This window comes from Clostridium paraputrificum AGR2156 (assembly GCF_000424025.1).
In the GTDB taxonomy this organism is placed as follows: domain Bacteria; phylum Bacillota; class Clostridia; order Clostridiales; family Clostridiaceae; genus Clostridium; species Clostridium paraputrificum.
This window is the reverse complement of record NZ_KE384122.1, coordinates 368,031-483,373: the sequence shown is the minus strand read 5'-3', so window position 1 is coordinate 483,373 and position 115,343 is coordinate 368,031. Positions and strand designations below refer to the sequence as shown.

The 115,343-nt window shown below is 30.6% G+C and carries 104 protein-coding genes, 1 other RNA gene, 2 riboswitches and 1 other annotated feature (2 of these 108 cut by a window edge); of the genes, 18 read left to right on the top strand and 87 right to left on the bottom strand.

Annotated features, from left to right (window positions below):
- The 13 genes from G594_RS0117100 to G594_RS0117040 all read right to left on the bottom strand — a co-directional run.
- Positions 1 to 570: the 5' portion of an ABC transporter substrate-binding protein gene (locus tag G594_RS0117100; RefSeq protein WP_027099665.1), read on the bottom strand. It extends 456 nt beyond the left edge of the window; only the first 570 of its 1,026 coding nucleotides appear in the window; it begins with the start codon at positions 568 to 570; its stop codon lies beyond the left edge, outside the window.
- An 8-nt stretch (positions 571 to 578) separates the two neighbouring features.
- Positions 579 to 1,118: a nucleoside-triphosphatase gene (locus G594_RS0117095; RefSeq protein WP_034867035.1), complete on the bottom strand. Its 540-nt coding sequence runs from the start codon at positions 1,116 to 1,118 to the stop codon at positions 579 to 581.
- Between the two features lie 45 nt (positions 1,119 to 1,163).
- A complete protein-coding gene (locus tag G594_RS0117090; protein ID WP_027099663.1) occupies positions 1,164 to 1,547 on the bottom strand; it encodes a RidA family protein in 384 nt (127 codons plus the stop codon).
- A 25-nt stretch (positions 1,548 to 1,572) separates the two neighbouring features.
- Complete coding sequence (xdh, locus tag G594_RS0117085) at positions 1,573 to 4,131, bottom strand: selenium-dependent xanthine dehydrogenase (protein ID WP_027099662.1); 2,559 nt, start codon at positions 4,129 to 4,131, stop codon at positions 1,573 to 1,575.
- A complete protein-coding gene (gene hydA / locus G594_RS0117080; protein ID WP_027099661.1) occupies positions 4,118 to 5,530 on the bottom strand; it encodes a dihydropyrimidinase in 1,413 nt (470 codons plus the stop codon). The genes xdh and hydA overlap by 14 nt, the downstream gene beginning before the upstream one ends.
- Before the next feature lie 13 nt (positions 5,531 to 5,543).
- Positions 5,544 to 6,632 (bottom strand): 4Fe-4S binding protein, encoded by a 1,089-nt coding sequence (locus G594_RS0117075; RefSeq protein WP_027099660.1) that lies wholly within the window; start codon positions 6,630 to 6,632, stop codon positions 5,544 to 5,546.
- Positions 6,633 to 6,649: 17 nt separating this feature from the next.
- Positions 6,650 to 8,017, bottom strand: a complete 1,368-nt coding sequence (locus G594_RS0117070) for a nucleobase:cation symporter-2 family protein (RefSeq protein WP_027099659.1) — start codon at positions 8,015 to 8,017, stop codon at positions 6,650 to 6,652.
- A 21-nt stretch (positions 8,018 to 8,038) separates the two neighbouring features.
- Positions 8,039 to 9,364: a putative aminohydrolase SsnA gene (ssnA, locus tag G594_RS0117065; RefSeq protein ID WP_027099658.1), complete on the bottom strand. Its 1,326-nt coding sequence runs from the start codon at positions 9,362 to 9,364 to the stop codon at positions 8,039 to 8,041.
- 16 nt (positions 9,365 to 9,380) lie between these two features.
- The gene (locus G594_RS0117060; RefSeq protein WP_027099657.1) at positions 9,381 to 10,961 is read right to left on the bottom strand and encodes an N-acyl-D-amino-acid deacylase family protein; all 1,581 of its coding nucleotides are present in this window, start codon (positions 10,959 to 10,961) and stop codon (positions 9,381 to 9,383) included.
- A gap of 19 nt (positions 10,962 to 10,980) precedes the next feature.
- Entirely contained in the window at positions 10,981 to 12,168 is a 1,188-nt protein-coding gene (locus tag G594_RS0117055; RefSeq protein ID WP_027099656.1) for a YgeY family selenium metabolism-linked hydrolase, read from the bottom strand.
- Between the two features lie 19 nt (positions 12,169 to 12,187).
- Positions 12,188 to 13,393, bottom strand: coding sequence for a diaminopropionate ammonia-lyase (gene dpaL, locus G594_RS0117050; protein WP_027099655.1), 1,206 nt, complete (start codon positions 13,391 to 13,393; stop codon positions 12,188 to 12,190).
- Positions 13,394 to 13,634: 241 nt separating this feature from the next.
- Positions 13,635 to 15,401 carry a sigma-54-dependent Fis family transcriptional regulator gene (locus G594_RS0117045; RefSeq protein ID WP_027099654.1) on the bottom strand — a complete coding sequence of 589 codons (1,767 nt, stop codon included), beginning with the start codon at positions 15,399 to 15,401 and terminating at the stop codon, positions 13,635 to 13,637.
- Between the two features lie 254 nt (positions 15,402 to 15,655).
- The gene (locus G594_RS0117040; RefSeq protein WP_081663753.1) at positions 15,656 to 16,345 is read right to left on the bottom strand and encodes a SanA/YdcF family protein; all 690 of its coding nucleotides are present in this window, start codon (positions 16,343 to 16,345) and stop codon (positions 15,656 to 15,658) included.
- Positions 16,346 to 16,471: 126 nt separating this feature from the next.
- Here G594_RS0117040 and G594_RS0117035 point away from each other — a divergent pair, with 126 nt between their 5' ends.
- Positions 16,472 to 17,125, top strand: a complete 654-nt coding sequence (locus tag G594_RS0117035; RefSeq protein ID WP_027099652.1) for an NAD(P)H-dependent oxidoreductase — start codon at positions 16,472 to 16,474, stop codon at positions 17,123 to 17,125.
- Positions 17,126 to 17,299: 174 nt separating this feature from the next.
- Here G594_RS0117035 and G594_RS0117030 read toward each other — a convergent pair whose 3' ends face one another.
- Together G594_RS0117030 and G594_RS0117025 are read right to left on the bottom strand one after the other, a co-directional pair.
- The gene (locus G594_RS0117030) at positions 17,300 to 18,598 is read right to left on the bottom strand and encodes a PTS sugar transporter subunit IIC (RefSeq protein ID WP_027099651.1); all 1,299 of its coding nucleotides are present in this window, start codon (positions 18,596 to 18,598) and stop codon (positions 17,300 to 17,302) included.
- A gap of 26 nt (positions 18,599 to 18,624) precedes the next feature.
- Complete coding sequence (locus G594_RS0117025) at positions 18,625 to 19,239, bottom strand: AAA family ATPase (protein WP_027099650.1); 615 nt, start codon at positions 19,237 to 19,239, stop codon at positions 18,625 to 18,627.
- A gap of 74 nt (positions 19,240 to 19,313) precedes the next feature.
- Here G594_RS0117025 and G594_RS0117020 point away from each other — a divergent pair, with 74 nt between their 5' ends.
- Complete coding sequence (locus G594_RS0117020; RefSeq protein WP_027099649.1) at positions 19,314 to 20,006, top strand: MurR/RpiR family transcriptional regulator; 693 nt, start codon at positions 19,314 to 19,316, stop codon at positions 20,004 to 20,006.
- 200 nt (positions 20,007 to 20,206) lie between these two features.
- Here G594_RS0117020 and aspS read toward each other — a convergent pair whose 3' ends face one another.
- The 17 genes from aspS to G594_RS0116935 all read right to left on the bottom strand — a co-directional run bounded on the left by aspS (position 20,207) and on the right by G594_RS0116935 (position 37,447).
- Entirely contained in the window at positions 20,207 to 21,997 is a 1,791-nt protein-coding gene (gene aspS / locus G594_RS0117015; protein ID WP_027099648.1) for an aspartate--tRNA ligase, read from the bottom strand.
- Between the two features lie 18 nt (positions 21,998 to 22,015).
- Complete coding sequence (hisS, locus tag G594_RS0117010; RefSeq protein WP_027099647.1) at positions 22,016 to 23,266, bottom strand: histidine--tRNA ligase; 1,251 nt, start codon at positions 23,264 to 23,266, stop codon at positions 22,016 to 22,018.
- A gap of 11 nt (positions 23,267 to 23,277) precedes the next feature.
- Entirely contained in the window at positions 23,278 to 24,708 is a 1,431-nt protein-coding gene (locus G594_RS0117005) for a coproporphyrinogen III oxidase (RefSeq protein ID WP_027099646.1), read from the bottom strand.
- Between the two features lie 8 nt (positions 24,709 to 24,716).
- Complete coding sequence (locus G594_RS0117000; RefSeq protein ID WP_027099645.1) at positions 24,717 to 25,334, bottom strand: MBL fold metallo-hydrolase; 618 nt, start codon at positions 25,332 to 25,334, stop codon at positions 24,717 to 24,719.
- A 14-nt stretch (positions 25,335 to 25,348) separates the two neighbouring features.
- Entirely contained in the window at positions 25,349 to 25,798 is a 450-nt protein-coding gene (gene dtd, locus G594_RS0116995) for a D-aminoacyl-tRNA deacylase (protein ID WP_027099644.1), read from the bottom strand.
- A 12-nt stretch (positions 25,799 to 25,810) separates the two neighbouring features.
- Positions 25,811 to 27,997, bottom strand: coding sequence for a RelA/SpoT family protein (locus G594_RS0116990; RefSeq protein ID WP_027099643.1), 2,187 nt, complete (start codon positions 27,995 to 27,997; stop codon positions 25,811 to 25,813).
- 111 nt (positions 27,998 to 28,108) lie between these two features.
- Positions 28,109 to 28,627, bottom strand: coding sequence for an adenine phosphoribosyltransferase (locus G594_RS0116985; RefSeq protein WP_027099642.1), 519 nt, complete (start codon positions 28,625 to 28,627; stop codon positions 28,109 to 28,111).
- 70 nt (positions 28,628 to 28,697) lie between these two features.
- Entirely contained in the window at positions 28,698 to 29,555 is an 858-nt protein-coding gene (locus G594_RS0116980) for a DHH family phosphoesterase (protein WP_027099641.1), read from the bottom strand.
- 318 nt (positions 29,556 to 29,873) lie between these two features.
- Positions 29,874 to 30,731 carry a protein translocase subunit SecF gene (gene secF / locus G594_RS0116975; protein ID WP_027099640.1) on the bottom strand — a complete coding sequence of 286 codons (858 nt, stop codon included), beginning with the start codon at positions 30,729 to 30,731 and terminating at the stop codon, positions 29,874 to 29,876.
- Between the two features lie 6 nt (positions 30,732 to 30,737).
- Entirely contained in the window at positions 30,738 to 31,979 is a 1,242-nt protein-coding gene (secD, locus tag G594_RS0116970; RefSeq protein WP_027099639.1) for a protein translocase subunit SecD, read from the bottom strand.
- A gap of 82 nt (positions 31,980 to 32,061) precedes the next feature.
- The gene (locus G594_RS0116965; RefSeq protein ID WP_034867032.1) at positions 32,062 to 32,433 is read right to left on the bottom strand and encodes a TIGR04086 family membrane protein; all 372 of its coding nucleotides are present in this window, start codon (positions 32,431 to 32,433) and stop codon (positions 32,062 to 32,064) included.
- A gap of 50 nt (positions 32,434 to 32,483) precedes the next feature.
- Complete coding sequence (yajC, locus tag G594_RS0116960) at positions 32,484 to 32,753, bottom strand: preprotein translocase subunit YajC (RefSeq protein ID WP_027099637.1); 270 nt, start codon at positions 32,751 to 32,753, stop codon at positions 32,484 to 32,486.
- A 99-nt stretch (positions 32,754 to 32,852) separates the two neighbouring features.
- On the bottom strand, positions 32,853 to 33,992 hold the full coding sequence (tgt, locus tag G594_RS0116955; RefSeq protein ID WP_027099636.1) for a tRNA guanosine(34) transglycosylase Tgt: 1,140 nt from the start codon (positions 33,990 to 33,992) through the stop codon (positions 32,853 to 32,855).
- Between the two features lie 12 nt (positions 33,993 to 34,004).
- Complete coding sequence (gene queA / locus G594_RS0116950; protein ID WP_027099635.1) at positions 34,005 to 35,030, bottom strand: tRNA preQ1(34) S-adenosylmethionine ribosyltransferase-isomerase QueA; 1,026 nt, start codon at positions 35,028 to 35,030, stop codon at positions 34,005 to 34,007.
- Between the two features lie 14 nt (positions 35,031 to 35,044).
- Complete coding sequence (ruvB, locus tag G594_RS0116945) at positions 35,045 to 36,079, bottom strand: Holliday junction branch migration DNA helicase RuvB (protein WP_027099634.1); 1,035 nt, start codon at positions 36,077 to 36,079, stop codon at positions 35,045 to 35,047.
- Positions 36,080 to 36,090: 11 nt separating this feature from the next.
- Entirely contained in the window at positions 36,091 to 36,702 is a 612-nt protein-coding gene (gene ruvA, locus G594_RS0116940; protein ID WP_027099633.1) for a Holliday junction branch migration protein RuvA, read from the bottom strand.
- Between the two features lie 163 nt (positions 36,703 to 36,865).
- Positions 36,866 to 37,447 carry a hypothetical protein gene (locus G594_RS0116935; RefSeq protein WP_027099632.1) on the bottom strand — a complete coding sequence of 194 codons (582 nt, stop codon included), beginning with the start codon at positions 37,445 to 37,447 and terminating at the stop codon, positions 36,866 to 36,868.
- 163 nt (positions 37,448 to 37,610) lie between these two features.
- Between G594_RS0116935 and G594_RS0116930 the strand changes: the two genes are divergently transcribed.
- Complete coding sequence (locus G594_RS0116930; protein WP_242829742.1) at positions 37,611 to 38,501, top strand: SDR family oxidoreductase; 891 nt, start codon at positions 37,611 to 37,613, stop codon at positions 38,499 to 38,501.
- A gap of 123 nt (positions 38,502 to 38,624) precedes the next feature.
- On the opposite strand, the gene G594_RS0116925 is transcribed toward G594_RS0116930, so the two are convergent.
- The 4 genes from G594_RS0116925 to G594_RS0116910 all read right to left on the bottom strand — a co-directional run bounded on the left by G594_RS0116925 (position 38,625) and on the right by G594_RS0116910 (position 45,255).
- Entirely contained in the window at positions 38,625 to 39,002 is a 378-nt protein-coding gene (locus G594_RS0116925) for a hypothetical protein (protein WP_027099630.1), read from the bottom strand.
- Between the two features lie 64 nt (positions 39,003 to 39,066).
- Entirely contained in the window at positions 39,067 to 39,333 is a 267-nt protein-coding gene (locus G594_RS0116920; protein WP_027099629.1) for a hypothetical protein, read from the bottom strand.
- A gap of 278 nt (positions 39,334 to 39,611) precedes the next feature.
- On the bottom strand, positions 39,612 to 44,192 hold the full coding sequence (locus G594_RS19315) for an alpha-1,3-galactosidase-related protein (protein WP_051196071.1): 4,581 nt from the start codon (positions 44,190 to 44,192) through the stop codon (positions 39,612 to 39,614).
- A 187-nt stretch (positions 44,193 to 44,379) separates the two neighbouring features.
- Complete coding sequence (locus tag G594_RS0116910; RefSeq protein ID WP_027099628.1) at positions 44,380 to 45,255, bottom strand: radical SAM/SPASM domain-containing protein; 876 nt, start codon at positions 45,253 to 45,255, stop codon at positions 44,380 to 44,382.
- A gap of 255 nt (positions 45,256 to 45,510) precedes the next feature.
- Between G594_RS0116910 and G594_RS0116905 the strand changes: the two genes are divergently transcribed.
- A complete protein-coding gene (locus G594_RS0116905) occupies positions 45,511 to 45,840 on the top strand; it encodes a DUF1622 domain-containing protein (protein WP_027099627.1) in 330 nt (109 codons plus the stop codon).
- A gap of 40 nt (positions 45,841 to 45,880) precedes the next feature.
- On the opposite strand, the gene G594_RS20225 is transcribed toward G594_RS0116905, so the two are convergent.
- The gene (locus G594_RS20225) at positions 45,881 to 46,021 is read right to left on the bottom strand and encodes a hypothetical protein (protein WP_155849328.1); all 141 of its coding nucleotides are present in this window, start codon (positions 46,019 to 46,021) and stop codon (positions 45,881 to 45,883) included.
- A 141-nt stretch (positions 46,022 to 46,162) separates the two neighbouring features.
- On the opposite strand from G594_RS20225, the gene G594_RS0116895 reads away from it, so the two are divergent.
- Positions 46,163 to 46,885, top strand: a complete 723-nt coding sequence (locus G594_RS0116895; RefSeq protein WP_027099626.1) for a GerMN domain-containing protein — start codon at positions 46,163 to 46,165, stop codon at positions 46,883 to 46,885.
- Between the two features lie 244 nt (positions 46,886 to 47,129).
- Here G594_RS0116895 and G594_RS0116890 read toward each other — a convergent pair whose 3' ends face one another.
- The 7 genes from G594_RS0116890 to hflX all read right to left on the bottom strand — a co-directional run bounded on the left by G594_RS0116890 (position 47,130) and on the right by hflX (position 56,895).
- Positions 47,130 to 48,002, bottom strand: a complete 873-nt coding sequence (locus tag G594_RS0116890; RefSeq protein WP_034867179.1) for an Abi family protein — start codon at positions 48,000 to 48,002, stop codon at positions 47,130 to 47,132.
- 437 nt (positions 48,003 to 48,439) lie between these two features.
- Positions 48,440 to 50,743: an ATP-binding protein gene (locus G594_RS19310; RefSeq protein ID WP_207636994.1), complete on the bottom strand. Its 2,304-nt coding sequence runs from the start codon at positions 50,741 to 50,743 to the stop codon at positions 48,440 to 48,442.
- 386 nt (positions 50,744 to 51,129) lie between these two features.
- Positions 51,130 to 51,867: a YebC/PmpR family DNA-binding transcriptional regulator gene (locus G594_RS0116880; RefSeq protein ID WP_027099624.1), complete on the bottom strand. Its 738-nt coding sequence runs from the start codon at positions 51,865 to 51,867 to the stop codon at positions 51,130 to 51,132.
- A gap of 76 nt (positions 51,868 to 51,943) precedes the next feature.
- Positions 51,944 to 52,594 (bottom strand): YigZ family protein, encoded by a 651-nt coding sequence (locus G594_RS0116875; protein WP_027099623.1) that lies wholly within the window; start codon positions 52,592 to 52,594, stop codon positions 51,944 to 51,946.
- Entirely contained in the window at positions 52,582 to 53,997 is a 1,416-nt protein-coding gene (locus G594_RS0116870) for an aminotransferase-like domain-containing protein (RefSeq protein WP_034867027.1), read from the bottom strand. Before G594_RS0116870 ends, G594_RS0116875 begins: the two co-directional genes overlap by 13 nt.
- 16 nt (positions 53,998 to 54,013) lie before the next feature.
- Positions 54,014 to 54,916 (bottom strand): nucleotidyltransferase domain-containing protein, encoded by a 903-nt coding sequence (locus tag G594_RS0116865; protein ID WP_027099621.1) that lies wholly within the window; start codon positions 54,914 to 54,916, stop codon positions 54,014 to 54,016.
- Between the two features lie 182 nt (positions 54,917 to 55,098).
- Entirely contained in the window at positions 55,099 to 56,895 is a 1,797-nt protein-coding gene (hflX, locus tag G594_RS0116860; protein ID WP_027099620.1) for a GTPase HflX, read from the bottom strand.
- 428 nt (positions 56,896 to 57,323) lie between these two features.
- Here hflX and hpt point away from each other — a divergent pair, with 428 nt between their 5' ends.
- Positions 57,324 to 57,848, top strand: a complete 525-nt coding sequence (gene hpt / locus G594_RS0116855; RefSeq protein ID WP_027099619.1) for a hypoxanthine phosphoribosyltransferase — start codon at positions 57,324 to 57,326, stop codon at positions 57,846 to 57,848.
- A 384-nt stretch (positions 57,849 to 58,232) separates the two neighbouring features.
- Here the strand turns inward: hpt and yunB are convergent, their stop codons facing one another.
- Positions 58,233 to 58,883, bottom strand: a complete 651-nt coding sequence (gene yunB, locus G594_RS0116850; RefSeq protein WP_027099618.1) for a sporulation protein YunB — start codon at positions 58,881 to 58,883, stop codon at positions 58,233 to 58,235.
- A 96-nt stretch (positions 58,884 to 58,979) separates the two neighbouring features.
- Between yunB and G594_RS19305 the strand changes: the two genes are divergently transcribed.
- Both G594_RS19305 and G594_RS0116840 read left to right on the top strand, forming a co-directional pair.
- On the top strand, positions 58,980 to 61,526 hold the full coding sequence (locus tag G594_RS19305; RefSeq protein ID WP_051196070.1) for a transglycosylase domain-containing protein: 2,547 nt from the start codon (positions 58,980 to 58,982) through the stop codon (positions 61,524 to 61,526).
- A 277-nt stretch (positions 61,527 to 61,803) separates the two neighbouring features.
- Complete coding sequence (locus G594_RS0116840) at positions 61,804 to 63,204, top strand: alanine/glycine:cation symporter family protein (protein ID WP_027099617.1); 1,401 nt, start codon at positions 61,804 to 61,806, stop codon at positions 63,202 to 63,204.
- Between the two features lie 117 nt (positions 63,205 to 63,321).
- Here G594_RS0116840 and G594_RS0116835 read toward each other — a convergent pair whose 3' ends face one another.
- Positions 63,322 to 64,164 carry a YcdB/YcdC domain-containing protein gene (locus tag G594_RS0116835; RefSeq protein WP_027099616.1) on the bottom strand — a complete coding sequence of 281 codons (843 nt, stop codon included), beginning with the start codon at positions 64,162 to 64,164 and terminating at the stop codon, positions 63,322 to 63,324.
- Positions 64,165 to 64,229: 65 nt separating this feature from the next.
- Positions 64,230 to 65,243, bottom strand: coding sequence for a GNAT family N-acetyltransferase (locus G594_RS0116830; protein ID WP_027099615.1), 1,014 nt, complete (start codon positions 65,241 to 65,243; stop codon positions 64,230 to 64,232).
- A 359-nt stretch (positions 65,244 to 65,602) separates the two neighbouring features.
- On the opposite strand from G594_RS0116830, the gene G594_RS0116820 reads away from it, so the two are divergent.
- The 5 genes from G594_RS0116820 to G594_RS19300 are packed head-to-tail and all read left to right on the top strand — an operon-like array spanning position 65,603 to position 69,990.
- Positions 65,603 to 66,142 carry a helix-turn-helix domain-containing protein gene (locus tag G594_RS0116820; protein ID WP_027099614.1) on the top strand — a complete coding sequence of 180 codons (540 nt, stop codon included), beginning with the start codon at positions 65,603 to 65,605 and terminating at the stop codon, positions 66,140 to 66,142.
- Between the two features lie 28 nt (positions 66,143 to 66,170).
- Complete coding sequence (gene potA, locus G594_RS0116815; RefSeq protein ID WP_027099613.1) at positions 66,171 to 67,211, top strand: spermidine/putrescine ABC transporter ATP-binding protein; 1,041 nt, start codon at positions 66,171 to 66,173, stop codon at positions 67,209 to 67,211.
- A gap of 1 nt (position 67,212) precedes the next feature.
- Positions 67,213 to 68,055, top strand: coding sequence for an ABC transporter permease (locus G594_RS0116810; protein ID WP_027099612.1), 843 nt, complete (start codon positions 67,213 to 67,215; stop codon positions 68,053 to 68,055).
- Positions 68,049 to 68,846 carry an ABC transporter permease gene (locus G594_RS0116805; RefSeq protein WP_027099611.1) on the top strand — a complete coding sequence of 266 codons (798 nt, stop codon included), beginning with the start codon at positions 68,049 to 68,051 and terminating at the stop codon, positions 68,844 to 68,846. The genes G594_RS0116810 and G594_RS0116805 overlap by 7 nt, the downstream gene beginning before the upstream one ends.
- Positions 68,839 to 69,990, top strand: coding sequence for an ABC transporter substrate-binding protein (locus G594_RS19300; RefSeq protein WP_081663767.1), 1,152 nt, complete (start codon positions 68,839 to 68,841; stop codon positions 69,988 to 69,990). The genes G594_RS0116805 and G594_RS19300 overlap by 8 nt, the downstream gene beginning before the upstream one ends.
- A gap of 119 nt (positions 69,991 to 70,109) precedes the next feature.
- Here G594_RS19300 and ndk read toward each other — a convergent pair whose 3' ends face one another.
- Positions 70,110 to 70,538 carry a nucleoside-diphosphate kinase gene (ndk, locus tag G594_RS0116795; protein WP_027099610.1) on the bottom strand — a complete coding sequence of 143 codons (429 nt, stop codon included), beginning with the start codon at positions 70,536 to 70,538 and terminating at the stop codon, positions 70,110 to 70,112.
- 145 nt (positions 70,539 to 70,683) lie between these two features.
- Here ndk and G594_RS0116790 point away from each other — a divergent pair, with 145 nt between their 5' ends.
- Both G594_RS0116790 and G594_RS0116785 read left to right on the top strand, forming a co-directional pair.
- Entirely contained in the window at positions 70,684 to 70,956 is a 273-nt protein-coding gene (locus G594_RS0116790; RefSeq protein WP_027099609.1) for an acylphosphatase, read from the top strand.
- 76 nt (positions 70,957 to 71,032) lie between these two features.
- On the top strand, positions 71,033 to 71,659 hold the full coding sequence (locus G594_RS0116785; RefSeq protein ID WP_027099608.1) for a tetratricopeptide repeat protein: 627 nt from the start codon (positions 71,033 to 71,035) through the stop codon (positions 71,657 to 71,659).
- A gap of 87 nt (positions 71,660 to 71,746) precedes the next feature.
- Here G594_RS0116785 and G594_RS0116780 read toward each other — a convergent pair whose 3' ends face one another.
- The 3 genes from G594_RS0116780 to leuA form a co-directional block, all read right to left on the bottom strand.
- The gene (locus tag G594_RS0116780; protein WP_051196069.1) at positions 71,747 to 72,685 is read right to left on the bottom strand and encodes a glycoside hydrolase family 73 protein; all 939 of its coding nucleotides are present in this window, start codon (positions 72,683 to 72,685) and stop codon (positions 71,747 to 71,749) included.
- A gap of 272 nt (positions 72,686 to 72,957) precedes the next feature.
- Positions 72,958 to 74,331, bottom strand: coding sequence for an alanine/glycine:cation symporter family protein (locus G594_RS0116775; RefSeq protein WP_027099606.1), 1,374 nt, complete (start codon positions 74,329 to 74,331; stop codon positions 72,958 to 72,960).
- 82 nt (positions 74,332 to 74,413) lie between these two features.
- A riboswitch (glycine riboswitch) is annotated at positions 74,414 to 74,489 on the bottom strand.
- A 2-nt stretch (positions 74,490 to 74,491) separates the two neighbouring features.
- Positions 74,492 to 74,573: riboswitch (glycine riboswitch) on the bottom strand.
- 137 nt (positions 74,574 to 74,710) lie between these two features.
- The gene (leuA, locus tag G594_RS0116770; protein ID WP_027099605.1) at positions 74,711 to 76,363 is read right to left on the bottom strand and encodes a 2-isopropylmalate synthase; all 1,653 of its coding nucleotides are present in this window, start codon (positions 76,361 to 76,363) and stop codon (positions 74,711 to 74,713) included.
- 172 nt (positions 76,364 to 76,535) lie between these two features.
- Positions 76,536 to 76,727 (bottom strand) — a binding site (T-box leader).
- A 156-nt stretch (positions 76,728 to 76,883) separates the two neighbouring features.
- On the opposite strand from leuA, the gene G594_RS0116765 reads away from it, so the two are divergent.
- Complete coding sequence (locus G594_RS0116765; RefSeq protein ID WP_027099604.1) at positions 76,884 to 77,672, top strand: HAD family hydrolase; 789 nt, start codon at positions 76,884 to 76,886, stop codon at positions 77,670 to 77,672.
- A gap of 24 nt (positions 77,673 to 77,696) precedes the next feature.
- Here the strand turns inward: G594_RS0116765 and G594_RS0116760 are convergent, their stop codons facing one another.
- Positions 77,697 to 78,653 carry a D-2-hydroxyacid dehydrogenase gene (locus tag G594_RS0116760; RefSeq protein WP_027099603.1) on the bottom strand — a complete coding sequence of 319 codons (957 nt, stop codon included), beginning with the start codon at positions 78,651 to 78,653 and terminating at the stop codon, positions 77,697 to 77,699.
- Positions 78,654 to 78,762: 109 nt separating this feature from the next.
- Between G594_RS0116760 and G594_RS0116755 the strand changes: the two genes are divergently transcribed.
- A complete protein-coding gene (locus G594_RS0116755) occupies positions 78,763 to 79,620 on the top strand; it encodes a 50S ribosomal protein L11 methyltransferase (protein WP_027099602.1) in 858 nt (285 codons plus the stop codon).
- A 100-nt stretch (positions 79,621 to 79,720) separates the two neighbouring features.
- Here the strand turns inward: G594_RS0116755 and G594_RS0116750 are convergent, their stop codons facing one another.
- The 8 genes from G594_RS0116750 to G594_RS0116715 form a co-directional block, all read right to left on the bottom strand.
- Positions 79,721 to 80,077: a hypothetical protein gene (locus G594_RS0116750; RefSeq protein WP_027099601.1), complete on the bottom strand. Its 357-nt coding sequence runs from the start codon at positions 80,075 to 80,077 to the stop codon at positions 79,721 to 79,723.
- Positions 80,078 to 80,255: 178 nt separating this feature from the next.
- Positions 80,256 to 80,468, bottom strand: coding sequence for a hypothetical protein (locus G594_RS0116745; RefSeq protein WP_027099600.1), 213 nt, complete (start codon positions 80,466 to 80,468; stop codon positions 80,256 to 80,258).
- Positions 80,469 to 80,852: 384 nt separating this feature from the next.
- An RNA gene (gene rnpB / locus G594_RS19805) (RNase P RNA component class A) lies at positions 80,853 to 81,197 on the bottom strand.
- A gap of 357 nt (positions 81,198 to 81,554) precedes the next feature.
- Positions 81,555 to 82,349 carry a Nif3-like dinuclear metal center hexameric protein gene (locus tag G594_RS0116735; RefSeq protein ID WP_027099598.1) on the bottom strand — a complete coding sequence of 265 codons (795 nt, stop codon included), beginning with the start codon at positions 82,347 to 82,349 and terminating at the stop codon, positions 81,555 to 81,557.
- Entirely contained in the window at positions 82,350 to 83,045 is a 696-nt protein-coding gene (locus G594_RS0116730; RefSeq protein ID WP_027099597.1) for a tRNA (adenine(22)-N(1))-methyltransferase, read from the bottom strand.
- A gap of 88 nt (positions 83,046 to 83,133) precedes the next feature.
- Positions 83,134 to 84,267: an RNA polymerase sigma factor RpoD gene (gene rpoD / locus G594_RS0116725; protein WP_027099596.1), complete on the bottom strand. Its 1,134-nt coding sequence runs from the start codon at positions 84,265 to 84,267 to the stop codon at positions 83,134 to 83,136.
- Positions 84,251 to 86,047: a DNA primase gene (gene dnaG / locus G594_RS0116720; RefSeq protein ID WP_027099595.1), complete on the bottom strand. Its 1,797-nt coding sequence runs from the start codon at positions 86,045 to 86,047 to the stop codon at positions 84,251 to 84,253. The genes rpoD and dnaG overlap by 17 nt, the downstream gene beginning before the upstream one ends.
- A 146-nt stretch (positions 86,048 to 86,193) precedes the next feature.
- Complete coding sequence (locus tag G594_RS0116715) at positions 86,194 to 87,228, bottom strand: deoxyguanosinetriphosphate triphosphohydrolase (protein ID WP_027099594.1); 1,035 nt, start codon at positions 87,226 to 87,228, stop codon at positions 86,194 to 86,196.
- A 187-nt stretch (positions 87,229 to 87,415) separates the two neighbouring features.
- Between G594_RS0116715 and G594_RS0116710 the strand changes: the two genes are divergently transcribed.
- Positions 87,416 to 88,489, top strand: coding sequence for a CotS family spore coat protein (locus tag G594_RS0116710; RefSeq protein WP_027099593.1), 1,074 nt, complete (start codon positions 87,416 to 87,418; stop codon positions 88,487 to 88,489).
- A gap of 55 nt (positions 88,490 to 88,544) precedes the next feature.
- Here the strand turns inward: G594_RS0116710 and ppdK are convergent, their stop codons facing one another.
- The 27 genes from ppdK to G594_RS0116575 all read right to left on the bottom strand — a co-directional run.
- Positions 88,545 to 91,172, bottom strand: a complete 2,628-nt coding sequence (gene ppdK, locus G594_RS0116705) for a pyruvate, phosphate dikinase (RefSeq protein ID WP_027099592.1) — start codon at positions 91,170 to 91,172, stop codon at positions 88,545 to 88,547.
- Positions 91,173 to 91,248: 76 nt separating this feature from the next.
- Positions 91,249 to 91,884: a transcriptional regulator CcpN gene (ccpN, locus tag G594_RS0116700; protein ID WP_027099591.1), complete on the bottom strand. Its 636-nt coding sequence runs from the start codon at positions 91,882 to 91,884 to the stop codon at positions 91,249 to 91,251.
- A 191-nt stretch (positions 91,885 to 92,075) separates the two neighbouring features.
- The gene (locus G594_RS0116695) at positions 92,076 to 92,693 is read right to left on the bottom strand and encodes a DUF4342 domain-containing protein (RefSeq protein WP_027099590.1); all 618 of its coding nucleotides are present in this window, start codon (positions 92,691 to 92,693) and stop codon (positions 92,076 to 92,078) included.
- Between the two features lie 7 nt (positions 92,694 to 92,700).
- A complete protein-coding gene (recO, locus tag G594_RS0116690; RefSeq protein WP_027099589.1) occupies positions 92,701 to 93,450 on the bottom strand; it encodes a DNA repair protein RecO in 750 nt (249 codons plus the stop codon).
- Between the two features lie 11 nt (positions 93,451 to 93,461).
- On the bottom strand, positions 93,462 to 94,352 hold the full coding sequence (era, locus tag G594_RS0116685) for a GTPase Era (protein WP_027099588.1): 891 nt from the start codon (positions 94,350 to 94,352) through the stop codon (positions 93,462 to 93,464).
- Positions 94,353 to 94,360: 8 nt separating this feature from the next.
- Positions 94,361 to 94,759 carry a cytidine deaminase gene (locus G594_RS0116680; RefSeq protein ID WP_027099587.1) on the bottom strand — a complete coding sequence of 133 codons (399 nt, stop codon included), beginning with the start codon at positions 94,757 to 94,759 and terminating at the stop codon, positions 94,361 to 94,363.
- A gap of 77 nt (positions 94,760 to 94,836) precedes the next feature.
- Positions 94,837 to 95,538, bottom strand: a complete 702-nt coding sequence (locus G594_RS0116675; protein WP_027099586.1) for a diacylglycerol kinase — start codon at positions 95,536 to 95,538, stop codon at positions 94,837 to 94,839.
- Positions 95,539 to 95,562: 24 nt separating this feature from the next.
- A complete protein-coding gene (gene ybeY, locus G594_RS0116670) occupies positions 95,563 to 96,063 on the bottom strand; it encodes an rRNA maturation RNase YbeY (RefSeq protein WP_027099585.1) in 501 nt (166 codons plus the stop codon).
- 59 nt (positions 96,064 to 96,122) lie between these two features.
- On the bottom strand, positions 96,123 to 98,189 hold the full coding sequence (locus tag G594_RS0116665) for an HD family phosphohydrolase (protein WP_027099584.1): 2,067 nt from the start codon (positions 98,187 to 98,189) through the stop codon (positions 96,123 to 96,125).
- A gap of 27 nt (positions 98,190 to 98,216) precedes the next feature.
- A complete protein-coding gene (yqfD, locus tag G594_RS0116660) occupies positions 98,217 to 99,344 on the bottom strand; it encodes a sporulation protein YqfD (protein WP_027099583.1) in 1,128 nt (375 codons plus the stop codon).
- Positions 99,341 to 99,628: a sporulation protein YqfC gene (yqfC, locus tag G594_RS0116655; protein WP_027099582.1), complete on the bottom strand. Its 288-nt coding sequence runs from the start codon at positions 99,626 to 99,628 to the stop codon at positions 99,341 to 99,343. Before yqfC ends, yqfD begins: the two co-directional genes overlap by 4 nt.
- Positions 99,629 to 99,914: 286 nt before the next feature.
- Positions 99,915 to 100,367, bottom strand: coding sequence for a GatB/YqeY domain-containing protein (locus G594_RS0116650; protein WP_027099581.1), 453 nt, complete (start codon positions 100,365 to 100,367; stop codon positions 99,915 to 99,917).
- A gap of 30 nt (positions 100,368 to 100,397) precedes the next feature.
- Positions 100,398 to 100,574, bottom strand: a complete 177-nt coding sequence (gene rpsU, locus G594_RS0116645; RefSeq protein ID WP_027099580.1) for a 30S ribosomal protein S21 — start codon at positions 100,572 to 100,574, stop codon at positions 100,398 to 100,400.
- Positions 100,575 to 100,695: 121 nt separating this feature from the next.
- Positions 100,696 to 101,040, bottom strand: coding sequence for a histidine triad nucleotide-binding protein (locus G594_RS0116640; protein WP_027099579.1), 345 nt, complete (start codon positions 101,038 to 101,040; stop codon positions 100,696 to 100,698).
- Between the two features lie 29 nt (positions 101,041 to 101,069).
- The gene (gene mtaB / locus G594_RS0116635) at positions 101,070 to 102,377 is read right to left on the bottom strand and encodes a tRNA (N(6)-L-threonylcarbamoyladenosine(37)-C(2))-methylthiotransferase MtaB (protein WP_027099578.1); all 1,308 of its coding nucleotides are present in this window, start codon (positions 102,375 to 102,377) and stop codon (positions 101,070 to 101,072) included.
- Positions 102,377 to 103,138 carry an RsmE family RNA methyltransferase gene (locus tag G594_RS0116630; RefSeq protein ID WP_027099577.1) on the bottom strand — a complete coding sequence of 254 codons (762 nt, stop codon included), beginning with the start codon at positions 103,136 to 103,138 and terminating at the stop codon, positions 102,377 to 102,379. The genes mtaB and G594_RS0116630 overlap by 1 nt, the downstream gene beginning before the upstream one ends.
- A 16-nt stretch (positions 103,139 to 103,154) precedes the next feature.
- Positions 103,155 to 104,096, bottom strand: a complete 942-nt coding sequence (gene prmA, locus G594_RS0116625; RefSeq protein ID WP_027099576.1) for a 50S ribosomal protein L11 methyltransferase — start codon at positions 104,094 to 104,096, stop codon at positions 103,155 to 103,157.
- Positions 104,097 to 104,219: 123 nt separating this feature from the next.
- Entirely contained in the window at positions 104,220 to 105,764 is a 1,545-nt protein-coding gene (locus G594_RS0116620) for a nitrite/sulfite reductase (protein WP_027099575.1), read from the bottom strand.
- Between the two features lie 161 nt (positions 105,765 to 105,925).
- Entirely contained in the window at positions 105,926 to 107,053 is a 1,128-nt protein-coding gene (dnaJ, locus tag G594_RS0116615) for a molecular chaperone DnaJ (RefSeq protein WP_027099574.1), read from the bottom strand.
- A gap of 98 nt (positions 107,054 to 107,151) precedes the next feature.
- Entirely contained in the window at positions 107,152 to 109,011 is a 1,860-nt protein-coding gene (dnaK, locus tag G594_RS0116610) for a molecular chaperone DnaK (protein ID WP_027099573.1), read from the bottom strand.
- A gap of 64 nt (positions 109,012 to 109,075) precedes the next feature.
- Positions 109,076 to 109,690, bottom strand: coding sequence for a nucleotide exchange factor GrpE (grpE, locus tag G594_RS0116605; protein ID WP_027099572.1), 615 nt, complete (start codon positions 109,688 to 109,690; stop codon positions 109,076 to 109,078).
- 29 nt (positions 109,691 to 109,719) lie between these two features.
- Positions 109,720 to 110,751: a heat-inducible transcriptional repressor HrcA gene (gene hrcA, locus G594_RS0116600; protein WP_027099571.1), complete on the bottom strand. Its 1,032-nt coding sequence runs from the start codon at positions 110,749 to 110,751 to the stop codon at positions 109,720 to 109,722.
- 173 nt (positions 110,752 to 110,924) lie between these two features.
- A complete protein-coding gene (hemW, locus tag G594_RS0116595) occupies positions 110,925 to 112,049 on the bottom strand; it encodes a radical SAM family heme chaperone HemW (RefSeq protein WP_027099570.1) in 1,125 nt (374 codons plus the stop codon).
- 55 nt (positions 112,050 to 112,104) lie between these two features.
- Positions 112,105 to 112,542 carry a hypothetical protein gene (locus G594_RS0116590; protein ID WP_027099569.1) on the bottom strand — a complete coding sequence of 146 codons (438 nt, stop codon included), beginning with the start codon at positions 112,540 to 112,542 and terminating at the stop codon, positions 112,105 to 112,107.
- Positions 112,543 to 112,626: 84 nt separating this feature from the next.
- Positions 112,627 to 112,896 (bottom strand): hypothetical protein, encoded by a 270-nt coding sequence (locus tag G594_RS0116585; protein ID WP_027099568.1) that lies wholly within the window; start codon positions 112,894 to 112,896, stop codon positions 112,627 to 112,629.
- Between the two features lie 213 nt (positions 112,897 to 113,109).
- A complete protein-coding gene (lepA, locus tag G594_RS0116580) occupies positions 113,110 to 114,915 on the bottom strand; it encodes a translation elongation factor 4 (protein WP_027099567.1) in 1,806 nt (601 codons plus the stop codon).
- 127 nt (positions 114,916 to 115,042) lie between these two features.
- On the bottom strand, positions 115,043 to 115,343 hold the 3' portion of the coding sequence (locus G594_RS0116575; RefSeq protein WP_027099566.1) for a hypothetical protein. It continues 26 nt past the right edge of the window; the window shows 301 of its 327 coding nt (coding positions 27-327); its start codon lies beyond the right edge, outside the window — the gene reads right to left on this strand; its stop codon occupies positions 115,043 to 115,045.

Genomic DNA, 115,343 nt, shown 5'->3' with positions numbered 1-115,343 from the left:
TGTAAGGTTCTTATTTAATTCTTTAACCTTAGATATTGTATCATCATAATAGTTTACAAGCTTATTAGCCTTTTCTTCCTTTCCTACTGCCTTACCAATTAATTTAACTGTTTCTTTAAACTGATCCAATGTCTCAGGTTCTATAGCTATTACTGGAATCTTTAATTCTTCAAACTTAGGTATGAACTCCTTTAATCTAGTAGGAATAATAACTAAATCTGGATTTAAATTAGCACACTCTTCTATATTAATTTCTTTTGAAGTACCTACTGCTGGCAAATCTATTAATTCTTTCGCTACCTTCTTATACATTTCCCTGGTTTTTGCTTTAGCTTCTATTCCAACTAACTTATCCTGTACTCCCAAATTAATTAAAAGAGATGTTGAAATATAATAACTAGAGATTATTTTTTCAGGTGTACCATCTAATTCAACTTCCCTACCTAATTGGTCTACAACTGTTACTTTATTATCTTTAGATTCCACATTATTTGAACCACAGCCAACAACAAATGTGCTCATCAATATTCCTAGAATAAATAGGCTAATAATTTTCTTAAATTTCTTCATAATTTACCTCACCCTTTTAACAATAATTTTATAATGTCTAATATCTTTTTATTGACTTCATTTATTTCATAATTTGTTAAGTTATCTATGTCAAAAACTACAGTATCTTCACGTTTAATTATATCTATTAGAAATTCATTTTCAGCTTTTTGTAATACTCCTAAAACAACCTTTTCACTATCTAATGCCTCCACTATTCTCTTCTTAAATGTATATGCATTAGATTCTAACCTTCCTATTTCATCTAAAAGAATAAGTTTTGTATTACTAAACTCAATACTTTTTTCTAATATAGACACACCTACAACCTCAAAACTTTCAATGATTGGAATGCATTTTTCTTCTCCAATCTTAATGGAAATCGGGCTATTATTACCAACACAATCTACATATCCATTTAAGTAAAACCCTCTAGCTTCATTATTTATGTAATACGGTAAAGTCCTATATCCAGAATAATTTATATCTAACTCATTAAGAATATTATTTATCATGGTACTTTTACCACTTCTCTTTTTACCAGTTAAAAATATATTTTTAGTTTCCATATCTTTTATAAGTCAGCGAAGTAATCTTCGCTGACTATTCCTTTTCTACTTATTGATAACTGCAACAACTTCAATTTCTATTGGTGCATCCATTGGTAGCTTTGCAACTTGGAAACAGCTTCTAGCTGGTGGATTCTCTTCAAAAAATTCTCCATATACTTCATTTACTGAAGCAAAGTCATTTAAATCCTTTAAAAATACAGTAGTCTTAGTAACATTTTCTAGAGCTGATCCACTCTCTTCTAGTATAGCTCTAACATTTTCTATACTTTGCTTTGTTGCTTCTTTAATATCTTTAGGTATTTCCTTAGTTTCAGGATTAATTGGTAATTGACCTGATGTAAATATTAAATCTCCAACCTTAACTCCTTGTGAATATGGTCCAATAGCTGCTGGCGCATTTACTGTATTAATTATTTCTTTATTCATTTTCATTTCCTCCAAATCAATAATTCTATTTTTTTGACTTTTTATAAAAAGTATTTTCTAATGGTAATTTAGTTCTAAATACTCCATCAAATTTATAATAAGCACCTTGAACTGCTGGTGCAGTAGGGATACATGTTATCTCTCCTACCCCTTTAGCACCATAAGATAAATCATTAGTATTTTTTTCTATAACCATAGCCTTTATCTCTGGTACTGCTGTTGCTCTTAATAACCCTAATGTTCCAAATTTTGCAGTAGGCACACTATTTTTTAAAGGATAATCTTCAGTAAGAGCATATCCTAATCCCATAACTACTCCACCCTCAATTTGTCCTTCAACATTCTTTGGGTTTATAGCTTTACCAACATCATGAGCTGCTACAACCTTTTTTAATTTTCCATTTTCATCTAAAACAACAACTTGAGTTGCAAATCCATAAGCAACATGGCTTACTGGATTCTTTTTATCACTTCCCATTTTATCTGTTACTCCTGAGAACTCACCATAGAACTCTTGTCCATTAAGCGCATCTAAAGTTCTTCCATTTAAAGCTTCCTTAACTTTTAAAGCAGTTACTCTAACAGCTTCTCCTGTGAAAGTTGTTTGTCTTGATGCCGTTGTGGTACCTGAATCTGGTGTTCTTCTAGTATCAGGCGCTTCATATACTACCTTATCTGGAGTAATATCTAATGTCTGACATAGTATTTGAGTTAATATTGTTCCTAAACCTTGTCCAATGCAAGCTGCTGAACTTCTTATATGAACCTTTCCATCTTTTATTTCTAAGATACATCTTCCTATATCAGGAAGTCCTACTCCGATACCAGAGTTTTTAAAGGCACAGGCAATACCAACATATTCATTGTTGTCATATACATCTTTTACAGCTAATAAAGTTTCTTTTAAAGCTGTACCAGGATCTGCAATTTGACCATTTGGTAGTTCTTGTCCTGCTTCAATTGCATTCCTCCATCTAAATTCCCAAGGTGATATTCCAACTAACTCTGCTAATTGATTTATATTACATTCAGTAGCAAAAGCTGATTGCGTAACACCAAAACCTCTAAATGCACCACCTGGAGGATTATTAGTATATACTGCAATTCCTTCCACCTCTGAATTCTGATAATTATATGGACCTGCTGCATGAGTACATGCTCTTTGTAATACCGGACCACCAAGAGATGCATAAGCTCCAGTATCAGCAATTATCTTTGCTCTCATTGCTGTAAGCTTGCCCTTTTCATCACAGGCTGTTGTAAACTCCATCTCCATGGCATGCCTCTTTGGATGAACCTTAATACTTTCAGCCCTTGTTAAAGTCATTTTTACAGGTTTTCCAGTTAAGTATGCTAGTAATGCAGCATGATGTTGACAGCTCATATCTTCTTTGCCACCAAATCCTCCACCTACATACTTAGATATTATCCTAACCTTATCCTCACCTAATCCTAATAAGTGAGTTATTTCATGTAAATCATCATAAACACTTTGACTACCTGTATAAACTATTAATTCTTTTTCTGTTGGAACTGCCACTGCAGATTCAGGCTCTAAAAATGCATGTTCTGTAAACGGAACTGAGTAGTGGTTAGTAACAACATACTTAGAATTTTTAAGAGCTTCATCTACATTTCCTCTTTTTAAGACTTCCCTTACTAGAATGTTGCCATCCTTATGAATTTTAGGAGCTCCTTCCTTCATTGCTTCTTCAGGTAATGATAGTGGTTCTAACTCCTCATAATCCACTTTTATTAGGTCTGCTGCCTTCCTTGCAATATCCATTGAAGTTGCAGCAACCAAAGCTATAGCATCACCTACATATCTAGTTTCTTCTCCTACTTCTATAAGCGCTGGCCAATCTTTCTTTAAGTGGCCTCCATATCTCTCTCCAGGTATATCTTTAGAAGTTACTACCTTAACTACTCCTTCTAACTTCTCTGCATCAGAATAATCAATATTTTTAACTAAGGCTCTTGGATATTTACTTCTTAATGCAAATCCATATATCATACCATTAATTTTCATATCATCTACATATTCGCCTTCAGCTAATATCTTATCCTCTGCATCAATTCTTCCCATCTCTTCCCCAACAATACCCTTACAGAATACTGTTGGAACATCTCTATTTTCCCTAAGGATTTCTGCTGCCATAAGTACTGCTTTTTCAATTTTCACATAGCCTGTACATCTACAGATATTTCCCATTAATGCCTTTTTCACTTCATCTAATGTAGGATTTAAAGTTTTAAGAAGTAAAGCTTTTGCACTAATTACCATTCCAGGAATACAAAATCCGCATTGTACTGCACCTGCTTTACTAAAGGCATAAGCAAATACCTTTTTGTCCCTATCACTTAATCCTTCAACAGTTTGTATTTCCTTTCCTTCTATCTTATCTGACTTTAAGATACATGCTTTTGTAGCCTTTTCATCAACTAAAACCATACATGCGCCACAAGCACCTTCCCCACAACCATTTTTTACTGAAGTAAGGTCACATTCCTCTCTTAAATAATTAATAAGAGTTCTTCCCTCTTCAATCTCTACATCTCTACCATTCAGTTTAAATTTCACCATACTTTTGCACCTCATCTCTCAACCTTTTTCTACTTACAAACTGTCCAAAGGCCTTATCAGAAAGTAGCTTTCCATCTTTAACTACTTCTTTTCCTCTTAAAAATACCCTTTCTATTTTTCCTTTTACCTTATATCCCTCATATGGAGTATAATCAACATTTTGAGTTTGATTTTGCCATGTTATTACCTCTTCTTCACTTGGATTTAGAACTAATATATCTCCATCACTACCTTCTGCTATTACTCCCTTATTAGGATATAATCCAAAAATCTTAGATGGATTTTCAGAGGTTATTTCTACTAGTTTATTAATAGAAATTCTCTCTTCTCTTACTCCAAATGAATAAAGTAATATCATACGATGTTCTACTCCTGGTGCTCCGTTTGGTATTTTAGAAAAATCTTTTAATCCTATTTCTTTTTGATTTTTATAATTAAAAGAGCAATGATCTGTGGCAAGAATTTGTATATCCCTATTAGCAATACCTTTCCATAAAGCATTATTATCTTCTTTTGATCTTAATGGAGGAGACATAACATATTTTGCTCCATTAAAATCATCATCAACTTTTCCTTTATAAGCTTCTTTATTTAGTAAAAGATATTGAGGACATGTTTCTATAATTACCTTTGTTCCTGATTTACGTCTTCTAATTATTTCATCTAAAGCTTTTTTAGTACTTAGATGTACTATATATACTGGATAATCAACCTTTTCAGATATATCTAAAATCCTTTTAACAGCAGCTAGCTCAACCTCATCTCCTCTAGAAATCTCATGAAATTTTGGCTCTGTCTTACCTTCTAAAAGAAGATTAGAAACATTTTTAACTATTTCATCTCCATCTTCACAATGAAATGAAAGTATAATACCTAATTCTTTAGCTTTTCTTAATGCTTCTTCTATTTCATAATCCTCTACTTGAAGAGTATCCTTATATGCCATATACATCTTAAAAGAAGGTATTCCTCTTAAAACCATCTCTCCCATTTCCTTAGAAAAATCTTGATTCCATTCTGTTATGCTTAGATGATAACTATAGTCACAATAACATCTTCCATCTGTTAAAGTACTATAATACCTTAAATCATCTAAAAATCTTTGTCCTTTTATATGATTTGCATAATCAATAATTGTTGTAGTACCACCAACTAATGCAGCTTTAGTTCCTGTTTCAAAATTATCTGCAGTTCTTGTTACTCCAACATCTAAATCAAAATGTGTATGAGCATCAATTCCTCCAGGGAGAATATATCTCCCTGAAACATTAATTACTTCATCTCCATCAACTTCTAGATTCTCTCCCATAGCTTTAATTATCCCATTTTCTATTCTTATATCAGCTATATATGAATCTTTCGAAGAAACTATTGTACCACCCTTTAAAACAATACCCATATATTGCACCTTCTTATTTATATTGAATAGTTAATGCTCCTTTTGGACATCTTGTAACACATAATCCACAACCAAAACACTTATCTTCATCAATCTTAAGAACCTCTTCAATAGTAATTGCATCATATACACAACTAACTCTACATTGACCACATTTTATGCACTTATCATTATCTACTACAGGCGGAATAGCTTCTGTCCTGAATGTTCTTTCATTAGCCTTTTTATGTGATAGTCCAATAATTTCTTTTACATCTTTATATCCATGCTCATCTAAGAAAGCATTTAACTCTTTCGCTATTTTTCCATATATTCCAGGTCCCTTTAAAATTGCTTCTGTACAAACTTCAACTGCTGATGCTCCTGCCATTAACATTTCTGCTGCATCTCTTCCGCAGGTCACTCCTCCAACTCCTATTATTGGAATATTAACAACTCTTGATGCATCATATATATTTCTTACTGCTAAAGGTCTAATTGGTGCTCCTGATAACCAGCCATATCCCTTTTGACTTCCCATTATTGGATATCCTGTTTCTAAATCTATTGACATACATGGGCCAAAAGAATTAATCATTACTAACCCATCTGCACCTGCATCCTCTAAAGCCTTTGCAATAGTTTGAATATCAGTATGTGGACTCATTTTCATAAATACAGGACAATCTAATGCCTTTTTAGCAGCCTTCATTGCATCGACTATTGGCTTTACATCAGTTCCAACATAGTGAGTTGATAACTCTACTGCATCTGCATAAGGCTTAACTAATGGTGCTATCTTTTCTATATCTTCTGCTTTATAGCCCATACTTACTATCATTGGAACTCCAGCACTTTTAGCTCTCTTATATTCTTTTTCTATCCATTGTTCCTTTGGAAGCTCTGACCATAATTCAGTATTTAAAAAACCTGAATTAGTTTTTGCCATACAAGGTCTTGGTACTGGTGCTGGATCAACAGATATTGTTTTAGTCACAAGGCCACCTGCTCCTCCTTCTACAGCTTTTACACATAAATCTCCATCTTTAGCACCTGGTCCAGCTGCTGTAAAGATAGGGTTATTAAATTCCATTCCTAATATATTAACATTTAATTTTGCCATTTTTTTCACTCCTCTATTTAAACTTCTTTAGAATAACCTGTTTGTACTAAATATTCTTTCTTCTCTCCTAAGATATTGAATAGTAAATTAAGTAATATTGCACATAGGCTTCCTGTAGTAATTCCACTATGGAAAAGTGTATTTACCCATTCTGGAAAGTTTTGATAAAAAGTTGGGACAACTGTTGGAATCATTGAAAGGCCAATACTTACTGCAACTATCAATGAATTCTTATTTCCATCAAATTCTACAGATTTTAAAGTTTTAATTCCACCTGAAATAACCATTCCAAACATTACAAATCCTGCTCCCCCCAGTACTGGATATGGTATACAAGTAAATAATGCTGCCATTTTAGGGAATAACCCTAATAGAATTAATATTCCTCCAGATATTGCTACTACAAACCTACTTTTCACACCTGTTAAAGCAACTAAACCTATATTCTGTGCAAAGGCTGTATGTGGAAAAGTATTAAATATAGACGCCAACATTGTTGCTAATCCATCAGTCCTTAAACCTCTTGCTAAGTTTTTGTCATCTAAATCTTTACCCACCATCTCATGAATTGCAATTATATTTCCTGTAGCTTCTGTCATTATTACTAATACAACTAAAATAAGAGATATAATTGCTGATGCTTCAAACTTTGGAGTACCAAAGTGAAATGGTAAGTTTAGACTAAACCATCCAGCTTCTTTAAACATTGTAAAATCAGTCATTCCAATTACGGAAGCGATTACAGTACCTAATACAAGACCTAATAGAATTGATAGGTTTCCTAACATTCCTTTTAAAAACTTATTCATTAAAATTATTAGTATTAATGTAACAAGTGCCATAATAATATTTTCTGCACTTGCAAAACTTGGGGATGTGGTATCATTTCCTGCTGCCCATCTTACAGCAACGGGTATAAGGGATAATCCTATAATTGATACCACTGTTCCTGTTACCACTTTTGGAAAGAATCTTAATAACTTTCCAAAAACAGGTGCCATAAAAAATGTAAATATACCTGCTATTAATACTGCTCCAAATATTGTTGTCATAGCAGATAAAGAGTCTCCTTTATAGGAATCTGCTATTGCAACCATAGCACTAACAGTTGCAAAGCTTGTACCTTCTACCATTGGTATCTTAGCTCCAATTTTAGAACCAAGCCCTAAGGTTTGAATTAAGGTAGCAACTCCTGCAATTAGTAAATCTGCATTTATTAAAAAAACAATATCACTTTGTGAAAGCCCTGCTGCATTACCAACTATTATTGGTACTGCTACAGCACCCGCACACATGGCTAATACGTGTTGAAGTGCTAATGCTAAGCTTTTACCTACAGGTAACTTTTCATCAACAGGAGCCACATTCATACTCTCATTATTCATACCCAATTCCTCTTTTCGAATTTAGATTCTATCCCATAGTTTCTTTGATAATTCTCTTGATTTAGAGAATATTTTCTCCTCATCAATGCCCACTAATTCTCTATCCTTCATTAAAACCTTTCCATTTACAATTGTTGTTAATACACATTTCCCGCACATACCAAATACTATATGGCTGTTATAATTATCTTTAGTCATTGGTGTTAATGGATTATATTCAACAATAATTACATCACCATAAGCGCCTTCTTTAATTACTCCCAATGTATTGTTAAAGAATTTATTAGCAATCTTAACATTGTTCTCAAAAATCATTTTTGGTGTTTCCACCCAAGCCACATTAGAATTACACAAGTTATGTTTTTGAATTATATTTTCAACCTTCATTGATTCAAACATATCTGAAGTATATCCGTCTGTACCAAGCCCTACATTAATTCCTCTTTCAATCATATTTAATACAGGTGCACATCCTACAGCATTCCCCATATTAGATTCAGGATTATTAACAATATTTGTGTTAGTAGCTTTTATTAAATCCAACTCTCTAGGATTTAAATGTATACTATGAACTGCTAGAGTCTTGTTTCCTAATATGTCGAAATCCATTAATCTTTCAGCTACTCTTTTTCCGCTTCTTCTTAATGAATCATATACATCATCTATTCCCTCTGCGGTATGTATATGATATCCAGAGTCTATGCCTTCCATTGCTTCAGCACATTTATATAAGCTTTCATCACTTAATGTAAAGGATGCGTGCATTCCAAACATTCCTTTAATCATATCGTCATCTTGGTTGTTTGCATGTTTTATAAAATCTATATTTTCTTTTATACCTTTATTTAAAATTTCTTCACCATCTCTATCAGAAGTTTCATAACACAAACAAGCTCTTATACCTAACTCTTTTGCCACATCTCCTAATTCAAATACGCTTCCCTCTAAGTGCATTGGACTTGCATGATGATCAAAAACTGTAGTAACTCCATACTTAATACTATCTATTAAAGTTGTATATCCACTATATCTTGTATCTTCAATTGTTAACTCTTTATCCAATCTCCACCATAAATTTTCTAATATATCTATAAATCCCTTTGCAGGGGGATTGTTTAGATTCATCCCCCTAGCAAAAGCACTATATATATGATGATGGGTATTGATAATGCCTGGCATTATTACATTTCCTCTTGCATCGATAAACTCTTCTTTGGAATATTTATCTTTTAAATCCTTTGTCTTTCCTACTTCTTTAATAATGTTTCCATCAATGTAGATACATCCATCTTCTAAATAGGAATTATTCTTATCATGGGTTATCAATCTACCATTACCTATTAACATCTCTCTCTACCTACCTTTATTTTGTTACCACCATACCAGCTTTAATTTTGTTGTATACACCTTCTTCTATTACAACTTCACCATTTATGATTACATAATCTATTCCTTCTGGATATTGAGTTGGGTCAACATAAGTTCCCTTATCACATACTTTATCTAAATCAAAGATTACTATATCTGCAAAGTTTCCCTTAGCCAATTCTCCTCTTTCTTTAATTCCAAATGAATCAGCTGCTTTCTTTGACATTTTATAGACAGCCTCTTCTACAGATAAAATATTTTTCTCTCTTACATATCTTCCTAATATTCTTGGGAATGATCCATACGCTCTAGGATGTGGTTTCCCTGCTAACAAACCATCTGTACATACATTTTGTTCTTTTCTACATAGGAATTTTATTACATGTTCTTCTAATCCATAGAAGTCTACCATTCCTACAGCATTTTCTTCCTCGTATAATAAATCAAAAGTTGCATTTAAAGGATCTTTACCTTTGATTTTTCCAATTTCCTCTAAACTCTTACCTATAAGATCTTTATTCTTCTCAGTTTTTACACTTGTTACAAAAATTTGATCTACACCTGCAAAATCTACAAAGTTATCCCAACCTGGTATGCCATGTTCCATATCATAAATCATTTTATCCCTTAGTTCTTTTGATTGTAGTCTGTTCATAAGCTCATCAGTTCCTCCGTCATGAGCCCAAGGTGGTAAAATTACTCCAAGCATTGTACTACCAGCTGCATATGGATATTGATCAAATGATACTCTAATACCTTCTTGTTCAGCCTCTTCTAGTAATTTCTCCATTTCATCAATATACTTCCAGTTGTTCTTTCCACATACCTTGAAGTGTGAAAAATGCACCTTTACTCCAGACTTCTTACCAATTTCTATAACTTCCTTCATAGAATCTACAATTGTATCTGCCTCACTTCTTTGATGTACAACAAAGACACCATCATATTCAGCAACTACCTTACACATTTCTATAAGTTCATTAGTTCTTCCATAGGCGCAAGGGATATATATTAAACCTGTAGACAGTCCAAAGGCTCCTGCTTCCATCTCTCTTCTTGTTATTTCACACATCTTAGAGATTTCTTCATCTGTAGCAGGTCTATTGCCTAACCCCATAGCTTCCATTCTTACATTTCCATGAGGAACTAAATAACACTCATTAAGTCCAACTCCATTATCTTTCATCATCTTTAGATAATTTTCTGTTGTTTCATATTCCCAATCAATTTCGTCTGTATCTCCATCAAGACCAGCTATATTTTTTCTCCAAGGACTTATAAATTCAGTAGGTAATGGAGCCATTGATATACCATCTTGTCCTAAAACCTCAGTTGTAATCCCTTGTCTTATTTTTATTTCATTATAAGGATTTACTAAAATCATTAAATCTGAATGACTATGAGTATCTATAAAACCTGGAGATACTACTCTACCTTTTGCATCTATTATCTTGTCAGCATTTTCACTAACTTTCCCTATTTCTTTTATTCTACTGTCTTCAATTAACAAATCACCTTTAAATGTTTTCTTTCCTGTTCCATCAACGATAATTCCATTCTTAATTAGAACTTTCAACACCCATCACCCTCTTAAATTACTTTTTATAAACAGACTTTAAGATTTCATAATATCCTTCAGCTCCTGTATATAATTGTTCTAATTCTATATATTCATCAATAGTATGAGCTAAATTTTCTTTAGATGGTCCAAATCCTATTGTCTTTATACCTTTTTCTCCTGCATAGTGAGAACCATTAGTACAAAAAGAGTATTGAGTTATCTCAGGATTAATTCCAGCATTCTTTAATCCCTTATATGCTGCTTGTACGAATTCATCTTCCTCATCATATAACCATGCTGGGAAGAATCTTTCTCCTTCTATTACCTCACCTGTATAACAAGTTTCATTTCCTTTTGCATATGAAACCTTAACATTTAACTCTGCATCTTCTTTTCTTAACTCTTCTAAAATCTTTTCTATTGGAGCTAATACAGATTCCTTAGTTTCACCCACTAATAATCTTCTGTCAAAAGTTGCTTTACAGTAATCAGGTACAACAGAAGCTCCTGGATATGGGGATGACTTAATATCTGTTAATACTAAAATTCCTTTTCCAAGTACAGGATGTACAGGGGTTTCTACTCCTTGAATTTTTTCAATAACCTTTGACATCTTGTAAACTGCATTTATACCTTTTTCTGGATTAGCTGAGTGAGCTGGTTTTCCAAAAGTTTCTATAACAATTTCTGCTCTTCCTCTTTGTCCTATTTTTAAGTTCATTTCTGATGATTCACCAATTATTACATAATCAGGTTTTACAAATGAGCTAATGCTTCTTGATGCTACACCTTCAAATAATTCTTCATGAACAACCCCCGCTACATAAATATCTCCTTCAAAGTCTTTCTTAACATCTTCTGCAAAATAAGCTGCAGCAGAAATCATAGCTGAAGTTTGCCCCTTCATATCAGAAGTTCCTCTACCATAAATCTTTCCATCAACTACTTCTGCTCCAAAAGGTGAATATGTCCATTTAGAATCATCAGGAACTGGAACTGTATCAATATGCCCATCAAATAAAAGTTTCTTACCTGGCTTACTTCCTTTAATATGGCCAATTACATTACCATATGCATCAACATAAACATCATCATATCCTAAGTTTTTTAAAGCTTTCTTAATAACTCCTACTACTTGTCCTTCTTCACCTGATATCGATTGATTTTGAACCATTTCTCTACATAAATTTACTAACTCTTCTTTTCTTTTTTCACTTAACATACCCTTATCTCCTTATATATTAATAATTTCCTTCCCAAACAATTTCTCTATATTTCTCAGGATCTGTATCTCCTTCTGTACTGAAAAGTAATACCTTTGAATCCTCATTTAATTCTAATTTTTCTCTTAATTCTTTATAAGCATCATTTTTCATAATTTCATATATTAAGCCTGTTGTAACAGCACCTGATTCTCCTGATACTACTCTCTTATCTTCTTTTAAAGGATTACCTAGTATTCTCATCCCCTTAGCTGCTACCCAGTCAGGACAAGAAACAAATACCTTTGAACAACTTTTTAATACTTCCCATCCAATTATGTTAGGCTCACCACATGCTAGTCCAGCCATAATAGTTTGCATATCTCCACCAACAACTCTTGGTTCCCCATCATTTGCAACTGCTGATTTGTATAAACAATCCGCCTTATTTGCTTCTACTATTACAGTCTTAGGACAATCTTCTCCAAAAACAGAAGCAAAGAATCCTTGGATTCCACCAGCTAAAGAGCCAACGCCTGCTTGAATAAATATATGAGTAGGTCTTTCAACCTTATATTCTTTAAGCTGATTGTAAGCTTCAAGCCCCATTGTTCCATAACCTTGCATTATCCATGCTGGAATATCCTCATATCCTTCCCAAGCAGTATCTTGAATTACTACTCCATTATGCTCCTTAGCATATTTATCTGCTAATCTAACAGCATCATCATAATTCATGTCTGTTATACTTGCCTCTGCTCCCTCTTTTCTAATATTCTCTAATCTTATTAAAGAAGATCCCTTAGGCATGTACACTACAGACTTTTGTTTTAATTGATTAGCTGTCCACGCAACTCCTCTTCCATGGTTTCCATCAGTAGCTGTTACAAAAGTAATTTCTCCTAAAGCTTCTCTTACTTCTTTAGAAATCATTTTTTCATAAGGTAATTCACTAATATCCTTTCCCAACTTTTCAGCTAGATATTTAGCCATAGCAAAGGATCCACCTAATACCTTAAATGCATTTAATCCAAATCTGTAGGATTCATCTTTAATAAATATTCCACCTAGTCCTAAAGAATCTGCTAAATTATCCAAACTTACTAAAGGTGTCTCTGAGTATTGAGGAAAACTACTATGAAAGTTTTTTGCTTTAGATACTTCCTCAATACTTAAAAAATCTAATAAATCATCCTTATTTACTTTAGGTAATGTATTTTCTTTCCATTTAATATTCTCAATCATTTCCATCCCTCCTATGCTTATTCTCAAAGCAAATTTCATGCCAGTTTTTTCTTTGTTTTTTCACTGGAAAAATACACTTTAATCTCATTTTACCCTTTGTAAAAGCTATTTTTTAATTAAATTTATATATAAAAAACAAGCGATTATCATTTTGAGAATTAATTCTCAAAATGATAATCGCTTAAAACATTCTATATTTCTAATTTGATAATATTATCTATACTTTTTCTCAAAATGATAATCATTTCATATCATCTAGCTTTCTATAAAGTGTAGCTAGTCCAATACCTAATTTTTTTGCAGCTTTTTTCTTTCCTTCTGTATCGTAACCATATTCCTCCAAAACCTTAGTTATATACTGCTTTTCAATATCCTTTAATGTTCTTATTTCATTATTCTCTAAAAAACTAAATTTATTTTTATCCTTTTCTTCTTGATATGCATCAACAAAGGATTTAGGTAGCATACTTCTCTTTACTATTCCACTTTCATTAGAAAGACTTACCATAAACTCAACAACATTTTCTAATTCTCGTATATTTCCTGGCCAACTATATTTATGCATCATATTTCTCACGTCATCATCAATTGTATGAACATATTTATTATAAATTTGGTTATATTTATTTAATAATCCCTTTGTAATAATATCTATATCATCTTCCCTATCTCTAAGGGGAGGTACCTCTATAGGAATTACATTAAGCCTATAATATAAATCCTCTCTGAACTTTCCTTCCTTTACAAGTTCTTTTAGATTTTTATTAGTTGCAGCTATAACTCTTATATCCAAGTGTTGTAATTGATTTGACCCAATTCTAACAACTACTCTTTCTTGCAATACCCTCAATAACTTTACTTGGAGATATAAAGGCATGTCTCCTATTTCATCTAAAAATATTACACCTTTATTTGCTAACTCAAACTTACCTATTCTTCCACTAGAACTTGCCCCTGAAAAAGCACCTTTAACATATCCAAACAATTCACTTTCAAGAAGAGTTTCAGGAATTGCTCCACAGTTAATTGCTATAAATGGTTTATTTTTTCTATCGCTTTCTGAATGAATAGCTCTTGCCACTAATTCTTTTCCTGTTCCACTTTCTCCAGTTATTAATACAGTAGATTTTGAATCTGCTATTCTTTTAACTTTATTTTTTAATGATTTTATTGCTTTTGATTCTCCTAAAATTGACTTCGTATTTGTTTTATTATCCCCTAAAGAAATATTTAAGGCATCCTCTTGTAACTTATGTAACTTATTAAATATCAATATCTTATCACATTCATCTATGCCAACTACATTGGGAATAAGCTTGCCAACAACATTAAATTCTTTTTCTTCAATTCTTATTTTAAAAGTTCTATTTCCGTGATAATACTCCTCTACCTCGGTAATTTCTATATTTTTACCTATTACACTTGGGCTCAGTTTTAGTTCTTTTAATCCACAGTAATTAATATTTTGTATTGTACCATCTCTCTTTATGGGTATTACGCCATTATCAACAGAATCCAATATTTGTTTTAAGAAACTTAGATTCAACCGACTTAACTCAACTTCATTCTCTTCAATTATTTTTGCTGCAATTAACTCCCCAATTTGCTCTAAGAATGATACCATATTAGTTAAATTACCTTCTAGTCTCTTCTTTTGATCATAGCTACTGCAAATTAATCCAATAATTCCAAATGTCTCATCCTTATATTTTATTGGAACACATATCTCCATCTCTTCTATACAATTTCCGCATTGCTCACAGTTTTTACATAATTCATTTTCTCCTGGATTATTAATAATTTGAATTTCTCCTGTAGCTAATGCATGCTTATAAACATATCCAACCTTATCTATACTCTCATTAACTTTATTACTATATAATCCAGTTCCAGCTATTCTAATTAAATTCTCATCAACTATCTCAACATCGATATTTACAATACTTGAAATAACTTTTGCATATCTATTAACAACTTTACTTATATCTTTAAGACGTAACTTAATCATCTTGTCCTCCCATATGTACTTCTCTCCATCTTTATACCTGAATACCATAATTTATTCTTAAGTTCTTATATTTATATATTTATATATTTTTAAAAATAAAAGATCAGAAGTTTTTCTCTTGATTTTTATTATACTTTATCTTGCATTAATCTTCTATAAGAGACTATTCTTTGTTATTCAAGTTCTCTAAACGTGAAAAAAGATTTTGCTTTTTTGCAAAACCTTTTTACTTTAATATTCTATAAACTATTCTTTTATCCTTCTGTATCTCTTCCATCACTTGTATTAACTGGAATTGAATCTCCTAAGAATTTAGGTTTAGGCTTCAATATATTTACAAACAAGAAATCTTTTAATTGTGCAATCTTCTCTCTCTTCTTATAAGCATCCATATAATAGTATTCTCTCTTATCTGAAGTATATCCATAAGCATCTATGCCAAGCTTCTCTGATAAGTATAAAGCTCTAGGTAGATGATATTCATTAGTCACAATTATGGCACTTTCAACCTTAAAAATATCTTTAGCCCTATAAATACTATCATAAGTTGAAAAACCTGCATGGTCTAAAAAAATATCCTTCTCCTTTATATCTGAATTCTTTAAAATATAATCCTTCATAGTTCCAACTTCATTATATCCTTCTCTTCCATGATCTCCTGAAAGAAGTAGTTTTCCCTCTACCCCCAAGTTTAAAACATCTAATGCTGTTGATAACCTATCAGTTAAAATATCTGAAGGAGTACCATCTTCTCTAACCCCAGCCCCAAGAACTATAATTGCATCAACTTTTTCTGGAATATCATCCTTTGTAACTATTCTCTTCTCACCTTTTGCTTGTACGTTATTTATTATTACTAAGGCTCCACAAAGAACAATTACCAATATACATATAAATGTAACCATCATTTTTTTCAGAACCTTTATATATTTTTTTCCCTCCATATAATTTACACCCCGAACTACTCTTTTGTTACATTATATCCTATAATTTTCTATTAACAATTACGAATTAGTTAAGATATTTTTGAAACAATAATACTATAAATACAATAATAGGAGGATTATTATATGGATAAGAAAGAAATATTAGAAGCCTTAAATTTCAGACACGCTTGCAAGGAATTTGACCCTTCAAAGAAAATAAGTGAAGATGAACTTAATATTATATTAGAAAGTGCACGTCTTTCTCCTAGCTCTATGGGAATTGAACCATGGAAGTTTTTAATTATAGAAAATGAAGAGTTAAAAAAAGAACTTGCCTCCGTTTCTTGGGGTGGACAAAAGCAAGTTCCATCCTGTAGCCATTTAGTTATTGCTCTAAGTAGAACTTCTAACCAAATTAAATATAATTCAGATTTCATAAATTATCTTCTAAAGGATGTTCATCATATGCCAGAGGAAGTTTCCGAAAAATATAAGGAAATAATGAAGGGCTTTGAAGAAAGTAAGCTTAAGACAGAAGAGGACCTTCTTGACTATTCAACAAAGCAAACATATATAGCTTGTGCAAATCTGATGACTATTGCTGCTTTTGAAAAAATAGATTCATGTCCTATTGGTGGATTTGATTTAGATGCTGTAAACAAAATTTTAGTAAAGAGAAACTTACTTGATGAGGAGAAATTTTATGTAACCTTAATGGTTGCTTTAGGCTACAGAAAAAATCCTCAACCTATCAAAACACGTCAACCATTTAAAGATATTTTTGTACTTGTAAAATAAAAAAGGAGCTATGGCATTATCAGAAAAAATAGCCATAGCTCTTTTATATATTTCACTAAAAGTTATTGTATATCTTTCTAATTAGAATTCATCCTACCAGAATCCACTCAACACCTGATTTTTACTATAACTTCTTAAGTTGTTAAGTTCTTAAGAACTTATCTTTTTACATTTTTAATTAATTCCTTCTTCCTTAAGTTGCTTCTTTTCAAATATCTTAAAGAATGGATAGTATATTAACATTGATATTGGTATTAATAAGAATACGAAAACTACATTTCTCCAATCTAATGAGCTTAAATAAGCTTGTGCAAAGAAAGGAGTAAATGATGGGTCAACTATGTATCCTGGTGTAATTAACCCTATACTTTGAACAAAATATGTAAGTGATACTGACACTATAGGTGCAATTAAAAATGGAATTGCAAGTATTGGGTTAAACACAATTGGGCCACCAAATATTACTGGTTCATTTATTCCGCACATTCCAGGTACTATTGATAATCTTCCCAATGTCTTTAAATGAGTTGATCTACTCTTCATCATAAGAATAATTAATCCTATTGTATTACCTGCTCCACCCATGATAGCTATTCTAAACATTTGTAAGTTCATAAGGTTTGTTGGTGCTTGTCCTGCCGCTACTAATTCTGCATTTAGTCCACTGTTAGCTATACCTAATGAAAATACTATAGGGAATATAATTGAAGTTCCGTTAACTCCAAATAGCCATAACAAGTTAGAAAAAGTTATTAGAAATATGAATCCCCATAAATTATCTACTACAGATAAAGCTGGTGTTAAAATACCCATTATGGCATCTGGTAAATTCTTATCTAAACTTGAAACTAATATAATATTTAATCCATAAAGGATTGCTATATTAGCTACTACAGGTAATATTGAATTAATAAATGATGTTACAGCTGATGGTACTGAATCTGGTAACTTAAACTCAAGCCCCTTAACCTTTAGGAATCTTGATATTTCAACAGATAGTACAGATATAATAATTGCTACAAATAATCCATCTGCTCCTAGATATTGAGTAGAAATTCCACCTTCTACAGCTGGTGCACAAATCATTAAAAATACTGATAATGAGATTAATCCTGAAATAGAAGCTTTCATTTTATATTCATTAGCTAATGAGTATGCAATTGAGAATGCACTCATAAGTCCAAACATACCCATTGTCATATTAAATGGTGCTGTTAACATAGCATAATTTTCAACAGCGAATTCTTTCCAAGATAATAATCCCTTAACAAAGAAATTTGCAGTATCTGCATTAACTAAATCTGGATTTATAGGTGGGTTTGCTATAACTAAAAATAATGCTCCCACAACAATTAATGCTAAAGGCATCATCATACCAGCAGATATTGCCTTTAAATGTCTTTGATTTCCTAACTTACTTCCTATTGGTGATAAAACTCTATCTAATTTATCTAAAAACTTATTTCCTTCCATAGCCCACTTCCTCCTACCATGCTATTTTAATACTGCCATCCATTGAATTTAAATGCTGATTCAACTGCTTCTTCTGGCTTATATGTTTCTAATATCTTTCCGTAACGTTCTTTGTAATCATTGTCTACTTCCATTTGAGGTATAACCTTACTTGCTTCATTTAAAAAATGGAATGAGTCTCTTCCCATTTCAGCTCCTCTTACTGTATGCTTATCTAATGCATAGTCAGGTATTTCTGGAACCTCACCCATAGCAAATCCTTTGATTACAATATTCTTAAGAAGATCGCTTGATCTATCCTTTTCACATGCACAAAGATATCTTATAGCATGAATAAAGTATATTGGTCTATCTCCATCTGCATAATCAAATTGTAATCTCATTTGGTTAAGATTATTTACTAATATAGCTGCATTAGGATCTCCCATACCAATATCTTCAACAGTTATTGTTAATAGTCTTCTCCATAGCTTGTCTTCCATTTGAGGTGATGTAATATACATTTCATATGCAAACTTACATGCCTCCTCAACTAGTCCTCTTCTAATAGACTTTTGTAGAGCTGATATAACTTCATCTCCATTTAGCCCATTACGAGTTTTTGTTCTTGCCCATGGGTCTTGAGTAAATTTGTTGCTCATAGTACATTCTCCTTTGTTTATTTTTTATTTTAATTATTAATTAGCTTATTGTATAATACCTTAGAGGTGATTTAATGAATATTGAACTTTTATCTCATAAACACAACTTAGATACATTAGAAAGAAAATTACTTCAGTATCTTTATGATAATATTGATGAAATAAAATCTATAGGTATAAGAAAACTTGCATCAGATAACTATACCTCAACATCTATGGTATATAAATTAGTTAAAAAACTAGGTTTTGAAGGTTATTCTGATATGATTCATTACATATCCTACACTTATAATAAAAGTGAAAATAATAATGAAAATGCATATTCAAAGCTTTATGATACTGTAAAACCTTATAAGAAAGATTTTAATTCAATTCTTTCTGAATATAAGAATAAACAAATTGTTATAACTGGCATGGGTTTCTCAGATATAATATCCAATTTTATTAGTGAAGCTTTATTTCTAAAAGGATATAGCTGTGCACATACACTACATCTTCAACTACTTTCGCCAGAAAATAAGGATAATCTATTAATAATAGCTATATCACGTTCTGGAAAAACCTCTAGACTAGTAGAACTAGTTGAAGAAGCTAATACTCATGGATTTAAAATTATTTCCTTTACAGCTAATAAAAATTCTAAATTAGCTAAAGCCTCTACCTTATCTGTTCCAATTGGAAGTTATGATAGCTTTAAAAGTATTTCAGAAGAATTCAACACATTTTTCGGTGAATTACTTCTTATCTTCGAATATCTTACGAATTAGCTATACAATTAACTTAATTTGTCTACACTATTTAAAATTATTATAATAATTTTTTTCTATATATTCATTAATTTATATACTTTAAAAACATGTTTCGAAATTAATAACATTTTTCTTTAAGAATGTACGTATTGTCATTCTTTCCTAGACATCAAAAAAGAACTTTGCTTTCGCAAAGTTCTTTTAATTAAAACAAAATATTATTCTTCTTCATTTTTAGCTGTTATAGCAATACCTAATTCTTCTAATTGTTTTTCATCTGCTATATTTGGCGCTTCACTTAAGTAGCAATAAGCATTTTGATTCTTAGGGAATGCAATAACATCTTTAATATTATCTGTTCCAGCTAAGAACATTATCATTCTATCTAGACCAAATGCTAATCCTCCATGTGGTGGTGGACCAAACTTAAATGCTTCTAATAAGAATCCAAATCTTTCCCAAGCAGATTCTTCTGTGAAGCCTAAAGCTTTAAACATTCTTTGTTGAAGTTCCATATTGTGAATTCTTATAGAACCTCCACCTAATTCTTCACCATTTAATACTAAGTCATATGCCTTAGATCTTACTGCACCTGGATTAGTTTCTATCATATCTAAATCTTCATCCATTGGTGCTGTAAATGGATGGTGACACGCTGTATATCTATTTTCTTCTTCGTCATACTCGAATAATGGGAATTCAGTAATCCAACAGAAGTTAAATTCATTCTTATCCTTAATTAAATCATACTTCTTAGCAAGTTCTAATCTTAATGCTCCAAGACTTTGGAATACTACTGAGTTTTTATCCCCAACTATTAAAATTATATCTCCTGTTTCTGCTCCCATCTTTTCAATGATAGCATTCATTTCTTCTTCCTTTAAGAACTTAGCTATAGGAGATTTAATTCCTTCTTCCTTAAGTTGAATGTATGCTAATCCCTTAGCTTTGTAAGTCTTAACAAATTCACCTAATCTATCAACATCTTTTCTTCCCATAGATGCTCCACCCTTTAGGCAAAGAGCTCTAACTGAACCGCCAATTTCTATAGCACTTTGGAATACTTTAAAGTCTACATCCTTAACAACCTCTGTTAAATCAGTAATTTCCATACCGAATCTTAAGTCTGGCTTATCAGAACCGTACTTTTCCATAGCATCTTTAAATGTCATTCTAGCTATTGGAAGCTTAACTTCATGACCTAAAACTTCTTTGAATACATGAGCTACAAGTCTTTCATTTAATTCCATAACATCATCTTGCTCAACAAAGCTTAATTCCATATCTATTTGAGTAAATTCTGGTTGTCTATTTGCTCTTAAATCTTCATCTCTGAAGCACTTAACTATTTGATAGTATCTATCAAATCCAGAAACCATTAATAATTGCTTAAATATTTGTGGTGATTGAGGTAATGCATAGAACATACCTGGATAGTTTCTAGATGGTACTAAGTAGTCTCTTGCTCCTTCTGGAGTTGACTTAGTTAACATTGGAGTTTCTACATCTAAGAATCCGTTGTTATCTAAGAAATCTCTTACCGCCTTAGTAGCTCTATTTCTTATCATAAAGATATTTTGCATATCTGGTCTTCTTAAATCTAAGTATCTATACTTTAATCTAATTTGTTCAGATGCATCCAATCCTTCTTTTATATATATTGGTGGAGTTTCAGATTCTGAAAGAACCTTTATTTCTTCACACATTAATTCAACCATACCTGTTGGCATGTTTTCATTAGGAGATTGTCTCTTAACAACTTCTCCTGTTACAGCTATACAGTATTCTGGCTTAACACCTTTAGCTTTTTCAAAAGCTTCAGCATTTATTTCTTCACCAAAAACAACTTGCATTATTCCACTTCTATCTCTTAAGTCTATAAATTCAAGACCTCCAAGCTTTCTATTTCTTTGAACCCATCCCATAAGAGTAATCTTTTTACCTATATGTTCTTCTCTAGGTTCACCACAGTACATAGTTCTCTTTAATCCGCCTAAAGATTCACCCATTTTAAAGTCATTCCTTTCTTACTTAAGTGTGTTTGCAATTTCATCTATATTTTCAAGTGATACTTCAAATATTTCACCATCAATCATTCTCTTAAGCTTTATTACATTGTTAGCTAATTCATCATCACCTAAGATTGTAGTAAACTTAGCACCAATTTTATTAGCATATTTCATTTCTGCTTTAACACTTCTACCCATATGATTTATTTCAACAGCTACACCTTTGCTTCTTAAATCATTAGCAAGCTTAAATCCAGCTTTATATGCTTCATCCCCTCTTGATCCTATATATAAAGCATAACTCTCATTACTTGGAATTTCTATACCTTCCTTGTCAAGAGCCATTATCAATCTTTCAATCCCCATTGCAAATCCAACTGCTGGCATGCTAGGACCACCAAGTTCTTCTATCATATTATCATATCTTCCTCCACCTATAGCTGTGAAGTCATCATTTAAGATTTCAAAGATAGTCTTAGTGTAATAATCTAATCCTCTAACTATTCCTGGATCAACTGCATATGGAATTCCTAATAAATCTAAGTACTCTTTTACCTTAGTAAAGTGAGTATCACATTCTTCGCACATAAAATCTAATATTATAGGTGCACTCTTAGTAATTTCCTTACACTTCTTTTCCTTACAATCTAAAATTCTCATAGGATTCTTTTCAAATCTTTCCTTACATGTAGGGCATAAATTATCATAGTTTTCCTTTAAGAAGTTCTTTAAAGCTTCATTGTAATTAGGTCTACACTTTGGACAACCTAAATTGTTTATATTAAGCTTTAGTCCTTTTAATCCAAGATTCTTTAAAACTTCCATAGCAAATGCTATAACTTCTGCATCCATTGATGGTTCCTTAGAACCAAATACTTCAACACCACATTGGTGGAATTGTCTAAGTCTTCCCTTTTGAACATTTTCATATCTAAAACAAGGAATTACATAGTATAGCTTAGTAGGTTGAGCTTCATTAAATAGTCTATTTTCTATAAAAGCTCTTACTATAGGTGCTGTACCTTCTGGTTTTAAGGTAACACTTCTCTTTCCTTTATCTTCAAAAGTATACATTTCCTTTTGTACTATATCAGTTGTATCTCCAACTCCTCTTAAGAAAAGCTCTGTATGTTCAAAAATAGGAGTTCTTATCTCTTTTAAGCCAAAGTTTTTTGCTGTATCTTTAAATGTATTTTCTACATAGTGCCACTTATATGCATCTTGAGGCAACATATCTTTAGTACCCTTAGGTGCTTGCATTTCTGCCATATTAATCCTCCTTATTTATACAAAGTATCTAGTAAAGCAATCTTACCATCTACCATTTCTTTTATTCTATTTACATATTCCTTAATATCTTTAACATTGCCAAATCTTTCTATTCTATCATTTTCTAAGAAAACAACTTTAGTAACAGCATCTGCTCCTAAGGCTATAATTGTTTGCTTATCCTCTATCATTTGGATGTTATAGATACACTCTTTACCCTTCTTAGAATAACCCAAATTCTCCATATTTCCAACCATATTTTTTTGTCTATACATATAATATGGGGTTAATTCTAATTCCTTGGCAAGATTTTTACTCTCTTCATACATCTTCATTATCTCTTCTTGGCTTTTTAAACCTAAGCCTTTTTTAAGAATAAAGTTCTCATACATTATTGAACCTCTTTTAAGAGATAGTCCATGTATAGTTAAGCTATCAGGTGAAAGCTTTTTAATTTCTCTAGCTGTAATCTTAGCCTCCTGAAGGCCCTCCCCTGGTAGTCCTATTATCATATCCATATTTATATCTTCAAAGCCAAGATCCCTAGCCATTTTGAACTTATCTATTACATCTTGTGAAGTATGTCCCCTACCTATTAACTTTAGGGTTTCATCATTCATAGTCTGAGGATTGATACTAATTCTTGTTACATCATACTTTTTCATTGTTTGAAGTTTGTTTAATGTAATAGAATCTGGTCTTCCACACTCTACTGTAAATTCTTTTAATTCTCTATTTTCTACAAATGAATTATATATTTTATTCATTAAGTTTTCAAATTCCTCATCATTTACAGCTGTTGGAGTGCCTCCTCCAAAATAAACAGATTCAATCCTTAATCCTTTTTCATCTACATATTTCTTAATTTCTTCAATTTCATATGTAAGTGCCTCTAAGTATGGATTAACTAATTTCTTATTTCCACCGATTGGATTAGCTGCAAAGGAACAGTAAAGACATCTTGTAGGACAAAATGCCATTCCAACATAAATAGCAATATTCTTAGGATCTTTATTTACATACTTATCTTCAAATTCAGCTACATCTATGCAAAGTTGTGCTTTCTCTTCTGAAGTTATATGCTTTTCAAAGAATATTTCTTTTACCTCTTCTTCACTTTTCCCTTCTCTTAAATGTTTAAGAGCAATCTTAGATGGTCTAATACCAACTAAGGTTCCCCAAGGATATTCATCTCCAGTAATATCCCTTAAAGCTTTAAATATTACTTTCTTTATGGTTTCCTTATAATATTCATTATCATTTTTATAGTCTTCTCTATTTATATCATTATAAGAAAAACTAACCTTATAATCAGTTATTTCAACATGATAATCTCCCTCTAGCTCTGAAAAGTTAATTTTGTCTAGAGGGAAATATATATTAAACATTTGATAAACATCATATCTATATTTTAGATCGTTTAATTTAATATTTATATCCATTTTTTCTCCTATATTAAACTATCATAGTCATTTAAATACATATTGTATCCTTTTTCATATCCTATAGATGACTTAGGTCCATGACCTGGATATACTTCTATTTCATCACCAAGAGGTAATAATTTAGTCTTTATACTATCTATAATCTCTGGAAAACTTCCTCCTATAAAGTCAGTTCTTCCTATAGATCCTTGGAATAATGTATCCCCTGTAAATAGCTTATCCTCTATTAAGAAGCATAAGCCACCCTTTGTATGACCTGGAGTAGCTATTACTTTTATATTTAAGCTTCCAAAAGATAACTCATCGCCATCCTCTAAATATCCGTTAGCATTTCTAATTGATCCAAATACATAATTGTCTTTCTCCATGTATTCTTCATCTATTTTTGATATATAGAATGGAACATTTAGTTTATCTGATAAATACTCTACACCACCTACATGATCCATATGCCCATGAGTTAAAAGAATACTCTTAACATTTGCTTTCATATCTTTTATAGCTCTTTCTAGCATTTCTCCATCTCCACCTGGATCTAACACTACTGCATCCTTTGTTTTTTCATCCATCACTATATAACAATTTGCATCATATATTCCAGCTGGTATTGCTTTTATTATCACTATAAATTCCTCCCTTAAAATTCTTTTTTGCTATCTAATAGAATTGTCACTGGCCCATCATTTTCAATTTCAACATTCATATGAGCTCCAAACTCTCCCGTTTCTATCTTTAAGCCAGATTCTTTTAGCATTTTCACGAATTCTTCATATAGTGCTTTTGCCTCATCTCCACCCATAGCATTCATAAAATTAGGTCTTCTACCTTTTCTACAATCACCATAAAGAGTAAATTGAGAAATTGCAAGAATATCCCCCTTTATATCTAAAAGAGAAAGGTTCATTTTATCATTTTCATCTTCAAACACTCTTAAGTTAATAATTTTATCTTTTATATATTTCAAGTCCTCTATTGTATCCTCTTTAGATATTCCTAAAAGGACATTAAACCCTTTATTTATTTCTCCAACTAATCTACCTTCAACAATAACTCTTGACTTTTTAACTCTTTGTACAACAGCTCTCATTATATAGCGCTCCTAACTATTAACTCTAAATACATCTGTAACACCTTTAAGTCTTCTTATCTTTTTCATAAGTTCCCTAAGTTGTTCTACAGAATCTATTTTCACCTTTATATTAATTAAAGCTTCATTTCCTTTAGCAGAATTGGCATTTAAAGCATTTAAATGTAACCCTGAATCTGTTATTACCTTCATAATATCAGATAATACTCCCATTCTATCGTCAGATTTAACTCTAACCTCTGCAACATATGAAGCACCCTTTGACATTCCCCAACTTACATCTACAACTTTATTAGGGTCATAGTCAATTAAAGATTTTAAGTTACTACAATCAGTTCTATGTACGGACACTCCTCTGCCCTTTGTAATATATCCTTGTATTTCATCACCTGGTACAGGATTGCAACACCTTGCAAACCTAATCATAAGATTACTTTCACCTTTTACTGTAATTCCATAACTACTTTCATTCTTAGAAACCCTATCACTTTTTGCAATGTGCTCCTCAATATTTTTAGCTATTTCTTCGTCAGATTGCTTAACTTTGTCACCTAAATTTTCTTCTTTTAATCTAGATACAAAGGCAGAAGCAGATATGCTTCCTACTCCAACTGCAGCATAAATATCATCAGAATTATGTAGATTATATCTTTTTGCAAGTCTTTCATATGAATCACCCTTAGTGATTTCTGATAATACAACTCCTTGTTTTCTTAATTCTTTTTCAAGAAGTTCTTTACCTTTATTTATATTTTCATCCTTTTTAGCCTTTTTAAGCCAAGACTTTATTTTACTTTTAGCTTGATTACTCTTTGCTATATTAAGCCAATCCATATTAGGTCCCTTGGCTGATTGAGATGTAATTATTTCAACTATCTCTCCAGTCTTTAGCTTATAATCTAAAGGAACAATTTTTCCATTAACTTTTGCACCTATGCATCTATTTCCAACATCAGTATGTATTCTATAAGCAAAATCTATTGGTGTAGATCCACTTGCTAAATTTATAACCACACCTTTAGGAGTAAATACAAATATTTCATCAGAGAAAAGATCTATTTTAAATCCTTCCATAAATTCTTCAGCATCTGATGTTTCCTTTTGCCACTCAAGCATATCTCTAAGCCAAGCAAGCTTCTTCTCAAAGCCCTTTTCTTTATCTTCACCTGCATCACCTTCTTTGTACTTCCAGTGAGCAGCAATACCATATTCAGCAGTTTTATGCATGTCAAAAGTTCTTATTTGTATTTCAAATGTTTTTCCTTGTGGTCCAATTACAGTTGTATGTAAAGATTGATACATATTTGGTTTAGGCATTGCTATATAATCCTTAAATCTTCCTGGTATTGGTTTATATATAGTATGAACTATACCTAAAACACCATAACAATCCTTTACTGAATTTACCAAAATTCTAATAGCTGTTAAGTCAAAAATTTGTTCTATGGTCTTACTCTTATTAACCATTTTTCTATAAATACTATAAAAATGCTTTGGTCTTCCTTCAATATCAGAATCTATTCCAGATTCCTCTAAATTCTTATATAAATCATCAATTATACTAGAAATATACGCTTCTCTCTCTACTCTTTTTTCTGCAATTTGTCTTACTAAATCATAGTATTCTTCTTCATGTAAATATCTAAAAGAAAGGTCTTCTAATTCCCACTTAATCTTAGACATACCAAGTCTATGGGCAAGAGGTGCATATATATCTAGAGTTTCTTTTGCTTTAAGCTTTTGTTTTTCTTTAGACATGAACTTTAAAGTTCTCATATTATGTAATCTATCTGCAAGTTTTATAATAATAACCCTTATATCTTTAGCCATTGCTAAAAGCATTTTTCTAACATTATCTGCTTGCTGTTCTTGTTTACTTTTATACTCTATTTTACCAAGCTTAGTTACTCCATTTACTAAACTTGCAATTTCCTCATTAAACATATCAGACATTTCTTTATAAGTACAATCAGTATCTTCTAACACATCATGTAATAGTCCTGCCGCAATAGTATTTGTATCCATACCAAGCTCCGCAAGAATTTCTGCCACATCAATAGGATGAATTATATAGGGTTCACCTGATTCTCTCTTTTGAGATTTATGAGCTTCACTAGCAAAGTTATAAGCTTTTTCTATTATATCTATATCAACGTTTATACAATTGTCATTAATCTTTTTTATTAAGCTCTCAATCATAAGGCTTACTCTCCCCTAGCTATTTATTTCTAAAATCAATGGCTGGTTTATACTAACCAGCCATTCTTAATAAATATTATTATATATTATTATCCTATCTTTTTCAACAAATTAAAACTCGTAATCAACTAGAGACATTACATCATATCCTTGTAATTTTTCTCTTCCATTTAGACCTGTAAGTTCAATAGCAAAATCTAAAGCTACTACTTCAGCACCAACAGTTTCTACTAGCTTAGCAACTGCTTCAATAGTTCCTCCTGTAGCTAGAAGATCATCTACTATTGCAACCCTTTGACCTTTTTTTATTGCATCTTTATGAATTTCTAAAGTATCATTACCGTATTCTAAACCATAGTCAACAGATACTGTTTCACATGGTAGTTTTCCTGGCTTTCTTACTGGCACAAACCCAACACCTAGAGCATAAGCTACTGGAACACCAAAAATAAAGCCTCTAGCTTCTGGTCCTACTATTAAATCAACGTTTTTATCCTTTAAGTGTTCTACAATTTTATCAATTGAGCACTTTAAAGCTTCTCCATCACCAATTAAAGTAGTGATATCTTTAAAGCTTATACCTTCTTTTGGGAAACCCTCTACCACTCTAATACTATCTTTTAAATTCATACTGCTTCCTCCAAAAATATTATTTATATAAAAATCGCCTATTCTACTTTATCAAAGCGTAAATTATTTACTACTCTTCAGGCTTTTTTAAGTTATATAAGTATTTAGAAATTTGTTCAGCTCTATCCTTATCATTTGTTATTAATAATTCAAGTATAATACGTGCATTATTAACCATTCCTACAGTGCTTCCTGCTGGAGTAATAAGTTCTATGATCTTAACGATGCTATTATCATCCAACTCTACTATATTATTTAACTCCATAACAGCCCTTAAACCATAGTTATTAGTATTAATTAAAAACTTTTTGCCCTCTTTTATTATAACTCCGTTTTCACCTTTAAGAGGTACTTTTGCCCAATGTGCACCTATTAAAATCAAATCTAAATATTTATTAATACTCTTTAGATTATAGTAGATTGCAATAGCTTGCATTAGCTTAAAAGTTAACGCACTTAAAGACAGGTTCTTATACCTGTACTGACACCCCTTTTGGTTCGGATTTATATAGACATAGCTTCTTTCTCTAACTGTCTTTTTATTTTGTAAAACAATTAGATCTATATCAAGCTCATTGCAAAGCTTTACCTCACTCTCCGACTTCAAATCAACTCCAAGTGTTATAAGTAAATCAGCTCCTAAAAAATCAATATCATTTTTTATATTATTGCAATCTATAGATTTTTTAGCATCTTCCTCTTCATATATAAGATATTCAACATCCGCATTTAAATACATTAAAATTAAACTTAAGGATGCAATAGAACATATTCCATCTACTGAAGACACACCATAAATAACAATCTTTTTTCTATTATTTACAGCGTAAACTAACTTTTCAATCGCTTTATTCATATGTCTAAGTAAAAAGGGATTATATCCAGTTATATAATTTGGACAATAAATACTCTCCCAAAACTTACGCATGACTTACTCCTCCATAAAATAAGAAAACAACTATATTATAGATGAAAACAGTCATAATATCAAACCATTTTTTTAAGTATTTACACGCACACTACAAATTGTGCTTTCTATTTTTTTAATTCTACATATAGTATGCGTTTTTATGATAATTTAATTAAATATAAATCACATTCTTCAAAATGGTAAGGTGGATATTTATTTTTATCCTTCCGTGGCAAGCTCCAAATAACATAAAAATAAATATCTATCCCCTTAATAATAAAGGTAAGAAAACAATAAAAAAAGTTTTCAACCTACTTTAGGCTGAAAACTTTTTTATTATTTAGATTTTTTCTTTTTTTCTGTAACAAGTACCCATAAAGAAGGTGCTATAAATACTGACGAGAATAATCCTGAAATTATACCAATTATTATTGGGAGAGAGAATCCTCTTACAGTCGGTACAAATATATACACAGCTACTATAGTAAATAAAGTAGTTAATGTAGTATTTATTGACCTCGCCATAGTTTGAGTTACACTTTTGTTAGCAACTTCTGCTGCAGAAGTTCTTCCTGATAGTTTTAGGTTTTCCCTTATTCTATCAAAAATTACTATTGTTGCATTTATAGAATAACCTACTATTGTTAATACTGCAGCTATAAAAGGTGAATTAATAGAAATACCAAACACTGCAAATACACTTATAGTTATTAATAAGTCGTGCGCTAAGGCTATTAGTGCAATAACACCAAACTTAAATTCAAATCTTACTGCTATATATATAAGCATAGCTACAAATGCTATAGCTAAGGCTTTTAAAGAATTAACTCTTAATTCCTTACCTATAGAAGCTCCAATCTCCTCTTGAGATACAATAGCATTTTCTGGCATCTTATATTTTTTCTTTAATTCTTCTACTAACTTAGAAACATCTTTGCTCTCAAAATTCTTTGATTTAATTTCATACTCATTATTTTCTGCAGTATTTGTTACTGCATCAGATGCAAATCCTTTAACTATAGAGTCTACATCCTCTTTATTGTACTCTTCATCAAACTTTAAAATTATATTAGTTCCACCTTCAAAATCTATTCCGAAGTTTAAACCTTTAGTAAACATAGCAATTAACCCAATTGCTATTATAATAGCTGAAATACTAAACCATATCTTCTTTTTTTCTACAACCTTAAGCATAACTCTCTACCCCCTCTTCACTCTGAACTGAGATAGTTTTGTTAGTAATCCCATTTCTACAGCCTTATGCATAAAGAATTTAGTAACAATCAATGCTGTAAATAAACTTACTACTATACCTACTAGTAAAGTTATAGCAAAACCTTTTACTGTTCCTGATCCTAGGAAGTAAAGTACTAAAGCTGCTATGATAGTTGTAATATTGGAATCCATTATTGATGATGTTGCATTTTCAAATCCCTTTTCTACAGCACTTCTAATTGACACACCTTTTTTAAGCTCTTCTCTTATTCTTTCAAAGATTAGTACATTAGCATCTACAGCCATACCTATGGTCAATAGAACTCCTGCAATTCCAGGTAAGGTTAATGTAACACCTATCTCACCAAATAAGAATAATATTAATGCAATAAATAATGTTAGTGCTAAACAAGCAATAGCTCCTGGTACTCTATAATAAATAATCATAAATACAAAAATTAGTCCTATACCAATTAAAGCTGCTTTTAAAGCATTTGGAAGTGCTTCTTCTCCAAGTTGTGCTCCTACAGTTTTTACTGAAGCTGCCTTTACAGTAACAGGTAAAGCTCCTGCATTAATTAATCCTGCAAGTCTCTTTGCATCATCTGCACTTTTGCTTCCTGTAATTACCGCAGAACCATTTGTTATTACGCTATTTACCGTTGGATTTGTTAAAACTTCATCATCCATATTAACCGAAATTGATTGACCTAAGTACTCTTTAGTTGCATCAGCAAACTTTTTAGTTCCTTCTTCATTTAATTCTAGTGCAACTTGTGGCAATCCATTTTCATCTGATGTTGCTATAGCCTTATTTACGTCTTGACCAGTTAAGATAACATCCCCTTTTGGAGATTTAAATGTTAACTCACCAGTTTTTCCTAAACTTTCTACTATTTTCCCCGAATCAACTTGTGCTGGAATATCAATTCTTATTCTTCTATCCCCTTCAGTTGAAACTACTGTTTCTGCTACCCCTATTTTGTTTACTCTTAGAGATAATTGTTCTTTTGTTTTCTCTAAGTCTTCCTTGCTTACTTCTTCGTCTTGAATTTCCATAACAACAGAAACACCACCTTGAAGGTCAAGTCCCTTTGTTATAGTTTCCGAAAACGGTTTAATTCTCCACCCTGCAACTTCAGCTCCTTTATAACCTAAAAAAGCAAATAAGATTATAGCTAAAGTACAAAGTATAAATAATGCTGAACTTTTGCCCTTTGTCTTCATTTTTATCCTCCTCAGTACTAGGTTCGAATTTCACATTGTATTTTTACATTATAGCATATTGGTAATATATATAAAAGATTTTTTACAGATTTATCCCTAGTATTCCTGCTATAGTGCCAACTCCAAAACAGCCTATCAACTTATATATTTGTGTTATATCAAAAGCAAAACTTCCATTTATAACAGAGCTAAACACAAATATAAATACAAAGAAAAGTAAACCTACTATACCACCAGTAAGCCATCCCCTTTCTCCATTGTTTCTTGCTGCAAGCACTGCACCTATAACAAGAGAAACTACTGTTATTACTGTAAAAATAATGCTATATATATTATCATTCAGCTCAAATTTAATCATAGCCAAAGATAATATTAACATAAGCATAAATGTTAATAGCACTGCACCAATCCAACCCTTTAAAACTGATTTTACAAAACTTCTATTTTCATCCATATAAAACACCCCCTGATACTAAATTTTATGAAGTATCAAGGGGTACTATTCTAGTCTTCTTTATATATTTTATTTGCTATTGCATTTTTAGTCATTTTTAATCTTGCTCTATCTGGACCTGATTCAAGAACCATGTTTTCTCCATCAAGAGAAATTATCTTTCCTATTATTCCACCTCTAGTCATGATTTCATCATTAACTTGTAAGTTATCTAACATTTGCATATATTGCTTTTTTCTCTTCTTTTCTGGTAATAGTAGTACTAAATAAAATACTACAAATACTATTAGCATAGGTGCTAGTGATGCTATTATCTCCATTTTTTATTTCCTTCCTTCCCTTTTGTAAAACTGACCTTATGAATGCCAATTCAACATCCTTTTAAAGTAGTTTACAATTCTTTATTATCTTTGTCAATATTAAGCTTTAATGTTCCACTCTTTTAGCTTTTGCTCTTTAAACTCTTTGTAATAGCCCCCATCAATAGCTGCTCTTATATCTTCCATAAGCTTATTATAGAAATATAAATTATGTAATACACATAATCTCATAGCAAGCATTTCTTTAGCTTTAAATAAGTGTCTAATATATCCTCTAGTATAACTCTTACAAGCTGGACATTGACAACCTTCATCTATAGGTCTCTTATCTAATTCAAACTTTGCATTCATTAAATTAATCTTACCATCTTTAGTGAATACATGCCCATGTCTACCATTTCTAGCAGGAAGTACACAGTCAAAGAAGTCTACCCCTCTATCAACAGCCTCTAAGATATTAGCAGGAGTTCCTACTCCCATTAAATATATTGGCTTATCCTCTGGAAGGTATGGTACAACAGCATCTATAATTTCATACATCTCTTCATGAGTTTCTCCAACTGCTAAACCACCTATAGCATATCCATCTAAATCCATCTTAGCAATAGTTTTGGCATGTTCTATTCTTATATCCTTAAATGTTGCTCCTTGGTTTATACCAAATAACATTTGTTCCTTATTAATCGTTTCTGGAAGTGAATTTAATCTATCCATTTCCACCTTGCATCTTTCAAGCCATCTAGTTGTTCTTGCTACTGACTTTTCAACATATTCTCTTGTTGATGGTATTGGAATACATTCATCAAAAGCCATGGCTATGGTTGATGCAAGATTACTTTGAATTTGCATTGATTCTTCAGGTCCCATAAATATTTTCTTACCATCTATATGTGAACTAAAATAAACTCCTTCTTCCTTTATCTTCCTCATTCCTGATAAAGAGAAAACTTGGAATCCACCTGAATCCGTAAGTATTGGTCTATCCCAATTCATAAATTCATGTAATCCACCCATTTTATATACAACCTTATCACTAGGTCTTAAATGAAGGTGATATGTATTTGAAAGCTCTACTTGGCATCCTATTTCCTTTAAATCCATTGATGATACAGCGCCCTTTATTGCTGCTAATGTACCAACATTCATAAATACTGGTGTTTCTACTGTTCCATGAGGCGTAACAAATCTACCTCTTCTTGCTTTTCCATCCTTCTTTAGTAAAGTATATCTCTTTGACAAAAAATTCACTCCTTATTTTATAAACATTGCATCTCCAAATGAGAAGAATCTATACTTTTCTTTAACTGCTTCATTATAAGCATTTAATACATGCTCTTTTCCAGCTAAAGCTGATACTAACATAATAAGTGTTGATTCTGGCAAGTGGAAATTTGTAATTAGGTTATCTATAGTTTTAAACTTGTATCCTGGATAAATAAAAATATTTGTCCATCCAGTTTGAGCTTTAACTAATCCATTATCATCTGCAATAGTTTCTATAGTTCTTGTAGATGTTGTTCCTACCGATATTACTCTATTTCCTCTTTTCTTTGTATCATTTATTATTTGTGCATTTTCTTCATCTAATACATAAAACTCAGAATGCATATCATGACTTTCTATATCTTCAACCTTTACTGGTCTAAAAGTACCTAAACCAACATGTAAAGTTACATACGCAATATTTATTCCCTTATCTTTTATCTTTTGTAATAATTCTTCTGTAAAGTGAAGCCCAGCTGTTGGCGCTGCTGCTGATCCCTCTTCTTTAGAATATACAGTTTGATATCTTTCTTTATCTTCTAGTCTTTCATGAATATATGGTGGAAGTGGCATTTCTCCTAAGGAATCTAAAACCTCTTCAAATATTCCTTCATAGAAAAACTGAACTATTCTATTACCATTTTCTAAAACTTCAACAACTTCTGCCTTTAATTTACCATCACCAAAAGTAAATCTTCTTCCTTCTCTTGCACTTTTACCAGGCTTAGCTAAGCATTCCCACTTATCTCCCTCTAATCTTTTTAGAAGTAAGAACTCTATTTTACCACCTGTATGTTCCTTTTCTCCTATTAGTCTAGCTGGCAAAACCCTAGTATTATTTAGTACTAAAGTATCTCCCTTATCTAGATAATCAATAATATCATAAAATCTCTTATGTTCTATCTCTCCAGTTTCTTTGTTTAAAACCATTAATCTAGATGTATCTCTCTTTTCTAGAGGATGTTGTGCAATTAACTCCTCTGGAAGATAAAAATCAAAATCAGATACCTTCATATCCTTCACTTCTCCTAACTATTGAAAAAACTTTTTTGTCCTTCATGTACATTTTTCTTATTCATTGCTCTTCCTAAGTGCTTATATGCTTTTTCTGTAGCAACTCTCCCTCTAGGTGTTCTAACTATAAAACCTCTTTGAAGAAGATAAGGCTCATAAACATCTTCAAGGGTTCCAAGTTCCTCACCTACAAAGTAGGATAATGTTTCAATTCCAACAGGGCCTCCTCCAAAATTATCTATTATAGCCTCTAAAATTTTATTGTCAACCCTATCAAAGCCTTCATTGTCTACCTCTAAAAGTCCTAAGGCTTCTCTAGCCTCTTTTAAGCTTATTAAGTTATCTGAATATACTTCTGAATAATCTCTAACTCTCTTTAATAGCCTATTTGCTATTCTTGGTGTACCTCTAGATCTTCTTGCTATTTCTATAGCTCCTTCTTCTGTTATGTTACATCCAAAAACTAAAGCACTTCTAATTACTATCTCCTTTAATTGTTCCACTGTATAATATTCCATAGAACATAATACACCAAATCTATCTCTAAGTGGAGATGTAAGCATTCCTATTCTTGTAGTTGCTCCAATTAAAGTGAACTGTGGCAAATCCAACCTTATAGATTTTGCTGCTGCTCCCTTGCCTATAACTATGTCAAGTGCATAGTCCTCCATTGCTGGATAAAGTATTTCTTCTACACTTCTATTTAGTCTATGTATTTCATCAATAAATAAAACATCGTTATCTTTAAGAGATGTTAAAATAGCTGCCAAGTCCCCTGCTCTCTCAATTGCAGGTCCTGAGGTTATCTTTAAATCTCCCCCCATTTCCCTGGCAATAATATTAGCCAAAGTAGTTTTACCTAGTCCTGGAGGTCCATATAAAAGAACATGGTCTAAAGCTTCCCCTCTTTTTTGAGCTGCTTTTATAAATATATCTAGTCTCTCTTTAACCTTATCTTGACCAATATATTCACTTATTTTTTGAGGTCTAAGACTTAATTCTCCCTTTGAATCTTCCTCTAACTCGGCAGGAGTAATTATTCTTTCCATATTTCATCCTCCTATCCCATTAATACTTTTAAACATTCCTTAATAACATTTTCTACAGTATCATTCTTATTAACCTTCTTTAATGCTAACTCAGCTTCTTTTTCGCTGTATCCAAGAGCTAATAAAGCTCCCATTACTTCGCTTAAAGTTGATGCATAGTTATTATCCTCATTAAAGTCATTATCCATATCCATTTGTTCTTTATCAATAACCATATCTTCCTTCTTAAGCTTATCTTGAAGTTCTAATATGATTCTTCCCGCTGTCTTTTTACCTATTCCAGGTGCTCTACATATATGTTTTTCATCACCCATCATTATTGCATACTTTAAGTTAGTTACTCTACTTATTGATAATAAAGAAAGAGCCGCCTTAGCCCCAACCCCATTTATACTTAGTAATAACTTAAACATCTGTAATTCTTCTTTACCTATAAATCCATAAAGACCTATAAAATCTTCTCTAACTATTTGCTCTACATAAAGCATTACTTCTTCACCTGATTTTGGCAACTCCGCCATAGTAGCTCCTGAAGTAAATATTTTATATCCAATTCCATTGTTTTCAACTACTATATAATCTTTATTTATACCTATATACTTACCTTTTATATACTCGTACATTATTTATTCCTCCGAAATCATAGTGAAAGTATGTTCCCCTAATACTTTATCATTTAAGCTATAATCTTTCAAGGACTTAAAAACATAATAAAGGTGTGAATCATTCAATTCACACCTTTATTTGTAATAGTTTCACTATATATTAAAGAAGTATTAAGCTATATTAACTTATGCCTGTCAAATCTAATTTTGCATCTTCTTTTGTGTCGTATACATATTGATACTTTTTAATAGCCTCTTGGTCTAATGGTTTTAAATCGGTGAATTTTGCTCCATTCCTATAGACATCAGCTTTTTCATCTTCAATCTCTAATTCACCCTTATCATTAGACTTATATATTGCTAAGTACCCTTCATATTCTCCAATATAATATTTATTTGGTTCTAGCTCAGATTTTAAGTCCTTATTATAATATACTGTATCCGATGTACTTACATCAAAAGTATATCCATATTGACTTAAAACCTCTGTTAACTCATCCTGAGTAATGCTTCCTTCTAATCCATATTCATCAATAACTTCATCTAAGGTCTTTTCAGCCTCTCTACTACCATTTTTTTGTAATACCACTTTAACATTATCACTTAGATACTTATTACTTGCATTGGCATTTGTAGATGCTTGATTAGTATCTTGCCCTTTGTTTTTGCTTTTTATATATATATCAGTAGCCATATAACTAATTAAGAAAATACTTGTTAATGCCAGTATACCTAATATTATTTTTTTGCTTCCTTTTTTCATTATAATCAACTCCCTATAAGCAATTATTGCCTGAAACTCCATTTAGTATTCATAAACTAAAACTTTTTATACAATATAATAAATAATTTAAAATAAACTAACCATTTCTTAATAGTTTTCATAAAATACTTAATTAGAAGAACTAATTTGGGAGATGTCTGTATTGGAGAATAATTATAGGGATTTTAAATGTACTTATTACGAGCCACAATTTCCTGCTCAACATCAAATGATTCAACCAGGAATAGAATCCATAATGCGCCCTCTTCCTATCTTTGATAACCCTAATTATAAAGGTAGTGATAAATTAAGAGGAAAAGTAGCACTTATAACTGGTGGAGACAGTGGTATAGGTCGTGCTGTTGCTGTAGCTTTTGCTAAAGAGGGGGCAGACCTAGCCATTTCTTACTTATATGAAGAAGATGATGCTAAATACACTAAAGCCTATGTTGAAGAATATGGTGCAAGATGTTTATTAATAGAAGGTGATATATCTTCAAAAGAGTTTTGCCATAAAATTATAGATAGAACCATAAAGCACTTTGGTAAACTGGATATATTAATTAACAATGCAGGTGTTCAAGTTCCTCATGATAATGGAATAGAATGCATATCACAATATCAGCTAGAACTTACTTATAAAGTTAATATTTTTCCCATGTTTTATCTTGTACAAGCTGCCCTTCCTCATTTAAAATCAGGCTCAGCTATTATTAATACTGCATCTGTAACTGCATATAAAGGTCCAGAAGACTTAATTGATTATGCCTCTACAAAAGGAGCCGTTGTAACTTTCACACGCTCACTATCAAATTCTCTTATCAAAAAAGGTATACGTGTAAACGCAGTTGCCCCTGGTCCAATTTGGACCCCTTTGATTGTTTCAAGCTATTCAGCAGATAAAATGGCCACCTTTGGTCTAGATGTTCCCATGAAGCGTGCAGGCCAACCTTATGAACTTGCTCCAACATACGTTTATCTTGCATCTGAAGACTCTTCATATGTTACAGGGCAAGTTTTACATGTTAATGGTGGAACTATGGTAGATAGCTAATATCTTATTTTTTAGGATTAAACAAACTTTATTAACATTAGAATCTCTTTAAGCTATCCACAATTTAATTTCGATTATAATTTCCTAAAGAATAAAAAAGCTGAGGTACTCTCCCTCAGCTTATTATTTCTTTTCCTTTATAAAGCTCCTTATAGATAAAACTACATAACCTAGTGTACAAGTCACCATAATATGTAATCCTAGTGCTGCAAGGTTATAGGCTTCATTATTTATGTACACTGTTTTATCAAACAAGAAAAATATAGTTAATAAACACACTACACTAGATAGTACTAAATTAAATCCTCTACTATATAATTTACCTGTTAGCTTAGTAAATAGTATAAAAGCAAGTGGAATTAATATTATCCACCCTTGTTGCTGAAAGCCATTATAACTTATAGAATCTAGCTTTACCCAATCCATAAATAAAGACATTATACCCGCTATAAAAAACACTATATATACTTTATTTTCCTTAGATATATTCTTGAAATCCATATCTTCCCCCATAAATTGTACTTTATGAGAATTATATTACATTTCAGTGGTTCTATCAAACAAATTAGTATGTACCTTTTTCATATTCTTTATAAAAGTCTTCCGTTTCTTTATTTTCTTGAGATTTTTCATCTTCTAAATAATAATCTTGTTTTTCCTCATCCTCTAAGAATTCTTCCTCTGGTGGAACACCAAATTTCATATATTCTGGCTCATCCATCTTATTAACAGCTTCTACAGTTGGTTTATTTATAAAAACTAAGGTTCCACAAAAAAATAATAAAAGTACAACAATTCCATCAATCACAATTCTTATTTTTTCTTTTTTCATAATCTAAACTCCTAAAATAATATTTTGCTTAGTGTGTGCAACAATTACTAAAAAAATACATATGGAGTATCTTTAGATATAAAAAGGGTGGGTGGATATTTATTTTGCTCCTTCCGGTGCAATCTCCAAGTCACATCAAAGCAAATATCCCCCACCCCTACTAAAGGTAAGGAAATTATAAAATTATTATCCTTGATTTTATATTTTCCTAAAGAATAAAAAAGGGCTGCGCACTAATTATATAGTGCCACAGCTCACTTAAAAAACTTTATCATATTCTATTTACTACTAGACTTTTCTCTGCTCATTAATATAATGGTTACTCCACTTAATACAACTAGAGCAAGTACTAATAGTCCCAAACTTTCATCTCCTGTTTTAGGTGGATTTGATGACTCTGTTTTATCATCTTCAATTTCATCATTACTCCCACCATTTGGAGTTTCTTCTTTATCTTCAAGACCATTAATCGCCTTCTGAAGCTTATCTATTAATTCTTCCAATTCATCACTAGAAGTAATTCCTTCATTAACTTCTGCTTTTACTTCATCTAATACTTCTAGGAATTTGACCTTACTTTCTTCTGTTTTATTGGATAAGTCAATATCTTCTGCTTCTTTTATTAAATCTAATAATGACTTGATATCTAATTCAGGCTCCTTTGAATTTTCTACTGTAAAAGTCTTAAACTCCATCATACGTTTATTTTCATGGATTATTCTTACAATGATCTCATCTCCATTTTCAACTACTGTATCTACACCTTGTGATATTTCATTAAGTCCATTGTTATTACGCTTCATAACTGTTATTTCTGCATTTACATCATTAGCATCTGCCTTAACTGAAATTTTATTAGTCTTGTTACCTAAATCAACTTTCTCTTCTGAAATATCTAGAGTACTTCCATTAACATCAATTTTATTAAATCCTTCTAAAATGTCCGCATAACGCATAACATGAACACTATGAACATCTTTAGTTACTCTATCCTTAGCAACAGCTTCAAAAGCAATACTAACTACTCCATTATAAACAGGAACAGTAACCTTTGCATTATTTCCATTCTGAACCACTTCATAATTTATTCCATGGTCATAATTCTTTGCTAAAAGCTTGTCTGTACCTTCTGATAATTTAACATTAAATGTTATAGAATTATCTTTTTTATTAGTATTAATAAAGGAATTTTTGCTTAATATATTAATTTCACCATATCCAACAGCATTAATTGACTCAATTCCTGCTTTGTTACTTTTTATTTTCTCTAATTTAATAGTTCCAAAATCGCCACTAACTGTATCCTTACCTGTAACATCTATTACTGACTTAGTATTATTATCATAGTTTATTAAATATAACTTTGTTAACTCCTCTGGTATAGTAATGGTATCTCCATCAACTATTTTTATACCATTTAGATAAAAGCCTTTTTGAGATTGTGGCTTATAATTAAATGTTTTACTAATTACATTTGAATATTTACCACTAGATAGTTGCGATACCGCAAACACCTTATACTCTCCATTTTCTGTAGCTTTAAAGCTATTTCCACTTACAACATATGTGTTATTACCAGGCTCACTAACTATTAACATATTATTACCTTTATGAGTTGAATCAAAGCTAATATTAATATTATCATTACTATCAGATGAATGACTTAAATTAGAAATTACAAACTTAGAATCATCATTAGTCATAATTGGTAATGAATCCTTCAGTAAAACTTCATCAATATTTCCTTCTCCTAATTTAATATCTGTAACTGTAACATTTTTATTAGTTTGTCCAGCTCCCCAACATGCAACTGCAAGCTTAAGATCATCTCCAAAGCTTGATATATCAACGCTTTGTACCTTATTCCTCTTGCCATCAACTATAGAATATAAATTAACTGTTTTGCCTTGCTTTTCTATTGCAAAAGTTGCTTTTTTAATTTCATTTTCACTAACATCCCCTGTTGCATGCTCACTTCCTATAGCATTAACTTCATGAACAGTTCCAAATCCATCAGCATGAGCACGTTTACCTACAGATAAATAGTTATTACGATCAACAGTTCCATTTGCATTCTTTTTCATAATTAAGAAATATGCTGAGTCCCAGTTATTTGCCATACGTCCTGGTAATCCATCAATTGTTACTAACCCTGTAAAATTATTAGTATCAACATTTTCCAAATCAATAGTAACTAAATTATTTAATGTATTATCACTTCCCCACAAATCATTACCTGCTTTACGAGTTATTGTAATGCTATCATCTGAAGCAGTTGAATTACTATCTTTATCTTCAATATTTATTAAAGAGTTTAAAACCTTTTGATCATCTTTACCATTTACTATAGCAAAGACTGTTTTTTCACTTCCCTTATATCTTACTGTAATTCTTGCTAAACCTGTTTTTAAACCATAAAAGGTGTTTCCTTCTAATTTTACAATTTGAGAATCATGAATTGTATATTCTACTTCACTTGGATTAATATCTTCTTTAAACTCAAAGCTTGTACCATTGTCTCCATCAATAGTAATTACCTCTGATTTAAATTCCAATTCATTCTCGAAAGTATTTTCAGAGCTTAAAACTGTTATTTCCTTCTTATTAGACTCAATAATGGTACCATTCCAAACATAATATGCAAATACCTCGGCTGTACCTTCTTTGTTTGCAGTCATCTTCCCATTACTATCAATACTTACCACTTCAGGATTAGTTGATGCATATTGTATATTACTAACAACATCTGAAGGTTCAGTTTTTTCTCTATTATTTAGTACATTTAAATCATCTTTAAGCTTTAAATTTTTGCTATCCATCTCCTCAATTAATACATTCTTTCTTAATCCATCATCATAATAATTGTTTTCTACAACAACATTTTTACTATTTTTAAATTCTAATACATTAGCTACAGTTCCTGAATTAGATTCTGGACCTCCTGGTAATGATGTTGGACCAGTTACAACATTTCCATCATAAGTTAGTTCTAAATTGCTATTGTTACCTACATATAATTTGTTAGAACCTTCTATACTTAAATCAACACTTGGATCTAATCTATATATTTTATTATTTCTAAATGTTAGATTCTCAACACTTTCAGCACGTAAAGCCCCATCACTTTCTAAATAAAACTTATTTTCTTCAATTAAAATATTCTTATGAATAGGGTTGGATTCATCTGGTAATCCTCCACCTTTAGTTACTGGATGAAAATATATTGCTGGAGCATACTTCCACCAAGTACGACCTAAGCTACGTATTTTAAATGTATTATTTCTTATTTCTAGATCACGAATTGGACCTGATTCATACCATTCATCAGAGTCATTTGAGAAAAATAATGTTGCCATTGAAGGAGCTTCAAAATAATTGTCTTCAATAACTATCTTCTTACGTGATGTTGCTAAGATCATACGAGTAAATACATTTTTAAACTCGTTGTTTTTAATATAAATCTCTGGAGTATATGTTGCATTTTCAGCTACAAACTTTGGTTCATTTCCAACTTTCTCTGTTAAATAATCTGGTACTTCTTCTTCAAATTCAACAATCATCTCTTTAAGATTATCTTTTGATGGTCCTTCTACACTTTTTACTGTATATTCCTTTTCTTCGTCTCTTGATTCTAGTGTATCACGACTATAAAATACCACCTTATCTCCTGGATGATATTGTGGAAATCCTCCTTGTTGATTATGAATATATTTTAATCTCAATGTATTGCTATCTAACTTTTCTTCAACACGAGTAAATGTCCCATGAATATTGATAGGATCATCATGAGTATTATTAAAGAAAGAATTTTTTATTTCTATCTTTCCCTTTGCACCTGAAATATGAATTCCATCAGCAAAGCTTGAAGTATTACGTCCTGTTTCAATATCTGTTTCCATACGTATACCATCAAAAGAAACGTTTTCTGCCATTTGAACTAAGAATCCAAATCCATGCATGTATGATATCTTTGTATTAATTACATTAATATCTTTGCTTTCCCATACAAAAGCACCAGCTGTTGGACGCTCAGCGTTTGATACTAATTGAAAATTCATTCCCTTTACAACTTCAAATGCTGGGTTTGAAGAGTATTTAATTCTAACTCTTGAATCATCTAGCTGCTCTATTGATTGTGCATTTGTAAATGGATTACTATTTGAATAATATGATCTTCCCATTAACTCTGTTGGATACTTTACTGATATACCATAATTACGATGATCATTTTTTTCTGTCCAATAGTACCCTCCATCAGATTTTTGTTCTGACTTCCATATAATATTCGCTCCTTGAATTTCATAATTAAGATATTCAGGAATAAAATAATCTATAGTCTTATTTTCATTATCATAATCAAGCACAGTCATCTCAGAAGTTGTAGGAATTTGATAATCTATATTTACATTTTTTACTGTTATATTCTCTGAGTGCATAATAGCTAAGGCCATCATATCACCATTAATAATAAACTGTGATCCATTTCCATCTATAGTTAAATTATTTTGGTTCTCAATTAAAATACCAATTGATTTGTTAGGAAAACGTACACTATCTGTATTTGATGTATGTACCTCTCTTACTGGAGCATTCTCTTTATGAATTTGATAAATACCTTTATCAAACTTTAAAGTAACCTTATCCCCATTCTCACCTATTTCCCTAATAGCTTCAAACATATTAACTAAAGCTTTAGCATTATCTTTTTCACCTGTTGAATCAAGTCCATAATCACTTGCATAAACTACGATTCCTTCATCACTTTTTTCCATAGCTTTTACTGATGAAATACTTACATTTGAAATAAGTACTGCTAGTACAGTAAAATAAACTATTGCTTTTCGAAATATACGTTTCATTTTTTCCTCCTTATGAGTTGATATTATTTTTACAGTAAAATTTAAAACTATCATCCTTTTAAAGAAAACGTTTTCTATTTTTACAATTTTATAGTATCATCTCATAATTTAAAAATACATATAAAATATTACTTAAAATATATAAAAAACTAGGATTGCTTTAAAGCTAATCCTAGTTTATATATATCTATTTAGAAAACACCTCACTATAACCACATCTTTTACATAACTCTTCTACCCTCTTTCTACAAGAGAAACCATCAAATATCTTTCTAGCTCTCTCTCCCTCAAGAATAGATTTTAAACTTTCATTATAAATATTACCTAAAGGTATATTCCCTTCCCCATCTAAGCAACATGGAACCACAGTTCCATCTACCAAAATTCCAAAATGATCTCTTAATCCGTGACAGAAGCCACTATCCCCTAATGGTTCAATCTCCATAGTTGGCCATTGAAATTTTTCTGCTCCATTTAAATATATTCTATCTTTTATCTTTACCCTTCTCTTTTCCTCTAAAACCTTCATTACATCATCTTCATATCCAAACTTCATATTGATAAGCTTGGTTATTTTCTCATTCAACTCATTTTCACCCTTGGTCTTCTCACCATCAAAATTCCATAATCTCATTGAACATATTATGTCTGTAGTTCTATTTACTTCATCTATAAAGCTTAAAACATCATTAAAATATTCTTCAAAAGTTATTTTACTATCATTAGCTTCAAAACTATGAAGTGAAATATTAACTTGTCTTAGAGACTTTGCATTGAGAAGTATTTCTTTATTCTTCTTTAAAAGGGTTCCATTTGTTGTTATGTTAACCTTTATACCCCTCTTATATGCCTCATCTAAAAACACTTCTAAACCAGGATTTAATAAAGGCTCACCCATAAGATGAAGATATATATAATCAGTGTATGGACTTACCTCATTAAGTATATGTACAAACTTTTCCTCATCTAAAAAGCTTTTTGCCCTTTTTGTTAAGGGGCAGAAACTACAACTTAAATTGCATACATTCGTTATTTCAATATAAACTCTTTTATACTTTTTCATTATTCTGTACCTACTTTTCAAAATTCTTAATTATACATTATTTTATAACACTAAGATATAAGAAATACAAACACAAAATTTCACTTGTATAATTTAAAATTCTGTGTTATTCTAATTGAGCAGTTGGTACAATAGTGCTAATTACTTGGGAGCTTAGTTTGTCTTTCGCCGGATGCTAAGCTCCCTTTTATTTTATGAATTTTTTATTCTCTCTTGTGAAAAACTACAGTGATAGTTATTTTAGGAGGGATTTTTTTGTTAGAGGAATTACTTAGTAATTATTTACCAATTTTGATACATCTTTTAGAATTAATGGGAGTAATAGTAGTTGTTATAGGTGCTGTTTCTGCCTTTTATAAATATATAATGAGTATATTTTGTAAAAAGAAGTATCCAATTAAGTATACCTTTGCTAATAACCTAGCTATGGGGCTTGAATTTAAGCTAGCTGGAGAAATATTAAAGACTGTATTAATTAAAAATATAGATGAGTTATGGATAATTGCTGCTGTAAGTTTACTTAGAGGATTTCTTGCCCTACTTATCTATTGGGAAATGAAGAATGAAAAAAACGAAACCACCTAATAAAAGGGCTGTAACAATAGTACAGCCTTTTTATATTTCTTTAATTACCTTTCATTTCATCTATACATCGTTTACAAATTGCATTATGCTTGTCTCCTTGGTTTTTATCAACATAATAATCCGATAAGCTCTTCATCTTATGACACATCTTACACCTTTTTATAACCTTAGATCTTGACATTCTTTAACACCTCCCACTTTAAATCTATTCCTAATTATGTATATTTAGAATATTAGTTAACTAACACTATATTATTTAAGTAAATATATATACAAGAGGTAATAAACGGTATAATATATACTAAAGAAAGGAGTGGTTTCATTGAAAAAAAGAATATTATCCATTATACTTATATCTTTTTCTATGCTTTTATTTATGGGCTGTTCTGAAAATAATGTTGATAAAAATAACGAACAGAATCATGTTGAGGCCTCTTCACCAGAAACAGATATAAAAAATGAAGATAAAAAAGAAGATTTATCAGATTCAGATACAGGTAAAACTGAGGAAAAACAAAATTCTAATGTTTCAACACCTCCACCAGAAAACACTGGCAATAAGGTAGAAAAGCCACAAACAACTACTAAGGTAGAGAAAGAAGAAACACCTACAAAACCTAAAACTGTTTCTAAAACTTTAAGATTATACTTTCACGACCCAATGTCTGATAAAAAAATATATTTAAGTAAAAATGTTAATATAACTGACAATGCTATAGTAACAGCCATAATAGAAGAATTAAAAGCTCCTCCTAATTCTTCTTATGTAGCAATAAACCCTAATGCAGGAGTTTCTAGTGCAAAGGTAAATAAGGAGACTAATCTTCTAACTGTAGATTTTAATAATTCCATTTTACCTAATAATATAGGTGGTGGAGTTGAAGGGGCATTTATTCAAGGATTGGTTAATACTTTAGGATATAATTTAGGAGTGTCTAATGTGCGTATAACTATAAATGGAAAAGGGTACTCTTCTGGTCATATGGATTTAGGAAGTAGTGATTATTTTAGCGTAAACTACAACGGTTGGAATCCACTTAATTAAAAAGGTTGGAGGATATTTATTTTGCTTGTTCCGTCGCACGCTCCAAGTCACAGAAAAATAAATATCTATTCCCTTAGTACTTAAGGTAAGGAAATTATAATAATACCTTTGATTTATATCTAATTAAAATTTTATAATTTCCTAGACGTCAAAAAAGATGTTGCAAAATAGTTTATTTGCAACATCTTTTTTATTATTTATCACTACTTATATAAGTAATTTTATATCAATTTTTAGTCTATAATTACATGTCTAAAATCCCTCTCCAATCATCTGGAAATCCAATCAAATTCAAATCTACTATATCTTTATTTTGCTCAATTAAAGCCTCTAATTGAATCTTAAACATAATCCACTCATCTTTATTAGGCATTAGTTCTTTAATGGATAGAATAGTAGCAAAAAGACTATTTCCATCTATATTATATTGACTATACTTTTTATGTAATTTAGTAAATACAACAAATTTTTTGTTGTATAAACGTCCATAATGTGCACATATATTTCTCACATAAGATAAATGAAGTAATCCAGCAACCAACAATTTATAATCTAATCCTAACAACTCTCTTGAAACTATTCTTTTATCTTCTCTTTTTAGATTGGAATACATTCTCGATAATGCCCCAAAAGAAATAAGCTCAATAACTGCCCATATAGGAAATTTTCCATTATACTTATCATTATGGTGAATTACAAATGGCTCTTTATAATTTCTTTTTATTTCTTTACTTATTTCATTCATTAACCCATTATGATATTTTTCATTCTCAAATATTTCACTTTTTGTATATGAATCTGCTCCATATTTATGAGCTAATGTATATGCTATATAAGTTCTTATAGATATTTCTATACTTTCAAGAGTTCCTATTATGAGGTTTTTCATCTTTTTATCAAAGTTGTATAAATCATAGATTGTATCAAATCTTATATTTCCAATATATTTATTTTCCACTTTAAATTGAATAGCATATGCTGTTAATCTATAATAATTGACTATACTTAATACTTTTTTAGCTGATTCTCTATTATCAATTATTACACCACGTTCTTCTAATATATTTAACTGTTCATCAAAGGTTTTTGTTTCCTTAAGTTTTATTTCACTCACCATTATATCCCTCAAAAATAAAAAGTCCCACCTGTTTCGCATTGTTAAGAGGCTTGGCGGGTTCTGTTACAAATTTTATCGTCCTGCATGTTTCGCATTGCTAAGAGGCTTTGCAAGTTCTATTAATATTATATTACATTTAAACTCAGTATTTGTAAACTTATATTATAGTCCATAACCACTACTTAGCTTAAATTATCTCTTGTTTTTATATATTTGCTATTAATATAGTAAACTTTATTAACGCCATATACTCTATATTACTTACATTATCCATTGTTTAACCTTTTAATTTAATAACTCTTATTTGAAATCCATCTTAATTTTAAAAACATATTATTCCAAACCTACAAGCAATCCATACAAAAAAGACTATATTAGATTTACATTTATAAAAATCTATCTACAGTCCTACTTTTTATTTTGCTAATTTGCATTAGCTAATACATCTTATCTACAGCAACTAATTTTTTAACACCCTCATTTCCTGCAACATCCTCACTGTTAAATTTGGCCACTATTTTATATAAATTTAATAGTTCCACTATATCCATATCCAATATTGGTTCATACATAAATGAATTCAAATGAATATTTTCTGGTGTCATAATATTTACCTTTTCTAAAACCTTAATAATATCTTTATCTCCAAATTGCTTATAGCCATTAAATAATTCTCGTGTTTGATTAGGACTTTTTAGTGCATATTCTAAAAACTTTGATGTATTATCACATTTTCTTATTCTTTTTCCATGTCCTTTTTTTTCAACCCATTTTATTTCATCTGTATATTCTTTGATCTTTTTTAACATATATTCTTCAGAAACGTGTCTAATAGCGATTGCCAAAACTATCTTATTTTCTAAATCTATGTCAGTTTCCTGTATATTATTTGCTACTTCTCTAATACACTCACTCGCTAATTGTAAAGAATTAACTTCTTGCTTAAATTGTTCTATCCCCAAATATTCTTTATATATTTTTTCTAAAATTTTTAGAGAAATATTCTTATTTTTATCTGATACATGTAGTAAACTAGTTAATATTTTTTTATCACTATTTATACCTTCCAATTGTGCTGTATTTTCATCTCTCCCATAATCTATCAAATTTCTCACAAATGGAATAAGTGCAATAATATTTTTTTCAGATAAATCTTTCTTCCACTTTTTAAAAGGTTCGTCTTTATCATAATTTATATACAAATTTATTTTATCTTCTTTTTTCTCTGCTAATAATTTATGTTCTTTTTTAACACCTAATCTATTTGAAACTGTTCTGTAGAAATCAAAATTATGTGATAAAATAATCATATAAAAATTTTCTATATCAGCCATATCATATAGATACTCTACTATAGCATATTTATTTTTATAATCAAACGAATCTGCTATATCATCTATAATAAATAGCGTTTCTTTATTTTCTTTTTTTCTTTTTTCTATATCGAAAATAATATTTAATAAATATAACGTTCTTTTTTCTCCTTGACTTAATATATCAATTGACTCTAATTCAGTTCTGTTTAAAAATTTATCATCAGTATCATCTTTTTTAAAGCGGAACTCTATTCTTGGTACACTTTCTCCAATAATTGAACCTATTAAATTTGAAATAACCATTTCATACGGAACTGTAAATCTTTCTTTAAAAATATTAAGGGCTTCTTGCCAAGGTGTTTTATCAAACTTTTCATTCTTAACTTCTTCAATAAGTTCTTCACATTGATTTTTTAATTGCGTAAATATTTCACCTTCATCTTTTATATATGAAAGCCATAAATTTTGTTTCAATTTTGATAGTTTATCCGATTTTAAATATGGCAAAATATGTGGATTATTTTGAATAATAAGTTTTAGTGTCGTTCCTTTAACATCACTTAACATCTTCTGAATATCTTTTAACTGTGGAGATTCTTTCAATTTATTCTCGATAATAGTTATCTTATTTTTTAATTCACTAGAATTATTAATCTCTATATCACCATCTAATGTTATCTTATTTCTTTTAACAAAAAAATTCTCATTTGACAATGTTTTTTCTGTATTTTTTAACTGTGGTAATGTATATTTTCCTTTATCTAAAAAGCTAAACTCAGAACATATTTCTTCACTTTTACTTATAAATTCTTCAATTTTATTCTGAAATTCATCAGAAACTATTTTTTCCAATACTTTTTCATCAAAGATATTAATATATTTAATTTCACTAAATTCATCTTCCACTTCTTTAACATTAAACTTGTTTATATTTAACAAAATACTCTCTTCTGAAAAGCCGAAATCTTTAATAATTGTAGGTTCCAATTCATATATTTTTTTACCTAGTGAAGTTTTTACAATTTTTACTCCTGACCTTTTTTCTATTTGTTTCAAAAATTTATCTTTTGTTTCAAGCATATTTTTTATCTTACTATTTAAGCTTTCATTTACTAATAGAGATGAAATACTACTTGATTCATAAGAACTTTCATATGATTTAATAACAAAAACATCGTCAGGATTTATATTATTTCTACCATCATCACATTCTAATTTAATTTCACCTTGAAGATTAAAAATTTCATCTCTTATATCATCTATTTTATTGTCCTGTATTTTTTTCATCGTTTTAGCAAACGATGTTTTCATAAGCCCATTCCTTGCATAAATGGTATATACATTATTATCTTCTGTAAAATCAAATGTATAATTTAACTTGTTAATTCCGTAACAATTAGTCATCTCAATATTTATACTTCTCATACATCCCCCATAAAATTACTTTTATTGTATTTTATATTATATATTGTAAATCATTTGTACATTATGTCAATATCTATTAATATTCTTGAATAAATCACTTTTTGAACCATTTATTTTGTATAGACCTAGTAATATAGACTGTATACATCTACCTCATCCTCTATATTAGCTTTATTACCACATAGCCTTACCCTACTTTCTACCACTTCAATAGTTAATTTCTTATTTTATACAGAAGTCCTATTAAAACATTATTTATTAACAAAAAAGCTCCATTGCTATGTAATTGTAATAATACCTTTTATTTATAGCTAATTAAAATTTTATAATTTCCTAGACGTCAAAAAAGATGTTGCAAAATAGTTTATTTGCAACATCTTTTTTTATTATTCCTCCCAACCTTCTGGGAACTCTGCATTATGGTAAACATCAGTTACATCGTCATCATCATCTAATAGATCTAACATCTTTTGGAACTTCTTAGCATCATCTTCATTAATTGCTGTATATGTATCTGGAACCATTTTTACAGCAGCTTCTAAGAATTCAATTTCTTCAGCTTCTAATGCTTCTCTAACTGTACCAAAATCTTCAGGTGTAGTAGTAACAACGAAAACTTCCTCTTCTGCTGCAAAATCTTCTGCACCAGCATCTAAAGCTAACATCATCATTTCATCTTCATCTCTATCTTCTTTTTCTATTACAATTTCACCTTTTTCTTGGAACATGAATCCTACACAACCTGTAGTTCCCATATTTCCTCCACCTTTAGTGAATGCACTTCTAACATTACCTGCTGATCTATTTTTATTATCAGTAAGAGTTTCAACAATTACAGCAACTCCACTAGGGCCATAACCTTCATATACAATTTTTTCGTAGTTTACTGAATCAAGTTCTCCTTCTGCCTTCTTAATAGCTCTGTTTATATTGTCATTAGGCATATTAGCAGCCTTTGCCTTTGCAATAACATCTCTTAGCTTTGCATTTGTATCAGGGTTAGCGCCACCGTTCTTTATAGCTAATGCTAATTCTTTACCTATTTTAGTAAATATCTTTCCTCTTTTAGCGTCTGCTTTACCTTTTTTGTTTTGAATGTTATGCCATTTTGAGTGTCCTGACATGCTTATTCCTCCTATCTTTATTTTTTATAAAACCTATAAAATTATATCATATACTTTTAGGAAATAAAAGAAGTGGTTATTCTATTCCTTTGTATAGCCTATTTCCTTCCTTAAAATATATACCTTCCTCACTTTTGTCAATTACTACTTTTCCATTTGTAGAATTAACAAATTCATTTTCTATAGTCTCTACAATACTTTTTTCAGTTAATATATGTACAGTAACTGAATCTGTATATTCTGTGTCTTCTATATGCCAATTATTTTGACCACATATATATTGTATCTTACCAAAAAGATCATAATCAATATTAGCAGATAGCTTTAAGCCTTCTACTTTTTCTACAACACCTGCAGCTTTTACAGCAATAGATGCCCCCTTAGTATAAGCTCTAGTTAACCCTCCTGCTCCTAAAAGAATTCCTCCAAAATATCTAGTTACAACTACTGCACAATCAGTAATTCCGCTCTTTTTCATTACCTCTAAAATAGGAATTCCTGCTGTTCCTTGAGGTTCACCATCATCTGAATATCTTTGAATCCCCATATTTTGACCTATTACATATGCCCAACAATTATGTCTAGCTTGCTTATGCTTATTCTTTATTTCAGCAACAAAGGCTTTAGCATCCTCTTCATTCTCAACTCTCTTTGCATACCCAATAAACTCTGATTTCTTTTCTTCAAAGGAATCTTCACCAAAATTTCTTATTGTTATATATGCCATGTTTCTAATTCCTCTCTTATTAATTTAAGTCCTTTTTTAATTTTCTCCTCATTTGTCTGAGAAAATCCTATTCTAAAGGTTCTATCTCCATCACTCATATTTCTAAAGAACAATACTCCAGGTGTTATATAAACATTTTTCTTACTCAATCTTAAAAACAACTCTCTAGATGTAACTCTTTCATCTGCTATTTTAAGATAAAATGTAAGTCCTCCCCCTGGTTTGTTACAAGTAACCATATCACCTAGTTCTTCATCTATAAGTTTAGACATTAATTCATATCTTTTCTTATATTCAACATTTAAATATGAGATATTATCCTTCCATGCCCCATCTTTTATATATAACTCTAAAGCTCTTTGCATTAAACTTGATGTTGCAATATCTGTATTAAACTTAGAGTTTTGCATACTTTCCCTAAATATATTGGGAGTAACTATATACCCAATTCTTATACCTGGTAAAAATATTTTAGAAAAACTCTTTATATAAATAACCCTATCACTTCTATCAAGCCACTTAAATGGAATATATTCCACTGACTCTTCATAAATAAGCTCTGATAAATAATCATCCTCAATTATATAAAAATCATATTTTTCTGCTAGTTCAATAAGCTTTTTCTTCTTTTCCAAACTATAGCTTATACCTGTTGGATTTTGAAAATAACTCATAGTATAAAAACATCTTATTCTATTCTTTTTTAGTATTTCCTCAAAACCATCTAGATTTACTCCGTCCTTTTCCATCTCAACTTCAAATATATTAGCTCTTCTCCACTTAAATACAGAAAGAGCCCCCCCATAAGTTGGTTTTTCTACTATAACATTGTCATTAATATTTAATATAGCCTTAGATGCAATATCAATTCCTTGTTGTGCACCTGAAACTATTAATATACTCTCATTATCTATGCTATTATCCCAAAATACTTCATTAATAGTATATCTTAAATTTTCATATCCTAAAGCATTTTGTGAAATTAAAGCTTCTGCTCCATCTCTATCAAGAACCTTATTAATAATACTTTTAAACTCTTCTATAGGAAATACAACTTCATTATTTGTTTCCCCTGCAAAATCTATAGCATCCTTAGTATTTCCTGATGATAGTTTTCTAAATACTCTTGAATATTCCTTAGAAAAACTACGACGTACTTCTTTTACTTTTGCATAGGTTCCACTTCCAACCTTTTGATATGCAAAGCCATCATTTTGAAGTTTATTGTATGCATTAATAATAGTTACCTTATTAACCCCTAAATAATTTGTATATTCTCTTATTGTAGGAAGTTTTTCTCCATCTTCTATGTTCTTAGTTTCTATAAGCCTTTTTATATGATTAGAAATTTGAACATACTTAGGTATTTCTTCCTGAAAAATCACATTATAAATATCCCTCATAATATACCATCCAATTTTAAATTACTTTATGTGCATATACATTTTCATCAAGTATTAAATTACCTTCTTCATCATATAAAGCTCTACTTTTCTTAGAAATAACCTCTCTCTTTGCAAGCTCTTTTAATATATTTTCCATTTTTATATCAAATTCTTTAAACGCATTATATGAGCTAATTTCATAAGAATTCATATATTCGTATTCTTCACAAAGATAGTCTATTAAAGCGCTAGATGCCCTAACAATATTATCATCTAAAAACTTTTCTATATAATTTATAGTATCTTTAATAATTTTTTCATTTATAGGCTCCATAAACAACTTGTCTACTACTTCTTTAAAATTATTACTTAAGTTTGTAGCCATAACTAAAGAATCCTTTGTTACTGTGTATCCGTTTAAATTAATTAGTAACTTTGAAAAACTATCTAAAGTTCTAATTAAAACTTCATAGGAAGTTTTAAGCCCTCCATTTTGTAAATACTTTTTACTTATGCCTATATCCTTAAGAAGCTTTCCTAAATAAACTAAATTCCACACTTCTGTATGGGATGGCATAGTATATCTAGAATTATTGTAAGCTGAACTTATTTCATTATCTCTTGAAAATACTAATTTGGAATTACACAACAACTTTTTAGCAAAGCCCTTTTTTCCATCATTCTTATAAAGTTCTAGGAAAGAGTTTTTATTTAATATCTTTGTGTGAACTGGAACTTCCCTTACCTCTGAATAAACATCTCTTATTTTTTCAAAACCATCTTCATATATAAGAAACAAATCTATATCAGATTCTTCCCACACATCTCCAGATACAATACTACCAAATGTAAATAGTGCTACAACCTTCTTATTTTTCTTAATTTGATTTACAACAGTTTGAAATGCCTTCTGTAATTCTAATACAGTTTTAGCCATATTTTCTCTCCTTTCCTTAAAATTATTTATTTACATTATATATTAAAATTCCCCCTTAAAAAAGTACCGAAACAATTTTATATTTTTAATAGGAAAATATAATAACCCCTTTAATTTATAACTAATTAAAATTTTATAATTGAAAAAGGAGAAATTCTTATAGAATTTCCCCTTTATTACTATTATTCAATTACCTTAGTTACATATTCTTCTGTTTTATTATAAACTTCCTCATCTACTTCCACCATCATATAAGTACCTTCATCCTTATAATCCTCTTCAAAAACTCTTCCATTTCTATGAAGGAATGATACTACATCACCTTTATGATATGGAATCATAAATTCAGCTTTAATTAGGCTATAAGGAAGCTTTTCTTCAATAAGATATAATAATTCTTCTAAATTTGTTCCTTCTTTTGCAGAAACCTCAATTATATCCTTGTATAGTGATTTTTCTCTCAGTTCATCAAGCTGCTCTTCTGAGGCCATATCAACCTTATTTAATACTAAAATAGTTTCCTTTCCTATAGCTCCTAACTCTGAAAGCACTTCTTCAACAGCCTTAATTTGTTCTAAGGCATAAGAAGATGAAGCATCTACAACATGACATAAAAGATCTGAAAACACTACCTCCTCTAAAGTAGACTTAAATGCTTCTACTAAATCATGAGGCAACTTTCTTACAAATCCAACTGTATCAGTTAGGGTTATAAGCCCTTTATTTTTTAAGGTTATCGCTCTTGTTGTTATATCAAGAGTTGCAAAAAGCATATTAGCTTCAAATACTTTTTCCTTACCCTTACCTTCTTGAACTGCTGCTATATCACATAAAGCATTTCTTAAAGTAGACTTTCCAGCATTTGTATATCCAACTAAAGATACCTTTGGAATACTTTCTTTATTTCTCTTTTCTCTTTGGACTTCTCTCGTTTTCTTTATTTTCTTTAATTCATTATTTAAATCATATATGGTTTCATTTATATGTCTTCTATCTGTTTCAAGCTTCTTTTCTCCAGGACCTCTTGTACCTATACCACCACCTGTTCTTGATAACACTGTTCCAAGCCCTTGTAGCCTACTCTTTCTATATTTTAGTTGGGCAAGCTCTACTTGAATTTTAGCTTCTTTACTCTTTGCTCTTCTTGCAAATATCTCCAAAATAAGAGTTGTTCTATCTATTACCTTTGCACCAATTGCATTTTCTAAGTTTCTAACTTGAGAACCTGATAATTCATCATCAAAAATAACTACATTAGCTCTTTCAGTTTGTCTTAATGATGCTATCTCAAGTACCTTTCCTCTTCCTATATAAAAAGCTGGATCTATCTTGCTTCTTCCTTGGAAAACACTTTCTAATACTGGAATATCACAAGCTTCTGCAAGTTCTCTTAATTCTTCTAAACTTTCTCTTGTATCAGAACCAACAATTATAGCTTTTTCTGTATCATCTTCTATTACTTCATTTTCTTTTATTAATGATTCTACATATCTTACCTTATCTAAAATGTGTATTGAAACAAGCTCTTCAAAGGAAAGATTTTTCTTTTCTTCATAAGCTAATACATCATTAAATACTGTTAAAGTACCTAAAGAAAAATCTATAATATTCCCTTCAAATATCCCAACTGCTACAATACAATCAAGCTTTAACTTTAATAAAGCTGATAAATCTAATGCAGAAAGATTACTATATCCATTTGGATGTGTGTGAATTACTCTTGTCCCAGAAAGCTTACTTTCTCTAATATCTAATAAAGGTAACTCAACAGATGTTGAATCTCCTATTGCAACAGATGTAACTGTTCCTCTTCTATCAATAGCAACACTCACTTCTCTTTCAACTGCAGTAGAAACCCTAACCATAGTATCTATTATCTCTCTACTACATACTTCATCCTTCAAACTCTTCATTTTATATATTTTATCTAATTCATCTAAAAAGGTCTTTTTAATTCCTTCCGTATTTCCATTTATCATACATTAATCACCTCATGCCTAAACGTTATATAATTTATATTGTAGAAATTCCAACAAAATCAGAATTTCTTTATTATCTTACTTATCTTTATCCTGTTTATCTTAATTAACTTTATTATCTCATTTATCTTCTTACCTCGTACCTAAACTATGCATAGCACTGCTTTTTACCTAGTACCTTCTCTTACCTTCCTAACTCTATCTTGGCAACTTTCATCTAATTTTATACTATTGGTAAACATATGTAAACATCATAAAATGTTACTCATTATCTTATTTTATGTAAAATAGTTGAAAGAATTTAAAAATGTATGTAATATAAATTAAGATAAGACTTTTTTAAGTATTAATTTGCACTTTAATTAGAGAGAATATAATTATAGTTAATTAAGTGGTACATAGTATTATTTTATGAGCGGAGGACAACCATGGAAAACAAAAAACGTAACATCCTTTTATCAAAGGAAACTATTGATAGTAGAATTCAAGAGCTTGGTAAAGAAATCACAAAAGATTATGAAGGAAAGAGCATATATGTACTTTCTCTATTAAGAGGAAGCTTTATTTTCACTGCTGATTTAGTTAGAGCTTTAGATACAAAAGTTAAAGTAGGTTTTATGACAACATCTAGCTATGGTCATAGTGAAAATAGTTCAGGAGAAGTTAAAATAGTTAGCGACATTCCTGATAACATTGAAGGATATGATGTTTTAATAGTTGATGATATTGTAGATACAGGATACACTATGGAATTTATCATAGAACATGTAAAAAAACTTGGTGCTGCATCAGTTAAGAGCTGTGTACTTTTAGATAAACCTTCAAGAAGAAAGGTTGATTTAAAACCAGATTACAGCTGTTTTGAAATTGATGATGTATTTGTAGTAGGCTTTGGTTTAGATTACGAAAGTTATTATAGAAATGTTCCTTACGTATTTAACTGGGAAGAATAATTATATAGCGTAAATAATTATGGAATAGCATTTATACAAGTTATAAATGCTATTCCATTTTTTAATTTATATAAGAAGATCTCATTTTATTATTGGAATACTTTTTGTAAGCCTCTTTTAAAATTTCTTTTCACTTATTACCCATATTTATATATTCTTATACTTATATATTGTTATATTTATAAGTTTTTAACTTTTTAAAATGGCTAAGTCCACTGTGAAGCTGTAGATTTTTTTACCTAAGTTTCCTATAAAGCAAAAAAGGAGAATGGATATTTATCTTTCTCCTTTAGTCACAAGCTTCAAGTCACAGAAAAATAAATATCCATTCCCTTCATACTAGAGGTAAATTTATTTATTCATTAGATATTTTATTTTTTATCTTTACTTATTGCCACCGCCTAAATCTATAGCAGTATTTGGTGTCTTTCCAACAATAATTGTTTCAGCCACAGGTATCTGACAAGTAACAACTTGCTCCTTACTATGTAGAGGTATTTTCATCCTTACTCTAGCTTCAACATTTAAATAAATTTTATGTCTTGTCTGATTAATCCCTGCGCTTTCAAATTTAGATTCATAAGATACCTTCATATTTCCAATTGGATCAATCTTTACATTTATGTCAGGACCAAATTCATAGAAGGCACTATTGTCTGTCATCCATCCAAGAGGTACCTCAACCCCTACCTCCCCCATTTTCTGAAGTTCTTCATTGCATCTTATCGAAAGCCTTGAAGTTAAATAATTTAGTTTAACAGTATTAGCTCTAATCATATTGATATTACCTTCATTATCTTTATCTATTATGATCATCTCATCATAATTAAATTCTTCATCAAACAGTTCCATACTTGTTTTACTTATACACTCTACTGTATCAGCTTTAATTGAACTTTCTGCCACCTGTAACACTGCAGGATAAATCCTCTTATCATATAAAATTATTGAAAGAATAAAAACTAATAATATGGAAATAATAACCAGTATGATAGGCTTAAATTCCGTTTTTTTAGGTTTAGTATAATAGTTCATATATCACCTTATTGTTGAGTTATTGATTTACTCATATTATAATTATGCTATAATAGCATTTATTATTATTAAATCAATTTAATTTAGGAGGAACTGATGGCAAATAAAAATAATTCAAATAAAAATAAAAAGACCTCACAGGGACCATCTAAATCAGGTAGTACTTCTAAGAAAAAGACAGCTGCTACTTCAAAAGTAAGTCAAGCTTCTCAAAAAAGTACTACTGTAAAACCTTCTAAGAATAGTAAAGGTAAAGTTGTTAACAAAAAGAAAAAAATAATAAAAAGAGTATTTTTAGCTTTATTATTCTTATTCTTAGCCCTATTTGTTATAGGTTTAGGATATGTCTTCGCTATTATCAGTAGTGCCCCACCACTAGATGTTGATGCTGTAAAAAATTTAAGCCAAGCTTCAGTATTATACGATCGAGATGGGGAGTTTATGGATAATGTCCATTCTGATATAGATAGACAAATCGTAGATGGAGATAAAATACCTAAAAATTTAAAAAATGCCTTTGTAGCAATTGAAGATGAAAGATTTTATAAGCATCCTGGTATAGATGTTAGAAGAATATTAGGTTCTGCTGTAACTGATGTAGTCAAAATCTTTAAAGGAAAAAGAGGTCTGCATGGTGGTTCAACTATAACTCAACAATTGCTTAAGAACACAATATTAAGCAATGAAGACTTTATAGTTGAAAGAAAAATAAAAGAAATATACCTTGCATTACAATTAGAGAAACACCTAGATAAGGATGAGATATTAGTTCAATATTTAAATACAATTCCCTTAGGTGGTGTAACTTATGGAGTTGAAGCTGCTTCAAACTTATACTTTGGTAAATCTGTAGATAAGCTTAACTTAATACAATGTGCTTATATTGCAGGTGTAACTCAAGCACCTCACACTTATAGTGCATATAATCCAAATAATAAAGATAATCCTTCAATCTACTTAAATAGAACTAAAACTGTTTTAGGCAAAATGAAGGAATTAGGGTATATTAACGAGGAAGAATATAATCAAGCAATTTCTGATATTGATAATGGTGGATTAGTTTTCACTCCAAAATCAATTTCATATAGACTTGATTATGAATGGTATATAAACCCTACTATAACTGAAGTAAAAAGAGATTTAAAAGAAAAATATAAGTATTCTGATGAAGAAGTAAATAAACTTTTAGCTAATGGTGGATTAAAAATCTATACAAACATGGACAGAGATCTTCAAGACTATGCTCAAAAAGTATTAGATGAAACTACTGCTGCTACTGTTAGAAAACAAGAAACTTATGTAGCTGGTACTAAAACTCCAGAATTCCAAGGTGCAGCTACTGTAGTAGATTATAAGACTGGTGAAGTTCTTGCTCTTATTGGAGGAAGAGGTGAACAAGGAGCTAACTCCTTGAATAGAGCATATAGCGATTTAAAATCTATTGGGTCATCAACTAAACCATTAACAGTTTATGGACCTGCAATAGAAGAAAAGCTATTTACAGCTGCTTCTACACTTGACGATTCACCTTTTACTGATTCAAAATTATCTTACTTGAAAAATTTTGACAATTCACATTACGGAAATATAACTTTAAGAGAATCTATTAAAGAATCAAAAAATATAACAACTGTTAAAACTCAACTAGCTATAGGTAACTCTTTATCTAAGCGTTATGGTGAAAAGTTTGGAATAGTATATAGTAAGAGTTCACAGGAATACCCTGCTTATGCTTTAGGGGAATTCCATAATGCATCTGATGATAGAGATGGAGCAACACCATATATTTTAGCCTCAGCTTTTGGTGTTTTTGGTAATGGTGGTGTTTATACTGAACCAAAGTTATACTCAAAAGTAACAGATGCTTCTGGAAATGTATTATTAGAAAAAGAAACTGAAACAAAGAGAATATTCTCTGAACAAACAGCTTATATAATGTATGACTTATTAAAAGGCTCTCTAAACTACTCAGCTTCAAACGCCAAATTTGGTGCTATGCCAGTAGCTGGTAAAACAGGTACTACAACAGGACCTAAAGACTTCTGGTTCTCTGGATTAACACCTCATTTATCCGCTTCTGTATGGCTAGGTTATGATAATCGTTCAATAATGGGTGGATACTCAAGTTCTGCTTCTAAGGTATGGGGTAAGATTATGGCTAAGGCTAGTGAAGGAATGAACACTAAGGATATTACAATGCCAGATAACATTGTAAAGGTTGCTGTATGTAAAGATTCAGGTCACCTTCCTACAGATTTATGTAGACAGGATCCAAGAGGAAATAGAGTGTATGAAGAATACTTCATAAAGGGAACTGAACCAACAGGATATTGTGAAAACCATGTTAAGGTTAAGGTTAATAGTGCTAATAACAAATTAGTAACACCAAACACACCTTCTCACCTTGTTGTGGAAAAAATATTTGTTAAGAAAGCTTCACCAAATCCTGCTACAGATGATTACAAATATGTATTACCTACTGAGTATGATGATACTATAGGTGCTCCTGTATTACCTCCAACTGATACTGATAATGAGGATGAGGATCCAGAGGGAGACGATAAACTTCCTGAAGACAATCCTGGTTCCGAGGGTACAGGGGATAATACAAATAATCAAACTGAAAAACCAGATAAAACATGAATATAAAATACAAAAATAAGGATAACTTTAAAGTTATCTTTATTTTTTTGAATAATTTTAATATCAATCCTTCATTTTTAGAATAAATTTAATTTATTTCCTTCGTTTTTCTCTTTTAAATCTTATTTTTTTCATATTTTACGTTGATTTTAACTTTTTTTTATTCTTCTTATGCAACTTTTATTTTTTTTCTTGCAAAAACTAACTTTTTCATATATTATAAAATAGTATTTTGTCATAATAAGCAATAAAATATTACTAGAACGGGGGACAATAAATGGATTTATTAAACAATTTAATTCAACATTTTAATAATTTCCTATGGACTTATATCTTAATAGCTATGCTTTTAGTATTAGGCGTATACTTCACATGGAAAACAAAATTTGTACAATTTAGATATTTAAAAGAAATGTTTAGGCTTCTTGGAGATGGAGCTACTCAAGAAAAGGTAAAAGGTAGCATTTCTTCATTTCAAGCTTTTTGTATAAGTACCGCTTCAAGAGTAGGTACTGGGAATCTTGCAGGTATAGCATTAGCTCTTACTGTAGGAGGACCTGGTGCAATATTCTGGATGTGGATAATAGCATTAATCGGTGCAGCCTCAAGCTTTGTTGAGTCAACTTTAGCTCAAATATATAAAACAAAGCAACCAGATGGTTCTTATGTAGGCGGGCCTGCATATTACATGGAAAAAGCCCTTGGTAAAAGATGGCTTGGCATTATATTCTCCATATTAATAACAATTACTTTTGGATTAATATTCAACTCAGTTCAATCTAATACTATTACTCTAGCAATGAATGAAGCATTTGGTACTAATAATGCTTTAATTGGAATCCTTCTAACTGTTATAACACTTATTATAATATTTGGTGGTGTTCACAGAGTATCTAAGGTTTCAGAAGTTATAGTTCCTGTAATGGCATTAGCCTATATTTTTGTAGCTTTAATTGTAGTGGTTATGAATATAACTCAAATTCCATCTTTAATAACTCTTATAGTAAAAAGTGCTTTTGGTGCGGAACAAGTAGTTGGTGGAACAATGGGGGCTGCTTTATTAACTGGTATTAAGAGAGGTTTATTCTCTAATGAAGCTGGTATGGGAAGTGCTCCAAACGCTGCAGCTACTGCAACTGTAACTCACCCTGTTAAACAAGGTCTGATTCAAACATTAGGTGTTTTCACTGATACAATTATAATTTGTACATGTACAGCCTTTATAATTCTTTTATCAGGTGTAGACTTAAATAGTAATTTAGAAGGTATACAACTTACTCAAAATGCTTTAAGCTCACAAGTAGGTGCTTGGGGAAGTTATTTCATAGCTTTTTGTATACTACTATTTGCTTTCAGTTCTATTGTAGGAAACTATTATTATGGTGAAGCTAACATTGAATTCTTAACAGATAAAAAAATATATTTAACTCTTTATAGATTATTTGTCGGTGCTATGGTGTTCTTTGGATCAATAGCTAACTTAAATATAGTTTGGAACTTAGCAGATGTATTTATGGGATTAATGGCAGTTTTAAACCTTATAGTTATTGCATTATTAGGAAAGTTTGCCTTTAGAGCCCTTGAAGATTACAGAGCTCAAAAGAAGGCAGGTATTAAAGAACCAGTATTCAAAGCTAGTTCAATTCCAGAACTAAAAAATGCAGATGAATGGAACTAGGAAGTTATATTTATTTTGATTGTTACTTAGCAAAGCTCAAATTTACATCAAAATAAATCCCTACTCCACTAGTACTTAAAACAAAAAAGAACTCAACTTAAAAAGTTGAGTTCTTTTTTATTTTAATGACTTTGTTTCAGTAACAGTATCTTTAATTCTATTAATAATTTCTCCACTTTCAGTGGAAACAAAGTATTTCGTTTTCATTTCTTTTCCATCAATCCCTAAACCTTTTATAGAAATAACATAGCAAAGTTCCGTTTTCTTTCTATCTTTATCTTCATAAAAAGCTTTGAATGTCTCTCCTACAATCTCACTCTTTTCTACAAGGCTTAAAGCTTCATTCAATGCTGTCTCTTCAGCTTTATCCTGAGTCACCTTAATTTTAACTCTACCTGGCTCCTTTAAAGTTGAAATATTTGAATATCCGTCTAATGTCCCTTTTTCCTTATCTATATTTACTATTATTTGATCCTTATAAAAAGGGTATCCATCCTCTAACTTAGTAAATATTAATGAATAGTACGGCACTTCTTGCCCTTCACTTTTTATAAACTCTTTAAATTCCACATCACCTTTGTATATTTTGTCCAAATAATCTTCTGCCTTTTTAACAGCTTGTTCTTCACTTATTTTCGTCTCACCAAGAATACATACTTTATTCTTGAAACCAATGACCTTAAACTCATTATCAACATCTATACCAAAGTCCCTAGTATTCACAATATAATATTCACTTTCATTATTCATATCATATTTCTTTAAACTTTCATAAGATATATTTTTAAAATTTTCAGTTTCAGCCACTATATCCTCTGAGTATAATAAGCCAACAAACCTTTTAGCTGCTCTTATTTCTTTTGATCCTCCACCAATATAGGAGTAAACAATACACAAAATGCTAATCAAAAGACAAATAATAGTTATAAAAAATATTATACTCCTCTTCTTATAATTCATAAGATACCTCCACTTTACGAACAAACACTATTCCTATATATTTATATTACAATAATATGTGAATTTTATAAAGTACTATTGTACCCTAATTTTTTAGCTATGTTATTTGAAAGTCTTCTTCCATAAACCTTTGTAATCATTCCCAATAACATTTCTATTTCACCAAGCAAATTGTAGCTTATCATTACTTTACCATTATCAACAAAGTTTTTACTAACACTTTCATAACCTTTTCTATCTCTAAAAAACTTTCTCTCTTCAGGGCACTCATTTAATTTAAACTTATCTGCTTTTATACATACATAATCGCAACAATGGAATTTTGTATACAATTTTTCTAAAGTACTATTATCTAAATTATTGCCACTTGGAATGAATAATATATCAATTTTCTCTTTCACTTCTTTATTACCACTTATAAATGAAGCTTCTATTTCATATAATTTAAAAAGTTCTTTCTTTTCTATTTTATTAGATAACATAAAAATCTCTTTTGCTAGTGTAAAATCTAAAACATTCATTTCATCATGAATTATAAATCCTACATTTTTAATTGACACTTCTTTTTTTTCTAAGAATTCATCTCTACTAATTCTTACACTTACATTTCCCTTTTGATTATATATAATACTAAACTTCATTTTCTCTGCAAGCCTTACCCCTGCCTCTGTAGAGATGCTGTCCATTATTATCTCGCCACCAAATTCAATAAAAAAATACTCTAATAGCAGCTTTACAGCCTCTTCCCCAAAGCCCTGATTTCTATATTTAGATAATATCTTAATATTAAACCTTGCAACTTTAGTAGCTGAATCATATCCATGAAAACTCACCTCTCCTATGGGAGAGCCATCATTTAAATATACTAAACAATAAAAGTTTTTACCATCAGATGGATAAACCATTTTTTTGTAAAAACCTTCCCACTTACTTCTAGGAAATGAAAAAACCCCACCAATATCCTTCATAGTCTCTTCATCTGACCAAAGGCTAGCGACAAACTCTAACTCTTCTAATATTGGCTGTTTTATATAAATCCTCTTTCCCTCTCTCATATACAAACCATCAGAATATAACATAATTCATCACCTATAATATTTCCAACTATTTTTATAATAAATATCTCATATTTATACACCATTATCAATACAAATAATTTTTATTTCAAATTCTTATTCTAAATAAACGCAAAAAAGCTTTTTATTTATTTTTCTTAGCTATACTAAACTTTTCCTTATGTTTTACTAAACTATTTTTTTCATTTTTCTCTCCACTCCAATCATACTCTATATTAGGAGCAAATATTTTTTCCAATATTTTTTATAAAAATATTGATTTTTTCCTATATTCTTTATATAATATTTTTGTTTGTTTAGTAATTTTAAACTATTAGTTTAGTAAAAGTTATTTTTATAAATTAAAGATGGTAGGTGTAAATGTGCAAATAGGAGACAAAATTCGAAGATTAAGAGTTGAAAAACAATTAACGCAAGAAGAGCTTGCAAATAGGTGTGAATTATCAAAAGGATTTATTTCTCAACTAGAAAATGATCTAACTTCACCATCTATTGCAACTTTAATGGATATACTAGAGATATTAGGTACAAACTTAAAAGAGTTCTTCAGTGAAACTTCTGAGGAGAGAATTACTTTCACTAATGAAGATATGTTTGAAACTGAAAACGAAGAGTTAAAATATCAACTTATGTGGTTAGTTCCAAACGCTCAAAAAAATGAAATGGAACCTATAATGATTACTATTGAACCGGGTGGAAGATATATAGAAGAAGAACCTCACGAAGGTGAAGAATTTGGATATGTACTTGCAGGAATCATATTTTTACATCTTGGAGAAAGAACTTATAAAGTAAAAAAAGGTGAAAGTTTCTACTACCAAGCACGTGAAAATCATTATATCTCAAATGCTGGGAAAACCCCTGCAAAAGTTATTTGGATTAGTACTCCACCATCATTTTAATTTAGTTTTTTAGAAAGAGGTGTTTATATTGAGTGAAAATATAATTGAATTAAAAAACATTAGTAAACAATACGAAGATAATACAGTCTTAGATAATTTATCTTTAAACATTAGAAAAAATGAGTTTGTTACCTTACTTGGACCTTCAGGTTGTGGTAAGACTACCACTCTTAAGATAATAGCTGGTTTTGAAACTGCAGATTCTGGAAGTATAATGTTTAAAAATAAGGATATCTCAGATATTCCTCCTTATAAGAGGCAATTAAACACCGTATTCCAAAAATATGCACTATTTCCTCATATGAATGTTTATGAAAACATTGCATTTGGGTTAAAGATAAAAAAACTTTCAAAAGATGAAATAGATAAAAAAGTAAAAGAAATGCTTAGAATGGTTTCTTTATCAGGATTTGAAAAAAGAAGTATAGAATCCCTAAGTGGTGGACAACAACAAAGAGTTGCCATAGCAAGAGCTTTAGTTAATGAACCAGAAGTACTTCTATTAGATGAACCTCTTGGTGCACTAGACTTAAAACTTAGAAAAGAAATGCAATTAGAGCTAAAGAAAATCCAACAAGAGCTTGGTATAACTTTTATATTTGTAACACATGACCAAGAAGAAGCATTAACAATGTCAGATACTATTGTAGTTATGAATAAGGGCGTTATACAACAAAAAGGTACACCTGAAGATATATATAATGAACCTGCTAATGCTTTTGTAGCAGATTTCATTGGAGAAAGTAACATCCTTGATGGTGTTATGGTGGAGGACTTTAAAGTTATTTTTGCAGATAGAGAATTTGAATGTGTGGATAAAGGTTTTGAACCAAATGAAGATATTGATGTTGTAATAAGACCTGAAGACTTTAAAATAGTAAAGTCCGAAAAAGGAATGTTAAAAGGTACAGTAAAATCTGTAATCTTTAAAGGTGTTCATTACGAAATGGTTGTAGAAGAAAATAATAGAACTTGGATTTTACATAATACTAAATTTGCTGAAGTTGATAGTGAAATAGGATTAGATATCTATCCTGAAGACATTCACATCATGAAAAAGGTGAGATAAAATGAAGAAAATTAACAGCAGTAAATCTGCTGCTTATCCATATATAGTATGGAGTTCATTATTTATATTAATACCTTTATTAATAGTTCTATTTTTTAGTTTTACAATAGAAACTCCTGATGGATACAGTTTCTCTGTTGAAAATTATACAAGATTAATGAATTCTCAATACGCACATATTTTTTATAAATCAATACAGTTAGCTGGACTAACTACAGTTGCCTGTTTAATTCTAGGATACCCTGTTGCATATATTATTTCTAAAATTTCTCCATCTAGAAGAAATTTAGTTATTATGCTTTTTATAGTTCCTATGTGGATGAACTTCCTACTTAGAACTTATGCTTGGTTACCAATCCTAGGTAAGAATGGTTTTGTAAATAACTTTTTAGCTAACTTCGGTATTGGACCAATACAGTTTTTATATAATGATGGTGCAGTATTACTTGGTATGATATATAACTTCTTACCTTTTATGGTATTACCAATATTCACTATACTATCAAAAATGGATCAAAGTTTAATTGATGCTGCAAGTGATCTTGGAGCAACTAGAAAACAAATATTTACTAAAGTAGTATTTCCTCTAAGCCTTCCTGGAGTTATTTCAGGAATAACTATGGTATTTATGCCTGCTGTATCTACCTTTGTTATCTCTAGTCTTCTAGGTGGTGGACAATACATGCTTCTTGGTAACTTAATAGAACAGCAATTTACTACTATGGGTAACCGTAACTTTGGTTCAGCAATCTCTATAATAATGATGATTGTTATCCTTATATCTATGGCAGTAATGAATAAATTTGACTCAGAAGACAAAGAAGGGAGTGCAGGACTTTGGTAAATAAGTTTGAACAGTTTTTAAAAAGATTTTATCTTGTTATAATATTTGCTTTTTTATATGCACCTATAATAACACTTATGATTTACTCTTTTAATGATTCAAAAACTATGGCTAAATGGAATGGCTTTACCTTCAAATGGTATGGAGAATTACTTCATAATGAAAATATAATGAGTGCTCTTTACTATACTGTAGTTATTGCACTTTTAGCTTCAACCATTGCTACAATAATAGGAACTATTACAGCTATAGGTATACACAATATGAAAAAAGGATTCGGTAAAAACTTCCTGTTAAATATTAATTATCTACCTGTATTAAATCCTGATATAGTTACAGGTATAGCTTTAATGTCACTATTTATATTTGTAAAATTAGATTTTGGATTTACAACAATGCTTTTAGCACATATTACTTTTAATATACCTTATGTAATACTTTCAGTACTTCCAAAACTAAAACAACTTCCTGCAAATACAACAGAGGCTGCTCTAGATTTAGGTGCTACTCCTTTTTATGCTTTAAGAAAAATCATAATTCCTCAAATAAAACCTGGAATAATGGCTGGATTCTTAATGGCATTTACAATGTCTATAGATGATTTTGTAATTTCATTCTTTACTACAGGTCCTGGAGTTTCAAATCTATCTATAGAAATTTACTCTATGGCAAGAAGAGGTATTAAACCAGAAATTAATGCTTTATCTACATTAATGTTTATTACTGTTTTAGCTTTATTGCTTATAGTTAACAAAAAATCTTCTAGAGGTGATAGTATTGAAAATGCATAAAAAATTAATTGCCCTAATATCAGCTACCATTCTTATATCTAGCTCCTTAATAGGTTGTGTAGGCAATAAAAGTAACTCTAATAAAGTAATTAATGTATTTAACTGCGGTGACTATATAGATGAAGAATTAATTACAAAATTTGAAGAAGAAACTGGATACAAGGTTGAATATTCTACATATGATACTAACGAAATCATGTACTCTAAAATTAAATCAGGAAGCAATAAGTATGATTTAGTTTTTCCTTCTGATTATATGATTGAAAAAATGATTAACGAAGGTATGGCAGAAAAAATCAACTTTGATAATATACCAAATTATAAATATATAGATGAAAAATTTAAGAACTTATCATATGACCCTAACAATGAATATTCAGTTCCTTATATGTGGGGAACTATAGGAATCATATATAATCCTGAAATTGTAAAAGAAGAAGTTAAGAGCTGGGATATATTATGGGATAAAAAATATGATAAAGAAATAATAATGTTTAACTCTGTTAGAGATACTATGGCTATTGCATTAAGCAAACTTGGTTATTCAATGAATTCAACTAATCCAGAAGAAATAAAGCAAGCTGCAGATATACTTATTGAACAAAAACCAATAGTTAAGGCATGGTTTGTTGACCAAGTTAAAGATGCTATGATTAATGATGAAGCAGCACTTGCAACTGTATGGTCAGGTGATGCTAATTACATAATAAGCGAAAATCCAAAACTAGAATATGTTGTACCAGAAGAAGGTTCTAATAAGTGGTTTGATGCTATGGTAATTCCAAAAGACGCTCCTAATAAAGAAGGTGCTGAAGCATTTATAAACTTCTTAACTGACCCAGAAAACTCATTACAAAATGTTGATTATATTCAATACTATACTCCTAACTGGAAAACATACGAAATGTTAGATGATGAAGTTAAAGAATCTTATCCTACTGATGAAACTCTTGATAACTGTGAAGTATTTAAAGATTTAGATAGAGATTCTTTAAAGATATATGATGATGAATGGATAAGAATAGGTAGTACATCTACTAATAATAGCACTTCTCCTTCCCTATTAGGCTTTTTAGGTATGGGATTAGTTCTAGGAATATTTATATTACTTATACTTTATCTATTAAAAAAGTTCAAGAAATAAAAGTGGTGGGGATATTTATTTTACTTGTTCATCAAAACAAATATCCTCTCACTCCTACTAAAGGAAACTATAAAAAATAAGCTGTGTAATGTTACAATATTACACAGCTTATTTTTATATTAACCCACTAATATACTTTCTACAACCTCTGGAAACCATATTGCCAATTCCCTATTTGCACTTTCTACAGAGTCAGACGCATGTACACAATTTTCTGATTTACTTGTAGCAAATGCCTTTCTAATAGTTCCATCTTCTGCTTCATTAGGATTTGTTGCTCCATTGATTTTTCTAACGCTTTCTATAGCATTATCTCCTTCAACAATAAGAGCACACAAAGGACTTCTAGTTATAAACTTTATTAACCCTTCATAAAAAGGCTTTCCTTTATGTTCAGCATAATGCTTTTCTGCTAATTCTTCATTTGCTCTTTCCATTTTTAAAGCAACAATCTTTAGCCCTGCCTTTTCATAATAACTAATTATTTCACCAATTATGTCTTTCTCCACTGCATCTGGCTTAATTAAAACCAAACTCTTTTCCAACATTTTAAATTACCTCCTCATTTTCACAATACCCAAAGAAATTATATCTTGTTTTCTGAAAATTTGCAATATTTTTTGTATTTCGTTAATTTTATGTTATATGATATAATCTTTCTAAATGAATAATTAAGATTTGGAGGATAATTTGATGATTAGATGCTTAATTATAGTTGAAGGAAGGGTACAAGGGGTAGGCTTTAGATACTTTGCTCAAAGTAATGCTATAAAATATGCCCTAACTGGATTTGCAAGAAATTTAAATAATGGAATGGTTGAAATACAAGTTCAAGGCTTGGAAGAAAATATAGCTAAATTTCTATCTATGATAAAAGAAGGAAATAGATTTATTCGTGTTGATGATTACTCCCTTAAGAAAATAAGTTTGATAGAAGATGAGAATAAATTTAAAGTAAGTTATTAAATATCCATTTTTACTTTTATTACCTTTTATTAGGTGATATAATAATATTATGGTAATCATAGAAAGGGGAATGCATATGAAAGAAGTTGTAGTTTTAACAAAGCTAGCTGAAGATGCTATAAAAAAGAATGAGTTAAAATTGGCTAAGATTGCCCTTGTAAAAGCGATCAAACTTAACCCAACTTCAGCTCCATCTTATATGCTTTTAGGTAATACCTACTATTTATTAGGGGACAAGCTTAATTCTATCAAGTGTTATCTAGCAGCTATACATATACAAATAAGCACTTTTACAAAAATGCAAACTGCTACCTTTTCTACTATGTTAAATATTAAGTTTGACAATGCCCCAGAAGAAATAAGAGAATTGCTACCTTGCAAAGAAGGTATGATTATATACGAGGACTCGAGCATCCCTAGTCATATAGCACATTCATTTTTTGATATAGATCCTGTTGATAAATTAGACCCTATAGTAAAAGAGTGTTCAAAGATATATAAAAAGCATTTGCTAACTAGAAAATCTATTAAAGAAATAACCTCAACTAGTAACATATGTTATGAAGATTATTTAAATTTTGATGAGAGTCACTATATAGTTTTAGGAAGAGAATTCTTAATAGATCATTTAGACTGGGATAACATTGATTCAAAAGAAGTTTTAAAATTATACTTTTCTAATAAAAATAAGCTAAGTCTATAATTACCTTTTGGTATTTATGAAATTGTACCTTTTGTTTCTTTTAAAAAAACCCCATGTATTAAATACTGGGGTTTTTTCATCCTTCTTTTATTCGTTTTTAACTGCCTCATTATCAATAATCATTAAATTATTATCCTTAATTAGCTCTATTAATAAATCTGCATAAATAGCCTCTCCTTTAGAGTTCTTTTTAGTGCTATATCCCGCATCCTCTAAAGCTTGTGCTTGCTCAATATAGTTCTTCCCATCAAATAATCCATGTTTTCTATATCTACCATTTACATTTAAAAAATTTCCAAAGTCATTAACAGACTCTTCTAAGGAATCATACGCCCTGAAATTAGCTTTTATAGTATCATTATAATTTTCTTTAGTTGAGAAAGTAGCTATTTTCCCATTCCACCCTACACTTGCTTTTATCCCAAAATAATTATTGTACTTAGCAGATAATTCAGATTTACCCCAGTTTGATTCTAATATAGCTTGGCTAATAGTTACTGATGGCAAAACTCCACTTTTCTTATAATTATCTATACTTATTTTTTTCATATTCTCTATTAACTTGTCCTTTTCTTTGTCAGAGTCTCCCCTAATATTTCTCAAACTAACTTCACTTAATTTTTTTAAATTTTTTTCTGCCTTTTTTCTCTCTTTATCTGTAAAGCTTTGTCCTTCTATAACCTTCTCAAAATCCTTTATGTTATTATTCTCATCATAAAACCACTTACAAATTTCCTCTATCTTCTTTTTATTTATATTATTAAAATCTATGTTTTTAATTCCATCTATAGCAGCTACTTCTTTCCAGTTTAATTGCTTTCTCCATCCGCTAAAACTATCTACGTACTCTATATAATTATTTATACTTTCTGAAGATATAAATTCTTTCTTACTACTAAATATATATTTTAATCCCATAAAGAATGTAACTAACAAAATAAAAGCAAACACTCTTCTTATTAAAAACTTATACTTATTTCTATTTATTTTTCTTCGTTTGTATACTTTCCTTCTTCTTTTAACCATCTTACCACCTATTTATTATGTACTATTATTATACTAACATAGGTTTCTTATTTATTTCTTTATTATTTATTAATTTTACTATAATACAAAATAAAGTGGAGGAAATTTATTTTTCTTGCTCCAAGCACATCCAAACAAATATCCCCTCCACTCCTACTAAAGGTAAGGAAATTATAAAATTATTATTCTTGACTTTATATTTTATAATACAGAAACATAATAATACATTTGATTTATAACTAATTAAAATTTTATACCTTCCTAGATTTTCATTACGCCGGCAATGCCACTTCTTCTTTTAACTGTTGAAAATAATCTTCTGTTTCTTTTATAACAACTTTTCTTAATCCAATTAATCCTATTAAATTAGGAAAAGCCATCATTCCATTAACTATATCTGCTATTATAAATATTAAATCTAATGATAAAAATGGCCCTACTGCTACAAGTGCTATAAATATCATTCTATATGGCAATATTGATTTAACACCTAATAAATACTCAGCACATCTTTCACCATAGTAATTCCACCCTAAAATTGTTGTAAATGCAAAGAATATTAATCCTATATTTACAATATACTTACCTATTACAGCAAAAGGTAATCCAGCTTCAAAAGCTGCTGTTGTTAAAGCTGCTCCTTCTAAGGGACTTGAATATGCTCCAGTTAAAACTATTGCAAGCCCAGTCATAGTACATATAACTATAGTATCAAAGAAAGTACCTGTCATTGATATTAACCCTTGTCTCACTGGGGACTTAGTTTTAGCTGCTGCTGCTGCAATAGGTGCACTTCCAAGACCTGCTTCATTTGAAAATACTCCTCTACCTACCCCTCTTTGTAATGCTATTTGAACTGTTATACCTGCTGCTCCCCCTAATGCTGCTTGAGGATTAAATGCACTTCTTATAATAATTGATACTGCTCCTGGTATAGAACTATAATTACAAATTAATACTAACACTGCTCCCAAAATATATATTCCAGCCATAAAAGGAACAACCTTTTCTGATACCCTAGATATCCTTTTTATTCCACCTAAAGTAACCAATGCTACTAATACTGTAACTATTATAGCTGTAAGTATTAAAGGAACTTTAAATGTTATTGATGCTGCGTCAGAAATTGATTTTACTTGTCCAAATGTTCCAATACCAAAAAAAGCAACACCAATTCCTAAAACTGCAAATATTTTTGCTAACCATTTTAGCCCCAGTCCATTTTGTATATAATACATTGGACCTCCTGCCATATTACCATTTTCATCTACTTCTCTATATTTAATAGCTAATACTCCTTCAGCATACTTAGTTGCCATACCAAAGAAAGCTGCTATCCACATCCAAAATAAAGCCCCTGGACCTCCTGCTTTTACAGCTGTAGCTACACCTACAATATTACCTGTACCTATTGTAGCTGATAATGCTGTACATAAAGCCCCAAAGCTTGATACATCCCCTTCTGCCCCTTCATCATTTTCTTCTTCATCTTTTCCAAATACGTATTTTAAAGCTAATGGTAATTTGAATATTTGAAGTAGCTTTAACCTTAAGGTTAAATATACCCCTGTACCTACTAGTAAAATTAGTAATGGTGGCCCCCATATGAAGTCACTAACGTTTTGTAATAAATCTTTTAATTGCATAAAAAAATCCTCCCTAAATTATAATTTACTGGAGGAGAGTATGATAAATTGCATCACAAAAAAACATGATACAATCTCATATCCCCTGTCCTTTTACCTGAGAGTTTCAGCTATCTTAGCCTTGCTCCTTCGGTGCTCTTCTAGAGTCTCTCCAGAGGCTCGTCCAATAGCGGTCCTATAACCTGAAAGATTTTCCCTCTTCGGTGGACAAAATAAGTTTGTCGCTCTCCCACTATCTTCATCCGAACTTTAATATTTTATTTTATGAACTTATTATATATTAATTTGCCATATGTTGCAAGTATATAAAATACATTTGTCCTTTCATCATAGACTGCATTAATAAATAAACGCTACTTAAAAAGTAGCGTTTTATTTATTACTTATAAAGTCTATTTATAGCACTGAATACAGCTTTCATTGAAGCAGTTGTAATATTAGAATCTACACCAACACCAAAGGTTTCTTCTCCATTATCAATTCTCTTCATATTTACATAAGCAGCAGCCTTTGCTTCTGACCCTTCTCCCATTGAATGCTCTGCATAATCTAAAATACTTGTGTTTATTAATTCAGATTTAATTAAGGCTTTTTTCAATGAATCTATTGGTCCATTTCCAACAGAAGTAAACTCTTTTTCTACACCCTTATATAAGAACCTAACAGTTACATTAGAATTAGAATCCTCTTCCGACACAGAACATTTAATTAATTTGAAAGGCTCCTCTCTATTTAAGTATTCCTCTTCAAATTTTTGCATTATTACTTGTGGAGCCACTTCTCCTCTTTCTTCTGATATTTTTTGAATTACATCAGCAAATTCTTTATGCATCTTCTTTGGCATCTTATACCCAAAGTATCTATCCATAACAAATGCTATTCCGCCCTTACCAGATTGACTATTAATCCTTACTAAAGCTTCATATTCTCTTCCTAAATCACTTGGATCAATTGGAAGATAAGGCACCTCCCAATATTGACCTTCTCTTTCCCTATACTTTGCCATCCCTTTATTTATAGCATCTTGATGAGATCCTGAGAAAGCCGTGAAAACTAGTTCTCCTGCATAGGGATGCCTTATATGAACTGGTATTTTGCAACATCTTTCATATACATCTATAACTTCTTGAATATTATTTAATTCTAGCTTAGGATCCACCCCTTGAGAATACATGTTAAGAGCAATATTAACTATATCAACGTTACCTGTTCTTTCTCCATTACCAAACAGAGTACCTTCAACCCTATCAGCCCCTGCTAGTAAAGCTAATTCAGCAGCTGCTACACCAGTCCCCCTATCATTATGAGGATGTACACTTACTATCACACGTTCCCTATCTTTAAAATGAGTACACATCCACTCTATTTGATCTGCAAAAACATTTGGAGTATCCATTTCAACTGTAGATGGTAAATTAATTATAACTTTTTTATCTTTTGATGCTTCCCATACATCACAAACAGCTTCACAAACCTCTAATGCATATTCTACCTCTGTTCCTGTAAAACTCTCTGGAGAATATTCTAGAATCACTTCCCCATTAAACTCTTTAACATATTCTTTTACTAACTTTGTTCCTTCTACAGCTATATTTTTTATCTCCTCTTTACTCATATTAAAGACGACATCTCTTTGAAGTATAGAAGTTGAATTATAAATATGAACAACAGCCTTTTTCACCCCTTCTAAGGCTTCAAAAGTTCTTTTAATTAAGTGAGGTCTTGCTTGTGTTAATACTTGTACAACAACGTCATCTGGAATTAAATTATTATTAACAAGTGTTCTTAAGAAATCAAATTCTATTTGTGATGCAGAAGGAAAACCTATTTCAATTTCCTTAAACCCCAATTTAGTTAAAAGGTTAAACATTTCAACCTTCTCATCTACTGTCATAGGACTTATCAAAGCCTGATTACCATCTCTTAAATCTACAGAACACCATATAGGTGCCTTTGTAACCTCTTTATTTGGCCAAGTTCTTTCCTTAAAATTAATAGTTTTAAATCTCTTATATTTATTTACATTTAACATGTTTTAAGCCCCCTTTATTAATACTTATTGCTTTTATAAAACCTATATAAAATCACAGCGATTCAATTACCCCTTTAAGCTTTAAAATCACAATAATTATTTTCTCTACTAAACTATTAACCCCATCCAATTTCACCTCTCATATAATATTAAAACCGCGTAAATTACTCCTTATTGGAGCGATTTACGCGGTACCATCCAAAATTATACTTACTTAAAATAACGGTAGATATACCGATAAGATTTAAATTAAACCTTACAACTCATGAGCAAGTTCAAAAGTTATTCCTACGAGTTTCCCAGCAAAGCACTCGCTCTCTAAAAAGAATCTTTTCTTTCTACTACTCTCAATCAACGTTTTTCTAATTATTAACTTATTTGTAATATTACTATATTATTGATTATATGTCAATATTTCCATTTGTTTCTTGTTAGTGTATTTATTTTTCCAACTCTTTTACTATGGTATAATAACTTATGAAATACTAATGAAAATTATTCAACGAAAAGGGTGGACTATATGATAAAGTTAATTGCAACAGATATGGATGGAACACTATTAGATGAACATGGGAAGCTACCATCGAACTTTTTTGAAGTATTAGAAAAACTAAATAATAAAAACGTTAAATTTGTAGTAGCTAGTGGAAGACCTTACCCTACTTTATACGAAAACTTCAAGCCTTATTCAGATCACATTTATTATATTTGTGACAATGGTGCTTATGTAGTTGAAGATAAAGGTAAGTCTTGCATAGATATTATAAAGAAAGACTTTGTAACAGCTATTATAAAAGCTTGTGAAGATATAGAAAACATAGAGTTAATTTTATGTGGTACAAAAGGTGCATATCATAAACCATGTAGTGATGATTTCTTAAAAGAGATTGATAAATACTATATAAAGAAGTATGTAGTAGAAGACTTATATTCTATTGATGATGATATTTTTAAAATTACACTATGCGACCTCTCAGGAGCATCTAATAATTCCAATAAAGTTTTAAATCCTCTATTTGGAGATGAATTTATGGTTGTGGTTGCCGGTGAAATATGGCTTGATATTATGAATAAGAATGTTAATAAAGGAGCTGCCTTAGAAAAAATTCAAAATGATGAAAATATTTCTTATGAGGAAACTATGGTTTTTGGCGACTTCTACAATGATATAGAAATGCTTGGTAAGGCTAAATTTAGTTTTGTTATGGAAAATGCAAATGAAGATATGAAACAATACGGTAACTATATAGCAAAAAGCAATAGAAATTATGGAGTAATTAAAGCAATTGAAGAATATGTATTAAAATAAGCCTAGTAACCCTAGGCTTATTTTTTAAACTATTCTATTTCTAGCTTCTCCTCTATAAAAAGCATGTATATTCTCTATTAAATCCTTAAATAATCTTTCTCTAGCTTCAATACTAGCCCATGCAATATGTGGAGTTAACACTAATCTATCTTTATTTTTAACCTTTAAAAATGGGTTATCTGCTGGCATAGGTTCTACCATAAATACATCCAAGGCAGCACCAGCTATAAGTTCTTCATCAATAGCTTTAGCTAAATCTTCATCAACAACTATAGGTCCTCTTCCCATATTAATCAGTACAGCATCCTTTTTCATTTTGCTTATATTTTTATAATTAAATAAGCTTTGAGTATTCTCATTTAAAGGAGCATGAATTGATATAATATCACATTCTTTTAATAACTCATCTAGTTCTACTCTTCTATAATCTGAACTGTTATTTTTTCCTGATGTTGAATAGTATACCACTTCACAACCAAAGGCATCTGCAATATGAGCTACCTTTCTTCCTATAGCTCCTAACCCTACTATTCCCCATCTCTTACCTTCTATATCATTGTAAGGCTTATCTAAATTAGTAAATAAGCCTGATGATGAATACGCTCCACTCTTAACAAAATTATCATAATAAGAAATCTTGTCATATAAATGCAATAATGTTGCAAATGTATGCTGAGCTACAGTTGGTGTAGAATATCCTGCAACATTAGTCACTGCAATATTTCTCTCCTTAGCATACTCTATATCAATATTATTAAATCCTGTAGCCATTTCACAAATTAATTCTAATTTACTTGCATCTTTTAAATTTTCTCTATTTAATACAACTTTATTAGTTAGTACTATTGCTGCATCCTTTACTCTATCAACTACTTCATCAGCATTTGTTTTATCAAAGTATACTAATTCACCAAATTCTTTTAACTTATCAAAATCAACATTTCCTAAAGTGATTCCATCTAAAACAACTATTTTTTTCACGACTATCCCTCCTTAAATCCTAATAATAATTTTATCATATTCTCTCACACTTTACATAATTCATTTCTTGTAATAAGATGATATTAGCTTAAAAGAGAGGAGATTTTCTATGTTTATTATTTGTTATAATATGCCTTTAAATAAAGTAGATGAAAAGATCGAAATACTACAAATAAATGAAATCTATAACGCATTTTATGAAAGTCCATTAGAAATAACTACTGATGAAAATGGATATGGATATATAGAAAAAGAAGATGAATTAACTACATTAAAAGTTGCCTTTGATGGAGAAGAGGAAGACTTAGAAGGTTTTAAAGACAAGGTTTCTCATTTGATTAATGAAACACCTATTAATGTATATGAAGAAAACTATAATTATAATGATTTTTCTTTACCTGCTATAAATATAGATGAGAACTGGGTTCTTGCTTCTCCTGATGAAGAAATAGAAGGTAAAAACAAAATAAATTTTATTTCTCAAGGAGCTTTTGGTACTGGTCTACATGAAACTACTCAAGATCTTCTTAGAGTAATTCTATCCAAAGACTTTTCTAATAAAAAAGTATTAGATATAGGAACTGGATCTGGTATACTATCCATTGCAACAGCAATTAAAGGAGCTAGTGAAGTAGTTGCTTTAGATATTAGAGATGTAAAGGATGAAGTGGAACTAAACGCTTCTTTAAACGGCTTAAATAATATAAAGGTTTTTGTTGGAGATGCTCTTTCTAATGAGGTTAACATTGAAGGAGAATTTGACTGGATATATATAAACATTGGTGGAGAAGAAACTCATATGTTTATGAACTTTATTAAAGCTCATTTAAAGGACAATGGAACCCTTCTTGTTTCCGGCCTAGTTGAATGGAGCTTTGATAACATCAAATCTATGGTAGAGTGTAATGGATTTAATATGATAGAAAAGCATCAAAGCAACGAATGGGTAACAGCTATTTTTAACTAAAAAGGTTGTTCCGTTACAAGCTCCAAGTCACAGAAAATATAACTGATCTATACATAAAAAATTAATGGTGAAGGATAAATTTTATCCCTCACCATTTTTACTATTCATTATAAGCTTGTCTATTTTTCTTTTTCTTCTTATTATTAACTTTTTTCCCACTTCTTTCTTCAAGCCTTCTTCTTCTCTCTTCTAATTCCCTTTGCTTTTCAGCTTCAATCCTTGCATCCTTTTTATCCATTTGCTTTACAATTGCAAAACACATAAAATAAAGAGCTACAAATAATATTGCTGCACTAATACCAGATGTTATTATTGCATCTTTTACTGAAGTCCCCATTAAATTTTTATAAGTAACTGAAGTAGCAAAAATTAAGAAGGCTACAATACCACTATATTTTACTGCATTAAGTTTACTTAACCTAATATCTGTAACAAATTTTCTAACTAATTTAACCATTCCCCCACCTCATTAATTAAAAGTATAATTATTTAATTATTATATCATATTATGTATACATTTTCATTAATATAGGATAAAAAAGTAATAGAGGTTAACCTAGTATATATCATTGTAGATTAAAGTTTTTTCTATTGCTACAAAAATAAAGACTAGAATACTAACTATATCCTAGCCTTTAACATAATAGATTATTTTCTTTACTTAACACTTCAGCTCTTACTCTAAGTAACTCTTTTAACTCTTCTATATCTTCTAGTGTAGCTTTATTCCTTATAAAGCACCTTGCACTAGTTCTATTTTTCAAATAATTTGCATGCTCTCTATTTTTTTCTCTCCATCTTTTATCTGCATTCCTTTGTGCTTCACTTGTTTTTCTGTTGTTTCTCATTTAACCCTCCCAAATTTAATAAAAGTATTAATTATTATCCCAATACAAACGAAATTTCTTTATTTTTTAATTTTTATAAAATATTATTATATAAATATTAAATCAGGTCAATATTATTCATATTTCTTTAACACTTCTTTAACAAAAAAGAAAAAACAATAAATACAAACAATATCTTAAAGCATATCAACTAAAACCCACTTACTTCAATTAATACTAGAAACACTATAAAATTCATTATTTCAGTCAATCCATATTACTAAAAAAGAAATAGAGATGTAACCAATAAGATTACACCTCTATTACAAAGCTTATAAATATAATAAGGGAAACTGCAAGTGAAAAATTTAATTTCTTCCCTTCAAACCCTTGAAATCTCTTTTTTTTGCGAGATAAGCCATAAGCGGGGTTCTGTCTTAAGCAATCATCTATCTAGGCTTACTGTTGCCAGTAAACTCAAGCGACACACCCAGAGGCGGGACGGGCAACCCCTTAAATGCCTCTCTATTCGGTCTTGCTCCAGGTGGGGTTTACATAGCCGTGATGTCTCCACCACGCTGGTGAGCTCTTACCTCGCCTTTCCACCCTTACCTATAAAAATAGGCGGTATATCTCTGTTGCACTTTCCTTCAAGTCACCTTGACTGGACGTTATCCAGCACCCTGCCCTACGGAGCCCCGACTTTCCTCTCCTAGTTCAAAGACTAGCAGCGATTGCATGTCTCACTCGCAAAGACTATAATATCATACTCCTTATACTTTTACAAGTTGAACCTTTTTACAATTATGGAACAAATATAAATAATAGAACTAAAAGAATTATTACAATTAGACCATATAATCCAACTCCACAAAGAAGTAATGTAGCCAAAAGTCCACATAATATAATAAACTTAAAAGGGCTACAAAAATAAAATATTGGCCAGCTTCTCCATCCTCTAGAACTTCTATTCATTCCACTTTGAAAATTTTCCCTAATATTTTTAAAAGCCTTTTTAAAATCTTTTTGTGTACTAATAATAGTTCCTCCTCAAAATTGATGAGTTCTACTATTTATATATGTTTATAACTCAAAAAAATACTTATTTTATACATATTCATAAGGGTCTTTACTGCACTTAGAGTGAATGAATTCAATAGTACTAAATCTCTCTTCTATCTTTTTCATCACCTTTAAAAACACTATCCATTCTGTAGGAAAATGTCCTGGGTCTATAATTGACACTCCCATTTCTTTATAATCAGAAGCAAAATGATATGACGTATCACCAGTTATTATACAATCTGCTCCCATTCCTATAGCTTTTCCAAAAAAGTCTTGACCACTTCCATTTATTATAGCTATATTTTTCACATTTTCTTTTCCTACTACAACTCTTAAACTGCTTATCCCAAGCTTCTCTTTAACTATATTTATAAGATTGTTTAATTCTATTTCACTATCTAAGTAAACAACCCTACCTAATCCACATTCTTCAAATCCTCTAACCTTTGAGGACTCAATAAGTTTCCCCTGAGAAAAACCTAATACCTTAACAATTTCTTCATTTATACCATCCTTAGTAGAATCTAAATTAGTATGACTTGAATATAAAGATATATCGTTCTTTATAAGTTCTATTATCTTCCATCCTTGAAGATCATCATTTACAATTCTGCTTGGTTTTCTAAATATTAGTGGATGATGAGTTATAATAAGGTCTACCCCTTCCCTTTTTCCCTCTTCAATAACATCTTTAGTACAATCTAACGCTAATAGGACTTTTTTAACTTCCTTATCTTTAGATCCAACCATAAGTCCTACATTATCAAAGTCTTCTTTTAAGAATATTGGTGCTAACTTCTCCATTTCTCTTGATATATCTTTTACTGTTATGGTCATTTATTTCACCTCTTCAATAAATCTTTTTATTTCATTTAATTTATCTTGGACTTCTTTTTTTCTTCTTATTGCACTTTCACTATCTTCTTTTATAAAGCTTACTATTCTATTATATTTTTCTTCTTTTTCTTTTAAATACCCTATCATTAAAGGGTGCTTATCTTTTAATAGTACAGGTGAAAACTCATAATATATAGGGTCTAACTTCATATTTTCCTTACTATTTTTCCTTACTTTAAATAGTTCATAGTAAATTCCCTCATCAAAACATAAATCTTCTTCTAAAATCTCATATCCGTTATTATACAAGTATTCTCTAAGAACTTCTGGATTTTGAGCTGGTTGTAATATTAAAAATTTATAGAAAGGTAACTTTCTTTTATCATGCTCTAGTATATCTCTAATTAGGTTTCCTCCCATACCTGCAATTACAACACCTTCTACTTCTTTTATATCAACTGTTTGTAAGCCTCCTCCTAGCCTAACATCTATTTTTTTCGACAACCCTTCTAGAGCCACATTTAATTGTGCTTTTTTAACAGGATCCTTATTTATATCAGATGCTATAGCCTTATTACAAAGCCCTTTTTTCACTGCATATATTGGAATATATCCATGATCTGTACCAACATCTATAATACTTTCACATTTATCTATATGATTTGCTATAAACTCTAATCTTTTACTAATGTCCATGTTAAACCTCTTTCTAATAGCATATAAGTATATTTTACCCTAGGTACTAAAAAACATCTGTTTTTCAACAGATGTTTTTTAGTATATATTAATCTAAATAATCCTTAAGCTTTTTACTTCTTGATGGGTGTCTAAGCTTTCTTAAAGCTTTAGCTTCTATCTGTCTTATTCTTTCTCTTGTTACATTGAACTCTTTACCTACTTCTTCAAGAGTTCTTGCTCTACCATCATCAAGACCAAATCTTAGTCTTAATACTTTTTCTTCTCTTGGAGTTAAAGTATCTAGAACATTTATTAATTGTTCTTTTAGCATAGTAAATGCTGCAGCTTCTGCTGGTGCTGGAGCTTCATCATCAGGAATGAAATCACCTAAATGGCTATCTTCTTCTTCACCGATTGGAGTTTCTAAAGAAACTGGCTCTTGTGCTATTTTTTGAATTTCTCTTACCTTTTCAACTGGTAAATCCATAACCTTTGAAATCTCTTCTGGGAATGGATCTCTTCCTAACTCTTGAAGTAATTGTCTTTGTACTCTTATAAGCTTATTTATAGTTTCAACCATATGAACTGGTATTCTAATTGTTCTTGCTTGGTCTGCTATAGCTCTTGTAATCGCCTGTCTTATCCACCATGTAGCATATGTAGAGAATTTGAACCCTTTTCTATAATCAAACTTTTCAACGGCTTTAATAAGTCCTAAGTTACCTTCTTGAATAAGATCTAGGAATAACATACCTCTACCAACATATCTCTTAGCTATACTTACAACAAGTCTTAAGTTAGCTTCAGCTAGCTTCTTCTTAGCATATTGATCCCCTTGTTCAATTCTTAAAGCAAGTTCTATTTCTTCTTCTGAAGATAATAATGGCACCTTACCTATTTCTTTTAAGTACATTCTAACAGGGTCATCAATAGCAATACCTTCTGGTATTGAAAGATCTACTTCTTCTTCAACCTCTTCAACACCATTAATATCACCTATTACTTCTATCCCCATAGATTCAAGAACCTCATAAATCTTTTCTATTTGTTCTGGTCCTAAATCTATGTTCTCTATGTCATCCATAATTTCTTTATAAGTTAATGAACCATTCTTCTTACCTTTTTCTATTAAATTCTTAACAATGGCCATCTTGTCATTTCTATCTTTCTTATCATTACCAGTCTTTTTGCTTTTTGCTTTAGTTTCCTCTGCCATTTCTTTCTTACCTCCTTTCGCCATGACCAATAACCCCTTTCTCCCTCTTAAGCTCCTCATTTAATTTGTTGAGCTCTATTGCGAGTTTTATTGATTCTTCAATCTTTCCCTTTTGTTCCAAGTCTTTTTGCTCCTTTTTTAAACATTCAATTTTTGAAGTTAATTTAAATGTTTTTATCCTATTTATATAATCTCTAATTAGCTTTCTCTCATCACTAGCTTCTAATACCCTAAGTTCTTTAATTTTCACGAACTCTTTGGATGATTCCACATCATCACAACCACTTTCTACATATGCTAATATATTTTCAGCACCTTCTTCTTTCCCTTTAGAAATTAAAGAGAAGATTTTTTTATGAGCCCCTAAATTAAAATCATCACTAGAAATTTGTTTTACAATTTCTTCATAATAACCTTCCTTAAACATAAGTTTTATAAGACTTCTTTCAGCTTTTAAATAAGCAGGCTCTACATATAATTTTGTTCCAATTTCTTCCTTTTTATTCATAAAAGGCTCTTCTTTTCTGTTTTGTGCCATAGATAGCAAATCATAAAGAGATTGTTCCTTCAATCCAGTGTCCTCGGATATCTTTTTTATATAAACATCCTTTTCAACTGGATTCAAATCTGCTAGTATTTCTGTAACTCTCTCCCCATATTTAATTAAAGATTGTTCATTTTTAAAATCAATTCCCTCTTCTGCCCTTTTTAGACGATAGCCTATTAATGGTGTTGCAGAATTAATCAATTTTAAAAAAGCCTCTTTCCCATTTGATCTAATAAATTCATCAGGATCCTTACCCTGTGGTATTGTAAGTACTCTAACATCAAATCCTGCATTTCTTAAAATTTCTAACCCTCTAAGTGTTGCTGTTTGACCTGCAACATCAGCATCATATGAAATAATTACTTTGTCTGCATATCTCTTTAACAACCTTGCCTGATTAGTAGTCAATGCTGTTCCAAGTGATGCAACTACGTTAGTAATTCCATATTGATGTAGTGAAATACAATCCATATACCCTTCTACTATGATGAAGTATCTATCCTCCATCTTTTCTTTAATAGCAAAATTTAATCCATACAGATTAGTACCCTTTTGGAAAACTAAAGTTTCTGGTGAGTTTAAATACTTTGGTTTAGAATCATCTAACACTCTACCACCAAAGCCAATTACCCTTCCTTTTATATCAAAGACTGGGAACATAACTCTATTTCTAAACCTATCATAAAAGGTACCTTTCTTTTCGCTTTTAAGAACTAATCCTGCTTCTTGCAAAGCATCTTCTTTTAAGCCCATTTTCCTTAAATGATAAATCAAGCTATTCCAGCTATCTTTAGAATACCCTAATCCAAATTTTCTTATAGTGGATTCTTTTATTCCCCTATTTAAGAAATATTCTTTTGCTTTCTTATCTTGAGATAAGTTTTTAAAAAAGAATCTCCCTGCTTCAATATTTGCTTTGTAAAGCACTTCCTTCTTTTTTGTTATCTTACTAGGTTCTCCATCCCCTAAATCTAAAGGTATATTTGCCTTTTCGGCCAAATACTTTGCTGCTTCTAAAAAGTTTAAATTTTTTTGTTTCATGACAAAAGTAAAAACATTTCCTGCCTCTCCACATGAAAAGCATTTATATATCTGCTTATCTTGCGAAACCGAGAAAGATGGAGAATGGTCATTGTGAAATGGGCAAAGCCCCATATAATTACGTCCTGACCTCTTTAACCTAACGGTTTCTGAAACTATATCTACTATGTCATTTTCTTGTCTGATTCTTTCAATTAATTCCTCTGATATACGCAAGGAAGCTTTCCCCCTCCTTACAAAATTTTTTTCAACAATTTATATATTATTCGACACATTGCTTACTATTCCTTCTGATTTTAAAATTATTTTCTAACTTTTTGACTTACTTATCTTTCCTTAAATCTTAAAAAATATACTTAGCTTTAATATATTACCAGTTTAGGGACAAATATTTTATTAAACTGACTAAGACAATAATCATCACTCATCCCAGCAATATAATCTGCCACCCCTCTTTTAGCTCCCTCACATTCTGCAATATTTCTATACATCTCCGGCATTTCTTCTATATGTTCCATATAATGATTTATTAATTCATTTAGTATAAACTTCGCCTTATTTCGTTCTTCTTTAAGTTCCTCAGATAAATATATATTCTTAAACATAAATGCCCTAAGCTCTCTCATAGCTTCTTCAATTTCTTTACTTAACCCAACTGAGTTAACTCCTTTTTCCAAATTCTTATTTGATGTATTAATAAAATCTAACACCAATGTTTCAATTCTTTCAGAATGAGTTTTACCAAGGGTATTAAGTAATTCTTTTGGAATATCATTTTCCGACAACAAACCTGCTCTTATAGAGTCATCTATGTCATGATTTATATATGCTATCTTATCACTTACCTGAACAACTCTTCCCTCTAAGGTTGATGCTCCTTTATCATCAGATGCACTTCTTAAGCCACTATGATGCAGTATACCATCTATAACCTCTTTAGTAAGGTTTAACCCCTTACCTTCATTCTCTAACTTTGTTACTACTCTTACACTTTGTTCATTGTGTCTAAATCCATTTGGCAAAAACTCATTTAAAACTTCTTCCCCATTATGGGCAAATGCTACGTGCCCTAAATCATGCCCTAATGCAATTGCTTCTATTAAGGTTTCATTCAATCTAATTCCAGCCCCTATAGTTCTAGCAATCTGAGCAACCTCTAATGTATGGGTCAATCTTGTTCTATAATGATCTCCGAAGGTTTTTATATAAACTTGAGTCTTATGCTTCAAACGTCTAAATGATTTACAATGAATAATTCTATCACGATCCACCATAAAACAAGTTCTAACAACATCCTCACTCTCATCTTTTTCACGACCCAAGGACTTATCAGAAAAAGTTGCTTTTTCAATAAATGTCAACCTTTCAAAAGTCTCGATTTTTTCCCTTATGTCCATATAAAATCACCTCCTATATATCATTCTATATTTATCTCTTAAATCCTTTATTTATTACCTGTAAATATTATTTCTTATAAGTTTTTATAATATCCAGTATTTTTATATTTTTAAAAAAATATCATTAGTATATTTATAAAATCCAATTAATATGATAATAATGAGTAATTTTTAAAGGAGTGTCTTAATGAGTGATTTTGCAACCAACTTAGATGAATCTATTTTTTCAAATAATAATATAGCTCAAAATATACTTCCATATTATGATCTTAAATATGCTGATGTAAATATGGTAAAGTTTAAAGATACAGAAAAGCAAAGAGCAGTTTATAAAGTAGACGGAAAGCATGGTAGTTATTGCTTAAAGAAAGTATACTTTGCAGAAGACGAGCTACTTTATGTATATTCAGCTTTAGAATGGTTACATAGGCATAACATTAATGTTCCTAATCTTTTACCTACAATTAATAAGGGAAGATATGTAAAATATGATGATATGCTATTTATCCTAACTCCTTGGATTAATGGTGTGAAATGTGACTTTGATAATTTGAATCATGTTATTTCTTCAGCTGTTAAACTTGCTGAAATACACAAATCATCATTTAACTTTATACCAATCAAGGGAAGTGCTAACAGGGTAGGATTTGATAACATTTATGTATCTACCTCTAAACATTTTGAACAATTATTACAAACATCTAATTTAGCCTTTCAATGTAAAGATAAATTTTCTAGGGAGTTCTTAGAAAAGTTTGATAAAAATTTAGAGCTTGCAAAACTCTCCTTAGAAGTTTCATCTTTAATAGACGAAAAAGAACTAAGTAAATCACTATGTCATGGTGATTATGTTAATAAGAATATCATATTTGAAGAAGATGATTCTACTTGGATTATTGATTTTGATAAATGCAAGTATGATTATTGTGCTCATGATTTATCATACTTTTTAAGAAGACTCTTAAAAAGAGATAATACAAAATGGGATTTAGAGCTAGCAACTTCTATTATAAAGGCTTATAATTCTAATAATCACCTATCTCCATCTGATTTAAAGTATATTGTTTCATATATATGTTTTCCACAAAAGTACTGGAAAATTTCTAGAGATTATTATAAAAATATAAAGAAATGTAATAAAAATTCATTTTTCACATTATTACTTAAAGCAAATTCTAAAATTGATCATCATCTTGAATTCACCATGTCTATTATAAACAAAATGCAAGAAGCAGATTGGAATGCAGATAAATTAATATAATTCACTAAATAAATAAGAGGATGATTAAATCATCCTCTTATATTTTTAACACTTATTATCTTGGATTTTTAACTTGTGCTTGAGCTGCAGCTAATCTAGCTAATGGTACCCTAAATGGTGAACATGAAACATAGTTTAATCCAACATTATGGCAGAATTCTACTGATGATGGATCTCCACCATGTTCTCCGCAAATTCCAAGCTTAATATCAGGTCTTGTTGCTCTACCTTTTTCAGCAGCTATCTTAACTAATTGACCTACACCTGTTTGGTCTAACTTAGCAAATGGATCTTGTTCATAGATTTTCTTATCATAGTAAGAACCTAAGAACTTAGCAGCATCATCTCTTGAGAATCCAAATGTCATTTGAGTTAAATCATTTGTACCAAATGAGAAGAAATCTGCTTCCTTAGCTATTTCATCAGCTGTTAAAGCTGCTCTTGGAATTTCTATCATTGTACCAACATGGTATTCTATCTTAGTTCCTCTTTCCTCCATAACAGCTTCTGCAGTCTTAACAACTACATCCTTAACATATTTTAATTCCTTAATTTCTCCAACCAATGGAATCATTATTTCTGGAACTATATCATAACCTTTCTTTGCCTTAACATCCAAAGCTGCTTCAATTACAGCTCTTGTTTGCATTTCAGCAATTTCAGGATAAGATACTGCTAATCTACATCCTCTATGCCCCATCATTGGGTTGAATTCGTGTAAATCTTCAACAGTAGCCTTTAACTCTTCAAAAGTTAATCCCATTTCCTTTGCTAATTCAGCAATTTCTTCATCACTGTGAGGAACGAATTCATGTAGTGGTGGATCTAAGAATCTAATTGTTGCTGGCATTCCTTCTAATGCTTCATAGATTTCTGTGAAATCTTGTCTTTGCATTGGAAGAATCTTATCTAATGCCTTTCTTCTTTGTTCTTCGTTCTTTGCAACTATCATTTCTCTAACAGCCATAATTCTATCTTCAGCGAAGAACATATGCTCTGTTCTACATAATCCAATACCTTCTGCTCCAAATTCAACAGCTTGTATAGTATCTCTTGGAGTATCTGCATTAGTTCTAACCTTTAACTTTCTAATTTCATCTGCCCATCCCATAAATGTAGCAAAATGTCCAGTTATTTCAGGTGAAACAGTCTTAACAGCTTCAGCATAGATATTACCAGTAGAACCATCTATTGAAATATAATCATCTACTCCGTAAGTCTTATCTTCTATTGTAACAGTCTTAGCTTTTTCATCAACTTTAATTTCTCCACATCCTGCTACACAGCAAGTTCCCATACCTCTAGCAACAACTGCAGCATGAGAAGTCATACCACCTCTTACTGTTAATATACCTTCTGCAGCAATCATACCTTCAATATCTTCTGGAGAAGTTTCAAGTCTAACTAAAACAACCTTTTCTCCCTTTTCAGCTCTTTCCTTAGATTCGTCTGCAGTAAATGCTATCTTACCACAAGCTGCTCCTGGAGAAGCTGGAAGTCCTTTAGCAACTACATTTGCCTTCTTCAACTCTTCAACATCAAATGCTGGGTGAAGTAATGTATCTAATTGTTTTGGCTCAACCTTTAATATAGCTTCTTCCTTAGTTAAAGTACCATCCTCAACTAAATCAACAGCTATCTTTAAAGCAGCTTGAGCTGTTCTCTTACCATTTCTAGTTTGTAAAAAATATAACTTTCCTTCTTCAATAGTTATTTCCATGTCTTGCATATCTTTATAATGAGCTTCTAGTGTAGCAATTATATCTGTTAATTGCTTATAAATCACTGGATCTTGCTCTTCTAATTGAGATATTGGTTGAGGTGTTCTAATTCCTGCAACAACGTCTTCACCTTGTGCATTCATTAAGTACTCACCATATATTTTATTTTCACCAGTAGCAGGGTTTCTTGAGAATATAACACCTGTTCCTGAAGTTTCTCCCTTATTACCAAATACCATTTGTTGAACGTTAACTGCTGTTCCCCAATCACCAGGTATATCATTTAATCTTCTATATACTATAGCTCTTGGATTGTCCCATGATCTAAATACAGCAGTAATTGACTCAATTAATTGAACCTTTGGATCTTGTGGGAACTCTTCTCCCTTTTCTTTCTTATATAACTCTTTAAATTGAGCAACTAACTCCTTTAAATCATCTGCATTTAAATCTGTATCTAATTTTACCCCTCTTGCTTCCTTCATAGCGTCTAACTTATCTTCAAATAGTCTCTTTTCAATACCCATAACAACATCAGAGAACATTTGAATAAATCTTCTGTATGAATCATAAGCAAATCTTGGATTATTAGTCTTATTAGCTACAACCTCTACAGCTGAATCATTTAATCCTAAGTTTAATATTGTATCCATCATACCTGGCATAGATACTCTTGCACCAGATCTAACTGATACTAATAGCGGGTCTTCTTCGCTACCGAATTCTTTTCCGGCTACCTTCTCTAATTCCTTAATACTTGCATAAATTTGTTCCATTACCTCTGATGAAATAGTCTTTCCATCTTCATAATATTTGTTACAAGCCTCTGTTGTAACAGTAAATCCTGTTGGAACTGGAATTCCTAGTGTAGTCATTTCTGCTAAATTAGCTCCCTTACCCCCTAGTAAGTTCTTCATTGATGCATTTCCTTCACTAAAAAGGTAAACGTACTTTTTCTCCATCTCAATACTCCTCCGTTCAATACAATTTATCTATATACTAACGAAACCTTAAGCGTCCCGGTAGTTTCTTATTTATTTATTCGCCCTTACCCATTTGAACGAATAATCTGGTAATATTAGTTTTTGATACTTTACCTATAATTTTGTATTGTTCTTTACCCTGCTCTACTCTAACCTTTTCAACTATTGGTATGCTGTCTATTTCATGTTCTATTATTTTTTTTGCCATATCATATGCGCTATCTTCTGATGCTCCACATATAATATTAGGCATTCTTGTCATAATTACCCCTACAGGTACCTTATGTATATCAGTACCTCCAATTGCAATCTTTAAAAAGTCTTTTCTCGACACTGCACCTACAAGGTATCCATTATTTTCTACAAATACCGTGCCTATATCATTTAAGAATAGGTATACGATTGCATCATACACCATCATAGACTCATTAACTGTAGATGGTTTTGACATAATCTGACCTGCTTTTATATTACTTATATAATCTAATACCAAACTACTCTTAGGCTTATCTGAATAAATATATCCAACCTTTGGTCTAGCGTCTAATATTCCTATCATAGTTAAAATTGCAAGATCTGCTCTTAATGCTGCTCTTGTAACTCCTAGCTTCTCAGCTAAAGCTTCACTTGTAATAGGCTGTCCTTCTTTTACAAGCTTGATTATTTCCTCTTGCCTATCTGACAACTTCATTACAATCCCTCTTTCTGATTCAAAGGAATATATAGAGTCTTTTATGCCGACTTTTTATTTACAGTATAATTATACCACGTAATTATAGTTTGACTATACTTAATTTTCAGAAAAATCACATAAATTGTTCTAATATTCCTTATTTATCACTTATTTTTTTTAAACATATCTTATTTTCTATGTTTTTCTAATTATTTCTCTTCTTTTTCATCATCAAAATTAACTGTATAACTATAGACAGTTTCATCATCTTTATATACATTTTCCTTATAATGAGCATTATCGGAAGCCTCTTCTTTAACTTCTTTTATCTTACTTTTGATTTGGTCTGCAAATACTGAGGCCTTATCTTTAACTTCATTTGCAGCCTTTGCTACATATTTATTTACAACCTCTACAGAACCATCAACCTTAGTAATTTCTATAGTTAACTTAGTTGCTACTGCTGCAATTACCCCAAAAGCAAGAATTGGAGGAATTATTACTGCTATAACTGTTGCTGCTATACCTGCATTTACAGGAACATCAACTAATATAGTTTCATCCTTTTTCACTTTAATCCTTGAAACATTTCCCTTTTTTATAGTTTCCTTTAGCCATACCTTAAAGTCTTCTATTGTCTCACTATTATTTTCTTTGTAGGTATTATCTTCTGGATTTTTCATATTTGAATTTCCATTTTTACCTTCTATATAAATTATAGCTTCTAATACATCACCACCACAAATTTCCAGAGCTTCTTTTGCTTCTTTATAAGTGCTTCCAGTTCTCTCTTTTACTTGATCAACCTTTTCTAATGAAATTTCCATACTATTCTCACTCCTTAATATAATTTAACATCTCTAAACTTTTAGGTTTCTTAGCATAACTAGAAGAAATAATAAAAGTGGTCACCTTTTCCATTTCCTTTTTTATTTCATCTGTAAGATTTAGTCTATAAACTTTATCTGATGAAACATTGGATAAATATTTAAGAGCATTATATGCTCCTTTAGATATGTACACCCCATGCTCTTTATTACACTCTTCACAAACCCCTCCAAAATAGGAAAGACTTATATAATTAGATACTGCTATTTTCTTCTTACATACGCTACAACTTTCTAAATTTAATCCATACCCAGTTGCCTTTAAAAGTTTTAATTCAAAAGCTCTTATTAGAAGCTCATAATCTAAAGCATCTGTATTTAATAAATATAAAGTAGTTATAAACTCTTTGAATAGAAGTTGATTTACTTCCCCTTCTAATATAGCAATATCTATTAGCTCACATATATATGATGAATATGTCAATTTATCTAGATTATTCATTAAACCTTGAAAAGAATTGATTATTTTCCCCTCTTGTAAATTATACAGTGTTTTCCCCCTAAATACCATATATTCACAGTAACATAGAGGTAGAGTAACAGAAAAAAGTTTATTCTTACTTTTTTTTGCACCTCTAGCCACCGTTGTAATCTTCCCATAGTTATCAGTATATAACCAAACTAGTTTATCATTTTCTTTATAATCTAGGGTCTTTATTACTACCCCATTACACTTAACAAGTGACAGAATAACCATCCCCTAATAATCTATTTTACTTTTTTATATCCTAATTCCTTTAATAAGTTTTGATTGTCTCTCCATTCTTTTCTTACTTTAACCCATATTTTTATATTTACCTTTGTATGCAAGAACCTTTCTAACTCATATCTAGCCGTCTCTCCAATTCTCTTTAAGGACTGACCGTTTTTTCCTATTATTATCCCTTTGTGAGAGTCCTTTTCACATATTAAGTCCACTTCTATATGATAAGTACCATTTTCACTTTGTTTCATTTGAATAACATCTACAGCTATCCCATGAGGAACTTCATCTCTTAAACATCTTAAAGCTTTTTCTCTTACAATTTCAGATACTACGAATCTTTCTTGAACATCTGTTATCATATCCTCTGGATAATACATAGGGCCTTCTGGCAATTCATTAACCATAAGCTCTAATAATGTATCAACATTTTTTCCCTTAAGAGCTGATATAGGTATTATCTCTTTAAAGTTAAATTCATTTGATAAATCCATCAGTGATTTAGCCACTCTATCTTGAGTAGATTCATCAACCTTATTTAACACAAGAAAAACAGGTGCTTTACTATTTTTTAGAGACTCTAGTATAAACTTATCCCCTCTACCTATTTCATCATCAGGATTAGTTAAAAATAGTACTAAATCTACATCCTTCATTGAATCTTTTGCTGAATTTACCATATACTCACCTAACTTATGCTTAGGCTTATGTATTCCTGGTGTATCAACGAATACAATTTGATACTCCTTAGTTGTTAATATAGTTTGAATATTATTTCTTGTTGTTTGTGGTTTATTAGAAACTATTGATAACTTTTCCCCCATTAAATAATTCATTAAAGTTGACTTTCCAACATTGGGTCTCCCAACAATAGTTACAAATCCTGATTTAAACATTCTTCCTCCTATTTCTCCAAGTCCTTCTTAGTAAAAGTACCTGGCATAACTTCATCTAAAGTTGTTTCTAAAACTTCATTTTCATTTTTTATTATATAGATTTTCATATCTCCACTTTCTGCAAACTCAGATATTACTTGCCTACAGATTCCACAAGGATATGTAAATGCTTTAACATCTCCTATTAATGCTAATTCTTTTAACTTTCTATTTCCATTTGCAACCCCACTAAATATAGCTGTTCTTTCAGCACAGTTAGTTGCTCCAAAAGATGCATTTTCAACATTGCATCCTACATATATATTTCCATCTTCAAATAAAGCTGCTGCTCCCACCTTAAAATTAGAATATGGACAGTATGCATTCTCTCTTGCTTCTATAGCTTTTAATATTAACTCTTTATTCACTTTACTTCCTCCAAGATACACAATAATTTTATATTTATATACTCATATTATGTGTATTTTTCATTATATCATTATAATTATAATTTGAATATGGTAAAAATCAATAAGGTTATAAGCATACCAAATATAGCTCCTACAATAACTTCAGATAATGTATGAACCTCGGAATCCACCCTACTTTGCGCTGTAATAAATGCCATTAAATAGCTTAACATTATACAAGTTGGTTCTTCAGTAATTAAAGCTATTGCCGTAGCTATAGAAAAGGATAGTGCACTATGTCCACTAGGCATTCCACCCTTAAGAGGAGTTCCTTCTCCAAATATAGCTTTTACTATTATAGTTGAAAAACTCACTATAACTAAGACTATCAATATAGTATATGGCTCATTATTTTTAACTTTGTGTATTACCTCATAAGATATATCAGATAGTTTATCCCAAAAAACAACATATCCCACCACTATAGCATTAATAGCAGTTATTAGCACTGCTCCTGCTGCTGCATTTTTAGCTATCTTTGCTAATGGATGATAATAATTAGTAGTCATATCAATAGCTGCTTCTATAGCGGTATTGATTAGTTCAGCAGCAATAACTATAGCTACAGTTATTGCAATTATTAAAAATTCTATCTTAGATATATCAAAACAAAAACAAGCTATTAAAACGCCTATAGCAGCTACAAGATGTATTTTCATATTTCTTTGAGTTCTCACTGTATCAATAATACCATTTATAGCATGATTGAAGCTATCTACCATCTTTTTCAACTTCACTTTTCATCATCACCCACTTATATTCTATCTTCTAATATCTAATTGCCCTAATATTTCTTCTTCCCTTTTTCTCATAACTTTTTTCTCATCCTCTTCCATATGATCATACCCCAATAGATGTAGTACTGAATGAACTACTAAATATGAAGCTTCCCTTTTAAAGGAATGATTATATTCTTTACTCTGTTCTAAGGCTTTTTCTAAAGATAATACTATATCTCCTAAAACCAGCTCTTCACCATCCATATAAGTTTCATCAAATTCATAATTCTTATATACATCTTTAAAAGCCTTATCTTTTGGATAGTCTAACATAGGAAAAGATAGCACATCTGTTTCTTTATCTATATTTCTAGTTTCATTGTTTATTTCTCTAATTTCATCATTATCTACAAATAATAATGAAATTTCAAATGGTATATTAACTTCTTCTTCCTTTAAAGCAAATTCTATTGTATGTTCTAATTCCTTTACTAATTCCTCTGTTACCTCTATTTTTTCTTGTCTGTTATCTGTATATATCATTTATTTTCTCCCTTTTCATATTTTTTAAAGGGGTGAGTTAAAAACTCATCCCCTTTATTTTAAGCTTTTGCTTTTTCTGTTGGATATTCTATCCTTTGATGATATATTCCATTTAAAGTCTTTAAAAAACACTTTCTAATTGTTTCTAAATCCTTTAATGTCAAATCACAATCATTAAGTTGACCAGAATGAAGTTTATCTTTAATAATATTATTGACCATTTCTTCTATTTTACCCTTAGTAGGCTCATTTATTGATCTCACTGCAGCTTCAACAGAATCTGCTAGCATTATTATCCCAGCTTCCTTAGTACTTGGTATAGGGCCTGGATATCTAAAATCTTCTTCTCTAACTTCATCAGGATTTTCAGAATTATTTTTTACAGTATAATAGAAATATTTAACCAAGGTTGTACCATGATGCTGTGCTATTATATCTTGTATTACTTCTGGTATATTGTATTCCTTAGCTAATTCTAATCCCTCTTTAACATGAGATATTATTATTAAAGTACTTAAATTAGCAGTTATTTTATCATGAGGGTTTTCTTTACTAATTTGATTTTCCTTAAAGAAATATGGCCTAGTAGTTTTACCAACATCATGATAATAAGCTCCTATTCTTGCTATTACCGGATTAGCCTTAACCTCTTCTGCTGCAAGCTCTGCTAAATTAGCAACTAGCATGCTATGATGGTATGTCCCTGGAGCTTCCATTAATAATTTCTTTAAAAGAGGGGTGTTAGGATTACTTAATTCTAACAATTTTAATGTAGTTACTATATTAAATGTAGACTCTAAAAATGGTAATAAACCTGTAGCTAAAACCCCTGCAAACACAGTTCCTATTATAGAAAAAGCACTATTTAAAAATATATCTTTTAAATTGCTTGATAAAATAACACCTGTTGCAAATGTTATAACTCCAGATAAAACTGCAATATATAATGTTGAATAAAGTATATCGTTTCTTTGTTGCATCTTCCTTAGTATAGTAGCACCTACTAATGCATTTACTATTGCAATTATTATCACTTGAGAGTTAAACCCTGTTAATGCAGCAACTATGATAACATTCATGGAGTTAACAAATAGTGATATCTTGTAATTAATAAGCATAGTCATAAGTAATGGAGCTAACGCTAATGGTATCATAAAAGGAGATGCAAAACTTACACATCTAACTAATATTAAGGAAAATACATTTATTAAATTAATTAAGACCAACTTCTTAAAATCTAAATAAATACTTCTATAGTTTTTGTAAATGTAGAAGAATTCAATCCCCATAATAGAACTTAAAAGTATTGCTAGAACAATATATAGAAGTATTACACCTTCTCCAGCAGAATCTCCTATCAACCCTAATTCAGTCAAAATTTCTATTTGTCTTGACGTAACAGGCTCACCTTTTTGCACTATTATCTGGTTCTTCTTTATTACTACCTTTTCTGTATTTTTTTGAACTTCTTTAATCTTTTCTTCTGTTTTTTCTTTATCATAATAAAAATTTGGTTTTATTTGTTCTATTATAATATTATTTAATACATTACTTATATTCGAATTTAAGTTAAGAGCCTTTACTCTTTCACTGGCTAAGCTTCTAGCATCAGATATGCTTTCACTATCCTCATCTTCAATATTTTTTACATATACAGAATCTATTATTTCTAAAGCTTCAGACTTTAATTTAACCAATGTGTCTTTTGGTATTGATAATAAGAACTTACAAGCACTTTCATCTAAGGTAATCCCCTCAACTTTTCTTAGTTCTACTATCTTTTCCTTCTCATCTAACTCCATAGCACTTAAACTTATTAACTTTTCAAACAATGTATTTATATTATTCTCTGCAGCAATTTTCACTTCTGCTTTTAATGTATATTGTTTATCTACTTTAGATAAAGCTTCTTTTAACTTTTCTTCCGAAGCTTGTTCATCTACTGTTTCTCTTTGGGCTACTATATCTTCTCTTGCTATATCTCCTTCCTGTAACTCATACTTAGTTGGAGCAATAGCTGTTATCAATAAAAAATAAGTTACCACAAAACTTATGGTAAATAATAAAATTCTCTTAGGTTTATAATTGCCCTTTTTAGTTTCCCTTCTTTTTAAACTCATGTTCATCACCTTCTTACTTGTACATCACTTATATTATGATACACTGGCTATATCCTGTTCAACTACAAACGTCACCTTAACACGTAACTTACCTTCACCTATGTCTTCTGTATACACGTCTTTATCAGCAATCTTGTAATCATTACTCAAAGTTCTTTCAAATGATTTCGTTAATTGTTCAGTTGCAGTTTTAATTGCTTCTTCCTTATCTAAATTTACTTCTTTCTCTGCTCTCTCAAAATACGTTGTAGTTTTAATAAAACCTTTTTCATCTTCTATTTTATCATAATACTTAAAGTTATTTATAGCTTTTTTCAAGTAAATTTTCCTGCCAAAGAAAGATACATAAATATCCCTACCTCTTTTACCAGTCTTCTCAAGCTTAGAACCACTCACCTGCACTTCCATTTCTTTCTCATAAAATGTATTAGCTATAACTATTCCCTTTGCAGGCACTTCATATTCCTCTCCTTCTTTCCCTTGCATTCCCTTTATTAAAACATCTCCCGCATTAACAAAATCCCCTGGGCTTACATTACTAGTACCAGAAGATACAAAAACTCTTTTTATCTCTCCACCGACTTTAGCCACACAATCTCCAGATGTATCACTAATTGGTTTTGGAGGATTAACCTTCTCTTCAATGACTATTTTCAATGTAGATCCTTCCACTCTTGCTCTTATCCATAATATATCGCTATTTATATCTGCAGCTTTATCTTCTATATTATAAACATCAATCTTACTTTTCTTTATGCCTGGCTCAATACCAATTTTCTTTAATTCTTTTCTAACCTGATAAGGTGACAAGTTATTTCCTGTTTGTATATCTATAGACCATATATAGGTTGACAAGTAAAATATCCCTATTATAAATATCAACAAACCTAACACCAATGATATTTGTCTCTTTAGTCTAGATATTAGAAACACCCAACCATTTTTACTTATTATCTTAATTTTACCGCCACATCTTTTAACAGCACCTACTACTTCATTATAGTCATTATATTCAATTTCTAACCTAATTGTAGTTATATCAATCTTAACAATGTTCTTAGATTTTATCCCACTGTTCCATAGAAGGTTAAGTATTCTTTCAGGTGATTTTGCACTTATTTCAACTATTATATTTCCAACTTTTAATTTATCTAATATCATTTTTGTTTATCCTCATAGATAATTGTTTTAAATTTTCCAGTTATACTTATAGTTGATCCCCCTATGTACAAAATTTCAAAATCACTTCCCTCTATATTTATATTGCCAACCTTAGAGTTTACTTTAATTAGATTTTTCTCAAAACTAGATATCCCTTTATGATTTTCTATAGTTATTTCTTTATTCCCTGTAATAATTATCTTAGGAATATCCATTACTATTTCTGCTGGCAAATCAAATTTATCTACTAAGATTTCTCTACCTTTATTTAATTTTTCCTCCACCTCTAATCCCCCGTTTTTATATTTCTATCATTGTAATTTATGATTAAAATATAAAAAAAAGAACAATTAGAATATGTTAATCCTTATAGTTAGTATAAAAAAATGGAATTTATATTTATTTTTCTAGTTCCATAGCAAGCTCCAAATCATAGAAAAACAAATATCCATTTCCTTCGTACTCAAGGTAATTAAATTAAAAAAATAGAGTTTAAGGCTGATATTAGCCTTAAACTCTATTTTAATGACTCATACAAAACAATAAAAAGAACTCGAAGAGTTCTTCTTATTATTTATTAGTTAAATATTCTTTTACTATTTGACTAACAAGCTTGCCATCTGCTCTACCTAATGTCTTAGGTCTAACAATTGCCATAACTTTTCCCATGTCTTTAATGCTACTAGCGCCCGCTTCAATAGCTGATTCTTCAATAATTTGCCTTATTTCCCCTTCACTTAACTGCTGAGGAAGGTAATTTAACAAAATTTCTATCTCAGCTTTTGACTGATCAACCAAATCCTGTCTATTTCCCTTTTCAAACTCAAGCATTGCTTCTCTTCTTTGCTTGACTTCTTTAGCTAATATTTCTATAGCTAGCGCATCATCCGCTGTTATTCCATCAGTCTTTTCAACTAATAAAATCGCAGACTTTGCTGTACTTATAACGTTAGCTTTAAATTTATCTTTAGCCTTTAAAGCAGTTTTCCAATCTTCTTGAAGTCTTTCTTTTACTGTTGGCATATACACATACCTTCTTTCAAAAAGAACGTTCTATTTGAACTTTCTCTTTCTAGCAGCTTCTGATTTCTTCTTTTTCTTAACGCTTGGCTTTTCGTAGTGTTCTCTCTTTCTTACTTCTGAAAGAACTCCAGCTCTTGCACATTTTCTCTTAAATCTTCTTAACGCATTTTCAAGAGTTTCGTTTTCTCCAACTTTGATTTCTGACATTAATTATCCCTCCCTCCGCTAGCTAAAATTCTAAATTCAACTCAGCTACGGGCTTAATAACACATGCTATATTATACAATAGTAAGGTTGCTTGTGTCAATAATTCTTAAAAATTTAACTATTAGCCTGGAGGCCAATTTAAACTTCTTCCTCCAAGAACATGAAAATGCATATGATGTACAGTTTGACCTCCATCATTCCCTGTATTATTTACAATTCTGTAGCCTTTTTCAGCAATACCTAGCTCACTAACTAGTTTATTAATTACTAAGAAAATATGTGCGACCACAGATGCATTTTCTTCTTTTAAGGCATTAGCACTTTCTATATGCTCCTTAGGTATTACCAAAAAGTGTATAGGTGCTTCTGGACTTATATCATAAAAAGCATATACCTTTTCATCTTCATATACTTTTTTACTTGGTATTTCACCCTTTATGATTTTACAAAAAATACAATCTTCCATAAATTCACCCCCTTCTAATAGTAACTTTTTTATTTCACAAGAGTAGCTACAGCATAATCTCCTAAAGCTTCTTCTATCTTGCAATTTACTATTTGACCTTTTAAGTTTTCTTCTATACCTTTAACTTCAACCTTAACATAGTTTCTAGTATATCCTTCATATACATCATCTTTCCCTTTTACTGGTTGTTCTATAAGTACATCCATAACTCTACCAACAATAAATCTAGTAAAGTCACCTTCATTTTTATCATTTAATTCTATAAGAGCTTTACTTCTTTTATCCTTAACTGTTCCATCTAATTGATTTGGCATAGTTGCAGCCTTTGTACCTTCTCTTGGACTATATTTAAACACATGAGTTTTTGTAAGCTTTATTCTCTTTAAGAATTCATAAGTTTCATTAAATTCTTCTTCTGTTTCTCCAGGGAAGCCAACTATAACGTCAGTTGTAATAGAAACATCTTTAATATTTTCTCTTAAAATATTAACTATTCTTTCATACTCTTCAGCTGTGTACCTTCTATTCATTCTCTTTAATGTAGCATTACATCCACTTTGAAGAGAAAGGTGGAACTGAGGACATAGCTTCTTCATATTCCTAATTTTTTCAATTACTTCTGGAGTAAAGAAAGCTGGTTCTATAGATCCTATTCTTACTCTTTCAATACCATCTAGTTTTTCTATTTCTTCTAATAAATCAACCAAAGTGATTTCACCATCTAAATCTAGCCCATATGATGCAGTATGAATTCCTGATAATATTATTTCCTTAAATCCATGTTCTGATAACTTATTTATTTCGTCAAGAACTTGTCTTGGTTCCTTTGAACATACTGATCCCCTAGAATAAGGTATTATACAGTATGCACAGAATCTATTACATCCATCTTGGATTTTTAAGAATGCTCTTGTCTTATCTTGATACTCTTCTATATTTAATGCCTCAAATTTCTTATTTCTTAATACACTTTCAACGTATATTTGTGCTGTTTGTTCATCTCTAGCTTTATTTACATAATAAACTACATCACCCTTATTTCTAGTCCCAAGAACAACATCAACGCCTTCTATTGCTGAAACTTCCTTTGGTGCTATTTGTGAATAACATCCTACAACAGCTATTATAGCATCCGGATTAAGTCTTCTAGCTCTACTTATAATTTGTCTAGATTTCTTATCTCCCATATTGGTTACTGTACATGTATTTATAACATAGACATCAGCAACTTCTGTAAACTCTGTCACCTCATATCCTTCTCTTATAAACTTTTCTGCCATAGCTTCTGATTCATAATGATTAACTCTACATCCTAATGTAGAAAATGCAACCTTCATTAAACATTTCCTCCTAAATCACCTAACTCATATTGCACTAAAGCAGTTGCTGTAAATCCAGCTGTTTCCGTTCTTAGAATCCTACTTCCTAGCGTAATAATATAGGCACCTTTTTCTTTTAGTCTTTCAATTTCTTCTTCCTCAAAACCGCCTTCTGGTCCAACCATTATACCGATCTTTTTAACATTATCTAATCTTCCACTATCCCTTAAATCCTTTATTACACCTTTAATTCCAAAGTTTTCAGTGTTCTCATAAGGAACTAAGAATAAATCTAATTTCTCTAATTCCTCTAAAACATCATCAAATGATATTGGCTCATCTACCCTTGGAATAAGGCTTCTCTTACTTTGCTTTGCAGCTTCAAGAGCTATTCTATTAAGCCTATCAAGCTTCTTAAACTCTCCCTTAAGTTTAACATCTACTCTATCAGTAATAGTTGGTACAAACTTTGATATTCCAAGTTCAGTACCCTTTTGAACTATAAGGTCCATCTTTTGTGACTTAGGAAGACCTTGGTATAAATAGATTTCTATTGGACTTTCATTATCTACATCTAACTTTTCTAGTATATCTATAATAACTTCAGTCTTTGAGATACTTTTTATTTTCCCAAGGAATTCATCACCTATGCAGTTATTTAAAACTACCTCTTCCCCCTCAATTAATCTTAAAACCTTATATATATGTTTAACATCATCACCTAATATTTTTCCTTCATTAAAATTAATATTTTCAGCAGGTGTGAAAAACTTATGCATATACTTCTCTCCTTAACTACTTAAGTTTTGCTATTATGCAGTTCCATTCCCCATCCTTATTAACCTTAACAACTTCAAAACCGCATTCTTCTAACTTATTAGTAACCATTTCTACTCTATCATGTATAATTCCTGATGTTATAAAGTATCCATTTGGCTTAATTACTCTACTTACATCTTCAGTTAATATACAGATAATTTCTGCTATAATGTTAGCTACAACTATATCAGCCTTACCATCAATAACTTCAATTAAGTTTCCATGTAGAATTTCAATATTGTCTATGTTATTGAATCCTACATTTTCTTTCGCTGATTCTACCGCTACTGGATCTAAGTCAACTCCAACTGCAAGTTTTGCACCAAGCTTAGCTGCTGCAATGGCAAGTATTCCAGAACCACAACCAACATCAAATACAGTACTGTCTTTTTGAACATACTTTTCTAAAGCTTGAATACACATTCTTGTAGTTTCATGTTCACCTGTTCCAAATGCCATTCCTGGATCCAATTCAACTACTAATTCTTCATCTTTTACCTCATATTCTTCCCATATTGGTTTGACAACTATTTTCTCTCCTACCTTTGAAGGCTTATAGTACTTCTTCCAGTTGTTTGCCCAATCTTCTTCATACATTTTTTCAAACTCTACTTTACCTTCACCCACATCAATTCCTAATGATTTAATTTCTTCAACCTTTTTATTGATATAAGCTATTATTTCATCTATATTATCTTCTTCTGAAAAATACCCTTTAACAACTGCAAATTTACCCTTGTGTTCTAGTACATTTATATCTGCAAAGTCCCATGTTAACGGTCCTTGTTCTCTACCTAATATATCTTCTGGATCCTCTATAGCAACACCCTTACAATCTAGTCCGTAGAATATACCAGAAATCGGTTCTAAAGCCTCACTTTTGGTAATTACTCTAACCTCTATCCAAGTTCCTTCCAAAAAAATCAATCCTTTCGCTTATTCTTTGACTAATATAATATTTTACACTTTACATTTAAGTTATGTCAAGGAATGCCTTATATTAACAAAGGGTTGTATCAGCTTGGATACAACCCTTATATTTTATACTGAATATTTATTTACTAAGTTCATAAATTCATCTTCTTTTATGTAATCTTCAAACTTAATATTACCCTCTTCAAGCTTCATAGCTAACTCATATAAAAATTCTGGTATTCTCTCTGGTAACATATCTCCCTTAAATTCACCTAACCTTACATTTTCCACTGTAAAATCTCCATTTATAAACAATCCAAAAACATCTTTTACAGCATCATCTACTCTCTTCTTCTTACCTGTAAAGCCTATCTTTCCTATTTCATGTACTCCACATGAATTTGTACATCCTGAAATATGTACTCTTGGCATTAAATCTGAAGAATAATCTTTCCCTTTAAAGTAGTCTATTATATCAAACAATAACCCTTGACTATTACCTATTCCTATTTGACATGTTGGAACACCTATACACGCCACGCTATGATATATTTCAGCTTCTCCCCCCATCTTCTTAGTAATATTCAATAAGGTTTCTGCTTCTTTACCATTTAAGTTTCTAAAGTATACTCCTTCAGTCATTGCAAGTCTTACTTCTACATCCTCAAAGTTATCTATAGTATCTAAAATCTCTCTAAGATCCTCTAATTTCAATTGTCCTCCTACTGGATGCAAATATACAGTATAAAGTCCCTCTTGTTTTTGCTCTATTAATCTCTTATCTTTAACTTCTGTTTTTATTCCTTCTTTTTTTATCTCAGTAGGATGAAGCTTTAATTCTAATCCACCTTTTTCTTTTTCAGCTTTTGTATAAAGCTTAAATTGATTAACAAACTCTTCATCGCCCATTCTATCAGCTATATATCTAATTCTAGCTTTAGCTCTATTTTTATAGTCTCCTTCTGCTATAAAAAGATTAGTCATTCCTTCAATATAATAAAGAACGTCCTTAGCTTCTATCAATTCATCTAGTTCTATAGCTTTTCTTGGATTATTTCCAAGTCCTCCACCTATATAAACTTTGAAATATTCTTTTCCATCTCTCTTTACAGCAACAAAACCTAAATCTTGCACTGTACAATGAGCTGTATCCTTAAAAGAATTAGAAAAAGATACTTTTAACTTTCTAGGCAACTTATATGTATAAATCTTCTTTAGAAAGTGATTACCAACAGCTAATGCATATGGAGTTGGATCAAACTCTTCTTCCTTATCAACACCTGCTAAGGGTGAAAGAGCTACATTTCTTGGAAAGTTACCTCCAGCTCCTCTAGTAAATAAATTCACTTCTAATCCTTCCTTCATTAAATCACAAGCACCATCTAATGTTAACCCATGTAACTGTATTGCTTGTCGTGTTGTAAAGTGAATGCCACCAAGACTATGCTTTTTAGCATAGTCATAAATTAAATTTAATTCATCTGAATCAGTTACCCCAGAAGGTATTCTAAATCTTATCATAAACTCTTTTCCACCACGGTGTGCATACATCCCCATACCACCTGATTCATGTTTAAATTGCATCAAGTTTAATTCTCCATCTAAAAACTTATGACCAACCTTTCTAAAATCTTCAATTTCACCTAATAGTATTTCCTTTAAACTGTTCACATCTCCACCTCATATTAAAAGTTTTTCTTATGTTTCTATATAATCTATTCTATATTCATAGTTTTTCCAAGTCCAATAGGAATTATTTATACTATATATAGGAAAATTGTTATAAGAAAAAAAAGACTGTGAAAAAATACTATTCTTTCACAGTCTTTTCTTTATTTATTAAATAAATTAAATCCTTTTTTGTGAGACTTATGCTCGCCTTCAACAGCTTCACCAGTTGCTTCCATAAATGCAACTAAAGCTTCTTTGGCTTTATCACTTAAATTCTTAGGAATATCAACTACAACCTTAACGTATTGATCTCCTCTACCTGATGAATTAACTCTAGGAACACCTTTTCCTTTAAGTCTAAATAGAGTTCCTGATTGTGTTCCTGAAGGAACTGTGTACTTAACATCTCCATCAACAGTTGGAACTTTTATTTCTGTTCCAAGTGCAGCTTTAGCCATAGATATGTGAGTATCTACATATATATCATTACCCTTTCTAGTAAATTGCTTAGAAGGTGCAACTCTTATCTTAATATATAAATCTCCTGGTGAACCGCCATTTTCACCATGTTCACCTTGACCTCTAAGTGGCATTACATTACCTGTATCTACACCTGCTGGTATCTTAACAGTAATCTTTCTATTCTTTCTAACGTGACCTTTTCCATGACATGTATGACACGGAGTATCTATAACCTTACCTTTTCCTCCGCACTTATCACATGTAGTAGTACTTACAAAGCTTCCTAATGGAGTCTGCCTTTGTACTCTTACTTGACCTGAACCTCCACAAGTTGGACATGTATTAGCACTTGTTCCAGGCTCAGCACCTGATCCATGGCACTCCTCACAGTTTTCACTTCTTGTTATAGATATCTCTTTTTCTGTACCAAATACAGCTTCTTCAAATGTTAAACTTAAAGTATATTCAATATCATTTCCTCTTACTGGACCATTTCTTCTTCTACCTGATCCACCACCACCAAAGAATGTATCAAATATATCTCCAAAGCCTCCCATATCAGAGAAATCAAAGCCACCAAATCCACCTGCACCGAATCCTGCTCCTGGGTCAATTGTTCCAAATTGATCATATTGAGCTTTCTTTTCAGGATCAGAAAGCACTTGATAAGCTTCATTTATTTCTTTAAACTTTTGTTCAGCTTCCGTATCCCCTTGATTTTTGTCAGGATGGTATTTTATAGCTAGCTTTCTAAAGGCTCTTTTTATTTCATCATCACTAGCGCCCTTTTGAAGCCCTAGGACTTCGTAGTAGTCTCTGCTTGCCATCTATTTTTCACCCACCTAATTTTTATTAACTTTAGAAAAGGGAAGACGACTTTTGCCTTCCCTCTCTTATTATATAAGATTCATATTAATTGTGACAACTATTTATCTTCATCTACTTTAAAATCTGCATCTACAACATTGTCATCATGTGGAGCTGATCCTGCACCTGGGTTTCCTCCCATGTTGTTTGGATCAAAACCTGCACCTGCTGCTCCATTTGCATTAGCATCTGCATAAATCTTAGAAGATACAGCATAGAATTCTTGAGTTAATTCATCCATTGCCTTCTTGATAGCTTCTAAATCTTCACCATCTTTAATCTTCTTAACTTCTTCTAATTTAGCTTCAATCTTAGCCTTATCTTCAGCTGATACCTTATCTCCAAGTTCATTTAATGTCTTTTCAGTTTGGTAAACAACTTGATCAGCATTGTTATGAACTTCTATCTTTTCTTTTCTCTTCTTATCTTCTTCAGCGAACTTTTCAGCTTCCTTAACAGCTCTATCTACTTCATCATCACTTAAGTTAGTTGAAGCAGTGATTGTGATATTAGCTTCCTTACCAGTTCCCTTATCTACAGCTGATACCTTAACAATACCATTTGCATCTATATCAAAAGTAACTTCGATTTGAGGGATTCCTCTTGGAGCTGGAGCAATTCCTGATAGAGTAAATCTACCTAAAGTCTTATTATCAGCTGCCATTTGTCTTTCACCTTGAACGATATGAATTTCAACTGAAGTTTGACCATCTGCTGCTGTTGAGAACACTTGGCTCTTTCTTGCAGGGATAGTTGTATTTCTTTCTATTAATGCAGTAGCAACTCCACCTAAAGTTTCAATACCTAAAGTTAATGGAGTAACGTCTAATAATAATACGTCTTTAACTTCACCAGTTAAAACACCTGCTTGAATAGCTGCACCTATAGCAACACATTCATCTGGGTTAACTCCCTTTGAAGGATCTTTTCCTGTAAAGCTCTTAACTGCTTCTTGAACAGCTGGAATTCTTGTAGAACCACCAACTAAAATCACCTTATCAACTTGATTCATTGAAAGACCTGCATCAGATAATGCTTTCTTCATTGGCTCAATTGATCTTTGAACTAGATCATGAGTTAATTCATTGAATTTAGCTCTAGTTAAGTTCATATCTATATGCTTTGGACCAGTTGCATCAGCAGTTATGAATGGTAAGTTAATGTTTGTTTGAGTTGAAGATGATAATTCTATCTTAGCTTTTTCAGCTGCTTCTTTTAATCTTTGAAGAGCCATCTTATCATTTCTTAAATCTATACCATTTTCAGCTTTGAATGTTTCAGCAATGTAGTCCATAACCTTGTTATCAAAGTCATCTCCACCTAGCTTAGTATCCCCATTTGTTGATAATACTTCGAAAACTCCATCTCCAAGTTCTAGGATAGATACATCGAAAGTACCTCCACCTAGATCATAAACTAATATCTTTTCACTCTTATCAGTCTTATCTAAACCATATGCTAATGATGCAGCAGTTGGTTCGTTTATGATTCTTAATACTTCAAGCCCTGCTATCTTACCAGCATCCTTTGTCGCTTGTCTTTCAGCATCATTGAAGTAAGCAGGTACTGTAATAACTGCTTGAGAAACAGTTTCACCTAAGTAAGCTTCTGCATCAGCTTTGATTTTTTGAAGAATCATAGCTGAAATTTCTTGTGGTGAATAATCTTTACCGTCTATATTAGTTTTATGATTAGTTCCCATTTCTCTCTTAATTGATATTATTGTTTTATCTGGGTTTGTAATCGCTTGTCTTTTAGCTACTTGCCCAACTAATCTTTCTCCATTTGCTTGGAACGAAACTACTGATGGAGTAGTTCTAGCTCCTTCTGAGTTAGCTATAACGACTGGTTCTCCACCTTCCATTACTGCTACACATGAGTTTGTAGTACCTAAGTCAATACCTATAATTTTTCCCATAATTTATTCCTCCTCAAACATAGATAAAATCTAGTTTTTATTTCTTATATATTAAAATTTTTAATTAGTTAGCTACTTTGACTACAGTATGTCTAATTACCTTGTCGCCTCTTTTGTATCCTTTCATAAATACTTCAGCAACTACATTAGTTTCTAAAGATTCATCTTCAATATGCATTACTGCTTGGTGCAAATTAGGATCAAATTCTCCTGAAGCATCTATTTCTTCTACACCTAACTTATCAAATGAACTTTGAAGACCCTTTATTGTCATTTCAATACCTTTTTTTAGATCTTCTACACTTCCATCAGCTGCCAATGCTCTTTCTAAGTTATCAACAACTGGTAGTATTTCTTTTATTACATCTGCACAAGAATCTGTATAAATTCCTTCTTTTTCTTTAGCAGTTCTTTTTCTATAGTTTTCATATTCAGCAGTAACTCTAAGAAGTCTATCTTTTAAAGCTTCTACTTCATTATTAAGTCTTTTAACTTCATCCTTATTTTTTCTAAGCATAGCCAATTCATCCTCTTCACTTTCTCCATTAGTGCTTTCTTCTTGAGCTACTTCTTCATTTTCTAATATTTCTTCAACAACATCTTCCTGAACTACTTCTTCATTTATTTCCTCTGTAGTTTCTTTTAAGTCTTCTTGAACATTCTTATTTGTTTCTTCCATTATAAACTCTACACCTCTTCTCGTTATTTTTAATCTAAGCCTTGGCCTTTTAACATATCATTAAGTTCTTTCATAACTTGAGCCATTATTGAAATCACCCTTGAATAGTTAATCCTTTGTGGACCTATAAGCCCTATTGTACCAATTGGTCTATCTCCTAATGAGTATTCTGCTGATATTACACTACAATTTTTGGCTCCTGGTATATAATTTTCATCACCAATTTTTATTGTAATATCTCCTTTAGGTTCAATAAGCTCAATTACATAATCTTTATTATAAAGAAGATTTAATATCTCCTTAGCGCTTTCTATATCATTGTATTCTTGATAGTTAAATATATTTGTTGTTCCTTCCATGAATATTTCAGATGAATTTTCTTCTTTTAAACTATCATATAATGCTGTTACTATTGCATTAAACAAATCATCATATCCAACGAAATCTCTTTTTAAGTTATTTATTACCTCTAAGTTAATTTCGTCTATTGTAAGATTTTGCAATCTTGAATTTATGACTTTATTTATGGTTTGTAACTCTTCAACTGAAGGAACTTTAGCTACCTTTATTCTATGATTTTTAATTACTCCGCTATCAGTTACAATAACAGAAACCAAATTAAATTCATCTACCATCAATAATTGAACTGACTTAATATAGCTTTGTCTAACGGATGGTGTTTGTACTACACAGGTAAGATTAGTCAATTCAGAAAGTAAAGTGCTTGCTTGTTTTACAATTTTATCTACTTCTAGCATTGCACAATCAATAAGATATTTTTTAATCCTTAATTCTTCATCAATGGAAAGCTTTGACCTTTGCATTAAGTTATCAACATATAATCTATAACCTTTGCTAGATGGCACTCTCCCTGCTGATGTATGAGGTTGCTCTAAATATCCCATATCCTCTAAATCTGACATTTCATTTCTTATTGTTGCTGAACCAACACCTAAATCATACCTTTTTGCTATTGTTCTAGATCCCACTGGCTCACCAGTATTAATATAATCATTTATAATGGCTTCTAAAATTCTAATTTTTCTATCATCAATAGCCATAACCTCACCTCGTATTGTTAGCACTCACCAAGTTTGAGTGCTAATGACTATATTTAAAATATATTATTTCTTTATTCCTTTGTCAATTTCAAATACTTCTCACCTTTTTCTATTTTCTTCAAAAAACCATGATTATTTCACTTTATTTCTATTTTTCTTTAGTTTTCTAAATATTACAATATCATATCACTCATGACCATATTAGAAAGCTCTATACCTTTATCAGTTAAATATATTCTTCCTCTTTTTCTTTCTAATAATCCCTTGTTTATATTACCTTCAATAACATCTTTATAGACATTATCTACATCAGTATGAAATCTTCTTTTAAACTCTTCCTCTTCAATACCACAATTCATTCTTAATCCCATAAACATAAATTCTTCTATGTTATCATTTTTAGTATTTATAATCTCTTCATCTACTATACTTTTACCACTACCTATTCTTTTTATATACTCTCGTAAATCATCTATATTCTTTATTCTCTTTCCATCTATATACGAACTAGAAGATGCTCCAACTCCAATATATTCATTACACATCCAATACACTTCATTATGTAAACATTCTTTACCTTCCTTTGCATAATTAGAAATTTCATATTGGTGATACCCATTTTCTATAAGGATATTTTTGCATTTCTTATACATCTCTCTCTCTTCTTCCTCTGATGGAAGCTTTAACTTATCTTCATTATATAATTTATAAAAAGGTGTTCCTTCTTCAATAATTAAACTGTAGGCAGATATATGTTCTGGATTTAACTTTGCCACTTCTTCTAAACTATCAGTCCAATCCTTGACACTTTGGTTTGGCAATCCAAACATCATATCTATATTTATATTATTAAAACCTACACTTCTTGCTAAATTATAATTATCTTTAAAAGCTTCAAAAGTATGTATTCTTCCAATTCCCTTTAACAAATTATTTTTTGTAGTTTGTAACCCAAAACTTAATCTGTTAATTCCTCCGCCCTTCATAATATTAAACTTTTCTTCTGATACAGTACCTGGATTACATTCTATTGTTTTTTCTGCATCTTCAATAAAATTTATATTTTTTATTCCCTTCATTAGCTTACTTAAATTTTCTTCATTTAAATACGAAGGTGTTCCTCCTCCAATAAATAAACTTCTTACTTCATAGTCTTTTATTTTCTCTTTTAATTCAATTAATAAAGCCTCTATATAATCACTCATCAAGTCATCTTTTCTTGCATATGACGGAAAATCACAATAAAAGCACTTTTGCTTGCAAAAAGGTATATGAATATATAATGCTACTTCCTTCATAAATTAATTCCTCCCAAAACAAAAAGAGGCACTTTAATAGCACCCCTTAAGTTTATTATAGTAACGCTTCTGCTTCTTCTTTTAACAATTCTATTTTACTTTCAGCTTCTACAACCGAAAAATCATAAATTTCTTTAAAGTTAAAGAAATAATTTGCAAAGGCTATTTTTTTATCTCTTCTAATATCTAAACTAACAGCTATCTTATCAAGAAAATCTATTTCTTTATCTCCATATTCCCCATCAACTAAAGCTAGCCCAACTAATTCAAAATAAACTATAGACTTAATTCTATTTTTAGATTTTTTTAATACATTAATAATCTCTTCATAAGATAAATTTTTAATATCTTCTTCCTTTAAACTTAATTCATCTAAATAATCATATATTAATCTTTTTTCTTCCTTAGCAAATGTTTCATCCACTTTAGCAAATTGAGTTACTAAACTTAAAAAAGCACTAGCCTCTTCTGTATTTAATTCAGTTAAAAACATAATAATCCTCCTAATTAACTTCTCATTATTATCTTAAATCTATTTTATAGGATAATTACTTTATTTGCAAAAATAATTATAATATTATTTTTCCTTTAGATCTATATCAATAGTATTGTGCATTAAAACATCTCTATAAACATTTACTATTTCTGTATTTATCTCTTCATCCCCTAACTTAATATCCATCCATGAATGATCACCATGAATTGCTAAATAGCTATCAACCACTCTACCAGTTAAAATTACAGGTATCACATCTCCATTTTTTCTTCTTACAGTTCCTGTAGTATAACCTTTTCTCCTTAACTTCTTTGGTTTTATCTTAGTGTCTCTCATTAAAGCATCTAACATTATCATCCCTCCAATAAATTTTATTTCTTTAAATTATATTGAGAAGATAATATTTTAATTACAAAAGCAATCCAGCCATAATGAAATTATTTTTTTCTAACATCTCATTATATTATTTTTATTATTTTTACTTTAAAAGAATATATATTCTTTTAAAAAATATATTTTAGGTAGATAAAAAAGCTCAAGCTTAAATTGCTTGAGCTTTCGTTATTAATCAACTTTTAATACAGCCATGAATGCTTCTTGTGGAACTTCAACAGATCCAACCTGTCTCATTCTCTTCTTACCTTCTTTTTGCTTTTCAAGAAGCTTCTTCTTTCTTGAGATATCTCCACCATAACACTTAGCTAATACGTCTTTTCTCATTGCCTTTACAGTTTCTCTAGCAATAATCTTAGAACCTACAGCTGCTTGTATCGGAACCTCAAACATTTGTCTTGGAATTATTTCTTTAAGCTTTTCTGCAATTCCTCTTCCCTTATGGTAAGCTCTTTCCTTTGGAACTATCATTGATAAAGCATCAACAACATCTCCATTTAATAATATATCAAGCTTAACAAGTTCTGTTTGAACATATCCCTTAAATTCATAATCAAGAGAAGCATAACCTCTTGTTCTTGATTTTAATGTATCAAAGAAATCATACACTATTTCATTTAGAGGCATGTCATAAGTTATTACCGCTCTTGTTTCCTCCATATATTGCATATCAATATATGTTCCTCTTCTTTCTTGGCAAAGCTCCATAACTGCACCCACATAATCTGTTGGTGTAATAATAGAAGCCTTTACTACTGGTTCTTCCATATAATCAATTTCAGTTGGTTCAGGAAGATTTGTAGGGTTTGTAATATCTAAAACTTCTCCGTCAGTCTTTATTACCTTATAAATAACTGATGGTGCTGTTGTAATAATATCTAAATTAAATTCTCTTTCTATTCTTTCTTGAATTATTTCCATGTGTAATAATCCAAGGAAACCACATCTAAAACCAAATCCAAGTGCTATAGAAGTTTCTGGTTCAAAGTTTAAGGCAGCATCATTTATTTGAAGCTTTTCTAATGCTTCCTTTAATTCATCATACTTAGCTCCATCAACAGGGTATATTCCTGAGTAAACCATTGGTACTGCTGGTTTATATCCTGGTAATGCTTCAGCTGTTGGTCTATCTGCATAAGTTATAGTGTCACCAACTCTAGCATCTCTAACATTTTTAATAGAAGCCGTAACATATCCAACATCACCAGCTCTTAATTCTCCAATTGGGAATAGTCTTGGAGTGAATACACCTACCTCAACTACATCATAAACCTTATCTGTAGCCATTAACTTAATTTTAGTTCCAGGCTTAACAACTCCATCAAGAATTCTTACATAACAAACTACACCTTTATAGCTATCATAGTAAGAATCAAATATAAGTGCCTTTAAAGAAGCATCTTCATCTCCTTCTGGTGCTGGTAATCTTTCAACAATCTCTTCTAAAACCTGATCGATATTTAATCCAGTTTTAGCTGATATCATTGGAGCATTCTCTGCTTCAATTCCTATTACATCTTCAATTTCTTGTTTAACTTCTTCAGCTCTTGATGAAGGTAAATCTATCTTATTAATTACTGGTGCTATTTCTAAATCATTATCTAATGCTAAATAACAGTTAGCTAAGGTTTGTGCTTGTATCCCTTGCGTTGCATCTACCACTAACAAAGCACCTTCACAGGCTGCTAAGCTTCTAGATACTTCATATGTGAAGTCTACGTGACCTGGAGTATCTATAAGATTTAGGATATACTCATTACCATCATCTCTTCTATAAACAAGTCTAGCTGCTTGTGATTTAATTGTAATTCCTCTTTCTCTTTCAAGTTCCATATTATCAAGAACTTGAGCTTCCATTTCCCTTTGTGTAAGAGTTCCTGTAGCTTCTAAAAGTCTATCTGCTAAAGTAGACTTACCGTGGTCTATATGGGCTACTATTGAAAAGTTTCTTATATATTGTTTTCTATCATTATTCATATATTAAAACTGTCTTATATAGACAGTCACTTCACCCCCATTATAAGAATCAGCTAAATTATAACATACACCACTTACTGTGTGTCAATAAAAATAGAATTTATGGGGTTTATCCATTATTTGTTTATTAATTAAACAAATCTTCTACTTTAGAAAAAACTCCCTTAGCAAAGTTTATTAAATTTGATTCCGATTTTATAATAAAATCCTTTTCTCCTAATCTAACCATTGTTTCTTCATCTTCTTCAACATATATTTTTACAGGTGATTTATCTTGAATGAAATTAGAAAAATCCTCACCAAATTCTTCACTAACTAATTTATAGTTATCGTTTGTGTTCCCTAAAGGAGATAAAGCTTTTGTGTTTAATATATTAACCTTTATTAAACCTATTAAAGTAACACAAAATAATACTATTAAAAATATT

Bases quoted from the DNA above. Each gene is read 5' to 3' on its own strand.
- G594_RS0117095 (WP_034867035.1), bottom strand. From the start codon at position 1,118: ATGGAAACTAAAAATATATTTTTAACTGGTAAAAAGAGAAGTGGTAAA.
- G594_RS0117090 (WP_027099663.1), bottom strand. From the start codon at position 1,547: ATGAATAAAGAAATAATTAATACAGTAAATGCGCCAGCAGCTATTGGA.
- xdh (WP_027099662.1), bottom strand. From the start codon at position 4,131: ATGGTGAAATTTAAACTGAATGGTAGAGATGTAGAGATTGAAGAGGGA.
- hydA (WP_027099661.1), bottom strand. From the start codon at position 5,530: ATGGGTATTGTTTTAAAGGGTGGTACAATAGTTTCTTCGAAAGATTCA.
- G594_RS0117075 (WP_027099660.1), bottom strand. From the start codon at position 6,632: ATGGCAAAATTAAATGTTAATATATTAGGAATGGAATTTAATAACCCT.
- G594_RS0117070 (WP_027099659.1), bottom strand. From the start codon at position 8,017: ATGAATAATGAGAGTATGAATGTGGCTCCTGTTGATGAAAAGTTACCT.
- ssnA (WP_027099658.1), bottom strand. From the start codon at position 9,364: ATGTTAATAGGTAATGGTAGATTGATAACCCATGATAAGAATAATTCC.
- G594_RS0117055 (WP_027099656.1), bottom strand. From the start codon at position 12,168: ATGTTAAGTGAAAAAAGAAAAGAAGAGTTAGTAAATTTATGTAGAGAA.
- dpaL (WP_027099655.1), bottom strand. From the start codon at position 13,393: ATGATTGAGAATATTAAATGGAAAGAAAATACATTACCTAAAGTAAAT.
- G594_RS0117045 (WP_027099654.1), bottom strand. From the start codon at position 15,401: ATGATTAAGTTACGTCTTAAAGATATAAGTAAAGTTGTTAATAGATAT.
- G594_RS0117040 (WP_081663753.1), bottom strand. From the start codon at position 16,345: ATGGAGGGAAAAAAATATATAAAGGTTCTGAAAAAAATGATGGTTACA.
- G594_RS0117035 (WP_027099652.1), top strand. From the start codon at position 16,472: ATGGATAAGAAAGAAATATTAGAAGCCTTAAATTTCAGACACGCTTGC.
- G594_RS0117030 (WP_027099651.1), bottom strand. From the start codon at position 18,598: ATGGAAGGAAATAAGTTTTTAGATAAATTAGATAGAGTTTTATCACCA.
- G594_RS0117025 (WP_027099650.1), bottom strand. From the start codon at position 19,239: ATGAGCAACAAATTTACTCAAGACCCATGGGCAAGAACAAAAACTCGT.
- G594_RS0117020 (WP_027099649.1), top strand. From the start codon at position 19,314: ATGAATATTGAACTTTTATCTCATAAACACAACTTAGATACATTAGAA.
- aspS (WP_027099648.1), bottom strand. From the start codon at position 21,997: ATGGGTGAATCTTTAGGCGGATTAAAGAGAACTATGTACTGTGGTGAA.
- hisS (WP_027099647.1), bottom strand. From the start codon at position 23,266: ATGGCAGAAATGCAAGCACCTAAGGGTACTAAAGATATGTTGCCTCAA.
- G594_RS0117005 (WP_027099646.1), bottom strand. From the start codon at position 24,708: ATGGATATAAATATTAAATTAAACGATCTAAAATATAGATATGATGTT.
- dtd (WP_027099644.1), bottom strand. From the start codon at position 25,798: ATGAGAGCTGTTGTACAAAGAGTTAAAAAGTCAAGAGTTATTGTTGAA.
- G594_RS0116990 (WP_027099643.1), bottom strand. From the start codon at position 27,997: ATGATTGAGAGCTTAATAAAAAAGATTAATGACAATTGTATAAACGTT.
- G594_RS0116985 (WP_027099642.1), bottom strand. From the start codon at position 28,627: ATGAATTTAAAAGATAGTATTAGAGTGGTAGAGGGTTTCCCAAAAGAA.
- G594_RS0116980 (WP_027099641.1), bottom strand. From the start codon at position 29,555: ATGCGTAAGTTTTGGGAGAGTATTTATTGTCCAAATTATATAACTGGA.
- secF (WP_027099640.1), bottom strand. From the start codon at position 30,731: ATGCTTAAGGTTGTAGAAAAAAAGAAGATATGGTTTAGTATTTCAGCT.
- secD (WP_027099639.1), bottom strand. From the start codon at position 31,979: ATGAAGACAAAGGGCAAAAGTTCAGCATTATTTATACTTTGTACTTTA.
- G594_RS0116965 (WP_034867032.1), bottom strand. From the start codon at position 32,433: ATGGATGAAAATAGAAGTTTTGTAAAATCAGTTTTAAAGGGTTGGATT.
- yajC (WP_027099637.1), bottom strand. From the start codon at position 32,753: ATGGAGATAATAGCATCACTAGCACCTATGCTAATAGTATTTGTAGTA.
- queA (WP_027099635.1), bottom strand. From the start codon at position 35,030: ATGAAGGTATCTGATTTTGATTTTTATCTTCCAGAGGAGTTAATTGCA.
- ruvB (WP_027099634.1), bottom strand. From the start codon at position 36,079: ATGGAAAGAATAATTACTCCTGCCGAGTTAGAGGAAGATTCAAAGGGA.
- ruvA (WP_027099633.1), bottom strand. From the start codon at position 36,702: ATGTACGAGTATATAAAAGGTAAGTATATAGGTATAAATAAAGATTAT.
- G594_RS0116935 (WP_027099632.1), bottom strand. From the start codon at position 37,447: ATGAAAAAAGGAAGCAAAAAAATAATATTAGGTATACTGGCATTAACA.
- G594_RS0116925 (WP_027099630.1), bottom strand. From the start codon at position 39,002: ATGGATTTCAAGAATATATCTAAGGAAAATAAAGTATATATAGTGTTT.
- G594_RS0116920 (WP_027099629.1), bottom strand. From the start codon at position 39,333: ATGAAAAAAGAAAAAATAAGAATTGTGATTGATGGAATTGTTGTACTT.
- G594_RS19315 (WP_051196071.1), bottom strand. From the start codon at position 44,192: ATGAAACGTATATTTCGAAAAGCAATAGTTTATTTTACTGTACTAGCA.
- G594_RS0116910 (WP_027099628.1), bottom strand. From the start codon at position 45,255: ATGAAAAAGTATAAAAGAGTTTATATTGAAATAACGAATGTATGCAAT.
- G594_RS20225 (WP_155849328.1), bottom strand. From the start codon at position 46,021: ATGTCAAGATCTAAGGTTATAAAAAGGTGTAAGATGTGTCATAAGATG.
- G594_RS0116890 (WP_034867179.1), bottom strand. From the start codon at position 48,002: ATGGTGAGTGAAATAAAACTTAAGGAAACAAAAACCTTTGATGAACAG.
- G594_RS19310 (WP_207636994.1), bottom strand. From the start codon at position 50,743: ATGAGAAGTATAAATATTGAGATGACTAATTGTTACGGAATTAACAAG.
- G594_RS0116880 (WP_027099624.1), bottom strand. From the start codon at position 51,867: ATGTCAGGACACTCAAAATGGCATAACATTCAAAACAAAAAAGGTAAA.
- G594_RS0116875 (WP_027099623.1), bottom strand. From the start codon at position 52,594: ATGGCATATATAACAATAAGAAATTTTGGTGAAGATTCCTTTGAAGAA.
- G594_RS0116870 (WP_034867027.1), bottom strand. From the start codon at position 53,997: ATGAGGGATATTTATAATGTGATTTTTCAGGAAGAAATACCTAAGTAT.
- G594_RS0116865 (WP_027099621.1), bottom strand. From the start codon at position 54,916: ATGGCTAAAACTGTATTAGAATTACAGAAGGCATTTCAAACTGTTGTA.
- hflX (WP_027099620.1), bottom strand. From the start codon at position 56,895: ATGATAAATGGAAATACGGAAGGAATTAAAAAGACCTTTTTAGATGAA.
- hpt (WP_027099619.1), top strand. From the start codon at position 57,324: ATGGAAAACAAAAAACGTAACATCCTTTTATCAAAGGAAACTATTGAT.
- yunB (WP_027099618.1), bottom strand. From the start codon at position 58,883: ATGAACTATTATACTAAACCTAAAAAAACGGAATTTAAGCCTATCATA.
- G594_RS19305 (WP_051196070.1), top strand. From the start codon at position 58,980: ATGGCAAATAAAAATAATTCAAATAAAAATAAAAAGACCTCACAGGGA.
- G594_RS0116840 (WP_027099617.1), top strand. From the start codon at position 61,804: ATGGATTTATTAAACAATTTAATTCAACATTTTAATAATTTCCTATGG.
- G594_RS0116835 (WP_027099616.1), bottom strand. From the start codon at position 64,164: ATGAATTATAAGAAGAGGAGTATAATATTTTTTATAACTATTATTTGT.
- G594_RS0116830 (WP_027099615.1), bottom strand. From the start codon at position 65,243: ATGTTATATTCTGATGGTTTGTATATGAGAGAGGGAAAGAGGATTTAT.
- G594_RS0116810 (WP_027099612.1), top strand. From the start codon at position 67,213: ATGAAGAAAATTAACAGCAGTAAATCTGCTGCTTATCCATATATAGTA.
- G594_RS19300 (WP_081663767.1), top strand. From the start codon at position 68,839: ATGCATAAAAAATTAATTGCCCTAATATCAGCTACCATTCTTATATCT.
- ndk (WP_027099610.1), bottom strand. From the start codon at position 70,538: ATGTTGGAAAAGAGTTTGGTTTTAATTAAGCCAGATGCAGTGGAGAAA.
- G594_RS0116790 (WP_027099609.1), top strand. From the start codon at position 70,684: ATGATTAGATGCTTAATTATAGTTGAAGGAAGGGTACAAGGGGTAGGC.
- G594_RS0116785 (WP_027099608.1), top strand. From the start codon at position 71,033: ATGAAAGAAGTTGTAGTTTTAACAAAGCTAGCTGAAGATGCTATAAAA.
- G594_RS0116780 (WP_051196069.1), bottom strand. From the start codon at position 72,685: ATGGTTAAAAGAAGAAGGAAAGTATACAAACGAAGAAAAATAAATAGA.
- G594_RS0116775 (WP_027099606.1), bottom strand. From the start codon at position 74,331: ATGCAATTAAAAGATTTATTACAAAACGTTAGTGACTTCATATGGGGG.
- leuA (WP_027099605.1), bottom strand. From the start codon at position 76,363: ATGTTAAATGTAAATAAATATAAGAGATTTAAAACTATTAATTTTAAG.
- G594_RS0116765 (WP_027099604.1), top strand. From the start codon at position 76,884: ATGATAAAGTTAATTGCAACAGATATGGATGGAACACTATTAGATGAA.
- G594_RS0116755 (WP_027099602.1), top strand. From the start codon at position 78,763: ATGTTTATTATTTGTTATAATATGCCTTTAAATAAAGTAGATGAAAAG.
- G594_RS0116750 (WP_027099601.1), bottom strand. From the start codon at position 80,077: ATGGTTAAATTAGTTAGAAAATTTGTTACAGATATTAGGTTAAGTAAA.
- G594_RS0116745 (WP_027099600.1), bottom strand. From the start codon at position 80,468: ATGAGAAACAACAGAAAAACAAGTGAAGCACAAAGGAATGCAGATAAA.
- G594_RS0116735 (WP_027099598.1), bottom strand. From the start codon at position 82,349: ATGACCATAACAGTAAAAGATATATCAAGAGAAATGGAGAAGTTAGCA.
- G594_RS0116730 (WP_027099597.1), bottom strand. From the start codon at position 83,045: ATGGACATTAGTAAAAGATTAGAGTTTATAGCAAATCATATAGATAAA.
- rpoD (WP_027099596.1), bottom strand. From the start codon at position 84,267: ATGGCGAAAGGAGGTAAGAAAGAAATGGCAGAGGAAACTAAAGCAAAA.
- G594_RS0116715 (WP_027099594.1), bottom strand. From the start codon at position 87,228: ATGGACATAAGGGAAAAAATCGAGACTTTTGAAAGGTTGACATTTATT.
- G594_RS0116710 (WP_027099593.1), top strand. From the start codon at position 87,416: ATGAGTGATTTTGCAACCAACTTAGATGAATCTATTTTTTCAAATAAT.
- ppdK (WP_027099592.1), bottom strand. From the start codon at position 91,172: ATGGAGAAAAAGTACGTTTACCTTTTTAGTGAAGGAAATGCATCAATG.
- ccpN (WP_027099591.1), bottom strand. From the start codon at position 91,884: ATGAAGTTGTCAGATAGGCAAGAGGAAATAATCAAGCTTGTAAAAGAA.
- G594_RS0116695 (WP_027099590.1), bottom strand. From the start codon at position 92,693: ATGGAAATTTCATTAGAAAAGGTTGATCAAGTAAAAGAGAGAACTGGA.
- recO (WP_027099589.1), bottom strand. From the start codon at position 93,450: ATGGTTATTCTGTCACTTGTTAAGTGTAATGGGGTAGTAATAAAGACC.
- era (WP_027099588.1), bottom strand. From the start codon at position 94,352: ATGTTTAAATCAGGATTTGTAACTATTGTTGGGAGACCCAATGTTGGA.
- ybeY (WP_027099585.1), bottom strand. From the start codon at position 96,063: ATGATATATACAGATAACAGACAAGAAAAAATAGAGGTAACAGAGGAA.
- G594_RS0116665 (WP_027099584.1), bottom strand. From the start codon at position 98,189: ATGAACATGAGTTTAAAAAGAAGGGAAACTAAAAAGGGCAATTATAAA.
- yqfD (WP_027099583.1), bottom strand. From the start codon at position 99,344: ATGATATTAGATAAATTAAAAGTTGGAAATATAATAGTTGAAATAAGT.
- G594_RS0116650 (WP_027099581.1), bottom strand. From the start codon at position 100,367: ATGCCAACAGTAAAAGAAAGACTTCAAGAAGATTGGAAAACTGCTTTA.
- rpsU (WP_027099580.1), bottom strand. From the start codon at position 100,574: ATGTCAGAAATCAAAGTTGGAGAAAACGAAACTCTTGAAAATGCGTTA.
- G594_RS0116640 (WP_027099579.1), bottom strand. From the start codon at position 101,040: ATGGAAGATTGTATTTTTTGTAAAATCATAAAGGGTGAAATACCAAGT.
- mtaB (WP_027099578.1), bottom strand. From the start codon at position 102,377: ATGAAGGTTGCATTTTCTACATTAGGATGTAGAGTTAATCATTATGAA.
- G594_RS0116630 (WP_027099577.1), bottom strand. From the start codon at position 103,138: ATGCATAAGTTTTTCACACCTGCTGAAAATATTAATTTTAATGAAGGA.
- dnaJ (WP_027099574.1), bottom strand. From the start codon at position 107,053: ATGGCAAGCAGAGACTACTACGAAGTCCTAGGGCTTCAAAAGGGCGCT.
- dnaK (WP_027099573.1), bottom strand. From the start codon at position 109,011: ATGGGAAAAATTATAGGTATTGACTTAGGTACTACAAACTCATGTGTA.
- grpE (WP_027099572.1), bottom strand. From the start codon at position 109,690: ATGGAAGAAACAAATAAGAATGTTCAAGAAGACTTAAAAGAAACTACA.
- hrcA (WP_027099571.1), bottom strand. From the start codon at position 110,751: ATGGCTATTGATGATAGAAAAATTAGAATTTTAGAAGCCATTATAAAT.
- hemW (WP_027099570.1), bottom strand. From the start codon at position 112,049: ATGAAGGAAGTAGCATTATATATTCATATACCTTTTTGCAAGCAAAAG.
- G594_RS0116590 (WP_027099569.1), bottom strand. From the start codon at position 112,542: ATGTTTTTAACTGAATTAAATACAGAAGAGGCTAGTGCTTTTTTAAGT.
- G594_RS0116585 (WP_027099568.1), bottom strand. From the start codon at position 112,896: ATGTTAGATGCTTTAATGAGAGACACTAAGATAAAACCAAAGAAGTTA.
- lepA (WP_027099567.1), bottom strand. From the start codon at position 114,915: ATGAATAATGATAGAAAACAATATATAAGAAACTTTTCAATAGTAGCC.